We start from the raw sequence: 115,343 nt of genomic DNA on the forward strand, positions 1-115,343 counted from the left end.
ATCGGGGTTTAACGTATTCGGTACCTCTGAAAGCCAAACTGCGGCTGTCGAACAATGATCCTGACAATGAGGATTTTGAGACAATCGAGCAGGAAGTTTTCCTGGGGAATATACCATACATGACCGAAAAAGGCTCGTTCGTCATTAACGGAGCTGAGCGGGTGATTGTTTCGCAGCTTCACCGTTCGCCGGGTGTGTTCTTCTCTATGAGCAAACATACAAACGGTACGAAGCTATACTCTGCCCGGATTATCCCATTCAAAGGGTCCTGGATTGAGTTTTCAACGGACGTCAACAACGTAATGTATGCTTACATTGACCGGAAGAAAAAGTTTCCGGTGACGACGTTGTTACGGGCGATTGGTTTTGGCTCCGATAAAGATATTCTTGACCTGTTTGGTTTGTCGGAAGAAGTACCGGCTACGCCTGCCAATTTAAAGAAAGCCATTGGCCGTCGTTTAGCCGCACGGGTACTGCGCACATGGACGGAAGACTTCGTAGATGAAGATACGGGCGAAGTAGTTTCAATCAGCCGGAACGAGGTGCTCTTGGAGCGTGACTCGGCCATTTCGGTTGATGATATTGACACGATTACAGAATCAGGTCAGAAGTCAGTCATCCTGCATAAGGAAGACATGAACATGGCTGATTACAATATTATTTATAACACGCTGCAGAAAGATAGCTCTAACTCTGAAAAAGAGGCAGTGGAGCAGATCTATCGGCAATTACGGAATGCGGACGCTCCTGATGAGCAAACAGCGCGTGATATCATTCAGAGCCTGTTCTTCTCAGATAAGCGTTATGATCTTGGCGACGTAGGCCGTTACCGGATCAATAAAAAACTGGGTCTTGACATCTCGTCAGACATGAAAGTATTAACCACAGAAGACATCGTGTCGATTGTGAAATACCTGATTGGTCTGATCAACTCGAAGGCTGTTGTCGATGATATTGACCACCTCAGCAACCGGCGCGTCCGGACTGTAGGTGAACAATTGTACGCTCAGTTCGGAGTTGGCCTGGCGCGAATGGCGCGGACAATTAAGGAGCGGATGAACGTGCGGGATAACGAGGACTTCAAACCCGTTGACCTTATTAACGCCCGTACGCTGTCGTCGGTTATCAACTCGTTCTTCGGAACGAATCAGCTGTCGCAGTTCATGGACCAGACGAACCCGCTGGCCGAAGTGACGCACAAGCGTCGTATGTCGGCGCTCGGACCGGGTGGACTGTCTCGCGAACGGGCTGGTTTCGAAGTTCGTGACGTACACTATACGCACTACGGTCGTCTGTGTACAATTGAAACGCCGGAAGGTCCGAACATTGGTCTGATTTCATCGCTATGCGTATACGCAAAAATTAACAGCATGGGCTTTATCGAAACACCCTACCGGGTTATTGAGAACGGTAAGGTGTCGATGGATAAACCGGTGATGTACCTGACCGCCGAAGAGGAAGACACGCATTATATCGCCCAGGCTAATGCTGGTATTGATAAGAAAGGCAACTTCCAGGTTGATCGCCTGAAAGCTCGTTTTGAAGGTGACTTCCCAATGGCTGAACCTGCGAACGTAACCTTCATGGATATTGCTCCGAATCAGATTGTATCGGTGGCGGCTTCCATGATTCCGTTCCTGGAGCATGACGATGCGAACCGAGCCCTAATGGGATCGAACATGCAACGTCAGGCTGTACCGCTGCTTCGGCCTGAAGCCCCCATTGTGGGCACAGGTCTGGAAGGTCGTGTAGCCGTTGATTCCCGTACGCTGGTAATTGCTGAAGCCGATGGAGTTATCGAGTTTGTTGATTCGACCAAGATTGTCGTTCGCTACGACCTCGATGATGATCAGATTGCCGTTACGTTCGATGAAGATCGGAAGACGTACAATCTGATTAAGTTCCGTCGGACGAACCAGGATACGTGCATCAACATTAAGCCGACTGTGCTGAAAGGCCAGAAAGTGAAAAAAGGAGATGTTCTCTGCGAAGGTTACGCCACGCAGGCTGGTGAGTTGGCGCTAGGCCGGAACATGAAGGTTGCCTTCATGCCCTGGCAGGGTTACAACTTTGAGGATGCCATCGTAATTTCGGAGCGGGTTGTTCGGGAAGATATCTTTACGTCGATCCATATCGAAGAGTTTGAGCTGGAGGTACGGGATACGAAACGGGGTGAAGAGGAACTGACCTCGGAGATTCCAAACGTAAGCGAAGAAACGGTTCGTAACCTTGACGAAAATGGTATCGTTCGCGTAGGTACGGAGGTAAAAGAAGGCGACATTCTGATCGGTAAGATTACGCCGAAAGGGGAAAGCGATCCGACGCCGGAAGAAAAGCTGCTCCGCGCCATCTTTGGCGACAAAGCCGGTGACGTGAAGGATGCCTCGAAGAAAGCGCCCCCGTCCCTGAAAGGCGTTGTTATCGACACCAAACTGTTTGCCCGTCCAGCTAAAGAAGACCGGGGCAAGCACAAGGATGAGGTGAAAGCCCTGATGAAGAAGTACGGCCGTGAACTGAACGACTTCCGGGCCCGGATGATCGACAAAATGGTGGCTTTGCTGGATGGCAAAACAAGCCAGGGCGTCAAGCACAAGTTTGGTGACGAGATTGTCAGCAAAGGGGTGAAGTTCAGCCGCAAGAATATTACGGATAATCTGTTCCCGGATAAAAATCCGTACCGTGACGAAAGTGGGTACGCTGTTCCGGAGGAAGCTAACCTGTTGATTGACCTCAATTTGGATGCTTGGACGGATGACGATAAGCTGAACCAGATGATTGTGCAGTTGATCAAAAACTATAACAATCGTCGGAGCGAAATTACCGGTCGTTTCAAACGGGAACGGTTTACGCTTGAAGTAGGAGACGAACTACCAGCCGGTATCGTAAAACTGGCTAAAGTCTATATCGCCAAGAAGCGTAAGCTGAAAGTAGGTGATAAAATGGCTGGTCGCCACGGAAACAAAGGGGTTGTTGCCCGGATTGTGCGCGACGAGGACATGCCGTTCCTCGAAGATGGAACGAAAGTAGATATCGTCCTGAACCCACTTGGCGTACCAAGCCGGATGAACCTGGGCCAGATTTACGAAACCGTATTGGCCTGGGCTGGTCAGAAACTGGATCGGAAGTATGCGACTCCAATTTTCGACGGCGCTACGGAACAGCAGGTTGCTGATGAACTAGCCGAAGCAGGTCTGCCATCGTTTGGCCGGACATATCTCTACAATGGTCTGACGGGTGAGCGGTTTGATCAGTCGGTAACGGTTGGTATCATTTACATGCTCAAACTCGGTCACCTGGTAGACGACAAGATGCACGCTCGTTCGATCGGGCCGTACTCGCTGATTACGCAGCAGCCGCTGGGTGGTAAAGCGCAGTTTGGTGGCCAGCGGTTTGGTGAGATGGAAGTTTGGGCGCTCGAAGCCTTTGGGGCATCCAACATTCTGCAGGAAATCCTGACCGTGAAATCCGATGACGTAGTCGGCCGTGCGAAAGCATATGAGGCTATCGTGAAAGGTGAAAACCTGCCGAAGCCGAACATTCCCGAGTCGTTCAACGTACTCGTACACGAGTTACGTGGTCTGGCACTTGAAATTACACTTGAATAAAGTTAGTCATTCGATGTCGTTAGGGGGCGTTGATTGTCATTAGTTGTTTTTACAATGCGTGATGATCAATGACCACTAAATGATAGTAATGACAAGATTTTAACCTATAATCTCCAACCAATGTCGTTCAAAAAGAACAAGAAACTCAACAGCGACTTTGCCAGCGTGACGATCAGTCTGGCGTCGCCGGAGTCTATTTTGGAGAGTTCCTACGGCGAAGTGACGCAGCCGGAGACGATTAACTACCGGACCTATAAGCCCGAGATGGGTGGCTTGTTCTGCGAGCGCATCTTTGGGCCAGTAAAGGACTGGGAATGTCACTGTGGTAAATACAAGCGTATTCGTTACAAAGGCATCATCTGCGACCGTTGTGGCGTAGAGGTGACAGAGAAGAAAGTACGCCGGGAGCGGATGGGCCACATTGAACTGGTGGTGCCGGTGGCGCATATCTGGTATTTCCGCTCATTGCCAAACAAGATTGGTTATTTGCTCGGTCTTTCGACCAAGAAACTCGACCAGGTTATCTACTACGAACGTTACGTAGTCGTGCAGCCGGGTGTCAAGGCCGAAGACGGTATTAACCAACTTGATTTCCTGACCGAGGACGAATACCTCGATATCATTGACAAGCTGCCAAGCACCAACCAGCATCTGGACGATAAGGACCCGAACAAGTTCATCGCGAAGATGGGGGCCGAAGCGCTGGAAATGCTGTTATCCCGTCTGCAGTTAGACGAGCTTTCTTATCAGCTGCGTCACGCGGCTGCTACCGATACATCGCAGCAGCGGAAAGCTGAAGCCCTCAAGCGGTTGAAAGTCGTCGAAGCGTTCCGGGAAGCGAATGGCCGCATCGAGAACCGGCCTGAGTGGATGGTCATTAAAATGGTACCGGTCATTCCACCCGAACTGCGTCCGCTCGTCCCTCTCGATGGTGGCCGGTTTGCTACCTCCGACCTGAACGATCTGTATCGCCGGGTAATTATTCGGAACAACCGCCTGAAGCGTCTGATTGAGATCAAAGCGCCCGAAGTTATTCTGCGGAATGAAAAGCGGATGCTGCAGGAAGCGGTTGACTCGCTGTTCGACAACTCGCGGAAGGTGAACGCCGTTCGTTCGGAAGGTAATCGGGCGCTGAAATCACTGTCCGACATGCTGAAAGGCAAGCAGGGCCGTTTCCGGCAAAACCTGCTGGGTAAGCGCGTTGACTACTCGGGTCGTTCGGTAATTGTCGTAGGACCAGAACTGAAGTTGCACGAATGTGGTCTGCCAAAGGATATGGCGGCTGAATTGTTTAAGCCGTTCGTCATCCGGAAGCTCATCGAGCGGGGTATCGTCAAGACAGTTAAGTCGGCTAAGAAAATCGTTGACCGGAAAGATCCCGTTATCTGGGACATACTGGAGAACGTGCTGAAGGGCCATCCTGTTCTGCTGAACCGGGCTCCAACGCTGCACCGCCTGGGTATTCAGGCATTCCAGCCGAAGCTGATCGAAGGTAAGGCTATTCAGTTGCATCCCCTCGTCTGTACGGCGTTCAACGCTGACTTTGACGGTGACCAGATGGCCGTTCACGTGCCGCTGGGTCAGGAGGCAATTCTGGAAGCATCGTTATTGATGCTGGCTTCGCACAACATTCTGAACCCTGCCAACGGGGCGCCGATTACGGTACCGTCGCAGGACATGGTGTTGGGTCTGTATTACGTAACGAAAGGCCGTAAGTCAACACCTGAGTACCCGATCACGGGTGAAGGAATGACGTTCTACGGTGCCGAAGAAGTCATCATTGGTATTAACGAAGGTAAAATTTCGAAGCATGCCAATATCAAGTGCCGGGTAAAAGTTCGGGATGAGAATGATCAGCTGGTTGATAAAATCATTGATACCGTAGCGGGTCGGTTATTATTTAACCAGGCGGTACCGGAAGAGGTTGGCTATATCAATGAACTGCTGACGAAGAAAAAGCTGCAGCAAATCATTGCCCTCATCTTCAAAATCTCGGGTGGTGCACGGACGGCTCAGTTCCTCGATGAGATTAAAGAGCTTGGTTTCCAGATGGCGTTCAAAGGCGGTCTATCGATCGGTCTGAGCGATGTCATGATTCCAGAAGCGAAGCAGGGCCTTGTTGAAGAAGCAAAAGCTGAGGTACAGAGCGTTTGGGACAACTACCTGATGGGTCTGATCACGGAGAACGAACGGTATAACCAGGTTATTGATATCTGGACGCGCGTTAACTCCCGACTGACCGAGACGCTGATGAAGCAGCTCGAAGCCGATCAGGGTGGTTTCAACTCGATCTATATGATGATGCACTCGGGCGCCCGTGGTTCCCGTGAGCAGATTCGTCAGCTGGGCGGTATGCGGGGACTGATGGCTAAGCCGCAGAAAAACCTGCAGGGCTCCGTTGGTGAGATTATTGAGAACCCGATTCTATCGAACTTTAAAGAAGGTCTCGACGTACTGGAGTACTTCATCTCGACGCACGGTGCCCGGAAAGGTTTGGCCGATACGGCTCTCAAAACGGCCGATGCTGGTTACCTGACCCGGCGTCTGCACGATGTAGCGCAGGATGTTATCATCAGCGAAGATGACTGCGGTACGTTACGTGGTCTTCAGGTCTCGGCCTTGAAAGACAACGAAGATATCGTAGAGCCGCTGTCGGAGCGGATTCTGGGCCGCACGACAGTGCACGATATTTTCGACCCGCTGAAAAAAGACGCGGATAATCGGCCATTGAAACTGGTAGGCGCTGGCGAATTGATTACTGAAGAGATTGCCGCGGCCATTGATGAAACGAGCATCGAAACGGTTGAAATCCGTTCAGTGCTTACGTGTGAATCCAGGCAGGGCGTTTGCGCTAAGTGCTACGGCCGTAACCTGGCTTCGGGCCGCATGGTCGACATCGGTGAAGCTGTTGGTGTAATTGCATCGCAGTCTATTGGTGAGCCTGGTACGCAGTTAACGCTCCGTACCTTCCACGTCGGTGGTACTGCTTCCAACATCGCAGTTGACGCTTCGATCAAAGCAAAATTCGACGGTCTGATCGAGTTTGAAGAGATGCGAACAGTTGAGTCGGAGGATTCGGAAGGAAACCCGCAAACGGTCGTAATGGGTCGTTCGGGTGAAGTTCGGATCGTAAACCCGAATGATCGGAACGTTGTTCTGATCAGCAACAACGTACCTTATGGTGCATTCCTGCGGGTGAAGGAAGGTGATATGGTGAAAAAGGGCGACGATATTTGCGCCTGGGATCCGTATAACGCTGTTATTCTGTCCGAGCTAACGGGTACGCTAAACTTCGACGCTATTGAAGACGGTATTACCTACCGCGAGGAGTTCGACGAACAGACGGGCTTCCAGGAGATGGTGATCATCGAAAGCCGCGATAAGGCGAAGAACCCGGCGATTATTGTACAGGGAACAACGACCTTGTCGCTGCACCTGCCGGATGCTGACGCAGGCGGGCAGTTGCAGAAGAGCTACAACTTGCCGGTTGGATCTCGTCTGGTCGTGAAAGAAGGGCAGCAGATTAAAGCTGGTCAGCCGCTGGCCAAGATTCCACGTAACGTTGGTAAAACTCGTGATATTACGGGTGGTCTGCCGCGCGTAACGGAATTGTTTGAAGCCCGGAACCCGTCAAACCCGGCCGTGGTGAGTGAAATTGATGGTGTTGTCACGTATGGCACGATCAAGCGCGGTAACCGTGAGATTTTCATCGAGTCGAAAGACGGCACGAAGAAAAAATATCTCGTACCGCTGTCGAAGTTCATCCTTGTACAGGATAACGACTTCGTACGGGCTGGCGCTCCGCTGTCTGACGGTGCTATCACACCAAGCGACATTCTGGCTATCAAAGGTCCGACGGCTGTTCAGGAATACCTGGTGAACGAGATTCAGGAAGTATACCGTCTGCAGGGGGTTAAGATTAACGATAAGCACATTGAAGCCATTGTTCGGCAGATGATGCAGAAAGTTGAGATTATCGACTCGGGCGATACCAACTTCCTTGAAGGACAGGTTGTTGATAAGTGGGCATTCCGCGAAGAAAACGACAAGGTCCTTGACGCCAAGGTTGTTATGGACGCCGGTGACTCGGTTAACTTCAAGCCTGGTATGATTGTGACGAGCCGCCAGCTACGTGACGAGAACTCCAGCCTGAAACGCCGTGACATGGCTTTAGTGACCGTACGTGACGCAATGGCTGCTGTTTCGCAGCCGACGCTGATGGGTATTACGCAGTCATCGCTCGGTACGGATAGCTTTATATCGGCAGCATCTTTCCAGGAAACAACGAAAGTTCTGAGTGAAGCTTCGATTCGCGGTAAGCGTGACATGCTTGACGGCTTGAAAGAGAACGTTATTGTAGGCCACCTGATTCCGGCTGGTACAGGCATTCGGCGTTACCAGAACGTGATTGTTGGTTCGAAAGAAGAACTCGAAACGATCACGGAATCGCGCGAACAATTTGCCCGGAGTAAGAAGCGGGCCGCGGTTTAAGGCTTGCTAACTGTTTATAAAAAATGGCCTGGTCAGAAATGATCAGGCCATTTTTTATTAAAAGAAGGCTGAGGACCTTTACAGGTTCAGTTACTATAGTTCAGCGAAGTGTTCTAAATCAGAACAAATCTGTGAGGTTATAGCTTATAAAAACTGAAATCAATCGCTCTTCAAAAAATATGCAACTTAACGCTGGCTGTGAGCTTTCGTTTGAAGCCCAGGGGCCAACACCTTTAATCCTGATGTTACGGCCGCGCTCGGGAGCCGGACAATGGATAATCCGCGAGGAATACCAGATCATTCCAGCGGTCAACGTAACCGAATTTACGGACATGTATGGCAATCTCTGTCAACGCGTTGTAGCCCCCGAAGGCCCTTTTTCTATTCACTTTTCGGCGACTGTACAAACGTCCGACCTCATTGATGTGTCGCCGGGGGCTCCCTATACGCCGGTAGAAGATCTGCCAGATGATGTATTGCACTATACGCTTCCCAGCCGTTACTGCCAGTCTGACCAGTTAGGCGATCTGGCGGCCGAGGTGACTAAGGACATGGAACCTGGATATGATCAGGTAGAAGCGATACGACGCTGGATTCATGAAAACGTAACCTACCAGTACGGCACCAGCGACGCCAGCACATCGGCGGTTGACACAGCCGACAAAAAGGTCGGCGTTTGCCGTGATTTTACCCATCTGGGTATTTCTCTCTGCCGTGCGCTGAATATCCCTGCCCGAATGGTGGTCGGGTATTTACACCAGCTCGACCCAATGGATCTGCATGCCTGGTTTGAGGCTTACGTAGATGGCCGCTGGTTTACGTTCGATGCAACGCAGGAGCAACCCCGCGGGAATCGAATCACAGTGGCTTACGGACGTGATGCTGCCGATGTGGCTTTCACAACACAGTTCGGTCCAATGTCTCTGAATGATATGAAAGTCTGGGTTGAAGCTGCGGAAGAACCAGCACCCGAAAAAAAGGAAACGGATGTTCCAACCCTTTCGTCAACGGTCGGGTCTAATGATCAGGTTTAATCAGAACATTGGCTAATGACCTTACGACTCCTGCTCTGTGCTATGTTAGCTACTACCGCAGCCTGCCATCGGTATAGTGATGTCCGACCCAGCCCGCTGACGTTAGCTGACGAAGCTGCAGGAGTGTACCAGACAAATGTTTACCTGGATCCGGCTTATATAGCAATGCCGGCCAACAAACTTCCTGCCGTTGAGCTAAAAGCAGAGTCTGACAGTACAGTAACTTTGATGTATACAAAGCAGTATCCGAACAAAGTTGTGCAGCGTATTGCTCATATTGGCTTAAATAGCCAAATGGAAGTTATTCAGCTTACAGTTGCCGGTTTAAACATTGGTTCGCTGCAGAAAGACAGAGTTTTCACAAACTATGGAATGGAAAAAACAGGAAAGGTTTTGCGGCTTTCTGTTGCCAGTCCTCTGCAAGAAAATCTTGGTTTTACTGGATATAGAACCACCAATTGAGTAGAGCAAGAAAAGCGCGGCACCGTTGGGTGTCGCGCTTTTTTTATGTGGTTAAACCAGTTTACCGAACTGCAAATTCGCCAGTACCGATCTTAAAGCCTTCCGAATACAGTTCAACTGTATACTTTCCGGGCTTATAAGGAATACCACGAGTATACAGCAGTTCAACATTCTGGCCATTGCTCGTATAATTGACCGTTTGCTTGGTCGTGTAAATGGTCTCATTACCATCGACCGTAAAGGTTCCCGAACCATTAGCCATATCAGAAACTACCGCGCCCTGAGGGTCCAGTACCCGTACATATACGTCCTTGGGCTCCTCTTTGGTTAATGGGTTATCCAGCAGCGTATAGACCAGTTTGATTTTGTCCAGTCGGCGAGCTTTATAAGCGTCATCTTCTTTTACCTTGCCTTTCGAGTTTACAGCCAGGACCTTAATATTCTGAGCTTTTAAAGCAGCTGCGCGGGTTACCTTAGTAGAAAGATCCTGATTTTGAGAAACCACGGTCGACACGGAATCGGCCAGACGCTGCCGCTCAGTTTTTAAGCCTGTGTTCTCTTCATCGAGAACTTTGACATTTGTCGCCAGTGTTACGTTCTCACGCTGCAGGTTGGCAATCAACGTATCTTTTTCAATAAGGAAAGCTTCATACTGCTTAATCTTGGCTTCGTATTTAGCCAGCGATACCCGGTTGCCGCGACGCAGCGATGCTTTATCCTGTTCTAACTGTGCCTTTACTTTTTCCAGCTCCGTAATATCGCCACCTAGCTTCTGTACTTCAGCAATTTTAGCATCAAGCGCCGTTGAAATTGAATCAAGTTTTACACGTGTGGTTGAAAGTTCTTCCACCCGCTCAGAAATGGTCACTTCCTGGTTCTCGGATACCTTTTTCTGGTCAAAATACAGATAACTCGACACCCCGGCCAGACCTGTCATAATGATTAGGGCCGCCAACAGAGCACCGTTTGTTTTTGACTTTTGCGGACTGTTCTCCATAGTAATTTTCAGTTTAACGATTGAACATGCACAAACTTTAAAAAAGCCGCTTTCGCGGTTGTGTAGAGGTTGTTACATCTGATAAAATTAAGTTGGTTAAGAATGTTCAGGACCAGTGAACAAGCCCGTTTTTAGACCGGGCATAATTCCGAAACGAATCAGCCTGGCTATGTATTGCCCTGAACAACCGCCTACCGTTTAAAAAAGTTTCCCGCCAATTGGCTGATATATAATAGTATAGACTATTGGGTGTGGCTCAATAGGGTAAAGATATGTTTATACTTTACGTGAAAACCATTGCTTCTGGTCTACAAAATAGACCGAACAGGCGCGTAACATCTGAGCGTACGAAGCGTTTCTCAAAGAAAATAAAAACGGATGCCAGAACTTCCTGAGGTCGAAATCCGACGTCAATACCTCGAAACATCTTCGCTCTATCAAGCTATTGAGCATATTAAAGTTGAGGATAAAAAATTATTAACAACTGATTATGCTACGCTGAGCAGTACACTTATTGGCCGTTCGTTTACCGGAACACGACGAATCGGTAAAAATCTGTTTGTTTTCACCGACCAGCCGGACGTAATTGTGCATATGCACTTTGGAATGACGGGCGATCTGGAGTATTATCATTCCTCCGTCGATCGACCGCGTTTTGCCCGAATTGTATTTGAGTTCAGTAATGGCTTTAACCTGGGGTTTCTGTGCCCGCGTAAATTCGAGCGGGTTGGTTTAGTAGATAATGTCGAAGCGTTTCTCCAGCGAAAGAAAATTGGAAAAGATGGGCTGGACATTTCACTCGATCAACTAACGGAGCGTGTCCGAAGTAAAAAGTCGCAGATCAAACCTGTTCTTCTCGATCAGAGCGTAGTTGCCGGTTTGGGCAACTGGATCGTTGATGAGGTGTTGTTTCAGGCCTACGTTCATCCTGAGCAACGCGCCAACACGCTCAATAATGAACAGATGCTGCGGCTTCACGAAGCAATTCGGCTTGTGCTCGAAACTGCCATCCGCTACGAAGCCACCTATCGCGACTTTCCGAATAGTTTTCTCATCCATGTGCGCGAATGGGACGATTCGCCCTACGACGATGTGGAAGCGCACAAGTACTGTCCCCGTTGCCAGACCCGAATTGAGCGCTCGGTAGTGGGTGGACGCACCACCTTTTTTTGCCCTAACGAGCAGGTTATAGTCTAATTCCGGTCTATAGATCCTTTATATTACCAAAACCAATTACGTCCCGGTACACAGGATTATCGCGCAACTCGGTAGCACGCATCAATTTGTCCATACCGAATTTCGTTTTTACGTCGTATAGCGTTTGCCGGAGCTTATCCTTACGCCGGTCGTTGCCGAATAGGCTCAGTGGAACCAGTTCAGCCAGAATAAACCGGAAAACCACCACCGACATAGAGCGTAGATGTTGGTTCAGCACAGGCTCACAGTGATGAGTTTCCTGAAACTTATCCAGGCGCTGGCGGATAATCTGGTAGAGTTCCGGTCCGTCCTGTTTGGGCTCTGGCAGCCGGACCTCGTAGTTATACGTCTTGCCGGAATTATAACGGCACGAAAACGACATTTCCTGACAAAAAACACCCTGGCGCACCATCCGCCGTTCGAGCGTTAAACATAGTGATTGCAAAAGTTCATCCAGACGCTCAGCGGAGTGCCGCTGCTCGGAAGAAATAGTGCGCATAGCCGACATGCTTTTATAAGTATCCTTTGAATCTAAGTCGACCTCGCCACCAAAGTTTAACCGAAGATGCCAGTGCCAGCCAATGATGCTTTTACAGACCGCCCGTAAGTGCTCAGGAGAAGCGTAACGAAGTTCGAGCGGAGTATGAATACCGCCGGCTTCAAGCCTGACGGCCATACGCTGGCCAATGCCGGGCAAGTCGGTCAGACAAAGTGAACCCAGAACCTCATCAATCGTTTCAGGGGTAATTATTGTCAGACCGTCGGGTTTTCGGATGTCCGATGCCAGCTTCGCCAGAAACGCATTGGGGGCTATGCCAATTGAACAGCGCATGTAATCACCGACGTCGTTTCGAATAGCGGCTTTAATGTCCAGGGCCACCTGCTGCATATCCTTATAGACATACTGGTAGTTAGTCAGGTTAACAACGGCCTCATCAATACTCTTTGGCACGACCTCATCCGAAAATTTCCGGAGCACCTTAATGACTTTGACATGGAACTCCCGGTAGCGGCCCGGATGAGTTTCAATAGGCACTAAGTCCGGACAAATTACGATGGCTTCATCCAATCGCATACCGGTTTTCACCCCCCGAACTTTCGCTTCAATGGATGGTGCAATCACGCAGCCTTGTCGACCTGTATAGACACACACACCTACTGGGCGGCCCCGCAGCCAGTAATTAACCTGCTGTTCGCAGGAAGCAAAGAAGCTGTTCATATCGACAAACAGTACCGTTGGAAGAGTATGAGTAGAAAGTCGATTACGATTCATTACACTATTGAATAAAAAGCCGTTGGTATACGCATGTTCAATGAGTATTTATTGTAGTTTTGACCTAATACAAATGCAATATATTTTAGTTGTATTATAATTGCTAACTATCCATACTACAAGAATGGAAAAATGTTCGGAAAAAATTAACGACACCATGAGCATACAGGATCGTCTGAAGCAGGTTTTTGATGCGTTAGGCATTACGATCTATCAGATCGCCAAAGAGTTAGGGGAGAACCCGTCGAAGTTTTACAATATTCTCAACGGTCGTGCAAAACCATCGTACGACACGATTATGAGTTTGCTGGCGTGTTACCCACAAATCAGTGCCGATTACCTGATTCGGGGAACGCTACCGGTGCTGAACTCGCCCGAAGCCAACGCTATAATAACAAGCACCGAAGATGACACGTTGGAAATACCATTTGTGCCGGTACGTTTCTACGCGACGTTTGTAGAAAGTTATGCTGATGGTAATGGCATGCGGGATGCGGAGCCATTCCGGGTACGTAAGTCGATAGTAAAGGGCCACAAACAGGCGGTTGTGCTGGAAATTTCGGGGAATAGCATGAGCCCGCAATTGGCACATGGGGCCAAAGTTCTGGCCGTACCGGTTAATGAGAGTGACTGGGAATACCAGTCGGGGGGAGTTTATGCGGTCATGTATCGCGATTATTTTGTAGTTAAACGCATTCGTGACAACGAATTGCTTACCCGTAAGTACCTAACGCTCCATTCGGATAACCCTAACGGCGGAAACGTAACAGTTCCTCTACAAGACATTCGGGGCCTCTGGAAAATTGTTATGATTGTAGAGGCTCCAGTCGAATAGAGACAGTTTACTCCTAAAAAGACGGCTTATGATTCTACAAGCCGTCTTTTTAGGAGTAAACCTCATTATATGGCTACGAGCTTGTTGGTATGCGTTACTTCTTACTATTACGTCCACCGCTCCTGAAAGACAACCCTACGTTGCCGATGAATCGACTATTTATAGGGTACGAGTTTGTTTTCTAACTGGGTTTCAGTAATTTTGCGTCCTGATTTATAAAGGTGCCGTTTTGGCGAACTCATCGGCCCCTTCCCGCTGTTTTAGAATTACATAACTTTCCGTATAACAAGCTAATGGCTCGCGATTTAAATTTCACGAGAAACATCGGTATCGCTGCCCACATTGATGCGGGTAAAACGACCACAACCGAACGCATTCTCTATTACGCCGGGGTAAGCCACAAGATTGGTGAAGTTCACGACGGTGCTGCTACCATGGACTGGATGGAGCAGGAGCAGGAGCGAGGGATTACGATCACCTCGGCCGCTACGACTGTTGACTGGACCTACCGGGATCAAAAGTATCACATCAACATCATCGACACGCCGGGCCACGTTGACTTCACTGTAGAGGTGAACCGTTCGCTGCGCGTACTTGATGGTCTGGTGTTCCTGTTCAGCGCCGTTGATGGTGTCGAACCTCAGTCAGAAACTAACTGGCGTCTGGCTAACAACTACAACGTAGCTCGCCTGGGCTTCGTAAATAAGATGGACCGTTCGGGCGCCGACTTCCTGAACGTATGCCGTCAGGTAAAAGAGATGCTCGGTTCGTATGCTGTGCCTCTTCAGTTGCCAATCGGTGAAGAAGATAACTTTAAAGGTGTAGTTGACTTGGTTAACTTCCGGGGTATCGTCTGGAATGAGACCGACAAAGGCATGACCTTTACAGAGGTGCCTATCCCGGACGATATGATCGACGAAGCTACCGAGTGGCGCGAGAAACTGCTCGAAGCTGTTGCTGAATTCGACGATAGCCTGATGGAGAAGTATTTCGATGATCCAAACTCGATCACCGAAGACGAAATTCTGGCGGCTTTGCGTAAAGCAACGATTGCGATGAAGATCGTTCCGATGCTTTGCGGATCGTCTTTCAAGAACAAAGGTGTTCAAACCATGCTCGATTACGTAATGGCCCTGCTGCCATCGCCGATGGACAAGGAGAACATCAAAGGTACTAATCCCAACACGGGTGAAGAAATCTCGCGTAAGCCGTCGTCAAGTGAGCCGTTCTCGGCCCTGGCATTTAAGATTGCTACCGACCCGTACGTAGGCCGTCTGTGCTTCGTTCGTTCGTACTCGGGCGTACTGGAGTCGGGTTCGTATATCCTGAACAATCGTTCGGGTAATAAGGAGCGGATTTCGCGGATTTTCCAGATGCACGCGAACAAGCAAAACCAGATCGAGCGTCTGGAGGCTGGCGACATCGGTGCCGTTGTTGGTTTCAAAGACATCAAAACCGGTGATACCCTGTCTGATGAAAAGAACCCGATTGTTCTGGAATCAATGGTATTCCCGGATCCGGTTATTGGTTACGCCATTGAGCCGAAGAAATCAGCCGACCAGGACAACTTCTCGAAAGCCATTGGTAAACTAATCGAAGAAGATCCAACCCTGAAGGTTGAATCGAACGAAGAAACTGGCCAGACCATTATTCGTGGTATGGGTGAGCTTCACCTTGAAATTATCATTGATCGGATGCGTCGTGAATTCAAAGTGGAAGTAAACCAGGGCGCCCCGCAAGTAGCATACAAAGAGAAGCTGACCAAGAGCACTGAGCACCGCGAGGTTTACAAGAAGCAGACGGGTGGCCGCGGTAAATTCGCCGACATCGTGTTTGAACTTGGACCCCGTGATGACGACAAGACCGAAGGTCTGCAGTTTGACAATGCTATTGTTGGTGGTGTGATTCCTCGCGAATTCATTCCAGCCGTACAAAAAGGCTTTGAAGAATCGCTGAAAAACGGTCCGCTGGCTGGCTTCCCGCTGGAAGGCATGAAAGTTCGTTTGTTCCACGGTTCGTACCACGACGTTGACTCCGATTCGCTCTCATTCGAAATGGCAGCACGTCTTGGCTTCCGTGAAGCGGCTCGTCAGGCTGGCCCGAAACTGCTCGAACCAATCATGGCTGTTGAAGTTCTTACACCTGAAGAATACACCGGTCCGATTACGGGTGACTTAAACCGGCGTCGGGGTGTAATGAAAGGTATGGATACCAAAGCTGGTTCACAGGTGATCAAGGCCGACGTGCCTCTATCGGAACTGTTCGGTTACGTAACGGATCTGCGTACAATGTCGTCGGGTCGCGCTACGGCCAACCTGACATTCTCGCACTACGAGTTCGTGCCGCAGAACATAGCCGATACGGTTGTTGCTAAAGAAAAAGGAACGGTGAAGGCCTAAGCCTTTCAGATATTGGGCAGTCGGTCAACATTGGCCTGCTGCCCATTTTTTGTGCTGTCGGAGTAAATGGTTCTTTCGGCAGTACTGATTTTAAACATCTAACGAACCACAACACAATGAGCCAAAAAATTCGCATTAAGCTGAAGTCATTCGACCACATGCTGGTTGATAAATCAGCTGAGAAAATCGTGAAAGCGGTTAAGTCGACAGGTGCTGTCGTTAGCGGTCCAATCCCTCTGCCGACCGACAAAGAAATCTATACGGTACTGCGGTCGCCCCACGTCAATAAAAAGGCGCGGGAGCAGTTCCAGCTCTGCACGTACAAGCGTCTGGTAGATATCTATAGCAGCAGCGCGAAAACGGTTGACGCTCTGATGAAGCTTGAATTGCCAAGCGGTGTTGACGTAGAGATTAAAGTTTAAGTTAGTATTTATGCGATTTTTACGAAAAGTTTGGGCAATGCCCAAACTTTTCGTATTTTTGCACTCCCAAACTCGGAGTACGAATCACAACATACGAGGGTGAAGGTCCGCCACTGGTGGAAACCACATCTGACTTTTTGCAAACAAGCCTTATTAGTTGAGGTATTGTATGCCATGAAAGGTCAGGTGCAGCGCGCCCGGCCTTTTTTTATATTGTTCTAGGCCCTGATTGCTAAGCAGATACTAGGATTCATTTAATTATCTGCTTACCTTTGCGGCCCGATTCAGAAGGTCTGAGTTCGGGAGAGTACCTAAATTTTACCTGCTTACTTTAAACAAACACAAATGTCTGGTTTAATTGGCAAGAAAATCGGGATGACCAGCGTGTACAATGCGGACGGGCAGGCTCTGGCATGTACAGTAATTGAAACGGGTCCCTGTGTCGTAACTCACGTTCGTAGCGTCGATAAAGACGGCTACGCGGCTGTGCAGCTGGGTTTCGGCGAGAAAAAAGAAAAGCACACCAACAAGCCGGAGTTAGGCCACTTCAAGAAAGCTGGTACTACGCCTAAGCGTAAACTTGTCGAGTTCAAAGAATTCGAAAAAGAGTTTAACCTTGGCGAAACGCTCACGGTAGCCGATGTATTCGCCGAAGAAGATTTCGTCGATGTTGTCGGAACGGCCAAAGGGCGCGGTTTCCAGGGCGTTGTGAAGCGCCATGGATTTGGCGGGGTTGGCGGTCAAACGCACGGCCAGCACAACCGGGGGCGTCACCCAGGTTCGATTGGTGCCTGTTCGTTCCCTTCGCGGGTGTTCAAAGGCCTGCGCATGGCAGGACGTATGGGCGGTAACCGCGTAAAGGTTCAGAACCTGCGCGTATTGCGTGTCATGCCTGAGCAGAACCTGCTCGTTGTTAGTGGTTCGATTCCAGGAGCCAAAAATTCATACGTTATTATTGAGAAATAGGCCATGGAAGTAATCGTATATAACAGCAAAGGCGAGGATACTGGCAAGAAGGTAACGTTGCCGGAAGAGGTTTTCGGTATTGAGCCGAACCAACACGCGATTTATCTCGACGTGAAACAATACCTGGCTAATCAACGCCAGGGAACGCACAAAGCGAAAGAGCGGGCTGAAAATGCTCACTCGACCCGCAAACTGAAGAAGCAGAAAGGAACAGGCGGTGCCCGCGCCGGTAGTGCCAAGTCACCAGTGTTTGTTGGTGGTGGTACCATTTTTGGACCGCGTCCCCGCGACTATAGCTTCAAACTGAACAAAAAAGTAAAAGCTCTGGCTCGTCAGTCAGCTTATGCCGTAAAAGCAAAGGCTAACAACATTTCGGTTATCGACAATATCACGCTCGAGGCACCCCGCACGAAGGATTATATTCAGTTCCTGAACGATCTGAACGTAGCAGGTCGTAAAACGCTGCTGATCCTGCCGGACGTGAACACGAACGTCATCCTGTCGAGTCGGAACGTGCAAAAGGCAAAAGTAACGACGGCTTCGCAGGTCAATACCTATGACCTGATGAATGCTGACCAACTGCTGATTAGCGAAGAAGCTTTGTCAACCATCCAAACGCTGTTCGACAAGTAAAAATCATGAACGTACTGAAACGACCAATCGTCACTGAAAAGATGACGGGCCTGAACAAGCAGGGGAAGTATGCTTTTGAGGTCGAACTGAAAGCGAACAAACTCGAGATCATCAAAGCCGTCGAGAAAATGTATGGCGTTAATGTCGAGTCTGTACAAACGATGCGGTCGCTGGGCAAAAAGCGCAGCAAAAACATCAATGGACGTGTTGTAACGGGTAAGACCCCTACTACCAAGAAAGCAATCGTTACGGTTGGAGAAGGCGAAGTAATTGATATTTACGCTGATCTGTAAACCGAGCGTTGCTCTACCAATCAATCAGTCATGGGAGTTAAAAAAATGAGACCAGTTACGCCAGGAACACGCTTTCGTGTGGCTCCTGATTTTGCGGAACTGACAGCATCCAAGCCGGAAAAGAGCCTGCTGGAGCCCCTGAAGAGAACCGGTGGCCGGAATAATGAAGGTCACCGCACTATGCGCTACATTGGTGGAGGTCACAAGCGGCACTACCGCATTATTGACTTCAAGCGCGATAAAGTCGGCCAGCCTGCCGAAGTTTTGACTGTAGAATACGATCCTAACCGTTCTGCCCGCATCTCGCTGGTGCAATATGCTGACGGTGAGAAACGCTACATCATTGCTCCACAAGGAATCACCGTAGGCCAGACGATCCAGTCAGGCGAAGGTGCAACACCTGACGTGGGTAACGCGTTGCCACTGGCACTGATGCCAATCGGTACCATCGTTCACAATATTGAGCTGACGCCCGGCAAAGGGGGGGCAATGGCCCGTTCGGCTGGTACGTACGCTCAGTTAGTCGGCCGTGAAGACAAGTATGCTATTCTGCGTCTGCCTTCTGGGGAGACCCGCCGGGTACTAAGCGCTGGTATGGCAACGGTTGGTTCGGTTTCGAACCCCGATCACATGAACGTTGTGGTTGGTAAAGCCGGTCGTAACCGCTGGTTAGGTATCCGCCCCCGCACACGGGCTGTTGTAATGAACCCCGTCGATCACCCGATGGGTGGTGGTGAAGGCCGGGCTTCCGGTGGTCACCCACGCTCGCGTAACGGCCAGTTCGCTAAAGGTCAGAAGACCCGTAAGAAGAACAAGGCATCGAACAGCATGATCATTAGCCGACGCAAAAAGTAACAGATAATAATGGCACGTTCACTTAAAAAAGGCCCATATATTGACTTCCGTCTGGACAATAAAGTTCAGGCGCAGAACGAATCGGGTAAGAAATCGGTCATCAAAACCTGGTCGCGTCGTTCGATGATTTCGCCAGATTTCGTAGGCCACACGTTCGCTGTGCATAACGGCAATAAGTTCATACCCGTTTACGTCACCGAAAACATGGTAGGCCATAAGCTCGGCGAATTCTCACCGACGCGCAACTTCCGGGGGCACACCGCAAAGAAAGACAAGGGCAAACGATAAACTAGTTTGGTGTCTGGGGAGTAAGCCTCAGATAACCAGCTTCAAACTCAAATGGAAGCAGTAGCAAGACTTAGAGATGTGCCCACGTCACCCCGTAAGATGCGGTTGATTGCCGACCTAATTCGCGGTCAGCGTGTTAGCCGGGCGTTGGGCCTATTGAAATACCAGCCACAGGCAGGTGCTGCAATTTTGCAGAAAGTGCTGTTGTCGGCGGTTGCCAACTGGCAGCAGAAAAACGAGGACGAGCGGATTGAAGACGCCGACCTTTACGTAAAAACAATCTTTGTGGATGGCGGTCCGATGCTGAAACGGCTTCGTCCGGCTCCTCAGGGTCGTGGTCACCGGATTCGGAAGCGGTCTAACCATATTACCATTGTAGTTGACAGCGCAGTTCAATCCGTATTGACGAAGGCAGAAGCAGAAACCCCAGAAAACGAACAATAAGAAATGGGACAAAAGATAAATCCAGTTGGCCTACGACTTGGCATTGTTCGGGGCTGGGAATCAAGCTGGTACGGCGGTAAAGAGTTTTCGGATAAACTCGTTGAAGACGAGAAAATCCGCAAATACATAGCTGCCCGTATTCCGAAAGGTGCAATCGCGCGGGTCGTTATTGAACGTACCCTGAAACGCGTCACCCTGACCATCCACACTGCCCGCCCGGGTATCGTGATTGGTAAAGGTGGTGGCGAGGTCGACAAGATCAAAGAAGAGCTGAAGAAGATCACGGGCAAAGATGTCCAGATCAACATCTTCGAAATCAAGCGCCCAGAAATTGATGCGAAACTTGTAGGTGAAGCCATCGCTCAGCAACTACAGGCTCGTATTTCGTTCCGTCGTGCTATGAAGCAGGCTATTCAGTCAGCAATGCGCGTAGGGGCACAGGGTATCAAAGTAAAAGTATCGGGTCGTCTGGGTGGTGCTGAAATTGCCCGTTCAGAGCAGTATAAAGAAGGTCGCGTACCCCTTCATACGCTTCGTGCCGATATTGATTACGCTATCTCGGAAGCACAGACTGTCTATGGTAAAATCGGCATTAAAGTGTGGATTTTCAAAGGCGAAGTTTACGGCAAACGGGATCTTTCTCCGGCAGCAATGATGAGCCAGGCACAAGCTGGCGAGCGGGCTGCGGGTGCTACCGACCGGGGCGACCGTCGTGGCCCACGTGGCGATCGTGAAGGAAACGACCGGAGCGGCCGTGGCCGTGGCGAGCGGGGCGGTAATGATCGCGGTGGCAACAACCGGGGCGGTGGCCAAGGTGGCAACCGGGGTGGTGGCAACAACCGGGGCGGTGGCCAGGGTGGCAACCGTGGCGGTGGAGCACCAAGACGATAATCTTAACGGCTAAAAGCCCGACATACAAACAAAGGCCATGTTACAGCCAAAAAGAACTAAATTCCGTAAGCAGCATAAAGGACGGATTCCCGGGATTGCATCACGTGGTCACGAAATCGCCTTCGGTACGTTTGGTATTAAATCGCTGGAACCGGGTCGGATCACCGCCCGCCAGATTGAAGCCGCTCGTATTTCTGTAACGCGGGCTATGAAACGCGAAGGCCAGGTCTGGATTCGCATTTTCCCCGACAAGCCGATTACCAAGAAGCCGGCAGAAGTTCGGATGGGTAAAGGTAAAGGTGCTCCCGAATACTGGGTCGCCGTAGTAAAACCCGGCACGATTATGTTCGAAGCAACGGGCGTCCCTCTCGAAACGGGTATGGAAGCTCTACGACTGGCAGCTCAAAAGTTGCCGGTTCGGACCAAGTTCGTGGTTCGGCGTGATTATCAGGAGCAAGGTGACGAATAAATCCCTAAGCGACGAACAAGATGAAAAAAGAAGATTTGAGAGGATTGTCGGTTGAGGACTTACGTACCGAAATCGGTGCGGAACGGGACCGCCTGCTGAAACTGAAGTTTGCCCATGCGGTATCTCCTATTGAGAATCCCATGCGCATTCGCGAGAGCCGCAAACGAATTGCTCGCTTGAATACGGAACTGACAGCTAAATCGCGGCAAGCCTAATAAGATACGACGATGGAAGAGCAACAAGCACCAGCACCGCAGGCGGAAGAGCAAACCCCGGCGGTCGCAGCAACACAACAGCCGCAGGCAGCCACTAAACAGTCGGCTCTGCAGCGGAACGCACGGAAGGAGCGCGTCGGCAAGGTGACCAGCAATAAAATGCAGAAGACGATCACAGTATCCATTGATCGTAAAGTAAAGCACCCCCTGTACGGCAAATTCCAGCATAAAACAAAGAAGCTGACAGTTCACGACGAAAATAACGAGTGCAACATTGGCGACACCGTTCGCGTAATGGAAACTCGGCCGTTGAGCAAGAACAAACGTTGGCGTTTAGTCGAAATCATCGAAAAAGCGAAGTAAGCCATGGTACAGCAAGAATCGAGATTAGGTGTAGCCGATAACAGTGGTGCTAAAGAGGTACTGGTTATTCGCGTCCTGGGCGGTACGGGCAAGCGGTACGCGTCGGTCGGTGACAAGATTGTCGTCACGGTAAAGCAGGCCCTATCGTCCAGTAGTATGAAAAAAGGAACGGTATCGAAAGCCGTTGTTGTTCGGACTAAGAAAGAAGTACGTCGGAAAGACGGTTCTTATATTCGTTTCGAGGACAACGCAGCTGTTCTGCTGAACAACAACGATGAGCCACGGGGTACCCGGATTTTTGGGCCAGTCGCCCGGGAATTGCGCGAGAAGCAGTTTATGAAAATCGTATCGTTAGCACCGGAAGTACTGTAAGCAATGGAAAAGAAAGTAACGCTGCCGAAACACAAGTTCCATATCAAGACGGGCGATACGGTCGTCGTGATTGGTGGAAACTCAAAAGGTCAGCGCGGGGTTGTGAAAGAAGTAATCGTGGAAAAAGATCGCGCCCGGGTAGAGGGTGTTGCCATGATCACAAAGCACATGAAGCCAACAGCTTCAAACCCGCAGGGTAGCCTGGAAAAAACGGAAGGTTCAATTCATATCAGCAATCTGAAATTAGTTGATCCTGCCACTGGCGAACCCACCCGCACGGGCCGTAAATTGAATGATAAGGGTAAGCTGCAACGGTATTCGAAAAAGACCGGCAACTTTATTCCTGACGTCCGTAAATAATAAAGGTCTAAGAAAATGGCAACGCCAAGACTGAAAGAAAAATATTTGAACGAGGTCGTGCCTCAGTTGAAAGACCGGTTTCAGTACAAGTCGGTTATGCAGGTACCGCGTCTGAGCAAGATTGTCATCAATAAAGGTATCGGTGCCGCCGTCGCTGATAAAAAGCTGGTTGATGTAGGCGTCGAAGAATTAACGACAATCACGGGTCAGAAAGCTATTCCGACGCTGTCGAAAAAGGCAGTGTCTAACTTCAAGCTTCGGGAGAAAATGCCGATTGGTGCGAAGGTGACTCTGCGCGGAGAACGGATGTATGAATTCCTTGACCGGCTGACAACGGTATCGCTGCCGCGGGTTCGGGACTTTAAAGGCGTTAATGACAAAGGGTTTGATGGTCGCGGCAACTACACATTTGGTGTGCAGGAGCAAATCATTTTCCCTGAGATCAGCATTGATAAAGTAGCGCGTATTTCGGGTATGGACATCACATTTGTAACGACTGCCCAGTCTGATAACGAGAGCTACGAACTGTTGAAAGCAATGGGAATGCCGTTTGCAAACACGGGCAAGAAATAATAACCGACATGGCAAAAGAATCAATTAAAGCACGGGAGCGGAAACGTGAAGCGCTTGTAGCCAAGTATGCTGCGAAGCGGGCTGCGCTGAAAGCCGCCGGCGATTATATCGGCCTCGATAAACTGCCTAAAAACGCATCACCCGTTCGCTTGCATAACCGTTGCAAGCTGACAGGCCGCCCACGGGGCTATATGCGTAAATTTGGTATCTCGCGGGTAACGTTCCGGGAGATGGCGTCAGCAGGTAAAATTCCAGGCGTAACAAAGGCAAGCTGGTAGTTTCCAGACCCTTTTTCATTTGTAATTCAGTTTCCGTAATTTTGCGAACTTTCTTGGAAACAGGGGTTTGCAAGTAACGCAACGCTAAGAATGAATACAGATCCAATAGCAGATTTTTTGACTCGCGTCAGAAACGCTATCCGGGCTAAGCACCGGGTTGTGGAGATCCCTGCTTCCAATATTAAGAAAGAGATTACCAAAGTGTTGTACGACAAAGGGTACATCCAGAACTATAAGTTCGACGATAGCACCCCGCAGGGCATCATTAAAATTGCTCTAAAGTATAACCCAACAACGAAGCAATCAGCCATCGTTGATCTGCAACGTATCAGTCGGCCTGGTCTGCGTCAGTACCGGGGTGCTGATCACCTGCCGCGTATTTACAACGGTCTGGGTGTTGCCATCATTTCTACCTCGAAAGGTGTAATGACGGACAAAGAAGCGAAGACACTGAACGTCGGTGGTGAGGTATTGTGCTACGTATATTAAACCGAACTGAACGATGTCACGCATAGGTAAGAAACCCATCACCCTGCCCAGCAACGTAACGTTGTCCGTCGACGACCAGAATGTTATTACGGTGAAAGGGCCAAAAGGCACCCTGACCCAGACGGTTGATCCGGATATTTTGGTAGCTGTTGAAGATGGTCAGATTCAGGTAACGCGTCCCACGGAGCAAAAGCGTCATAAAGCGCTGCATGGCCTTTACCGTTCGTTGGTTAACAACATGGTAATGGGCGTAAGCGAAGGCTTTAAACTTGATCTTGAGGTAATCGGGGTTGGTTATAAAGCGTCTGTTGCTAATAACATTCTTGAACTGCAGCTCGGCTACTCGCACAATGTGTACGTTGCCGTTCCGTCGGAAATTAAAGTAACAGCCGTTACTGAAAAAGGTCAGAATCCGAAAGTTTATCTGGAGGGGTCAGACAAACAGCTTCTTGGCGATGTAGCAGCTAAAATTCGTTCGCTACGTAAAGTTGAGCCGTATAAAGGCAAAGGTATCCGTTTTGTTGGTGAGCAGGTTCGCCGGAAAGCTGGTAAGTCTTCGTCTAAAAAATAAAGTCGTTGGAATGTCATTGACCGTCTTTAAGTGGTTTACTACTGATGACGGTCGATGGCCACAATGGCAGTCAATGACAATTTAAACGCCTATTTGGTCGGAATCAAATAACATGGCAACGAATAAACAAGAAAGAAGACAGCGGATTAAGTTTGGCATTCGGGCAAAAGTGTCTGGAACGGCCGAACGCCCTCGTCTGTCGGTATTTCGCTCAAACAAAGCGATCTACGCCCAGCTCATCGACGACGTAGCGGGTAATACACTGGCTGCTGCATCATCAGTTGAGATGAAGAGCGAATTAGAAGGCAACACGGTTGAAACGGCGAAAAAAGTCGGGCAGCGGTTAGCCGAGAAAGCTAAAGCCAAGAACATTGACTCTGTCGTGTTCGACCGTAATGGCTATCTGTACCACGGTAAAGTAAAAGCACTGGCCGATGCAGCCCGCGAGGGTGGCCTTAAGTTCTAAACAATGAACACGAACGCAGCAAGACCGACAAAATTTAACGAAGCCGACCTGAAAGAAAAGGTGGTGGCCATCAACCGCGTAGCGAAGGTGGTAAAAGGTGGTCGCCGGTTCAGTTTCTCGGCCATTGTCGTCGTCGGCGACGGTAACGGTGTCGTAGGATACGGACTTGGAAAAGCAAATGAAGTAACTGACGCTATTGCAAAAGGAGTAGAAGACGCCAAGAAAAACCTGGTGCAGATTCCGCTGCTGAAGCGCACGGTTCCCCACGAAATGGAAGGTAAATTCAGCGGTGGCTTTGTTCTGCTGAAGCCAGCAGCTCCGGGTACGGGCCTAATTGCCGGTGGTGCTATGAGGGCCGTTCTTGAATCGGCTGGCATACACGATATCCTGGCGAAATCCAAGGGCTCATCGAACCCTCACAACGTAGTAAAAGCAACGCTTGATGCGTTACTGAAAATGCGTTTACCTCATCAGGTTGCTTTTCAGCGGCAGATCAGCGTAGCGAAAGTATTCAACGGTTAATTAACAGGAGCAACAGACATGGCACGAGTACGTATCACGCAGGTCAGAAGCACCATTGACCGTCCGCAAGTACAAAAGAATGCAATCAAGTCGTTAGGCTTGGGCAAAATCAACCGCAGTGTCGAGGTTGAATACACCGACGCAATGAAAGGTGCTATTGCAAAAGTGCAGCATTTAGTAAAGGTTGAAGAAATTTAAGTATCTTTGCGATTCTTTTGGCCTTCTGACCGCCGTAAAAAATATTTATGGCTGTTTTGAGGGGCCAAAAGAATCATCTTTTTAACTATACAGCAATGAATTTAAGCAACCTTAGACCGGCAAAAGGTTCCGTCAGAGAGCGCAAGCGAGTCGGACGCGGGCAAGGCTCTGGTATGGGCGGTACGTCCACCCGGGGTCACAAAGGAGCGCAGTCGCGTTCCGGTTACAGCCGCAAGACCCACTTTGAGGGTGGTCAGATGCCGCTGCAGCGTCGAGTACCGAAATTCGGTTTCAAGAACATCAACCGCGTCGAGTACAAACCTCTCAACTTGGATTCTATCCAGGCTTTAGTTGATGAAACGAAAGCTACGGTGGTAGATATGGACTTTATGCTCCAGCATGGCCTGGTCAGCAAGAAAGACCTTGTAAAAGTTTTGAGTCGGGGTGAATTAACGTCTGCCGTTGAAATTCACGCCCATGCTTTCTCAACCAGTGCGAAAGAAGCCATTGAGAAAGCCGGTGGTAAGGCAATTGTGCCTACCCGGGAAGCGAAAGAGGAATCAGCGAACTAATCGTGTGAGCGCGGCATTAGCCGACCTACTTGTATGAACCGACTCATCACCACGTTTAAAAATATTTTTGCAATTGACGAGTTGCGGAGTCGAATCCTCAACACGCTGTTGTTTATTACGGCGTTTCGTCTTGGTTCGGCTATTGTGCTACCGGGCGTTGATCCTAACAAGCTAAACCTGAATCCGCAGGGGCTGCTTGGTCTGTTAGACACCTTTCTGGGTGGTGCATTCAGCAAAGCGTCAATTTTTGCATTAGGCATCATGCCGTACATTTCGGCATCGATTGCTATTCAGCTGCTTACACTCGCTTTGCCTTACTTCCAGAAAATGCAGAAGGAAGGTGAGTCGGGTCGGAAACGGTTAAATCAGATCACGCGGGTACTTACCATTGGGGTAACAGCTGTACAGGCGATTACGTATATCCGTACGACAATTCCACAGGAGGCATTGCTAATTGATCGGGGCCTGTTTACGGTTTCTTCACTGTTTATCCTGACGTCGGGTACCATCTTTTGTATGTGGCTCGGCGAACGGATTACGGATAAAGGCATCGGTAATGGTATTTCCATGATCATTATGATCGGGATTGTATCACGGCTACCAGGCGCTATTTATGGTGAAGCTCTATCACGCGGTACATCACAGATTCTGGTTTTTGTTCTGGAGTTAGTAGCGCTCTATTTTGTAGTTATGGGTGCTGTTGTGCTGACGCAGGCGGTTCGTCGGATTCCGATTCAGTACGCAAAGCAGGTTATTGGTAATAAAGTAGTAGGCGGTCAACGGCAGTATCTGCCGCTCAAGTTAAACGCTGCTGGCGTAATGCCGATCATCTTCGCTCAGGCCCTGATGTTTATTCCGACGTATCTGGCAGGGCTTTTTGCTGAAAAAAGTGATTTTGCCGCTAGTGTTCAGAACGCTTTTCAAAGCTATACGACCTGGCAGTATAATCTGCTGTTTGCCCTGCTGATCATCGTTTTCACGTTCTTCTACACAGCTATATCTGTCAATCCAACGCAGATTGCTGATGATATGAAGCGGAGTGGCGGGTTTATCCCGGGCGTAAAACCTGGTATTCAGACCTCTGAATACATTGGAACGGTATTAGACCGCATTACCTTACCCGGTGCTATTATGTTGGCTATCGTAGCCATACTACCAGCCATCGCGAACCTCTTGGGAATGACCAGTGGCTTTGCTCAGTTCTTCGGCGGTACATCACTGCTGATTATGGTTGGGGTGGTGCTGGATACGTTGCAACAGGTAGAAAGCTATTTGCTAATGCGTCGGTACGAAGGATTAATGAAGTCTGGTCGCGTACAGGGTCGAACCAACGAAACGGTAGCAGCCTAAGTAAAATGGCCGGTTCGGATAAAAAAGATAAGATGATTTTTATCAGGAGCGATGAAGAAATCGCCCTGATAAAAATCAGCGCGCAGTTGCTTGGAAAAGCTCATGCCGAAGTAGCAAAGTTAATTCGGCCCGGGGTTATGACTAAGGAACTTGATATAGTAGCCGAAACGTTTATTAAAGATAATGGTGGCTACCCATCTTTCTTAGGTTTTAATAAATTTCCGGCTTCTCTCTGTATCTCTGTTAATGATGTAGTTGTTCACGGTTTTCCAAGCCGTTATGAGCTTCGTGATGGGGATATAATCTCGGTGGACTGCGGGGTAAAGTTAAACGGTTATCATAGTGATAGCGCTTACACTTACCCGGTCGGCGAAGTAGCGCCGGCTGTACGTCGGTTACTAGCCCGGACCAAAGAGTCAGTTTACATCGGCGCTGAGAAAGCTGTTGATGGCAACCGGGTTGGTGATATTGGTTATGCCATTCAGACTTATACCGAAAAGTTTGGCTATTCAGTAGTTCGGGAACTGGTAGGTCATGGCGTTGGTCAGGATCTGCATGAAGCGCCTGAAGTGCCTAATTACGGTAAGCGGGGACAGGGTCCCAAGTTGCGGGAGGGTATGGTGCTGGCGATTGAGCCGATGATCAACTTCGGTAAGAAAGGCATTACGCAAGACCGCGACGGCTGGACAATCCGAACAGTTGACCGTAAACCGTCAGCGCACTTCGAGCATACAGTAGCTGTGCGAAAAGGTAAGGCTGAGATTCTGACAACCTTTGAATACATTGAGGCAGTCACCGCGAACACGAGCCTGATGGTTGACACACAAGAACTGATGGCCGCATAAAGCGAACATGGCAAAGCAGAATTCTATAGAACAAGACGGTGTGATTTTGGAGGCATTATCGAATGCAATGTTTCGGGTCGAGTTGGCCAACAAGCATGAGGTTATTGCTCACATCTCTGGCAAAATGCGGATGAACTACATCAAAATTTTGCCCGGAGATCGCGTAAAGTTGGAGATGTCGCCTTATGATTTAAGTAAGGCGCGGATTGTGTATCGGTATAAATAAGTTCGTTTGCCTGTTCATTGGTGAATACAGTTTAATCGCAGTAAACCGTAAATAGGTAGTCAGACAACTAAACAAGATGAAGGTTAAAGCGTCGATTAAAAAGCGCAGCGAAGACTGCATTGTGATCCGTCGGAAAGGGAAACTGTACGTGATCAACAAAAAGAATCCCCGTTACAAACAAAGACAAGGCTAAGCATGGCACGTATTGCAGGTGTTGATATTCCGGACAAGAAGCGTGGTGAAATTGCGCTGACATACATCTACGGCATTGGTCGTAGCCGGGCTAAAAAAATTCTGACCGACGCTGGTATCAGTGTTGATAAGAAAGCCAGTGAATGGTCAGACGATGAAGCCAGCGCAGTGCGTAACGCTATCTCGAACGAATACAAGGTAGAAGGCCAATTGCGTTCGGAAGTTCAGTTAAGCATCAAGCGGTTAATGGACATCGGTTGCTACCGGGGTCTGCGTCACCGGAAAGGGTTGCCTGTTCGTGGACAGCATACCAAAAACAACTCCCGTACCCGGAAAGGTAAGCGGAAGACTGTGGCTAACAAGAAGAAAGTCACCAAGTAATTAGTTTGAAGTTCATAGCTGTTGTGAAACAGCTATGAACGTAAGGAACCAACAACAATGGCTCAAGCAAAACGCAAAGACAAAGCGAAAAAGCGGGTGGTAGTCGTTGAACCCGTCGGTCAGGTACACATCCGGGCTACGTTCAACAACATCATCATTTCGATCACGAACATGAACGGTCAGGTTATTTCCTGGGCGTCGGCTGGTAAGATGGGCTTCCGTGGCTCCAAGAAAAACACGCCGTACGCTGCACAGACTGCCGCTCAGAACTGTGCTGCCGTAGCCCACGATCTGGGTATGCGTAAAGCCGAGGTATTCGTGAAAGGTCCGGGATCAGGTCGTGAATCGGCTATCCGTACCATTCAGAACTCGGGCATCGAAGTGACTACGATCCGTGACATTACCCCGCTGCCGCACAATGGGTGCCGGCCGCCAAAGCGTCGTCGCGTATAATCTACGGATGGCATGAATAGGGCCAGGCGACATTTGGTTGTGTCTGTCCGATGTTTCACAATTATTCATTCATTGAAGAATGGCACGTTATATTGGGCCAAAAGCCAAAATTTCGCGCAAGTTCGGTGAGCCAATTCTTGGCCCCAGCAAAGCGCTTCAGAAAAAGAATTATGGACCGGGTATGCACGGTCGGGGCCGCAAGCGTAAGCAATCTGAATATGCGCTCCAACTGCTGGAAAAGCAGAAAGTAAAGTATACGTATGGCATTCTGGAACGCCAGTTCCGGGCCTTATTCCACCGGGCACAGGTTCGTGAAGGTATCACGGGTGAAAATCTGCTGAAGTTATGCGAAGCCCGGCTGGACAATACTGTTTACCGGTTAGGCATTGCTTCGTCGCGTCGAGCCGCCCGCCAGTTGGTGTCGCACAAGCACATTATTGTGGATGGCGAAGTCGTGAACATTCCTTCTTATTCACTGAAGCCAGGCCAGTTGATTGGCGTTCGTGAAAAGTCGAAGTCGCTCGAGGCAATTGCGTCAAGTCTGTCGGCCCGAAATACCAAGCGGTACAACTGGGTTGAATGGGACGGTCAGCAGATGACGGGTAAGTTTATCAGCTATCCTGAGCGCGACCAGATTCCTGAGAACTTCAACGAACAGGCCATCGTCGAATTGTATTCGAAGTAATCGAGCTGGCAGAACTCACCTGGGTTCTGCCGCCTTTACTATATATAGTTTGGCTGCCGTTTATCAGTTATTTGACGACGCAATAAGTAGCCAAATGATTTGTAAATGGATAACCAAACAGCATTTGAGTCTTCACGTCAAGGCAGAGAACTGCTGTAAAACAATACGAAACGTATGTCAATTTTAGCGTTCCAAATGCCCGACAAAGTCGTCGTGGAGAAAGCCGACGACTTTCACGGGGTATTTGAATTCAAACCCCTTGAAAAAGGATACGGTGTAACAATCGGTAATGCGCTTCGGCGAATACTGCTGTCATCGCTGGAAGGGTACGCCATCACAAGCGTGAAGTTCCCCGGTGTGTTACACGAGTTCTCATCCATCGAGGGCGTAGTTGAAGACGTGACGGAGATCATCCTGAATCTGAAAATGGTTCGGTTCAAGAAGATCAACGACATGGTTGATAACAAGATTACGGTCAACATTAAGAAACAGTCTGTTCTTAAGGCCGGAGATATATCTAAGTTCTCGCCGTCGTTCGAGGTGCTGAATCCTGAGCTGGAAATCTGCCACATCGATGATACGCGGGATCTGGAAATGGAGATTTTTGTGGAGAAAGGCCGGGGCTATGTTCCGGCTGATGAACCACGGGCGAACGAACTGCCTTTTGGACATATTCCGATCGACGCCATTTATACGCCGATTAAGAATGTGAAATATAGCGTAGAGAACACACGGGTTGAACAAAAGACCGACTATGAACGGCTGCTGCTGGATATCGAAACTGATGGTTCGATTCATCCGGAAGAAGCTCTGAAAGGAGCGGCCTACATTCTGATTCAGCACTTTATGCTGTTCTCTGATCAGACTATGACCTTCGAAACGGCTAAGCCGGAGGAGGAGAATGTTGTTGATGAGGAAGTACTGCATATGCGGAAACTTCTCAAAACATCACTGGCTGATCTTGACTTATCTGTTCGGGCTTACAACTGTTTGAAATCAGCTGACGTCCGGACCCTAGGGGACCTTGTTCGGCTGGAGATTTCAGATATGATGAAGTTCCGCAACTTTGGTAAGAAGTCGCTGACGGAGTTAGAGCAATTAGTTGCTGAAAAGAACCTGACGTTCGGTATGGACGTTGCAAAGTACAGATTAGACGAAGATTAGTCGCCATTCGACTGAGCGGGTCAGTTGGGAAATTCGCCTGCCGGTTTTGAATACATAAAACAATGAGACACGGTAAAAAAGATAACCACCTAAGCCGGACGCACACGCACCGCGAAGCGATGTTGCAGAACATGGCGTCGTCGCTCATCCTGCACAAGCGGATCGAAACGACAGTAGCGAAGGCGAAAGAGCTTCGTAAATTTGTGGAGCCAATCCTGACGCGGGCAAAAGACGACACCTTCCAGAATCGTCGGGTGGTGTTCCAGACACTGCACAATAAGGAGACGATGAAGGAACTGTTCGGAACAGTAGCCGATAAGATCGCTAACCGTCCGGGCGGGTACACGCGTATCATTAAGCTGGGCAATCGGCAGGGTGATAATGCAGAAACCTGTCTGATCGAACTTGTTGATTTCAATGAAGTGCTGCTGGCAGCCGCTGCTGAAAAAGCTACGGCTACGACCAAGACTCGTCGGAGCCGCCGGGGTAGTGGTGCGCGCCAAACGACTGGAGCCGCTGCGACTGAGGAAACTGTACCAGCAGCTGCTACGGCTGCTGAGGCACCAGAGGCTGAAACCGCAGTAGAAGAAGCACCGGAAGCTGCGGTAACCGAGACGCCTTCTGATGAAGCGCCTGCAACGCCTGAAGCATCTGCTGACGAAGAAACGAAGCAGAGCTAATGCTGAAGTTGTTTTTCATAAAAAATTGGGGTTAACCGTTAAGGGTTAGCCCTTTTTTTTAATCTTTTCCTTATAACGCATCCATGAAACATACGCAGCAACCCGAAGCCCTGCTGGTTTTACAGGACGGTTCGGTGTTCCGGGGTCTGGCGCTCGGCAAAAAAGGTACAGCCGGGGGTGAAATTTGCTTTAACACCGGCATGACCGGCTATCAGGAAATTTATACGGATCCGTCGTACTACGGACAGGTAATCATCAATACTACCTCGCACATTGGTAACTACGGTGTGCTGAACAACGCCGAGCAGGAGTCAAATGGAGTGAAAATTCGGGGGATGGTTTGCAATTTCTTCTCGAATATCCATTCACGGTATACGGCTGATGGCTCACTTCAGGATTATTTTGAACGGGCCAATATTGTCGGTATTCACGGAATTGATACTCGTCAACTGGTGCGCTACATTCGTTCGAAAGGCGTAATGAACTGCATTATTTCTTCGGAGATTCTTGATCCAGCAGCATTACTGGCCGAACTGCACAAGGTGCCCGATATGGAAGGGCTGGAGTTGTCTTCGGAAGTTTGTACTCAGGAAGCTTATGAGCAGGGTGATCCGGAAGCGAAGCTGCGGGTAGCTGTGCTGGATTTAGGCGTAAAACGGAGTATTCTGAGCAATTTCAATGAACGCGGAGTATTCTGTAAGGTCTTTCCTGCTAAAACGCCGTATGAAAATTTGGCTGCCTGGAAACCGAACGGCTATTTCATTGCTAACGGTCCCGGCGACCCGGCCGCTATGCCCTATGCTGTTGAGACGGTTAAGCAGGCCTTAGATGAAGATAAACCTCTGTTCGGTATTTGCCTGGGCCACCAGATATTATCGCTTGCCAGTGGCATCTCGACCTATAAAATGCACAACGGCCATCGGGGCCTAAACCACCCGGTTAAGAATTTGATTACGGGTCACTGCGAAGTAACTTCTCAGAATCACGGCTTTGCCGTAAAAGCGGAGGAGGTTATGGATCATGCTAATGTGGAATTGACGCACATTAACCTCAATGATAAAACAATTGAGGGTATCCGACGTAAGGATAAACCTGCTTTTTCGGTGCAGTACCACCCGGAATCGTCGCCCGGACCGCACGATTCACGGTATCTGTTCGATGAGTTTGTGAAGATGATGAAGGAATAAAGTAAATCAGCCTGGCAAGATAATCTTGCCAGGCTGATTTACTTTACGTCTGCGTGGATTATCTGATTACTTTGATCGTACGGCTTTCCGTCAATGTATGAATCCGTAATAGATAAACACCGGTTGACTGGCGGTTAAGCGGAATACGTACTTTTTGTTCTGCGTCGGCCTGTTCAACTGTCTGGCTGATAATGCTCCGACCATCTGCGGTTGTTAGGGCAATCGTCAACGGTTTACCTGCAACCCCACGAATGGTAGCTTCGAGCTGATCGCCTATGACTGGATTTGCACCCATGTCGATACGTAGACCACTATTCTCCGCGATAAGCCGTGCTCCGCCTGTAAGTTTCGTTACGGCGTCAACAGCCGCTAGGGCATCAACAAGTCCATAGCCGGTGGCCTCATCAAATCCCTTGTCATTGCCATTCCCATTGTATGGGTTATTCATATCCACCGCTGTCTTTTGCATGACTTTACGAAGCGTCAGCGGATCAGGGCGGGTACCTTTCCAGGCTTCGAGCATCAGGGCTGCGGCTGCAGCTGCATTTGGCGCAGCCGCCGACGTACCAAAAAAGTTTGGCAGTGCATCGGCATCGCCTGACCAATCCGCATAGAAGAAGGATGTATTACCACCATCAGGAGCCGTAAAGTCTGGTTTACGGGTGTCTTTGGGCGATTGATACCGGTTCCCATTGTCATCGAATAAAAGGGGAGTTCCGCCCAGCGATGAAAAAGGCTCGATGATGGGCGGGTTTACACCGTATGCGGGTGTTTGCGTGAAGCGAGCCGCTCCTACCGAGTTAGCCCCTTCGGCGTTTGAGTGGCCAACAATCGTTGAAGCTCCTAAGCCGGGATAGTCCCCTGAATTGACAAATAACTCTGTTCCATAACTAATATACTTGATCAGTTTAGGAGCTGGCCCGGTATATAAACCAATTAGCAAAAAGACAAGCTGGGGCTGATCCGTCTCATTAGCGTAATACACAACTTCGAGAGGCTGACGGTTGGCAATGTTATTATATAGAGATGCCGACAATATGTTGCCGTTTGCATCAACCAAGAGCATATCCAGGTCGGACTGGACGTTGCCACCGTATGGGTCAGACCATTGCAACCAATCATACACGTACGCGCCTGGTGGAACAAGCAACGGCTGGAAAGGCTGCTGAACGTTAAACTTGTGCATGGTATAATCACCTAAGCCCGGAACCGACACTTTGGGGCCTGGAAAGAATGCGTGTTCGTAGGAATAGTCACTACTATTACCCGCGGACGAAAAATAGTGGATTCCTGCATCGCGAACCTGATTGACAGCCTGCGCTACGATGCCGTTCTGAAAATAAGGCTCGTCGAGATAATATACGTCATCGACAATAATGTCGCATCCCGCGTTTTTCAGGCGAATGATGTTCTGAGCAAATTCAGCCTCACCGTTGAAGGCGCTGGCAAACGCTAACGTAGCCGCCGGAGCTGCATCATGAATTAACTCCATCATAGCACGCCCTTCGTCTATACCATCAGTACCGAAGTACTCTTCAATGATTTCAACCGGGGTTGTATACCCGTTTGGGTTACCGGGGCCCGGCAGTTCGTCGTTCGCTACACCGGCAGCCGCGCCACCCAGGTTATTGTAGCTGTCTGAGAGCACGCCAATCTTGAGGCCTCTCCCGGTAAAACCCCGTAATTGCCGCACTAAATTTGACCGTAGCGCCGTATCGCACTGGCCAATGACCGGCATAGCAGCCGCTGCCAGCAGAGTAGGTTGGGATGCTACTAGACTGCGTAAACCAGTTAGTTGTCCGGCCGCCTTTAGCTGGCTAAGTGGCACATACGCCGAAACGGCCGTGTTGTATACGCCCGTCACATCAGCACCTAAGCTGCGTAGCTGATCCGCCACAAGATCAGCGTTTCCTTCGGCCGTAGCGGTCACTAACACTTTATTATCGCGAATTCGCAGAAGGCTTTTGCCATCTTTCTTGAATCGATCCGGCGACGCACCATCCGCTAACTGTTGTAGAATGCGATCCAGCTTAAGAGACCTGCTAACCGGTAATGTGCTGTTGTTTCCCAGACGCAAGTTTGTGATTGAGGGAGGCTGGATAGCCATATCTATCCTACGCTGAGCCTGGACGGGAAGGACACCGCCCATAATTGACGTTACCGCTAGTACGGCTAGTGTTAGCTTGCTAAGCGTGTTTTTAAAAAAGGAAAGTTTTAACATATTAATTGGATTAGTTGAAGGTTGAACTACTTAGTATAAAAGCTATTAGAAAGTTAACAAAAGATAATTTTTTGTATAGATGAGCATTGATTAAGAAGCAAAAAATGATTTAGTGGGATAATGGCTGGGTTGGTTAGTCTCCGCATACAACTAAACCTGCCAGAAGTTCCGGCTCCACTCTCTTCGGAAAGGCCAGTGGCGGGATTGAAGCGCTATAGGTAAGTATGCATGCGCTTCCTTAATCGCCTGCTGATAATAGGCATCGTCGTCGGTCAGAACGAGCCCGTCATAGTGCGCATCCGTTTTAATGGTCAGATCAGCAAAAGGTAATTCTGGCATCCAATCAGGATACTGGGCCGCTAACCGATCTTTCAACAAAAGTCCAATGCCTGATTTATTAGTTAGCCTGGGTCTGGGCCGAAAACGTTCCTGGGCGACGTCGAGGGCATAATTCAGGTAAGATTTGAGCAGTTTAGGCCCTTTATTGGCCATATCGCCAACGGTCAATTGGTCGGGCCATAAACTCGTGACGACGTAAACCCGCTCCCGGGCCCGCGTGACCGCTACGTTCAGTCGGTTTTCGCCCCCACGGGCGTTCAGGCTTCCAAACTGCATCGTCAATCGACCGCGCTCATCTGGGGCGTAACCCACCGAAAAAATAATTACGTCGCGTTCATCGCCCTGTACGTTTTCAATGTTTTTGACAAAAAGCTCTTCCCTTATCTGATGGGTTGGGCCTACTTCAGGGGCGGTCTGCATCACGGCTGCCGATTCCAGCATTTCCTGAATCAATTGCTGCTGTGGATAATTGAAAGTGACAACGCCAAACGAACGACCGGGCAGTTCAGTCGCCAACTGATCGAGTAACCTGACAACGGTTTCAGCCTCGGTGGGGTTAGTATTGTGCTGCCAGGTGCCTTTAACATTTACATAACGAATGGCTGGCTCATGGCGATTGATATCATCAAAGTAGGGCAGGAGTTGAAGACGATTCTGATAAAAATGCTCGTTCGAGAACGTAATCAGATCGAGCGACCGGCTTCGATAATGCTCGGTCAATGAAACTTGTGGGAGCTGCTGGGCGGCCAGTTCGAGCAAGGACTCTACTTCAAGCGCAGCCGGAACCGGTTCTTCATCGCTTTCCGGTTCCTCCAGTTGTACTCGGTAAAGATCGCTGGGCCGCAGTTGCTGGTTATCGCCGGTCACCACGATTTGTCGTCCCCGAATGATAGCTGGAACGCCATTTTCCGCGAAGCACTGAGAGGCCTCGTCAAAAATAACCAAATCAAACAGGTCTTCACGTAGAGGAAACATTGCCGAAACCGACTCGGGCGATGCCAGCCAGCATGGAATTAACTTGAATACCTCATCGGCATACAATTCCATCAGCTTACGAACGGGCCAGATGTTCCTTTTCTTGGTTGTTTGATGCAGCAAATCGCGGTACGTAACGACGTTATTCAGGCGGTTAAGCGTCAGATTCCGATATGTTTGTTCCCGAAGTTTAACCAGTAGAATATCGCGGCTGAGCACTTGCTTATGTTGAAGGCTCTCCTGCAGCGTTTGCTCTATTTGCTGCATTTTCAAGGTAGAAACATTACGTAGTTCCGGGTAATGATGTTCAATATGACTTAACCAGGCTAAACGAAGCGTATTCTGAAAGGTAGCCGCCCAGATCGCGGGAGACGTATCGGCCAGTCGTTCAATTACTGTCTTTTCAACCGAAGAAAATTCTTCGCTAAGCCGGTCGGCTTCGACGAGCAGGTCAAAATCACGGCGGAGGGCTTGTCGAAGCGTTGTTACGTAAGATTCATTCTGCCAAATTTGGTCTAACTGCTCATCAAGCAGATACGTGCGAACCAGAACCCGTTGCGTTTCCGTCTCTTCGACGGTAGAAAGCAGACCAGAAACAGTTTCTGTAAAACTTGTCGAGGTCTGCCAGGCAGAAACTGGTAACTGCTGAAGAACGGGCAATCGGTTAAGCTGCTTTACAAAATGCACCGCTTGGCGAAGGTACTGGAGACTAGCAGGAATTGGCTGCAACGTAAGCCCAGCCAATAGCGATTGAATCGATGAAAGGATTGTTTCGAGCTCAATTCGGTTGGCTACGCGAATTGCCAGCGTTTGAATGTCGCTTTTGCTAAGCGTTAACCCATTAGCCGAGGCCATCTGCTGTAATTCAGTCTTATCGGGGCTGGTTAACAGCCACCAGTTCCAACGGAACCACGATGAGCGGGCTATTTGTGCATCGGTCAGTACGGCTTGAAATTCGGGAAGACGATCCGGGGAAGATGTAACCGCCGGACCGGGTTCGGCTAAAGCCTGCTGCCATCTCTGAAGTAATGAGTCAAACTGAGTCTCCTCAATCTGAAACGCAGGATGAGCAGGATTATGACGTAACTCATTGATAACAGGCCAAAATGTCACTGTTCCAGAAACCTCCAGTACGGTTAGTAACGTCGATAAATCCTGGATATGAGCCTGCCAGTTGGCTAGCTCGGTTACAGATAATGATTTACCGATCAGGATATGAGCTTGCCGGGCAAGTGTTTGCGTGGCCGCCTGCCATTGCGCAATGGCCTGATCCACTTTTATTACATCTAGGCTCGCCAGTCGGGCAAAGCTAACCCGGTCAGCCCAGGGATACGTAGAGCTGAGCCGTTCCCTGTAGGCCGCATAATTGTTTAACCGCCGGACAAAGTTATCCACATTGTTAATAGGGAATTGTGGATAAATATCATCTAGTGCGATTGTCGGGCTATTAGGTGTGCTAGTGAGGTAAAGTTCTTTAACCGATACACCACACAGACTCAGGTCAAATAACGCTTTTTTGAAAGCCTGTAGATTCGAAATGGCTTCATCAATCCGTTGGCTTTCAAGGTCAAAGTCCCGTTCGAGCAAAACAGCGTTTAGACCGTTGCTTTGCTGTCGGTAGTGCTCAATCTGTTCGACCTGACCGGCAATTTGTTGATACAATGCCCGACGGTCGTCCTGGACATCGTGGATGACCGCCATAAACGGGGCCATACCTACCTGCCGTAACCGTGCCTGAACCACGTCGAGCGCTGCCCGTTTCTGACAAACAAGCAAAACCCGTTTGCCACCCGCGGCTGCGTCGGCCATCAGGTTAGCAATAAGCTGCGACTTTCCCGTACCGGGTGGCCCCTGTACAACCAATGACATCCCTGACTTGACGGCTCGCAGAACCCTTTCCTGCGACGCATCCATGGGCAATGGCGTGTGGATAAACCGTTCCGGGATAGGTGAAGATTCGGTCGGCAGATTAGCGTCCGGTAACAAACTATTCTCCAGCCCTTCAGTTTGCCTATCCTGCGCCTGCTGAATTAAAACGTCGTAATCGGGTACCAGAAAGGAACCCGCCTGAGGGAATATGCCCAATACGGCCTCCGGAAATAATTTCAATTCACCGGTACGCTCAAGCTGAGACAGACTTTTAGCCGTTTGTTTGTCGAAAAACTGGAGTCTATCCGTGAATAAGTTCTGGTTGAAATTGATTTCAAGCAGGCTGGTTTTCAGCCATTCGTACAATTGGGTGCGAAAACTGAGTGGGTCGCGGTCGAAGTCGTCTATGGGTTTCTCTACAAGTTCATCCGGGAGTTTTACCTGATTGAACTGACCATAGGCCAAGACCAAAGTTGGGTTCAGAAAAGCCAGTTCCTCGCTTCGACGTGTCAGTTTCCAGAATTTGCCCTGCTGCTCAATCTGAACTGGAAAGAATAACAATGGCCCGTGAACGACTGTACTGTCGAGAAATTTTCCCCGTACGAACGGCCAGCCTACATATAAGTCTTCGGTTCCTCGCTCGTCGGTAATGAAGCGGGCCGTGCGGGCAATGCGCCGGAGCTTGCGACTAACCTCGTTGCTGCGTTCCTGCCGGGTGTCAATTACTTCACAAAGGGCAATAGAGGCCCGTCGGCTAATCAAATCCGCAATTACAGAAAACGAAGGTTTGTTGAGCAGGAAATCTGTTTCGTGCAGGTCCAGAAACTGCCCGGCGGGTAGGCTTGTCAACAACAGCGATCGGTTGCGGCTGCTGAGGTTAGTGAGACGACGGCGAAAGGTTTTGAGGACTGAAGGCTGAACCGGAAATTTCACAGGACGACGATCTACAGGATTTAGGCACGTAAAAAAGCAAAATCCTGCGAATCATCTATACTTTGCCGACATCCTCTTTCTGTCGTTCGGGATCAGGGCTTTTTTCCGGAATCAGCCACGAAGCGAGAATGCTGACGGACAGAATCATAACGATGACGTATAAGGAGTACACGGGTTTAAATCCGACGCCTTCCAGCCAGTGTTCGGCCAGCATTTTGGCTCCGATGAAGGTGAGCAGTGCAGCCAGCCCAATCTTCAGGAAACGGAACTGACTCATGATACTCGACAGGAAAAAGAACATGGACCGCAGACCCATAATGGCAAATACGTTCGAAAAGAACACAATGTAAGGGTCTTTAGTAATCGAAAAGATAGCCGGAATGGAGTCTACCGCGAACAGAATATCCGTAAAGGCTACCACAATCACGATGATGAACAGGGGCGTTACAAAGAGCTTGTGGTCAGATTTCCGCCGGACAAAGAAATTGTCGGTTACGTTACGATGGTACACATTCAGGTATTTGCTGGCGAACCGAACAACCGGGTGGCGGCTTGGCTCAATCTTTTCGTCGTCTTCCTTCTGAGCAAAGAGCTGGATGCCCGTATAAATGAGAAAGGCACCAAATAAGTACATGACCCACTCAAATCGCTGAATCAGGGCGGAGCCGACAAAGATGAAAACGAATCGGAGGACAATAGCACCCAGAATTCCCCAGACCAGAATTTTTTTGTAAAACCGTTCGCGAACGCCGAAGGAGCTGAAAATCAGAATAAAGACAAAAATATTGTCGGCGGATAACGAATACTCGACCAGATAGCCTGTAATATATTCCAGGGCCATGTTGTTCTGAAACAGCGTTAAGCTTGCCGCAAAATTACCGGGAATAAGCTCGACATGGTCGGCGTAACGTTCGCGAACCTCCTGAAGCCTGGCCATGTCCGATATGCCGTGGACGAGGTAGCCGAAATTTTTCAGGAAAAAATAAAAGGCAACAGATAACGCCACCCAGATGGCACTCCAGATAGCCGCTTCTTTAAACTCGACGACGTGACTTTTCCGTTTTGAAAAAGCGCCGAGGTCTAATGCCATGATAAACAGGACGAAAGCCGCAAACGCTAGAAAAAATATAGTTTCGTTGGATAGCATACGCAGTAAATCAGTAAGTCTTGATGCGCCCGTTTTAGAGAGCGTTCGGGGGCATTCTGCAAATCTACATTCAATCGTCCGAAGCAGTCGGTATCCTTCTGCAAATAATTGGCATAATGCTACCAACCCGTTAGTTTTGGCTTATGTTTAATGGCAAAAAAGTTATTGTAGTTATGCCGGCTTACCGGGCCGCCTTAACACTGGAGCGTACCTACCGTGAAATTCCGTTTGATTTGGTTGATGATGTTATATTAGTAGACGACGCTAGTCCCGACAATACCGTTGAAGTGGCTCAACAGCTGGGTATTCAGCATGTTATCCGGCACGACCGTAACAAAGGCTATGGTGGTAATCAGAAAACCTGCTACCATAAGGCGCTCGAATTGGGGGGAGACATTGTTGTAATGCTGCACCCGGATTACCAGTACACGCCTATGTTGCTGCCCGCTATGATTTCGATAATTGGCAATGGCCTGTATCCCGTCGTTTTTGCGTCGCGAATTCTAGGTAAAGGCGCTCTGAAAGGTGGCATGCCACTTTACAAATACGTTGCCAACCGGTTTTTAACGTTTGCCCAGAACCTAATGATGAATCAGAAATTATCGGAGTACCATACTGGCTACCGGGCATTTTCGGGCGAGGTACTGCGCAATCTGGACTTTACCCACAACTCTGATGATTTCATATTCGACAACGAGATGATCGCCCAGATTTTCTATAAGGGCTATGAAATTGCGGAGGTAACCTGCCCCACCAAATACTTTGAGGAAGCATCTTCCATCAATTTCCGCCGAAGTTCTATTTACGGTCTTGGCGTTCTGCGAACCTCACTGTTTTACATGCTCACAAAACTCGGCCTGATGCGCTGGAAGATTCTGACGTAACGTACTGTTCGACTAGTTCAGGCTCCGCTACCAGCGCTTCCAGCACCATTGATTCCAGCGTTAGGCCCGGTCCAAAAGCGCAGCTCAGAATGTTTGGTCGGTTAACGTCCAGTTCCGTTTCGCCCGAAGCCAGTTCTTTCCAGATTTCCTTCAGCACAAACAGAACCGTCGCCGACGACATATTACCGTACTGTCGCAGAATTTCATAGGCATGTCGGTCGTCTTCGGCTGTGATACCTAATTGCTCTTCAATAACTTCCAGAATACGCCGACCTCCCGGGTGCAGGGCGTACTGGCCAATGTCATCTAAGGTCAGGTTGCATTGGTTGAGCAGGCGCTCCATTAATTGGCCGATGCCCCGTTGAATGTGATTCGGCACTTCGGCCGTGAGCGTCATTTCGAAGCCGAAATCACTAACGTGCCAGGCCATCGCCGATTTTCCATCCGGCAGCAGATCACAATAGAACGAGCGCAGCCGGAACGACTGTTCGGGTCGGGGCCGGCCCTCAACCAGCACGGCTGCCGAGCCGTCGGCAAACAGCGCGTTCGACAGCAGGTAGTCTGTTTCAGTTTTTTTTTGAAAATGAATTGTACACAGCTCTACACATACGACCAGCACTTTGGCATCCGGCTCTGAGCGAACAATTGCATTGGCTGCTTTAAGACCGTTAAAAGCACCGTAACAACCCATGAAGTTAATGGCTAACCGCTGCGTGGTTGTTGGCAGGCCCAAAGCCTCAATGATTTCAATATCCGGTCCTGGCGCGTAAAGACCCGTACAACTGACCGTAATCAGATGCGTAATCGTCTGCGGATCAAAATCAGGATAACTTTGAAAACAGTCACGAATAGCCTGCAATGCCAGTGGAACGGCCTCCTGCCGGTAAAGCCCCATTCGTTGGCTCACCGTTGGAAAGGGCTCCAGGCCGGGGGTGTTGGCAAAAAAGGTGAATTCACCAAACGGGCGGACATAGTCAGCCATCACAGAATGGCGTTTTTCGATGCGTGTATAGCGATAAAGAGCCATAAGCCGCCGACGATCACGTTCATCGAACTGAAGTAAGTCGGCCATGAAAGTAGCTGCCCGTTCCTGGGAAGCCGAATATGCCGGTACAGCCGTGCCAATGGCATTGACGTAACCGCTGGATTGATGTTGCATTGAGTGGGTGTTTCGCCGAAACGGGCGATTGTTATGTAAAGACAAACGTTGGCTACAACCTATAACTCCAGGTTCTACCGAAAGTTATGTAATTTGACCGCGTGTTAGTCGGACTCATGACTCCTCGCACCATCTGGCTGCACCTGCGGGTGCCATTCTCATTTTTTCTGCTTCCCATCTTCTGGTTTGCCGTCAGTCAGTCGCCCAATCCTGACTGGGGACGGGCCCTTTCTGTATTACTCATTGTGCATCTGCTCTTATATCCAGCCAGTAATGCCTATAATAGTTACTTTGATAAAGATGAGGGCAGCATTGGTGGCCTGGAAACGCCACCTCCCGTCACCAAAGAACTGTACTGGACATCCTGGGCACTTGATCTTGTAGCCTTACTATTAGGGGCGTTTGTGAACTGGCCGTTTGTCGTCTATCTGCTCGTGTATGGATTTATTACTAAAGCCTACAGCCACGACCGAATTCGCCTGAAAAGATATCCAGTCTTTAGCTGGTTGCTCATTAGTGGGTTGCAGGGCGGCATAACGTATGTGATGACCTACGCATCCATTAATAATTTGCCTCTTTCCGCCGTAGCTCAGCCCCAATTGCTATTCGGAGGTTTTCTGGGCATGTTGAACCTGATGGCTTTATACCCGGTTACGCAGGTTTATCAGCATGAAGAGGATGCCCGCCGGGGTGATCAGACTATCAGTATGATGCTGGGCGTTCGGGGAACGTTCACGTGTGCTATTATCATGTTCACCTTGTCGATGGTGGCGTTTTATATCTATTTTGAAGGTAGCTACTATTTTGTTTTATACGTGCTGTTTCTATTACCCGCCATGGCACTCTTTCTACGTTGGTTCTGGCAGGTCTGTCAGGATAGTCGTCTGGCTGATTATCGTTCAACGATGCGGATGATGTGGACGGCCGGTATTTGTCAGAACAGTTTTTTTCTATTGCTGGCCGTTTTAATGCACTCGTAATCAGTTTTCAGCGATTTTTGGCGGACGAAAATTGAAATTTTTTGAGACCGGCGCTTGACAAACGCCGAAAACGCCCTAAATTTGCATCCACAATTCGCCGACAAAGGTGGGTTGACAATGCGAAAGTAGCTCAGCTGGTAGAGCGCGACCTTGCCAAGGTCGAGGTCGCGGGTTCGAACCCCGTCTTTCGCTCTACGAAGAAGGCACCGAACAGCGGTGCTTTTTTCGTAAATGCCGGGATGGTGGAATTGGTAGACACGCCGGACTTAGTTCTTTGATATTCTCGGTTTTATGCGGTAATTGAAACGATTTGTTTCGATTTTATGGCGCGTTACATATTCGATTCTTCCTTTGAAAAGAGGTTGATTGATGTTTGTGTAGAATCCAATAGCATGGCTAAAGCGGCATTAACGCTTGGCATGAATTATAAGACACTTTGTTTTCATGCGAAACGGCTTGGATGCTTCAAGGTTAATCAATCTGGTAAGGGGGTTAAAAAGTCTGCTAAACTGCCGGTTTCTATGGCAGCGATTTTTAGTGGAAGTCATCCTACTTATCAGCCTCACAAGATCAAGAAAAGATTACTTAAGGAAGGATTTAAGCATTATGCTTGTGAATTATGTGGCCTTTCGGAATGGATGTCGAAACCCATTCCTTTAGAATTGCATCATAAAAACGGAATCAAATCAGACAATTCCTTAGCAAATCTTGAGCTGTTGTGCCCTAATTGTCACGCACTCACAGATAATTACCGGGCAAAGAATATTAAAAAGTTGAGTGCGCGAATGGAAACGTTTGCAGTAGAACCGCTTAAATTCGGGGAAACCTTATCAAGTGATTGATTGGCAATCCCGAGCCAAGCCTGTCAATGAATATCGTTGACATGGAAGGTGTAGAGACTTAACAGGCGGCACCCTAACGTTAAGCCGAGGGTGAAGAGAAAGTCCAGACCACAAATCTTTGCATACGGCAAAGAGCAGCGAAAGCTGTAGTTGGTACGAAAATCCTGTGGGCCACAAGCCCGTGCGGGTTCGACTCCCGCTCCTGGTACGTAGAATGCCTAACTAGTTGACCCTGTCCTGGTTAGGCATTTTTTTTGACTAGTACAGACATTATCTAGATGCTTTGTTTCATTGCCTTGCCGGTGCTCTATGGTCTTGATTAGGTGCCGAAGTAGCTAAAGCAGTATCTAATCCAGCAGTTTGTTAAAGTAGGCGAAAGCCGTTTTTATCTGATCGTTCCGGGGGGCATAACCTTTCTGGCGTTATTGCTTATACACGGCCCATGGACCGAAACGCCAGCCTCGTTTAAGCCATTCGGTCGCATGTTTCTGCTATTCGGGATTTTCTTTGGTTATGGATGGCTGCTTCACCTCAGAAGCTATTTGCTAATGTGCATGATGGTTCGTCTCTGGCTTAATGTAGGGTTAGGCTATGGATTTGCCATTGCCTATTTGCTCGTTCTCTTCCATCCCGAGGTGTTTTCGTCTCCGGCGGTTTACTTTGTCACCGCAATGGTCATGTCGGTCGGCTGCATGTGGACATTCATTGCTGGACTGATTGAGCTGGGTATTCGCTATAATACGCCTACTACCTTCAATACAGTACTGGCTCAGGCATCGTACTGGATATATATGGTACACTTGCCGCTGACAATCTGGATACCCTATGCTTTAGTAGATTGAATAGGGCCGGTATTTGTTAAGTTTGGCGTTACACTAAGCATGACAGTGCTGCTTACGTTAGGTTCTTATCTGGTATTTGTTCGAAGTACGTTCATCGGTCGTTTTCTCAATGGCCGAACGTATCCTTCCCCGTTTCGAAATCCTGAGCCAGTGAATGTTCCTCTCGCTTAAGGCGATAAGAATGTGATTACTCCCGAAGCAAAAATTCCGCTCACAGTCAGCGGAATTTTTGCTTCGGGAGTATTAATCAGCGTCACTGTTTGTGGATTCGCCTTACCCGAACCGTTTGTGTTTGATCATCGCCTACGACCACAAAGAATGCACCTGCTGGCAGATCCGTTACGTCAACTGTTGCCGAATAACTTTTCCCCTCTCGCTGTAGCATTACCGTGCGTACCGTAAGGCCGCGCAGGTCCACAAACCGGGCCATGGGTAATTGCTGGCCTGAGTATGGAGCCGATAAGGAAATTGTCAATTGTCGTGTAGTGGGGTTGGGATAAACCGTCAGTAAGACATCATCCGGTTCCGGCTCGGCCGCCAAAATCGCCAGATACACTTCTTCTGAAATAGCTTCGCCACATCCATTAACGCTGCCTCGCACGGAGTATCGCCCTGTCTGTACAACGGTATAAGTGGGGTTAATGGCCCCCGCAATAGGCAATCCATTGAGCAACCATTGAACCCCCGATGTGGCGTTTGAGGTTAGCGTAAAGTTATTAACACTAATGAGCGGAGTGAGCGCTGTACGAACGGCCACTGGAACGGTTGCTGACAGCACAGGTAAACACGAGTTGGCAACCTGCACTGCATAACTACCCGATGTGCTGATGGACAGCGTACTGCTGGTTGCTCCACTGATGGTCTGCCCATCCCGGAACCACTGGTAGGACAGTCCAGTACCGGTGTTCGCCCGAAGCGTTAAGCTGCTGCCCTGGCAGACGCTGGTTGAGCCATCAGGCGTAATTGTAGCGGTAGCCGCTGTTCCAGCCGTTGGGGCAACGGCCGTACGTTGAGGGCCAGGACAGTCGAGTGACCGGACTTTAAGGTTGTAGAAATAATACCAGGCTGTCCTGAGCGTGTCGGTGGTCGTACCATTATTGAACAGTGACCCTTTTATTGACAGGACTGGCTGGCCCGTTTGTGTAGTCAGGCGGTAGGGAAAGCCTGTTACACCTGCGTTACTTCGGAAAATAGACGCTCCTTCGTCGTATTCAATCGTGATCTTATAGTCGCCAGCCTGAGGAATACGCAGGTTCAGGGCATAAACTGCGCCTGGATCATTGGGGTCATCCACTAGCTGACCGTTTGAGGTGGCTGTCAGACTCTGATTACGGGTCGGCGTTACATCCAGGGTCACGCTCGAGACGGCCGCATTATCATACTTCCGTACGGTAAACGTCAGCTTACCTGCGGTACCAATGTATAGCCGGGCACTCTCCAGTGTTAAAGGAACCAGCGTCGAAATGAGCGGAGCGGGACCAAAATTTCCGCTGTAGGAGCCTCCTCCAAAAACTTTTTTATCAACGGGGCCAACAGTGCCGGAGAACTCGTTCAGGACGGCGTAAAACTGACCTGTGGCGGGGAGGCTTCGCAGGGCAATCTGGTTGCCAGCTGCGAGCAGGTTGCCACCTGTTGGCGCATCATACCAAAAAGCGGTACCGCCCCCCGTGTTACGCAGTGAAATAGCCGTATCGCTGCCGCAACGAGTGGCTGAAAACAGCCCATTGGTTGGTGCCCCGGCTGTTGTACGAATTTCCGTCAAGGTGTTATTTGTACCGTTCTGGTCGCTGCCGAGGTTTGTCGTTATTGTAAACCGGTACGTTTGTCCGGCGGCCAGATTTATGCCCGTCGGTGTGTTTAGCGTCAATTGGCTTTCTCGAAAAGCCAGCAGCGTCGCTACGGTTCCGGTGAGGCTGGCTACTTCGGTATTGCTGACATCAGTCACTCGGACCGTTACGGGCACATTGTGCTGGTCGGCAGTACCATAGTTACGCAGCCGGACGGCTACCGTTATGGCGCTGCCCGTCTGCCCGCAGAAGTTGGCTTCGGGCGAAACAAGCGCCAGCGCGCCAACATCATTGGCTGTTTGGACCGCCTTTAGCAGAAAGTCCTGTGTTTGGCCAGTACTCACGCAGGCTGATACGTTGCCTGCGTTGGCGGCTTCCGTCAGAACGATACGAAGCGGAATCAACTGGCCGTTGCTGATGGAGGCTGGAACGGTTACGGCGCTTATAAACGGGGTCGGGTTTGCCAGCAGATTAGATGTAGTAACCGTTTCGTTGGCATCGTCGAAGTCGCCGTCCAGATTCCAGTCGGCAAACGCTTTAAGGTAAGCTGACTTCCAGGTGCCGCAGGTGGCTGGCGTGATCGTCAGCGGAATCTGTTGCCCAACCTGAATGGTTGTTACGGTTTGCGTAAAGTCGACGTAGGCCGTTGAACAGTCGGCGGGCCCCGGCTGATCAATGCCGCCAAACTGCACTCGGCTGATTTTAACGCCCCCCGTCGATGTTGCAGCCGATGAGCAGTAAGCTTTTCCGCCAATGCCGCTTATTAGCAACCCGTAATCCTGACTATTGCCACTCAACGTACCCTTGTGGGAAATGCTTAGGGTGTATGTCCGGCCCGGTACGGGGTTGTCAATGACGATTTGCTCAACGTTGTCGCGGATATTATCGCCCCGCGTGGCCGGATTAGCTGGATTGTTAGGGTCAAGAATCCAGGGCAACGTGGTCCGGGAGCCGTCGCTGACGCGGATGTCGAGGTCGTTTACAAGTTTAGGTGTCCGGTCGTTGAGCGTTGTCGCAGAAGGAACAGAAGCCGTAGCGGCCGGGTCAGTCCAGCAGATCGTAACAATGAGCGGTCCACGTCCTGAGGCTATCACTGGCAGGGTATACTTGTCGCCCTGATTGAGGGTGCGCTCGTCTAACAGGTGGCTCTGATCCGTATTCAGAATGACCCGCCCGGCTTTTTCATCGTTCAGAATACCCCAGCCATTCCGGTAATCCGGGCCGGGAGCGTTGCCCGCTTCGTCGGCCGTATGCAGGACCAGGCCTTTGAGTGTTGCGGAACGCAAATACCGGCCATTGTTACGCTGTGCAAACAGTTCTTGTAGCAACAGTACTGATCCCGCCACGTTGGGCGATGCCATGGATGTACCGCTGAGGGTAGCGTAAGCGTTGGCATTATCCGAACTGGTTGATAAGACATTGACGCCTACCCCTACAATATCGGGTTTGATGCGCCCATCGTCGGTGGGTCCCCAACTGCTGAAGTCGGCCAGATTGACATCGGATGGTTGATTGTACCCGCTGGATAGATTACTCACCGCGCCCACCGACAGAATATTTTTTGCCGTACCATACGTACTGATCTGGTCGTAGCCATCCTGGTTGTTGCGGGTCGCCGAACTATATACCCGCCGGTTAATTACGTAATGTAGTTGGCCGGGGCCGGGGCCATTCTCGCCGTGGTTATTCCCGGCTGATTTGACGATAAGATAATACGGGGCATTATGCGCAATGTCATCCCAGCTGCGGGCGTCGCTGTTGTAGAAGCCGAACTTATAATCTTCCGTTGCACTGACGGTGGTGTCGCCCCACCATTCCCATTTGACGGTTCCGGCGCGGCTATCGTTATAAACCCAGCCCGACTGCGCGCCGTAGGAATGGTTGGATACGAGCAAATTTGACGCGGCCGCCCCCATCTCAGCATCGTCGTTGGTAAAGTCGTAGGCCCGCAGATTTGTGCCGAAGGCCATGCCCTTTACCTGAGTGTTTACCCCGGCTGCCATTAAAATACCGGCTACATGCGTAGCATGAAGATCGAGTGTGCTTGAGTTATCTACTTGCGTTACCCGACTTCCTGCGTTGCCATTACTGAACTCGACATGCGTATTGAATACCTTACCGCCGTCCCAGATGGCAAGTTTGTCTTTTAAGGTGCTGCCCGAAAGCGAGAGGCCAAGACTGCCGCCCGCGTAAAGGGCCGACGTATGGGTACTTTGAGCCGCACGGGTGGTGCTGTGCGTTACGTCGTAGAGTAGCTCCCCCCGATTGTTGATGCCCCTAAGTTTCAATACGTTTCCATCGGGCCGGCGCTCACTGATCGGACGGTTCTGTCGAAGCGCTTCGGTAAGTGCCTGCTGGTAATTTTCGCTGCGATACTGCTGAATTGTTTGTAAAAGAGCCCCCTGTCGCGCCTGTTGCTGAGCGCTGTACTGAGGTAGTGGCTGGGCCGTTAGTTGGTTAGCTGCCAGCAAAATAGCCAGGCTGAACAGATACTGTAAATGTCGTTGCATGGAAGCAAAATCGGGCGGAGAAGGCCAGTAACGAAGGTACTTATTTAGTACGAGAAATGGAGGAGTTCCGTTGCGGGGAGGCCTGACAATCGGCACCTTTAAATCCGTTTTTAATCATAGGAGTAGCTGTTGGTTATTCGGGACGCATTTCTACAATAAAAGAGCTTCTTTACCGCTGATGGATTAAACCCTCGTCCGGCCTGGTTGTCAGACCCGTAAAGCTAAACAACTATGAATTTCTATGCCGAACCGCATTTCCGGGATGTAAGTCGGGTTCGTTATCTCCTGAACCGGGCTGCGTTTGGAGGAACTCCATCCGAATTAGCTAACCTAAGTCGACAACCGCTGCGGAAAGTTGTTCGTCAACTGCTGAACACGAATGCAGCAGTAACTAATCTGCAGGTAGTAGAACCGGAGGAGAACGTTTCTAAACGCCGGTTGAAGGGGATGATGCGCGCCGGGCAACTCGACCGGCAGGTGCTAAAGGAGCAAATTCGGCAGAACGCCGAACGGGTGCGTGACCTCAATCTGCAATGGCTCGACCGTATGGCCAGTGGCACCGGCGCATTACGTGAAAAGATGGCTTTGTTCTGGCATGGTCATTTTGCCTGTCGGACTATGGGCAAGAATCCGCTTTTTATGCAACAGTACGCCAATACGCTGCGGCAGCACGCTCTGGGTCGTTTCGGCGATCTGTTGATGGCGGTTTCCCAAGAGCCGGCCATGCTGCAGTTTCTGAATAACCAGCAGAATCGTAAGAATGCACCAAACGAGAATTTCGCCCGTGAGGTGATGGAACTGTTTACGCTCGGTCGCGGCAATTATTCCGAGCAGGATATTAAGGAAGCGGCCCGGGCGTTTACGGGCTGGCAGTTTACGCCCGAAGGCCAGTTCGTATTTCATGAGCGCGTACACGACGAAGGCGAAAAAACGATTTTTAGTAAAACCGGTGCCTTCAAAGGCGAAGATGTAATCGCCATGCTGCTTGAAAACTCGCAGACGGCGCGGTTTATCACCCGGAAAATTTACCGCTTTTTCGTCAATGAAACCGAAGACACGAAACGGATGGATGAACTGGCTGGGCTCTTTTATAAAAGCGGCTACAACATCGGCGAACTGATGGAGCATATCCTGACGGCCGACTGGTTTTACGATCCTAAAAACGTCGGTGCTCATATCAAATCGCCGGTCGAGCTGCTGGCCGGGATGCGCCATACGCTGGGCGTAACGTTCGATCAGCCGCAACCGCAGATTTTTGTGCAGCGCACCTTAGGCCAGGTTCTGTTTTACCCGCCGAACGTGGCGGGTTGGCCAGGGGGCAAAAACTGGATTGATTCGTCGAGTCTGCTGTTTCGGATGCAGTTGCCGGGCTATGTCCTGAAAGCCGCCGACGTGCTGGTGCGACCCAAAGAGGACGGTGACGTCAATACCGAGTCGCTGGCTCGTAAAGGCGGCCAGAATTTTCGTACGACGGTCAACTGGACCGATTTTGAAGCTTCGTTTGCCAAAACGCCGGAGGCTGATCTGCCCGATGCGCTGGCCGTTACGTTGCTTCCATTCCCGCTCCGGCCCGATCAGCGAACACTTATCGAAACTCAGGTAAAAACCGCTCAGACTCGTTCTGAACGGGTTCGGACTATAACAACGGCTCTGATGAGCCTGCCGGAATATCAACTGACTTAATCTTTGTTCAGCCTTACGTATGAACCGCAGAGACTTTCTTAAAAACTCCGCCCTCACAACGGCCGGGACAATGCTGATCCCGCACTTTCTGAAGGCTTACGAAACCTTAGCGATGGGCCAGCTGATGGCGCCGTCGGGTAAAATTCTGGTAGTTGTCCAGCTTTCAGGCGGCAACGACGGGCTGAATACGGTTATCCCATACCGGAATGATATTTATTATCGTGAACGGCCGACTATCGCGATTCAGCCGGATAACGTTTTGCCGTTGACGGATGAAATTGGCCTGCACCCGGCTATGGGGCCGCTTCGGGCGCTCTATGACGAGGGCCTGCTGACGGTTATCAACAATGTGGGCTATCCAAACCCGGACCGATCACACTTCCGGTCGATGGACATCTGGCACACGGCCAGCGACTCGAATCAGTACCTGCAAACGGGCTGGGTAGGGCGGTATCTGGATGCGTCCTGTGCCGGAAAAGAGCAGCAGCCGTTCCGAACGATTGAAGTCGATGATACGCTTAGTCTGGCCCTGAAAGGCGAAGAATTGAACGGACTGGCTGTGCTGGACGCGAAAAAGCTGTATAACCAAACCCGAAGCGGGCTGGTGACGGGACTACGTAAAACATCGGTTCAGCCGGATCATGACCATGCCCCGCATGAATCGGTTGCGTACCTCTATAAGACGCTGGCCGAAACCGTTTCGTCGGCGGAGTACGTGTATGATAAAGCCAAACAGGCTACCGGTGGCATTAAAAGCAGTCCGACAACTTATCCGAACCATGAACTGGGCCACCGGCTTCGAACGGTGGCGCAGCTGATTCAGTCGGGTGTTGGAACAAGCGTGTATTACGTGTCGATCAGCGGATTTGATACGCACATCAACCAGCCGGGTCAGCAACAGCGGCTATTGGGGCAGTATGCAGAAGCCGTTGGCGCGTTCATGACCGACCTGAAAACGGCCGGTCGGCAGAACGACGTCCTGTTGATGACCTTCTCCGAGTTTGGTCGGCGCGTCAGGCAGAACGCCAGCAACGGCACGGACCACGGTACAGCCAACAACGTATTTCTAATTGGTGGTGGGTTACCATCGCGCCGGGTGTTGAACGAAGCGCCAAATCTAACCAGCCTGACTGATGGCGATCTGCTGTATTCTGTTGACTTTCGGCAAATCTATGCTACGCTACTTCGTGACTATCTGGGTGCCGACGACGTAGCAATTCTGGGTCGCAGGTTTGAGCCATTGAAGTTTGTATAACGAACGTACAGCTACTATCGTGGCTATGCAGTCTATACCGACTGACTCGAATGAATAAGGAATTGGCTAATAGGAGGTATATAATAAATTTTACCCCGCAAACCGTCAACTTGTCGCCCAATCTACGTTATTTCGCAAACAGCCAATTTTTTAGTCTTCTGAATGGTAGGTATTATTATGGGCAGCCTCTCCGACCGCAAGGTCATGCAGGAGGCCGCCGACATCCTGACTGCGTTGGGCGTAACGTGGGAGATGGACATCGTTTCTGCGCACCGCACGCCCGAAAAAATGGTCGAGTATGCTAAGTCCGCCCGCGATCGCGGCCTGAAAGTTATCATCGCCGGCGCAGGCGGAGCGGCTCACCTGCCGGGTATGGTGGCTTCGCTGACTACCCTGCCCGTAATTGGTGTTCCGGTAAAATCCAGCAATTCCATTGATGGCTGGGATTCCATCCTGTCTATTCTGCAAATGCCCGCCGGTGTACCCGTGGCCACTATGGCGCTCGACGGGGCCCGCAACGCCGGGATTCTTGCCGCGCAGATCGTCGGTACATTTGACGTAACGGTCGCTCAGAACCTCGCCCGGTTTAAGGAAGAGTTGAAAGAAAAAGTGGCGGATATGAGCCGCCAGCTAACCACGCCCTAACTCCTGTACACCATGGAAGCGGAAAATCAAACCACAAACCCTCGCTCGGCCGGAAGTTCCAGCCTGCCCGCCCTCACGCTTATCGTGCTGGTTGGCCTGATTGCTGCTCTGCTCTACGTAGGTTACGAGTACGTCTCCGACGATACGAATGGTTATGATGAGTTAACGAATGTAGCACTCGATACAACCTCGCAGCAGCCGCTGGCCCAGGAAGATCCCGAAATGCTGATGGCTCCCCAGGAAGCCGATACGTCGTCGCAGCCTGCACCGGTTGATCTTTCGCAGGCAACTCCGCCAGCCGATGCGCCCGAAGCCAATCCGCTGGCCGAAGAAGTAGCCGCAGCGAACCGCGAAACTACCGAAGGAAAGCCGGCTCCCGCCGAAAAAACGGCAGCCGAAAAGACAGTGGAGAAGCCTAAGGAAATCAGAAAAGAAGAAAAATCAGTTGCTGAGAAGTCGAAAACTGAAAAGCCGAAGACCGAAGTCGCCGTTACGAAGCCCAAAATCAAACCGGGGGGGGTGTCGAGTTCTTATAAAGTTGGCGCCGGTGAAACCTTCTATGGCGTAGCGAACCGCTATAATATGAAACTTAGTACGCTGAAAGCGATGAATCCGGGCGTATCCGAAAGCGATATTAAAGCGGGCGTTACAACGCTAAAGGTAAAAGCAATGGCTGTGCACACAGTCGGACCGGGCGACGTATTGCGTGTGGTAGCTCAGAAATACGGTGTCAGCAAAGAAGCTCTGATGCGGGCCAATAAAAAGCAGAAAGACATTGCGACACGGGGCGAGAAATTGATAATTCCGTACCCTGAAAAGCAGTAAGCAACCCTTTATTTCTTTTCATACACCAGCCCAACTGTAAACCGAAGGTCGTTGTTTCTGCGGCCGGGCACCACCAGACTTTCATAGGCGTTCGCCAGGGTAGAGCGCAGACTGACTACGGACGTTAATTTCATCTGGAGACTCAGGCTGGCGTTCCACCGCACGTTGTGAGTACCAAGGGCAGGCTGATAAAAGGCTGTGTGCGTGATCGTCAGCCGATCTTTGTCAACGGTGTATTCACCAAACAATCGCGCCGAGTTTCGGAATATACTAATGTCGCGGAGTTCGACAAAATCTGTGTATTCGTGAAGCAGCACATTGGTAATGGAGATATAGGCGCGTTTACGGTTCACCAGTTTATACCCCGCTCCGCCTGCAATTGTCCAGCGTCGGTTAATCTGGCGCAGGTTACTCCGTTCAAAGGAACCAAAGCCCAGGTAATACAGCCTCTTTTCATGGCGGTAAGTGGTCCGGAAATCGCCGAACCATTCACGCTCAGCCAGCAGGCCGTTTTGTCGGCCATAGACAAACGAGGGTGAGGTTGATAGCTTAAAATAGTTGCTCAGCTCATAATCTACTGACCCGGCCAGTTGGAGCAGCGTGCGATTAATATTGCCACTTGTCAGTGTGCCATCGGCCGCAAAGCGGTAGCGAAACGTTGGTGTTACGGGTTCAGCCAATGCCGCTTTGGCCGCCACCTGACTACTATCCGTAGTGCTTGAATCGGTGGGGACACTGGTTTGCGTTGAGTCGGGCGTTGATGGTCGGAGCGGGTCAGGCTGTTCAACAATCTGAGCCGACAGATGGGTTGTAAAGAGAAAAAAGAAACTTACTAGTGAAAATAAGCGAACATTTTTCATAAACTGCTGAGCTGGTAAGGCCCGCAACATAGGAAAAAAGTCTAGATTTGGCCGACTACCGGTTAGTCTATTTATTCGATCGCGTTACCATAAGCCTCCATTCTGTATGACTCGCTGGGGAATTTTAGGACCGGGCCGCATTGCCCACAAATTTGCGCAGGATCTGCTCACGGTGCCTGGTGCTCAACTTTACGCGGTTGCGTCCTCAGACCAGCAACGGGCCGATGAGTTTGCGCAGCAATACGGTGCCACCCATGCTTTTGGAAGCTACGACGGTCTGCTGACACTCCCGGATCTGGATGTGGTGTATGTGGCAACCCCCCACGTCAAGCATCACGAAAATGCGTTGATGATGCTCAATGGTGGTGTTGCTGTGCTGGGAGAGAAACCCTTCGCAATGAATTCCGGGCAGGTTAGGGAAATGGTGGATACGGCGCGGGCGAAGCAGGTATTTCTAATGGAAGCTCTCTGGAGCCGTTTTATGCCAGGCATCGAGCAGGCGTTAAAATTAATCCAGTCGGGCGCTATTGGTAAGGTAGTTTCGGTCAAGGCCGACTTTGGCTTTAAGGCCCCATTCCTGCCGGAGAAACGCCTGTTCAACAAAGCCTTGGGCGGAGGTTCATTGCTCGACATTGGCATCTATCCGCTATTTTTATCTTACCTGATTTTAGGAAAGCCAACGGCTATCAAAGCGTTTGCAACCCTGGGCACAACGGGTGTCGATGAACAATGTGGCATGCTGCTATCGTATGCAAATGGGGAATTAGCCTTACTGGACAGCACCTTACTGGCGCAAACCGAAACGGCCGCTCTGATCTACGGCGAAGAGGGCCATATTCAGATTCATAGTCGGTTTCACGAGACGAAGGGATTAACGCTTACGGTGAATGATCAGGCGCCAACTACGTTTGAGTTTGATCGCAGCACGTTTGGCTATGATTATGAAGCGCGGCACGTAATGGACTGCTTGGCTGATGGATTAACAGAAAGCCCGCTCTGGTCGCTCGACGACAGTCTGAATCTTATGTCCCTGCTGGATGCCATAAGAGCCGAAGCCGGAATAGTGTATGAATAAGTCAGCATGCTGACCAGCAGAGACGGGTAGCTGTAGCGCCTGCTTACGTTCGAACGCGCTACGTCCTGTCATTTCTCCTTACCTTTGTGGCATGACTGATCGCTATGCCCAGCGCGGAGTTTCCGCCAGTAAAGAAGACGTTCATAACGCCATCGCCGAGCTCGACAAAGGCCTTTTTCCGAAAGCCTTCTGCAAGATTGTCCCCGACACCTTAGCCGGTGACCCGGATTTCTGCACCATAATGCATGCTGATGGAGCCGGAACTAAATCGTCGTTGGCTTATTTGTACTGGCGTGAAACCGGCGATCTGAGCGTCTGGCGGGGAATTGCGCAGGACGCCGTTGTGATGAACACCGACGATCTGATCTGCGTTGGCGCAACCGGCCCAATGCTGCTGTCTTCTACTATCGGGCGTAACAAAAATCTGATTCCGGGCGAGGTCATTGCCGAAATCATTAACGGCACCGAAGAAGTGCTGCAGATGCTACGGGATCACGGTATTGAGATTTACAGCACGGGTGGTGAAACTGCCGACGTTGGCGATCTTGTCCGGACTATCATTGTGGACAGCACTGTTATCGCCCGGATGCGACGCGATCAGGTTATTAGTAACGACCGGATTCAGGCGGGCGATGTTATTGTCGGACTGGCGTCGTTTGGGCAGGCAACCTACGAAACGCAGTACAACGGCGGCATGGGCAGTAATGGACTCACTTCGGCCCGCCATGATGTACTGGCGCACTACCTGGCCGACCGCTATCCCGAAAGCTTCGACCCCGCCATAGACCGTAATCTAATTTATAGCGGCTCACGACAGTTAACCGATGTGGTTGAACAAACTGGGCTGAACGTCGGTCAGCTTATTCTTTCGCCAACGCGCACCTATGCCCCCGTTGCAAAAACGCTGCTCGACGAGCTTCGGCCGTACATTCACGGAATGGTGCATTGTTCCGGTGGGGCACAGACCAAAGTGCTGCATTTTATTGATAATCTGCACGTAATAAAAAATAACCTGTTTCCAGTACCTCCTTTGTTTGAGATTATTCAGGCCGAGAGTAACACAAGCTGGCAGGAAATGTACAAAGTTTTCAATATGGGCCACCGGCTGGAAGTATATCTTTCTGAAGCGTACGCACAGCAGGTAATCGACGTAAGCCGCTCGTTCGGGATCGACGCGCAGGTAATTGGGCATGTCGAAGCCTATCAGGGAAAGAGAGTAACTATAGTTACTAAAATGGGTACATTTTTCTACTAATCCTTTGTAAATAAGCCAACTGTAAATACATTGCGGGCGTAACTTGTACCACACTTAAACATAGCCCGTTTGTGAAGAAAATCTACACGATTTGTCTTTGGCTCACCTTTATCTTCACTGCAAAAGCGCAGACAACCCACTTTCAACAAAATTTTTCAGCCGGAGGAACACCAGCCAGTTATACAGCCACTTCGCCCAACAATACGCAGTTTAACGCCCTGGCTGGTCTAAATCCGGTTATCACCAATAACGCTGTTCAATTCACAAGGCCTACGGACAGTGGGACCGGCTACATGCATCGTTCCGCTAATTTTGCTGGCCCGCCTACTTCACTACATGTTCAGTTCACCTTTGAGGTAGTATCGCACGACCCCGCGATAGCTGGAACAAGCGCTGTTATCTTTTATGTTGGCACTAACTTTAGTGCGTATCAAGGCCCTCAAAACCCAGATGTTGCTGATACGTATGCGCGGTTAGGCTTTAATTTACCCAACACTACATCGGGTCAGTTTCAGCTTAGAGCATCACCGCAGGGTGGCGGTAATGGCGGCACAAACAGCGCTGCCTTTTCAGGGCGGCAGACAATTACGTTCGCCATGAACAATACCGGAAGTAATAACTTCAACTATGTGTCGCCCACTGGATCATTGGAGGCATTGCCCAACGATACATACGATGTCTGGGTTGGCAATACAAAAGTTTTCAATGATTTACCCGTCCTGGTTCCCACCCAGCAGATTGCGAACTTTAAGTTTAGAATGAGTAACGGGGTTGGTGTCGTGCAGATTGGGAACATCCTTATGCGCGACATCGCTCAGGCCCTTCCTGTTGAACTGCTTTCATTTACGGCTAAACCTCAGGGCCAGCAGGTGCAGCTTGCCTGGGCCACTACCTCCGAGCGCAATGCCGATCGGTTTGAAGTGCAGCGCAGCCACGATCTAGGCGAGTTTCTGACTCTTGGCGAGGTCAGAGCCAAAGGCAATACCGATTTACGTCAGTACTACGGTCTGGTTGACGAGCGGCCGTTGGACCAGAGCAACTATTACCGGTTAAAACAGGTGGATCAGGACGGCACGGCGCATTACTCAAAAGTTGTGTCGGTCGTCATGGATAACCTGACTCCCGCTTTCGAAATACTGGGCAATCCGACCGATGGGCATAGCATTTATGCCGCCGTTCGGAATCTGGCCGGAGCGACGTATCGTCTGACTACTCTGGCCGGGCGCGACCTGTCCATGACTAACCAGATCCAAACCGACGGTTCGGTAGTTCTAACGCCTGCTCATCCACTTTCTTCTGGCATGTATCTGCTCGAAGCCAGCGCTGGCTCGAAGCGATTAGTACAGAAGGTAGTCATCCGTTAATAAGCTCAGCACTTGATTTCTTGTCCCAATACAGTAGCCCATACGGTATGGGTAGTCTTTTTATGAAATTCTTTTCTCTACTGTTAAGCTTACTGATTGCAAACAGCGCATTAGCTCAAACCTGTAACTGCACATACACTATTACAAAAACTGGCTCATACGACGGTACAGCCTTGAAAATTGGTCCCGGCGCTACCGTTTGTATTCAGGCGGGTAATTACGATTATCTACGGCTCAACAACTTCGTAGGTACGGCCGATAACCCAATCAAATTTGTGAATTGTGGCGGCTTGGTGGACGTAAACTATCCAACCGGCTCAACAACAGGTATTGCTTTTCAAGGCTGTCGCTACTTCCGAATCACGGGAACCGGCGATAGCAATTATTCATACGGTATCCGGATATCGAAGACTGGCCAGAGTATTTCCGGACTAAATATTACGACGTTAAGCACTGATTGCGAGGTCGATCACCTGGAAGTGTCGAACACGGGCTTTGCGGGAATCATGATCAAAACCGATCCAACCTGCGATCCGGCAACGCAGCGGGGAAACTTCACGATGTATAATGTGAAGGTGCACCATAACTACGTTCACGATACGATAGGCGAGGGCTTTTATATAGGAAACTCTTTCTGGAACAATGGGCACCCACGCACCTGCGAGGGCCAGAGCGTAAGGCTGCCTCCGCACGAAATAATTGGTTTGGAAATCAGCTACAACCGGTCAGAAAATACCGGCTGCGAGGGAATTCAGTATGCCTGTGCTCCTAACTCCAGGGTTCACCATAACACGGTAATTAATGCCGGAATTCAGCCCTTTGACCCGAATCAGGATAATGGCGTGCAGATTGGGGGCGGGGTAAGCGGCTGGTTTTACAACAACACCATTCAGAAGGCAGCAGGCGTAGGGCTGATTATCGTCGGTCACCTGGGCCCCAATTATGCGTACAATAATATCATCACCAATACGGGCGAAAACGGAATTTTCGTAGATGAGCGGACGGGGACATTAGCCAACGTAGACATCGTGTTAGCCAACAATACAGTAATCACGACTGCTAATGAAGGTATTCAGCTATACAACGAAACGCAGAATAACTACATCTTTAATTCGGTTATTCTGAATCCAGCCGACGGCAAGTTTATTTCGACGCTGAATAAAGATGTTCATTATACCGCCCAGAACAACTTCACTTCAATGAATATCGGAGACGCCAGGTTTGTGAACGCAACTGGTGGGGATTATCATCTGGCGGCTGGGTCTCCTCTGATCGATGCTGGGCAAAATATGAGCCGGTATGGTGTCACTACTGACTTATCCGACATAAGCCGTTTGTTAAGCAGTGCCTACGATGTTGGTGCCTATGAGTACGTAGCAACCAGCAGCACGCCCTTACCTGTCGAACTGCTTTCATTCACAGCTAAACCCCAGGGCCAGCAGGTACAGCTTGCCTGGGCCACTACCTCCGAGCGGGATGCCGATCGGTTTGAAGTGCAGCGCAGCCACGATCTAAGCGAGTTTGTGACCCTGGGTGAGGTTAAAGCTAAAGGCAATACCAGCCAGCGCCAGTATTATGGCCTGCTTGACGGACGCCCCCTGGATGGTGTTAACTATTATCGGCTACGGCAGGTGGATCAGGATGGTAAAACAGCGTATTCCAAAATAATATCAGCTGTCATAGATGAGTTAAGCCCCAGCCTTGAACTGCTGGGTAATCCAATCGACGGCAGACTAATCCAGGCCTCCGTCCGTAACCTGCCCGGTGCTAATTATCATCTATCAACACTTACCGGCCGTGAGCTAATGGTTAACAGCGACCTCCAGCCAGATGGTGTGCTGACACTAACGCCCGCACAGCCGTTACCTGCCGGCGTTTATCTTTTGTGGACCAATAACAGCGCCACACGGTTGGTACAAAAAATTGTTGTGTATTAACTCCTAACGCGAGTTGCAGGGTTAATACACAACAGAAATTAGTACAATAATCTACGCTTTGGCAATTCTTCTACAGTTGAAGTAGGACAACGGAATAGGATTTGAATTAATCCTTCCAGGTTAACCGTTATCTAATGGACATGTTATCCATTAGAGCTATGAAACAAACTGTGGGTATAGTAAGCCTGAGCCTTTTTATACTGTTTGCTTCCCGGACTGTACAGGCTCAATTAGCCAAAGGTTATACGCTTGGCGATGCCGTTGCTGATTTTCGTCTTAAAACGGTAGATGAACGAACTGTCTCACTAGCCGATTATCGGGATCACAAAGGAATAATTGTTGTCTTTACCAGTAATCACTGCCCGTTTTCTAACACCTATGAAGACCGGCTGCTGGCTCTTGACCGCAAATATGCTCCGCAGGGCTACCCGGTGCTGGCCATCATGCCCGCTGACTGGACTACTTACGAGGATGATTCCTTTGCAAATATGAAAGCTCGTGCTAGCGCAAAAGGGTATACGTACGCCTATGCCTTAGACGACACCCAGAGCGTAGCACGGGCATTTGGCGCAACCCGCACCCCGCAGTTGTATGTACTCAAACAAACCAAAGGGCAGTTCATTCTTGAGTACACCGGCACTATTGACGATAATCCGCAGGACAGCGCTGGGGTGCAACGGCATTATCTTGACGAAGCCGTAAGCAGTTTGTTAACTGGCAGACCTGTTCAATCGCCTATAACCAAACCAATCGGCTGCGCGATTAAGTGGAAAAATTAAGCGTATACCGCAAGACCACAAAAAGGCATTCTTGTCTTCTGGCACGGCGTTTGCCAAGCGGTTCTGTAAACAAACTACACAAGTACCGTTATGAGAAAGACAAGACTTATTCTTACCCAGATCAAGCATGTTGCTGGTACGGCAATGCTGGTCGCTTCACTGGCCCTTTTGCAGGCATGTAGCTCAGACAACAAAAATGAATCCCGGACAGAGGATGCTATGGAGCGCACCGGTGATGCCATGGAAGCTGATGCAAAAGATGCAACCGCCGAAACTCGTGAAGATCTGGATCGGGCGGGTGATAAAGTTGAGGCAAAAGCCGACGAAGTTGGCGACGATTTTGAGCGTGAGCGCAGAGAAGCTGTCGCCGACATGAGGGTCCAGAAAGACAAGTTAGACGCAAAAATTGATGAACTGCAGGCTGATATTAAGCGGCAGGGTGCTAAGGCCAAAGCTGAATCGAAACAACAGCTGGCCAAACTGGAAGATGAACGTAAAGAGTTAGGAAACGATATCGACAAGGCACAAAACGCTACGGCGGCTGCCTGGAAGGATATAAAAGCGGGCTTTAAGAAAGCTGGCCGAAACATCGGTAATGCTTTTGACCGGGCCGAAGATAAAGTAGATCCAGATGGGAAAGACGATTAAATGTCTTTCCTTTAGTGGTCTTAAAAACGCCGACTCACTGTTGTGGTCGGCGTTTTTATTGTGGAAAAGTGAGGAAAAGGTTCTACACGCTACGGGAGTTTGTGAAATTCTGTTCAGGAGAAATTGTACTAGGATAGCGTTTAGTATTAGAAGTGGCTACCTAAACAAGCTGTAGTCATCAGCGTTTATAAATAGTATGTTGCAGGTTGCTACGGTTACCCTTTTTCGCTACAAATTCCGCGGCCGGCTTCAGGCTTTCGCGAATATGGGGCGTTTTCTGATGAAGCCGTTTCGGGCTGATGGTTTACGATTCAGTAAACTTATGGGCAGTGGTATTGACTTTGGGCTTATCCCCGACTTTTCTACCTATGTTCACCTGGGTCTTTGGGAAACGGATGCTCATGCAACCGCCTTCTCACAAACGGACGTGTATCGGCATCTAAATCAGGGCACGGAGCAAACAGGTACTTTATATTTACAGCCCCGGCAATCTCACGGACTTTGGGACGGTCAGAATCCGTTTCAGGCTAACCCAGTATCGTCTTCTCTCCCGTCTGTTTCTCCCGTTGCCGTACTCACCCGCGCTACAATCCGACCCCGCGCTCTGGCCGACTTCTGGCGGCATGTACCACAGGCACGTCAGCGACTGCGCGATCAGAAAGATAATCTGCTGTTTGGGATTGGTGTCGGCGAGGTGCCGTTCATGCAACAATGTACAATCAGCGTCTGGCGCGACGCTACGGCCGTTGATCAGTATGCCTACCGGCAGAGCGGTCATAAGGAAATAGTCCGGCTGACCCGGCAGCGGCACTGGTATTCGGAAGAGCTGTTTGCCCGCTTTACGGTTTTACGGGCGACTGGAGCGCTATTTTCCAACGTCGAGAAACAACGGTTTTCAGCCGACGTATAATCTTGCCGGCCTATCTGCGAAAAAACCACGACTTTACTAAACCATCCGGACGCTTAACCCTTGTATTCCAGCGAGGAAAATTGTTATTTTGCGGGCTAAATTGTCTGTAAAAAGCGAAATGTCTGTCATTAACAAGATCAGAGAACGTTCAGGACTGGCTGTGGGTATTATTGCCGTCAGTCTGATTCTGTTCATTGTGGGAGGGGATTTGCTCGGCGGCCGTAGTATGCTGTTCGGCGGAAACCAACAGGAAGTCGGCGAAATCGCTGGCCAGTCCATTGATTATCAGGAGTTCAATGCCAAAGTAGATGAGCTTCGGGCGCAATACGAGCAGCAAACGGGTCGTGCACCAGCCGAGCAGGATATGGCTCAGCTTCGCGATCAGGCCTGGAATCAACTACTGTTTGAAATTGCCTACCAGGAACAATTTGATAAACTGGGTCTGAAAGTATCACCGGAAGAACTCGTGGACATGGTGCAGGGTAACAACATCAGCCCTGCCGTTCGGCAAGCTTTTACAAACCCTCAGACGGGCGTATTTGACAAAAGTGCAATCATCAACTACCTAAAAGGGTTAAAAAACCTGCCACCGCAACAGCAGGCGGCCTGGGCTAATTTCGAAAGAAACCTGCAGCAGGATCGGTTGCGCGAAAAGTACGAAGGGCTGATGCGTTTATCGGTGTTTGCAACAACCGCTGAAGCGCAGAAGGAATATCAGGCGCAGAATACAAAAGCCGACATCAAGCTTCTGTTCGTTCCTTATTACACGATCAATGACACGACCGTAAAGGTTACGGACGCACAGTTGCAGAGCTATCTGGACAAACATAAGGATGAATATCCGGGTGCCGATACACGCTCAATTCAATACGTTACGTTCTCGGTAGCTCCTTCCAAGGAAGATAGTGCCGCGCTTTATAACGAAATCAAAACGCTGGCTCGTGGTCTGGGCGCTGCTAAGAACGATTCTGCCTTTGCGCTGCAAAACAGCGACGTCCGCGTACCGCTCTATATGACGGCAGGCGAAATGCCTGAACAACTGCGGGCTTCTATTCCCACCTTTGCACCGGGTGGTATTTATGGCCCTTTCCGGGAAGGTAACACGTACTTTATCTATAAGTATGGTGGTACACGTAGAGACACCAGCTTTACGGCTCGGGCCAGTCATATTCTGATTCGGCCAACTGCGCAGACCGACTCGGCCAAAGCCGATGCCCGTCGCCGGGCGGAAAGCATTCTGAAGCAGATTCAGGGCGGAGCCAGCTTTGAAGCTCTGGCTCAATCGAACAGCGCTGATGGATCAGCGCAGAACGGTGGTGATCTGGGCTATTTTAAAAACAACGGGCAGATGGTCAAACCGTTTGAGTCGGCTGTATTTGAGGCAACGTCAGCCGGTTTGATTCCGCGGGTTATTGAAACCGATTTTGGATATCATATTATCAAGGTCACAGAACCCAAGACGAATCTGCTTTATCGCGTAGCAGCCATCGGTAAAGCCATTGCTCCAAGCCAGACGACCCGCGATGAAGCCCTCCGCAAAGCGGATCAGTTTGCTTCGCAGGTTCAGACGAAAGAAGAGTTTGACACCAAGGTAAAAGAAGATAAGTCGCTGGTTGTTGCTACGGCCGATCGTATCCCTGAGAGTGCCGCGAATATCAATGCGCTGGCTGACGCGCGCAGCATTGTTCGCTGGGCTTTTGACGATAAGACCGAAATTAACGACGTATCGGAGCCATTTGAAGTAGGTGATCAGTACGTTATCGCTGTTCTGACGAACAAGACGGAAAAGGACAACGTGAAAGTGGAAGATTTCCGTTCAGAATTAACCGCTAAGGTACGTAATGAACTGAAGGCCGAACAGATCATCAATAAACTGGGTAACTCCAGTGGCTCGCTGGAAAGCATTGCGCAGAAATATGGTGCAGGCGCGCTGGTTGAAGACGTACAGGATGTTAATCTGGCTAATGGATTTCTGCGCAGTGCCGGTGTTGATCCAGTTGCCCTGGGCCGCGCATTTGGGCAGAAGCCTGGTAAACGTTCGAAACCTATTATTGGTGATAGCGGTGTGCTGATTGTAGAAACGACGAAGCTTACGCCCGCGCCGACCGTTGCCGATTACGCGCTCTATAAGACCCAGATTCAACAGAATTCGGCTTCGCGTACCGGTTTTTATATCAATGAGGCTATCAAGGAAGCCGCTAAGGTAGAAGACCGCCGGTCTAAGTTCTACTAGAACCTGCAGGCACTTTATGAAAAACCCACATCTGATTTCCAGGTGTGGGTTTTTTCATGGCTTCAATCGACAATTGAGGTCATTTCACCTGCTCTTTGAGATAAGCGACCATTTTAGCTAGTGCCCGTGACCGATGGCTGATGGCGTTCTTTTCGACCATGCTCATCTCGGCAAACGTTCGGTCAGAGCCGTCGGGCAGGAAAACCGGATCATAACCAAACCCGCCGTTGCCACGCGGTTCTTCTAGAATTTGGCCTTCCACAATGCCTTCAAACTGGTGTTCGACACCGTGTAGCACCAACGTAAAGACAGTTACGAAACGGGCCCGTCGCGAGCCTGCGGAGGAAAGATTCGTTAATAATTTCTGGATGTTTCGGGCCGTATCGCGACTGCCGGAATAATGCGCTGAATTTACGCCTGGTTCACCGTTAAGTGCCTCTGCTTCCAAACCCGAATCGTCAGCAAAACACGACACGCCAAAATGCGTCCAGACGTAATCTGCTTTCTGGCGTGAGTTGCCCGAAATGGAATTTGTCGTTTCAGGTAGTTCGTCCGTGCAGCCGATGTCGCGCAGGGTTTTGAGGGTAAATAAATCGCCAAGCCAAGCAGCAACTTCATCCAGCTTATGTTGATTATTGGTAGCGAAGCAGAGTTCCATACGCATAAAAAAGCCGTTTGCAGATATAACTACAAACGGCCCCCGACTGGTACGATAAATTTATTCCACTTTAACGATTGTAATTTCAAACAGCAGCGGAGTATAGGGTAGAATCCGGTTGGTCCCACTTCCTGTACCTGTTACGCCATACCCTAAGCTCGAAGGAAAAATCAGCGTCGCTTTCTCACCGGCACGTAACGTAGCCAATCCATTCTCAAAGCCCGGTACTACCCGCTTTTCGCCAATTTTGACCTGAAAGGTGCCCGCTGTGCTGGCATCGAACGTAGTTCCGTTCAGACGCTTACCAGTATAGTTAAGCGTCACCGTTTTTCCAGTCGTGATAGCCATCGAATCGGCTGGCTGGCTCAATGTCTTAATAACGCGCAGGCCGTCGTCGGTTTTGGTAGTCACCGTAAGCTTGTTCGCACTGATATAATCTAGAATCCGCTGCTCTTCGGTACGCACGCTCACAATACGTAAATCGTAGCGTACCGGCGAATATTGGGGTAGCAGCAGCGTACCGATGCGGCCGCCGTCCAGATAAGCCGGAACCAGAACAGATCCTTCTTCGCCCTGACGTAATTTTAAAACGCCGGCATACTGGCCTAACGTAATTCCCGTAGTGTTGCTCTCTGCTAATATAACCGTAGCGGGATTACTGCCGGCTATATCCGAACTATCGACGATAACACCATCTAGTCGGCGGGTAATGTAATGGTACCGCACTTCGTCACCGGTTTGCGGAGCTTGACCAGTAGGTGCCGATTTTGTCTGAATAAAATATATGCCTTGCTCAGTCTTTGTCGCCGTCAGGTTATTCTGTTTAATATATTGATCAATTTCAGCTTCGTTCTCGCGTCGCTTACGGTCGGTCAGGTCTTCGCCCGGCTGTTGACACGACCCTAGTATAGCCGAAAAGGCCAGTAAACCATATATCCAGTTTAAACGGCTATTATTCACTTTCATAAATCTTGGAAACGCTTCTGAACGGGTCTAATTCAGCCCCGATTATATTTAGAACGTAAATCAACGACCTCTCTGTTCGTTGAGCTTCGTATTTGTTTATCCGGTCGGTTCTACAAAAAGTCCCGGAAGAACAAACTCTTCCGGGACTTTTTGTAGAACCGATGCATTTAATTTATTGACCCGGCTGGGGCATGCCCATTTGGCCAGCCTGGCCTTTCTGAATGTCTACCAGTTCGATATCGAACAGCAACACCGAATTGGGCGCGATACCCTGATTGCCGCGTGGGCCATAAGCCAGCGTTGAAGGAATAATCAGCGTCGCTTTTTCGCCTTTGTGCAGCTTCATTACGCCTTCTTCCCAACCCGGAATCACCTGACCAACACCAATCGGGAACTGAACTGGCTTGCCACCCGCCTGCGGATTCGATCGCGAGCTGTCGAATACTTTACCATTCAGCAGCTTACCCGTATAATGTACCTGCACAAGGTCGCCCCGCGATGGCGTTGGGCCACTACCCGGCTGTGTCACAACGTAATACACACCCGACTCAGTCTTCTGCGCTTTACCTGCCAGCCCGTTCTTAGCTACGTAATCCTGAATGATTTTCGCGTCAATGCCCTTCTGTTTCTCGTAGTCGGCCGCCTGTGCTTTCTTGTATTCTTCTTCCGACTGCACGTTCAGCACTTTTACGGCGATGCCGATGTCCGTACCTTTTTGAACACCCGGCGGTAGCGGCTGCATAGCCCGCGTGAACAGCGAATCGGCGCTTACGTAGAATGTTGCACTGTCACCTTTGCCGAGCATAGTCAAACCCTCTTCGTAGCTGCCTTTGAACGGCGGCACTTGTAACAACATCTGGAATGGCGCTCCCTCTTTATGCGTATCCCGCAGCACAGAGTCCTTATTGTTCATCAGCGTCAGGTGCAGCGTGATAATATCGCCGACTTTACCCTTACGTGTTCCTTCGGATTGTTCGTGAATCTGGTATTTCAGGCCGTTATCCGTTACCTGTACGCGGTTTTTACCGCAAGCCGCTACTACAGCGACGATCAGGGCGGCTTTCCCGAATTGTTTTAAAAACATGAGAAGTTACTTGTTTACTACTGAAAATTTAAATGATACAATCCGCCATAGCGGTTCACTCGTTACATTCTGGCATTACGGCAACTACTGATCAAACGACAAACTCCTGTTAAACTGTCTCCAGCAACTGTTGCTGATACTCCGGTAAAACCATCAGGAGTTTTTGTTCGGTTTCGGCCAGCGAAACCCTGGACCGCCCTCCGGCTGCGTTTCGGTGCCCCCCCCCGCCAAAATGCCTGCTGGCCAGCTCGCGTACGGAAAAATCGCCTACAGAGCGAAAGGAAATACGAATTTCCTCATTTCGGTCTATCAGAATAGCGGCCATCACCACGCCCTCCACGGCCAGCGCATAATTAACCATACCTTCTGTGTCGCCGGTTTTAGAGCGGTATTGTTTCAACTCACTATCTGTCAACGTGATGTAGGCAAATTTATATTCAGGCAGCACCTTTAATTTTTCGTTCAGGACGTAGCCCAGCAACCGAAACTTGTCGAGCGAAACGTTATCGAAAATGCGCCGGTGAATACTGCTTACGTCGATGTGAAGGTCAAGCAGTTCGGCCGCCATCCGGTGCACATTACCGGTGGTGTTGGAATGGCGAAACGAGCCCGTATCGGTCATCAGGCCAGAATACAAGCATTCGGCAATGGAGACGTCAATTAGACCTTTATCGCCTAATTGAACGATAAGCCGAAAAACCAGCTCAGCGGTAGCCGCAGCGGATGGGTCCCAAAACGCGATATCGGCAAACGATTCTGGCTCCAGATGATGGTCGATCAGAACTTTCCGGGCGCGGGATTGACGGACCATGGGGGCAAGGTCCCGGATGCGGTCCATACTGGAAAAATCAAGGCAAAAAATGACGTCTGCTTCTTCGATCAGTTGACTCACGTGTACCCGTATCTTCTCATCGAAGGCAATTACGTCGTCGTTACCCGGCATCCAGTGGAGATTCTGCGAGTAATCGGTTGGTGTTACAACGGTTACCCGATGCCCCTTCTTGCGGAGGTACCCCGCCAGCCCCAGCGACGATCCCATCGCATCGGCGTCGGGGTTCTGGTGGGTCGTAATCAGCACGGTTTGCGGTTGTCCGATAACCGCGCCAATCGCTTCAATGTCTTGCATATTCAAACAGCCAGAGCCGTAATCAAAGCTCAAAAGTACAAATAATTTGGATACCAGCGGGTAACACAAGGGTCGTGGCATTTCAGGCAAAACTACCTACCTTTGCCCCGCCTTATATAGGGCGAATAAAATTTGGATACAAATACTTAAAATGGCAACGAACCGAACGTTCACCATGATTAAGCCCGATGCCGTTGAGGCTGGGTACACTGGGGCAATTATTAAAATGATCGAGGAAGCGGGCTTCCGCATCGTGGCGATTAAAAAAACGCAGCTAACGTCTGAGCGGGCCGGTCAGTTTTACGCCGTTCATCGCGAACGGCCGTTCTATAACGACCTGCGGACTTATATGTCATCGGGTGCTATTGTCCCCATGATTCTCGAAAAAGAAAATGCGGTTGCCGATTTTCGTAAATTGATTGGCGCAACCAACCCGGCTCAGGCCGAAGAAGGCACCATCCGGAAGCTGTATGCCAGGTCGCTCGAAGCAAATGCTATTCACGGCTCCGACTCTGACGAAAACGCCGAGATTGAAGGGAATTTCTTCTTTTCGGCTACGGAACAATATTGATATATAAAACCGGATAAACGTACCGAGATAGGTAATCAACTATACTAGCGCGTTTATCCGGTTCTTTTCGTAGTATTTACAGAAATCGCGCAGGTCGCAACGCTCACACTTGGGCAAACGGGCCACGCAGATATAACGTCCGTGCAGAATAAGCCAGTGGTGAGCTTTAGGGACGTATTGTTTCGGAACGTGCGCCATCAGCGCCTTTTCAACAGCTAATGGTGTCGTCGCCGTAAGTGGAGCCAAGCCAAGCCGGTGCGACACCCGAAAGACATGCGTGTCAACCGCCATGGTTGGTTCATTATAAACTACCGATAGGATCACATGCGCCGTTTTGCGGCCTACACCGGGCAGTGTCTGTAGTTCTTCCACCGTTGCCGGAATCTCCCCCCCAAATCGTTCCATCACTGCCTTCGCCATACCAACCAGGTGCTTTGCCTTATTATTCGGATAAGACACACTGCGGATATACGAAAACACTTCTTCAACCGACGCAGCCGCCAATGACTCTGGTTCTGGAAAACGCGCAAACAGAGCTGGTGAGATCTGATTTATCCGTTTATCGGTACATTGGGCCGACAGAATAACGGCTGCCAACAGCTCAAATGGATTACTGAAATGGAGCTCGGTTTTGGGATCTGGATAGTGCTGAGTGAAGTACTCGATGAATCGGCGAAAACGCTCTTTTTTAAGCATAAAAAGTAAACTACATGGACTTCCAGAGCCGCTATAATTACCGGCTCTGGAAGTCCACGTTACATGAACAAAACCCAACTGCTGGTTACGGTTGTCGTAATCGAGCAGTTGGGTTTGCTGGATGGTTTTTAGAGTAATTCAGAATGTTCTGAATCGTACTTGCTCGTGGCTGGCGTTCAATTTTGTTCATCAAAGCCCGCAGTTCGAGGGCTTCGAGAAAGAACGTCATCAGTTCCGGCTCCGACATCAGGGCATCTTCAATGAGCAGATTTTCCTCGGGTGAGGTCTCCTCGTAGACATACCGGACTACATCATCTTGGGTAAATGTTTTTATCATAACTCGGCGAACGTTTGCTCAGTTGTTTGCGCAGATTAATCAACGCATAACGCATACGTCCCAAAGCCGTGTTGATGCTGACGCCGGTTGCATCGGCAATCTCCTGGAAACTCATTTCCTCGTAGTGCCGCATGATGAGCACCTGGCGCTGTTGTTCCGGCAACCGCTGAATCAATTCGCGCAAATGCTCGTGTGTTTCCTGGCGAATCTGCAGCGATTCAACAGAATCCTCCGCAAACTCAAGCGTATTAAACACACTGCTTCCGTCTTCAAACACCACACTGGGGTAGCGTTTATCTTTTCGGAAATAGTCAATTGCCAAGTTGTGAGCGATTCGGATGATCCAGGGCAGAAATTTTCCTTCCTCGTTATATTTACCCGACTTTAGCGTGTCCACGGCCTTTATGAACGTGTCCTGCATCAAATCTTCCGCCACATACTGGTCTTTTACTATCAGGTAGATGGTGGTGTAAATTTTCGATTTATGCCGTTGCACTAATTTAGCAAAGGCTTTTTCATTACCTCGGATATACAGGGAAATCAACTCACTGTCGTTTACCTGGGCTTTTTCCATTTTCAGTAAGACAATTAAGTAACGTAGAGCTGTTTCTCGATAGTATATGCAGGTTATGTTTTTTGTGAATTGAAAAAATGCAGGAATCAAAATAAAGCTTTTGCCTGTTCATTTGCAAATGTATAGTACAAAATATTTGCCAAATCGCAGATAATATTTAGAAAATTCGGACCATTCGCTCAGTTTTAAGAATAAACTATAAATATAGTCAGAAAGACTTATTTGAAGAAATAATTGTACTTACGGATGCTTCTACGCTATAGACCCTAAATTATTACCGATCGTTTAAGCCAAACGTAAAAAAAGTTTAGGAATTTATTTCCCGGCCTTTAAAAAATACGACTAAGAGGCCAAAGACTATTCCGGTTGAGTGAAGCGAAGTTTTTTGGGCTAAACTCTTGATAGTCTGGTTAAAGTGGGTACTTTTAACCTCCGAACAGACGGTTTATCCGTCAACTTGGCGACCTATGGGACGTTCAGTAATTTGGATTCTGCTGTTGATTGGTTATGGTCAGTGTCAGGCGCAAACGCGTCCGATCCTGCCTGAACTTGATTTTGATCGTCGGTCTGATGATCACTATATGGATAGCCTGCGGACGATCGGCCATCGCTATATCCGGTTCACGGAACGATTACCCCATACGCTGTCTAACGACACGCTCCGGCTCGAAGGCTTACGAAATCTGGCCGTTATATTCAAACAGTGGCGACACGAACGTAGCGATAGCAGCCTCTACTATGCTGACCGCCTGGTGCAGCAGGCGCGGCTACTGCATAACTCGCTGTATCAGGTCCGGGGGCTAATGCTGTCAGAATATTACTACCGCATCCTGAAAAATGACTTCCCGCGTGCTTTGCAGATTAACAAGCAGGCTTCTGTCTTATGCGCAGGTCTGCCCAGACGAAGTTCGCCCCTTTGGCAGGTAGAGATGAACATGGGTGAAATTTACACCTTGCTCAAAGACTACCCAAATGCTTTGAAAAGCTACCAGAAATCGTTGAGTCTATTACCGCACAATACGCTTGTCTCCAGGCAGAACCGCAAGCTGCTGATGGCGCAGGCAACGAGTCAGATTGGTGAGGTCTATGAAATTCAGGGCCAATTCGAGGCTGCTCAGGCTCAGTATCAGGAGAGCCGTCGGTTAACGCGGGAAACAACCTCGCAAACTAATATCGCCTACGCCGATGAGCGATTAGGCGACTTTTATACGAGCCGTCAGCAGCCACAACAGGCTATTGCTTATTTTGAAGAAGCACTGAGTGTCTGGACGCGGCTTCATAATGAGTTGGGGCAGGCATCAGTCTGGGCGCGTTTGGCAGAGTGTCATGTTCAGACAGGACAATACGGGGTAGCGATTACGTATGGCGAACGCTCATTGGCTGCGCTGGTCGGTACGAGCAATCTCCGGGTGCGTCAGATGGCTAATCTGGCTCTATACCATGCGTATCGGGCGTCGAATATGCCAGAAAAAGCCCTGGTTCAATTTGAACAGTATACGGTTCTGAAGGATACGCTGAATAGTCAGAAACGGGTAGAAGAAACCCTGGCCATGCAGAATGAATACACTATTCGGCAACTGCGTGATGAATCTGAGAAACAACACCTGATTCAACAGCGTCAACTTATGGATGTGCGTCGGCAGGCTGAGATAGCCCGATTGCGGGCCGCGGCCGAACGCGAACAGATTGCCGGTGAAAACCGTATGAATCAACTTCGGCAGCGGATTGAAACGGAACGCCTGCGCGCCGATTCAGAAAAAAATCGGCTGGAGCAGCGAGCCCGTATTGAAGCGCTCAGTTATGCTATTGAACAGGAGTCACTGATGCGGGTCGTTCTCGTTTGTGGCGTAGCAATGCTGCTGGTCTTCGTAGCGGTTTATTACCGTAAGAGCCGCCTGATTGCCCGGCAAAAGCAGGAGATTGAAGAGTTCAACCGCGGCCTAGAAGACAAAGTTGCGGTTCGCACGGCGGAGTTGAAACTAGCCAACGATCAATTACGGGCCAAAAATCGCGAAATTGAGGAAGCCCTCCTGCGTGGGCAGACGCTTGAACGTAAGCGGATGGCGGCCGATCTTCACGATAGTCTGGGTGGTTTACTAGCCGCAATTAAAACCAGTTTGTCGGCGCTGAATCCGGTACAGATGCCGGAGCGTGAGCAGCAGATTTACCGGAATCTGCAAAATATGACCAAAGAGGCTTTCGCTGAAATTCGCTATCTCTCGCATAACCTCCAGCCCGATGAACTGGAAAAACAGGGACTGTCGGAAGCGTTACTACGGTTGGTTAAAAAGCTGAACTTATCACAGCAGATTACCTTCCGGCTCGATCAGGCAGAACTCATTCGTCTGGATAAAACTACGGAGTTTAATCTCTATTCGATCTGCATTGAACTGTGTAGTAACATACTACGTCATTCAGAAGCTACTGAGGCCGACATTCTGTTCCGCCGGTTTGGCAGTGAACTGAATATGATTGTAAAAGACAACGGTTGTGGTATGGACCCCGCTGATGCTACAGGCATGGGACTTCGTAACATACAGGCTCGGATGGATACTATCCGGGGACGGTATGAGGTGCATTCGGGGGTTGGAGAAGGCACTACGTTTATCTTTATTTTACCCACCTCGTCTGATATGGCAACGGCCTGATAAGCAGTGCTTAGCCAATCACCTGCTTTTCGATGAGAAGAATAAACAGGTGAATAACCTTAATATGAATTTCCTGAATTCGGTCGGCGTAGCCAAAGTGTGGTACGCGAATCTCAACATCGGCCTGCCCGGCGAGTTTGCCGCCATCTTTGCCGGTCAGCAAAACCACCTTCATGCCTTTCGCCCGGGCAGCCGCTACGGCCTGAATGATATTAGCTGAATTGCCACTGGTGCTCAAGCCAAGCAGAATGTCGCCTTCGTTACCTAACCCTTCAATGAAGCGTGAAAAAACGAATTCATAGCCATAATCATTGCTGACGCAGGAAAGATGACTCACGTCAGAAATAGCAATGGCGGCTAAAGAACGACGATTATCGCGATACCGACCGGATAGCTCTTCGGCAAAATGCATAGCATCGCAGTGTGAACCTCCGTTACCGCAGGATATAATCTTGTGGCCATTTCGAAGCGCATTGGCCATAAGCCGGGCCGCCTGTTCAATAGCCGTCAGATGATCGGGATTGCTGAGAAAGGTATCTAAAACGGATTGAGCTTCGGTTAGCTCCTGACGGATAATATCGAGCATGAAGGGGCGATTTGTTGATAAGTCGGCTCGTAATCGGAAAGCCAATTGACCACAAACTTACGTATTACGTACCAACTCTGATCTGACCAGGTTAGAACACCCAGTTCCGGTAGGGCAGGTTCCAGCGCAGCGCAAAGCTGGCGACATTATCAATATAACTGTCGGGGCGATATTGACTGTCTTTGAATCGGTACAGAAAACGACCTTCCAGGAACACATTATGCCGGATCATATATGACGCGCGCAGGTCAGCGTAAGTAACCAGGGTTCGGCGGCCCTGCCCAATAAAATTCCCTTCGTCACGAACCCGGCTATCGTAATTAAGAAGAATATTTCCGCCGTAATTACGTCCCGGTGGGTCGGCGCCAAAACTCATCAGACCAAAAATGCCGTTGGCATACAGCCGCTTACGCTGATACCGAACAATGCCCAGCCCCTCAACAAAGTTAGCGCCCAGCGGGTGAGTCATGGGTTGGCTATAATGCGCATAATTGGCTTGCCCCGCCGTGACGAAGGGTGTAGTCAGGTGCGAGTACGTATACGGGCGGGCCAGGTTCAGTTCGGCCTGAACGTCGAGATTCGGTACGTCGAGTACATCGATGTATTTAACGCCTGCTTGAAACGCGAACTTATTGGTCCACGCGCCCTTGCCGCCGGTCAGATCTTTCAGCAGAAACTCGTCGAGCAGAAACTGGCTGTAGAACAGAAAATGCGTGAATAGAGTGGCTTTAAAATCAAGCCCGATCATAGCATTGTCTGCGCTGCCGCGGTACGACTCAACGAAGCGGTAAAAAATAATCGGGTTGAGGTAATTCAGGTCTAGCCGATCCCGACTGAATACTTCAGCTTCAAATACCCCCAGGTTAATCTGGGGCGTAATATTGACACTAAGGTGGTGCATAGCCGCGAACTTCTGCGTGAATAAACTACTGCCAACTTTTACGTCCTGGGTGTTCTGAAGTTCGGTAAACAGATTCGTGTACTGAATTTTCTTGCCGAGCCGGGTCGTCAGTTTCAGGAACAGGTAAGGGGCGCTGTTATCTGACAACAGTAGGGATCGGAACCCGTTACCAAAGAAGTTTCGATCATGGCCAAACTGCAGATTAATAATCTTCAGGATATTCAGCGTAAAATAACCCCGTGCGGTCAGGAAGTCTGTGCCATTCTGACGAAAAGGTTTGGCAAACCCTTCGCCGGGTGCGAAGCCAACACCAGAAATGGGACGGCGGTAGAGTTGAGCGTAATCGTTGACGTATTGAGGGTAAACCGCCTGATTGTCGGCAAAGAACGTATAAAAGCCCAGCTTTTTGCCAATGGTGCCGCGCACTTCCAGCCCCCGGGTATTAACAAAAGGATAATGGCTGGAAGAGGTATTCGCTTCCCCCTGGCCTGAAACCTGCTCGGCCCCAATTCCAAAATAGATAACCGGACTTACGTGCAGGTCAACGTCGGGTGTTTGCAGGCTATAGAAGTCAGCTTTTTTACGGTAAAAAACTTTCAGAAATGGCTTCTCGCTGTCGCCTGGGCCGGGGGCAGGCAGTAAGTGTTTGGTAAACGGATCAGGCCTGAGCGAGTCGGCTTTTGACGGTACCCATTCCCAGCTGTCGTCGCGCAGATAACTTAGGTTGAAATAGTCCGTATCCGAAAAATCGCGTCCGGGAGCGGCCAGCAGGCTATCAGTTAGCTGCACAACGCTTTGGCGGTTATAGGGTTTTACGGAACTATGGAAACCATCTGCCCAGCGGCCCTGTCGAATTTCCAGCCGATCAATGAGGTGGTAGTAATCCGCGTTGAGGGGAATAAATGGACTCTGTGACCAGGCTGAAAACGATACTACCAAAAAGCTGAAAACGTAAAAAAATCTGCGCATACAAGTCACCGGCTAACTCGCCCTGCTCCTTATTTCTTCTCTGAAAACCTTATCTGACCGACAAATTAGGGAATTGGTTTGGATATACACGAGCCCTCCGGCTAATTTAGGCGGCAATATCCCTGCGCTCTATGTTTGTTTTTGCTCAACAGCCTTCGCTGGCCAACCAGTTTGTGGCCGAACTTCGCGACGTTTCGGTGCAGAAAGACCGTCTGCGCTTCCGCCGGAATCTGGAACGGCTGGGCGAACTGATGGCTTATGAAATCTCGAAAACAATGCCATTTCATAATGTGGCTATCCAGACTCCATTGGGTATTGCCCATACGCAGCTGCTTCGGCAGCAGCCTGTTCTGGCTACGATTTTGCGGGCGGGATTACCGTTCCATCAGGGGTTCGCGAATTATTTCGATGGGGCGGAGAATGCGTTTGCCGGTGCTTACCGAGGATACGCTCCGGGCGAACACGATGAGTTTGAAATTGCGATGGACTATATCGTTGGGCCCGATCTAAGCGGTAAAACGCTTATACTTTGCGACCCCATGCTGGCCACGGGCCGTTCCCTCGAAAAAGTGTATCATGCCATGTTACGGTATGGCATTCCGGCCCAGACTCACATTGCCGCCGTGCTGGCCAGTCCGGAAGGTGTCCGGCATGTGCAGGAGCAGTTACCCCAGTGTCACCTGTGGCTGGGTGCCATTGACGACCATCTGAACGAACATTTTTATATTGTGCCGGGCCTTGGCGATGCCGGTGATCTGGCGTTTGGCGCCAAGGTATAGTTTATAAAAAAAGCCGTTAGTCAATCCTGCGATTAACTGACGGCTACATGCGTAAGGGTTTTTAACGAAGGTCCACAACCTCAACGCCGGGGTACTTTGTTTTATCAAAAGCAAAATACGAATCCGTTACATTCACGTTCGGCGTAAACTTCGTGATCGTGTAGGACGTACGTTTGCCGTCTTTGTTAACGATTACCCAGTTCCGGACAGATTTGTCGGCTTTATCGACTGAAATCTGAACCGTCGCGATCGGGCTCTTCTCGCGGTTTGGCGTCAATTCAATTACTTCCAGTGTCCGGCCGCCCTGCTTTTGTTCTTTCACAAACCGGTAGTCAAAGCCGCGTTTGTAAATGCTATAGATTTGCGCAGGATTCAGTTCGCTATTCGCGCTGGCATCGTAATCCTGTACATTCACTTCATTTGATTCCTTAATGTACGTAGACATCGTTTTGCCGTCGTTGAAAACTTCCTGCCCGCCTAACGTCAGTCGAAATTTATTGTCTTTTACGGTCAGATCGCCTTTATAAGACTCACTGGCACCTGCCCCGGCGCTGGCGTACGTAAAAGCCGCCTGATATGATTTCAGGGCTTTGTACTTTTTACTCATCGCGTCCAGAATGGTTTGTGCCCGCTTGTCTTTCTGAGCTAAGGCGGGTAGCGAAAGCACTACGGCCAGACTCAGCATCCATGCTACTTTTTTCATTTTTATAGGTGTTACTCGTAAATTTAGATGGTTGGAACAACTTGCAGCGCTTGCTGTCCTCTTGGCTTAGACCACAAATGAAGGTGAAAAGTTTAATCGTGATTCAACAGCTCTACGGTGGCCTGATTGGAAGGTTATTTATTCGCCTTTCAGTCGCTTCAGCATTTCTTCCAGGGTCTGCAAATCCGTAACCAGTACGTCGCGGGCCTTGCTGCCTTCAAACGCTCCCACAATCTTGGCCGCTTCTAACTGGTCAATCAGTCGGCCAGCCCGGTTATAGCCGAGTTTGAGTTTACGCTGAATGAGGGACGTACTGCCCTGCTGATGAATCACAATCAGGCGAGCCGCTTCATCGAACATGGGGTCGCGGTTGTCGAGATCAACGTCTTTTTCGTCACCTTGTCCACCGTCGTCACCCACAAATTCGGGAAGGGCATAGGCTTCTTCGTAACCTCGCTGATTGCCCACAAACTCACAGATTTCTTCAATCTCATTGGTATCCACAAACGGGCATTGCAGGCGAATAATGTCGGAATTGGACGACAGCAGCATATCCCCCATACCGACTAACTGTTCAGCTCCACCCGTATCCAGAATCGTCCGGGAGTCAATTTTAGAAGTTACTTTAAACGATAGACGGGCCGGGAAGTTGGCTTTAATCAGACCTGTAATGACGTTGACCGATGGTCGCTGCGTAGCCACAACCAGATGAATACCAATGGCCCGGGCCAGCTGTGCCAGTCGGGCAATGGGCTGTTCGACCTCTTTACCGGCGGTCATCATCAGATCGGCCAGCTCATCCACAATCAGCACAATGTAAGGCAGGAAGCGGTGCCCCTTATCGGGGTTGAGCCGTCGTTTAACGAACTTCGCGTTGTATTCCTTCAGGTTCCGACAACCCGCATCTTTAAGCAGATTGTAGCGGTTGTCCATCTCAATACAGAGCGAGTTGAGTGTGTTGACAACCTTCTTAGTATCGGTGATGATCGGCTCCTCCGAGTCAGGAAGCTTAGCCAGAAAGTGCCGCTCCAGTTTGTTAAAAAGGGTTAATTCAACCTTTTTTGGATCAACCAGGACCAGTTTGAGCTGCGACGGGTGCTTCTTGTAAATCAGTGAAGTCAGCAGGACATTCAGCCCGACGGACTTACCCTGCCCCGTAGCTCCGGCCATGAGCAGGTGCGGCATCTTTGCCAGGTCGGCCACGTAAATTTCGTTCGAGATGGTCTTGCCTAGCACCACTGGCAGGTCGAACTTACTATTGGTGAATACATCGCTGGTAATAACCGACCGCATGGAAACCATTTCGCGGTTCTTGTTCGGTACTTCGATGCCAATGGTACCCATACCCGGCATGGGCGCGATAATCCGAATACCGAGCGCCGACAAATTCAGCGCAATGTCGTCTTCAAGACTCTTGATTTTTGAAATACGGACTCCTTTGGCCGGTACGATTTCATACAGCGTTACGGTTGGCCCAATGGACGCCTGAATAGAGTCAATTTCGATACCGAAGTTGCGCAGGGTATTCTCAATTTTCTCTTTGTTCGCCGTCAGTTCATCGTCAGATACCTGCGCCTTACGGTTATTTTGATATTCGGTCAGAAGCTCGTTGGTCGGATATTGATACTGCGGCAGGTCGAGGGTAGGGTCATATAAACCATGCAGGGCTACCAGATCGTCTTCTTCAAACGGGTCAGGCTCAAACGTTGGTGCGGGCGTAGCGCTTAACTCGCCTGTTTCTTCCTGCAGTTCATCGACGATCGCATCCCGATTCTTAATGGTTAATGTAACGCCGGTGGCTTTGGCAATTACGTCCGGCAGAGGGGTTTCCGGGTAGCTGGTATCGGCCTGTAAGGTATCTATAGACGTAACGGCTGCTTCAGGTTCTGTAACGGGGAGGCTTGATTCATTCACAATCGGCAGACTGTCCAACGTATCGGTGTCCTCTTCATCCGGTTCTGCATCGCCGTCTTCGTAGGTTTGAAGGGTATCGTCGCTCTGACTGGTCAATGCAGAAGAGGGGCTGGTGGCAAAGGACGGAAGTTTCAGGTTACGTACATCATAGAAATAAACGACGAACATGAACAGGACGAACCCAATAAACGCCAGGTTTCCCCACCCAAACAGGCTATGTAAGGCGCTGTTCATTTCGTACCCAATGCCTCCGCACCAGAAGCTGGCCGTTTCGGCGGAGTCAGTTACCAGAACTATATAGCCCAGAAAAAGGCTGCTCCAGACTGCCAGAAATAACAGCCCTGTCGTGGCTCGCCTGAGCGGTAATAACTCATGCCCAAACGTAAGCTTATACCCAGCCAGGAACATGATAATCGGTAAGGCCAGAGCCCCCACGCCAAACCACCGAAATACAAACGCCTGGGCAATCAGCGCACCCGCCAAACCAAGCCAGTTGCGCGTTTCAGAACCTGTTTCGGCCAGCGGTTCGGAAAAGGCCGATCCAACGACACTCTGGTCTGCCGGACCGGTAATCAGGTAAGACGTAAACGCTACTAACAACCCAATTGCCAGCAGCATCAGCAAAACGCCAAAGGTCAGCGTAGAGCGCTGGTCCGTCAGCCACCGGTCAAGTGCGGCTGCCCAGTCAAACGAAGGGCGTTTGGGACGAGCCCTAGGGGTTGACGCGCCTTCGCGGGCTGGCCGGGGGGTATTCTGTCGAACGCGCTCCTGGGGCGGTTGGCGAAGTGTATTCTGACGGGGTGAAGTGGTTGGTTGTGCCATGCGTGGGTGAAGCTGTAAGCGGCAAGAGTAAATTTCCAAAATTTTAACGAAAAACCGCGGGGAAACGCATCGAATTCAGGAAAAGCGCGGGAACGGTTCGTTCGCGTTCACGAACGGTTGGCTGACCGGGTTTCTAATCCTGGTTGGGTAACTGATTCGGCCAGTAATGCCTGGTTTATTTGTATGGCGAGCCCCGGGCCTTCATAGATAAAACTGGTATACACCTGCACCAGACTCGCCCCCGCCAGAAGTTTCTCCTGAGCATCAGCAGCGGAAAAGATGCCCCCAACACCAATGATAGGGAAGGCTCCTCCCGATTGCTGATGCAGGTACCGGATTACTTCGGTTGCGCGCTCGCGCAAGGGCCGGCCGCTAACACCTCCGGCACCTATCTGTGCTACGGTTGCCGGGTCAGTCGCTAACCCATCGCGGTTAATGGTCGTATTCGTCGCGATGATACCGGCAATTCCTGTATCCGTAACGATGGCTATGATGTCGTCTAACTGACCGTTGGTTAAGTCGGGCGCAATTTTGAGGAGAATTGGTTTCGGATTTAATCGCCGATGGTTTTCGGTCTGTAGAGCTGTTAGTAGCCGAGTGAGTGGTTCCCGCTCCTGCAAATCCCGTAAGCCGGGCGTATTGGGTGAGCTGACGTTAACAACAAAATAATCGACTGCGTCAAACAGTTCCTGGAAACCAGTCAGGTAATCGCTCAGGGCATTTTCGTTGGGAGTATCTTTATTTTTTCCAATGTTACCGCCAACAATAACCCGGCGATTGCCCCTGTTACGCTTGAAATCACGCAGCCGTTCAGCGGCCGGGCCGACGCCTTTGTTATTAAAACCCATCCGGTTAATCAATCCACCATCAGCTTTCAGCCGAAACAGGCGGGGACGTGGGTTGCCGGGTTGTGGACGGGGCGTAACGGTGCCGATTTCCACGAAGCCAAATCCCAAATCACTTAGTTCGCTTACTAACTCGGCGTTTTTATCAAAACCTGCAGCCATGCCGACAGGATTCGGAAAGGTCAGACCGAAAACGGTGCGCTCTAAACGCGGATCGCTTAAAACGAAGAGTTTTCGGCTAATGGCTGATATCCCCGGTATGGCAAAGGCAAACTTGAGTAAAGAGGTAACCGTATGATGAATAGTTTCGGCGTCGAAACGAAATAGCAGCGGAAGAATAATGCGCTTATACATACCGCAAAGGTACGGCAAAGCAGCTTCGGGCGGGGAACTGAATGAACAGGATTTACTTTATCCGCCCGTACAAAAAATTATCCGAACAAATCCGAGGATAAGTAGCGATCGCCCCGGTCGCAGATAATGCATACGATTACGCCGGACTCTAACTCCTGAGCCAGTTTCAGTGCGGCCCAGACGGCCCCTCCGCTGCTCATGCCTGCAAAAACGCCTTCAACGTTAGCCAGGCGACGCGTTGTTTGAGTGGCGTCTTCGGCCGAAACTTCAATAACCCGATCAACGCGCTGGGGCTCAAAAATCCTGGGCAGATACTCTACCGGCCACTTCCGGATACCCGGAATTGATGAACCATCGGTAGGTTGGCAGCCAACTATCTGGATGTCGGAATTTTGCTCTTTCAGATACCGGGACGTTCCCATAATGGTACCCGTTGTACCCATTGACGAAACAAAATGGGTTATTTGACCAGTCGTATCCCGCCAGATTTCGGGGCCAGTCGTGCGGTAATGCGCCAGATAATTATCGGGGTTGGCAAACTGATTGAGCATCAGATAACCACCCTGCTGAACCTGGGCATCGGCATAATCCCGGGCTGCTTCGATGGTTTCGGTCAGAATTACTTTTGCGCCAAACGCTTCCATCGTAAGAACCCGTTCGTGCGTCGAGTTCTCGGGCATAACCAGTTCAATAGCCAGGTCATACAGACGGGCAACCATCGCCAGAGCAATACCCGTATTGCCACTGGTCGCTTCAATCAGTTTCATCCCCGGCTTTAGCTCACCCCGCGCTAAAGCACCCTGAATCATACTGACGGCTGCCCGGTCTTTAACGCTACCGCCAGGATTATTGCCTTCGAGTTTACCATAGAGGGTTACGTTGGGGTTTGTGTTCAGGCGGTTCAGTTCAACCAACGGCGTATTGCCAACTAAATCAAGCAGCGTTGCCATGCCAATGCGTCTGTAGAAATCGTATGTTGAGTTTAAGGTCAAACCGGCCTAATTAGTTCGCTCAGAAGCCAGATAATGACCGGACTTAAATCCTGATGGCGGTAAGGCTGGGAAGCCCATTTCTACCATTTAAAAAATTTATCATTGCCTAACTTATTGATAATGAATTTTATGTAAACTTGCTATGATGACGCATCAGGCCTGCGGCTAAGTCGTTGCTTTGGCGCCATGGGTATCCTTATTCACACCTTACTAGATAAAAATCATGAAAGCTGCTTTGTTAGCCAAGCCGCTGAGCTTTGCTCATGTTGAGCAAATCGCCCAACAATTTGACATGCCCGATCTGACGCTCCCGTTCTGGGGGTACCGCAAGAAAATGCCGATGCACAATATCGTTCGGCTTGAGGGAGAAGGAAATTACACCGTATTTCATTTTGCTGACGGCAGCCGATTAATGGTATCGCTGACGCTCAAGAAAATGGAGAGCCGCCTGTCGCCAAAGGTGTTTGTGCGTCTGCACAAAAAAAACATTATTAATCTGCTGTATCTGGAAGGCGTACACCCCGAAAACAGCTTTCCAGGCCGTCCTCAGCTCAGCGTAAGTCTCGTTAATGGCGACCGGGTAGAGGTGTCCCGCCGTAAGGCCAGTCGGTTCATCAAGCAGGTGAAAGGTTTCCAGCAGGAGGTCGTCCAGCAAAAAACCGAAGCTATTGCGAACGTACTGGCGGCTTAGCCGTTTAGTAGAAACCAAAACGTAACGGGGGACCAATCGTCGACGATTGGTCCCCCGTTACGTTTTTACCAAACATCTATTATCTATTTATTAACCTTAGCCATTTCTTCATCTCGCAGGGGCCGACGTAAAATCTTACCTACGTTGGATTTGGGTAATTCATTCCGGAATTCAATCAGTTTCGGAATCTTATAAGCCGTCAGATTTTCGCGGCAGAAAGCCTTTATTGTTTCGGCGGTCAGTTCCGGGTCCTTTTTGACCACAAAGATTTTTACAACTTCCGTAGATTTAGCGTCTGGAATACCAATGCAGGCTACCTCCAGAACACCAGGGCACTGAGTAACTACGTCTTCAATTTCATTGGGGTAAACGTTGAAGCCCGATACCAAAATCATGTCTTTTTTACGATCCACGATTTTGAAGAAACCATCTTCGTTCATCACACCAATGTCGCCGGTTTTGAACCAGTCGCCCAGCATAGCTTTCGCGGTTTCGTCGGGGCGATTATAATAGCCAACAAAGACCTGGGGCCCACGCGCTACAATTTCACCTGCTTCACCAATTGGAGCATCCGATCCGTCTTCGCGAATGATCTTCATCTCCGTACTGGGCCAGGGAAGCCCAATTGTTCCCACCCGTACGGTACCATCAACGGGATTTGACGATAATACCGGAGAGGTTTCGGTCAGGCCGTAACCTTCACAGGGGGTATTACCCGTAAGCTTAGCCCAACGTTCGGCTACAGAGGTTTGCAGAGCCATACCACCCGCCGAGGTAACTTTCAAATGATTGAAGTTAACCTCACCAATACGAGGATGATTCAAGAGACCATTATATAACGTGTTAACCCCCGTAAAGGCTGTAATGGGATATTTTTTCAGATCGCTAATAAATGCGTTCAGATCGCGCGGGTTTGTAATGAGCAGGTTCATTGACCCATTCTTCAGCGCGGCCAGCGCATTCGTTGTCAGGGCATATACATGGTAAAGAGGTAAAGCTGCTACAATCACCCCCTGGCCATCGGGAATATTGGCCGGGCGCATCCATACGTCCTGCCCTTCTACGTTAGCAATCAGATTCCGGTGAGATAGTACCGCCCCTTTCGAAACACCCGTCGTACCGCCTGTATATTGAATAAAGGCCAGATCGTTACTCTGAATGGATACGGGCTGGAACGAATGCTTACTGCCTCGATTTAACGCATCATTAAAGGAAATTGCTTTTGGAATAGTATAGGGAGGCACTAACTTCTTGCTATACTTTACTACCGCATTAACAATCTGCTTTTTGGGAAAGCCCAGCAAATCGCCGAGTTGGGTAACAATGACGTGACGGATATCGGTCTTTTCTAAGATCTTTTCAAGGTTACTGGCAAAGTTGGCCAGGATAACAATCGCCTTCGCACCGGAGTCCTTGAACTGATGCTGCATTTCGCGTGGCGTATATAGCGGATTTGTATTGACCACAACCAACCCTGCTCGCAGCGCCCCAAACATTGCCACTGGATACTGCAGCGTATTCGGCATCTGAATAGCAATATTATCGCCTTTTTTCAGTCCTAGCTCATTTTGCAAAAAGGCAGCAAACTGCTGCGATAAACGATCTACTTCGCCAAAGGTGATCTGTTCACCCATACAGGCGTAGGCGGGGCGGTCAGTAAAGCGCCTGAAGCCCTCCTCCATCAATGCAGCAAGTGAAGGATAAGCATCCGGATTTATTTCATATGGAACACCTTTTGGATAAAAACGCAGCCAAGGGTGTGTCTGATTTGTAGTTGGCGTTTCCATGTAACGGATTGTAGGTTTCGGAGTAAAAATAAAACGAAATCAGGAACGGTTTCGTTTACAGCCGGGAATTTACAACGTTGATCTAATAAATGCAGAAAAACCCGTCAATGACTTAACGGGTAAAACAAAGTTGTTCTTCACAAGTAAGTACCTAGTCCATGATTCTAGCTATTAAGTCTTTGTAAATGCCTGATAACCAGACTAAATACCTAGACTAACCTCCAATTAAACCAACTGGTAATCGCTTTCGATTTGTGATACTATTTTATACACCTATCTGCTATTAAAGACGCAAGCTAATATACGGCTACTCGATTTATTAGGCTATTGAGGCTTCTATTTGTATCCTGAGCAGGACTTGAGGTAACAGACTTACGTAAGGAACGTGCCCGAAGCAAACGAATTGACTTCTGTGATACATTAAAATAACAATTGGGGCCGGATCGATAATAGTCAAACTCTTCGCCAATCATGGCCGTAATCAGTTCACCGTTTGTTAGGGTATAGCCTAAAGCTTCGCTTAACCATTGAGTTAAACGATGACTGCTTGTATTAAGTTGGGTAGTTTTAATTTTAACCAACGATTCCCTGATTAACTGGCGGGCCTGATTAATTCTCTCCGTACGGAAATTATAATTTTGAGCAGTCCGAGCGCCAGCTTCAAACCCGTTTATGTCCAGGTCTGATGGTACAGACACACCGGCTACTCTTGCTCGAATAAAAGGCGTATTTGCCATATATTTATTAATTAAAATGTTCGGCAATTGTGAGTTGCTACAACGAGTAGTGTGAAGTTGGTAATTAGACTTTATTGGTTGGCATAAGTCACATTTATGGTATTTACTGTTAAAAGAAAGTAAATAAAAGTCTGAAATTGACCTGCTTATTCTTTCATTAAGAATTTGATTATGAGCAAGTTGGTTTATAGGTCTTTACCTTTATGCTCATCATAATAAACTATGTCAGTGCTACAGATTATGTAAATAATGTGATTGATTTTACCAAAATAGAATTGAGAAGCTGTTTAAATAATAGATTTGTATTCGTAATATTTACTAGCCAATAAATAAAGCGCCATATTTTTATTTAATTATAAATCAAAGCCTGTTAATAAGTATTATTATAGCTCACACCAGATTAAATAAGAATTTAATCTGGTGTTCAAAGGAAAAATTGTCAGCGGTTCATAGAGTTTATTAATTGTGGAAAGGCAGGATTTAACCTTATCTCACAAATAAGGGTTTACATGGCTAGTTTTACATAAGAATTTTATATACTTTGAAACACAGTTATATCTATATTCTATTATCGATAGATAGTATATACGTGTTTATAGAATTCACTATTTCCTAAATACTCTATTTTTTTGATTTTATTTATAATTTATATAACTTTTTAATTTTTCTTATTTTTAATGTAGTTAGTCCAAAGTTTAGATTAGTTATACTATTGGTAGTGAAGTAACAAAAAATATAGGATTAAATTGAATTTGTTTGCTATAAAATTGTATAAAACAAATAAAAGTAAGGTATATATGTTGCAATTATACTATTAAAGTTACATTGTGTTTGTGTAACAGATGATTAGACATTAACATATTTTAATATTTAATTTTTGTATATTTAATTTTTTGTCAAAGTTCAGCTTGAAACCTTAATTAGCTGTTTATCTGGTGATGTTGATTAAACGGCTATTATATAGGTTTAAATTAAACAATGATCCGAGTATTAGTTTCAAATGGCTTTTAAAATGCAAAAGTTTGAAATCTGTAATATCTGGGCAGCAAAGCTGTTCAGATACTTACCATTGGTAGGGGTAGCCTCTTTGTTATTTGCAGGTAATAGTTCATGCACTTCTTCTAAGCAATTAGCCTATTTTCAAAAAGGTGCGTCGGACAAAGACACGGTGGCAATAATGGTGCCATATGTATCAACCGTGCGGAAAGGGGATATTTTATCCATTCAGATCAGTAGTTTAAATCCCGAAGCTTCATCGTTTTTTAATCCGCCATCTGTTTCGACCGTAGGTTACTCAACACCAACGGTACAGGCAAACTCGTTACCGCAGGCTACGGGTTATCTGGTTTCTGATGCCGGTACTATACAACTACCCATACTTGGGGAACTAAACGTAGTTGGAAAGACAAACCGGCAGATCAGCGAGATGATAAAAGGCCGACTGGGGGGGTACTTGAAAGAGCCGACTGTGAATGTTCGAAATCTCAATTTTCGCGTGTCTGTTCTGGGGGAAGTGGCTCATCCAGCGGTTTATAATATCCCGAATGAACAACTCACATTGCCCGAAGCTCTGGGGCTGGCCGGTGACCTAACCATTTATGGTCGTCGTAATAATGTGCTGATTATTAGAGAGGAGGATAATAAGCGTATTTTCGCTCATGTTGACCTGACCCGACGGGATGCCTTTCGTTCACCGTATTACTCACTTCACTCTAATGATATTGTGTATGTTGAGCCGGGTAAATACCGGGTTACTAATGCGGATAGAACCTTTCTCTTCCTACCAACTATTGTGAGCGCATTGTCGGCAATAGCCATCTTAATTAATCGGTGGTAACCATAATACCCATAAGTACATCACGTCATACATATGATCCATAAAGCTACCGCTACGTATGTTCCTTACCAGGTAGTTGAATCAGACGGCTCAACGCTTTGGAATCTTTTTACGAAATGTATCAGGAACTGGCCTTGGTTTCTTATTTCCGTGACCCTAATGTTGGCAGGGGCTTATGTGTATTTAGCTTATAAACAGCCTGTCTACAAAATTCAGGCCAGTTTATTGGTTCAGGATGAAAAAAAGGGAAATGAACAGGGGGGGCTTCTGAAAGAAATGCAGGCCTTTGCGTCTAAGCAGGTAGTTGAAAACGAAATCGAAATCCTGCGTTCATTTACGCTGATGGAGCGGGTAGTAGAACGGCTTCGACTGGATGTAGCCTATTATCACGCCAGTACATTCGGCCATCGGGAGGTTTACGGAAACACCCCCATAGAACTGGTGATTGAAAAACCGAACGAAGAACTTTACAAAACGCTCCTGGAGGTTTCGTTTCCCAACACCCGAACTATAAAGCTCGACGGACAGATATATCCGCTGAATATAGCGGTGCAGACGCCATACGGAATTCTGCGATTCAAGAATGTAAGGGCCGTCAGCGACACAACCCAGCCCCTATTTATCTGGGCAATGAAGCGCGCGAGCGCCGTGAACGGTTACGTCAGAAGTCTCAAGGCAGAACCGACTAGTAAATCTTCCACGGTAATTGTTTTGAGCCTCGAAGATGCCGTTCCGGCAAAAGGGGAAGCCATTCTAAATCAGCTTATCAGTGAATACAATCAGGCCGCTGTTCAGGATAAAAATCTTATAGCAGCCAATACGCTCAACTTTATTGATGAGCGGCTGGCCATTCTCTCCGGCGAATTAGCTAACGCCGAGAGTGCTGTTGAAACGTATAAATCCAGAGAGGGCATAACTGATCTCAGTAGTCAGGCCCAGTCATTTTTACAGACGGTTCAACAAAATGATGCCTCGCTAAACCAGGTAAATGTTCAGTTGGCAGTTCTGAATGACCTTCAGGCCTACATTAATAAGCAGTCGGATCAGCCGGGCAGCGCACCAGCTACAGTGGGGTTGAATGATCCGGTTCTCTTGAGTCTGGTTGAGAAAGTGAATCAGCTGGAATTGCAGAAAGAACAACTGTCACGAACCACTTCGTCGCTGAATCCACTTCTGCAAACGCTGGACAGCCAGATTAAGAGCCTTAAAGATAACATTGCAGAAAATATTCAGACTATGCGGCAAATGCTGCTTAGTTCCAAGCAGCAATACACGGCTAAAAACAACCAGGTAGAGCATGTAATTCGGACAATTCCCCGGCAGGAGCGTTCTTTAATGAACGTAACACGGCAACAGGCCATCAAGAACAATCTGTATACATACCTGCTGCAAAAGCGGGAAGAAACGGCTGTATCCTACGCTTCTTCTATTTCGGATAGTCGGACAATTGATCGGGCGCAGAGTGGTGACGTGCCCGTCAAGCCTGTGAAACTGATGATTTACGGAATGTTCGGCTTGCTTGGGATGATAATCCCCTTTTCGGTTATTGCCGGACGCAGTTTACTCAGTAATCGGGTCTCTCAGCAGACTGATGTCGAAGAAACCACGCAGATACCTATTGCTGGCGAACTGATGCACAAAAAGCAGGCATCGTTCATTGTTGACTATAAGCAGCCATCCATAATCTCAGAGCAATTCCGTACCCTACGGGCCAGTATTCGACAGTTAGAAAATGAGCCGAGGAAAAGCCATGTGCTGCTTTTTACTTCCAGCATTAGTGGCGAAGGGAAATCGTTTGCCTCGCTGAATATTGGCGCAAGTCTGGCGCTGGTAGGTTTGCCCACGGTGATTCTGGAAATGGACCTTCGTCGGCCTACCTTACCGGGTGTTTATAACATGGACCAGTCGCCGGGTATCAGCGACTATCTGCTGGGCGAAGCTTCGTTTTTTCAAATACTAAAACAGGTGCCCGGCTACGAAAATTACTTCATGGTGCCAAGCGGAAGCTCAACGGCTAACCCTGCCGAATTGCTGAGCAGCTCCCGGCTGTCGCAGTTACTTAATGAACTGCGCGAGCACTTCACGTATATTCTGATTGATACGCCACCTGTTGGTATCGTATCAGACGCCCGCCTGATTGCGCCATTGGTTGATGCTACCTATTTCATGGTGCGTCCGGGCATCACGCCTAAAAACTACCTGAAACAGATTAACTCACTACGTAAAGAGAAACGGTTTCCGCAGCTCAGCATCATTATGAATGCCGTAGATGATGATCAAAATTATCAATACAGCAAGGCTTACTACGTTCAGGCCAAGTCTAAATCCATACTTCCTCGCAACTCGTAACAGATACCTAACCCGTTATTGACTGTTATAACCCACACGTTCCCATGTTAACTTCCATTGATATCGAATCGATTGAACTGGATATAGCGAAGGAAAGCCACCACGCTTATAAATTAATCAATAATCCGTGGAAACGACCTTTCGACCTGCTGCTTGCTACACTAGTTACGGTAGGCGTTCTCATCTGGATGATACCGCTGGTTGGCCTGTTGATCAAGGCCACATCACCGGGGCCTGTCTTCTTTGTTCAATGGAGAACGGGACGAAATGGCCGGCCTTTCCATTGCTATAAGTTCCGGACAATGCTGCATGATCATCAGAATATTACGTTTCGGCAGGCTGTGCATAACGATGCGCGAATAACGACCGTGGGACGGTGGCTCCGGAGAACCAATCTGGACGAAATGCCCCAGTTTCTGAATGTGCTGATTGGAAATATGAGCCTCGTTGGACCAAGGCCGCACGCTATTCAGCACGATGCCGAATTCTGGTTCCGCCTGCCCAATTACCATAAACGGTATGATGTTCTTCCGGGCATTACAGGGCTGGCCCAGGTTCGGGGAGCCCGCGGCCTTACGGATAATGCGCTTAAAATGAAGCATCGGTTACAGTATGATCTCTTTTACATCCGCAAGCATAGCCTTTGGCAGGATATAGTTATATGCTGGCAAACTGCTATCAAAATGTTTGGTGGTAATACAAACGGCTGGTAACCCGATGCCTATGACGAATTTTACGACACCTGTCTTACTCTTGCTTTTCAACCGACCCCAGTATACGCAGGAGGTACTGCAGGCGCTGGCACAGGTGCGTCCAAGAACGCTTTATGTGGCACTGGATGGACCAAGGCCTGGTATTGATCAGGATAAGGCTGGCATTGAAGCCTGTGTTAATTTGGTTAATCAGCTCGACTGGCCTTGTCAAATACATATTCTGAAGCGTGACGAGAACTTAGGTTGCGGACTCGCCGTAAGCCAGGCTATCGATTGGTTTTTTGCTAACGAAGCAATGGGCATCATTCTCGAAGATGACTGCGTGCCCGCGCCTGCCTTCTTTACGTACTGCCAGGAAATGCTGGCAAAATACAAGCATGATTCGCGGATTATGCACATTGCCGGCACGCGCTGGAATGAGGAATTTGCTATTGCAGAGCCTTACTTTTTTACCGCAATTGGCCACGTATGGGGGTGGGCCACCTGGCGACGGGCCTGGCAACGATATGATTACCACATGCACAACTGGCCAGCCCTGCAACAGACCAGCTTTATAAGAGAGGTTTTTCCTCGGCAAAAGCACGTTGCTTTCTGGGAAGCTATGTTCAATGAGGTGTATAATCAGTCAGCAAAACACACCTGGGATTATCAGTGGCAATACACTCTGTTTGTTAGCCGCGGATTAGCAGTTACCCCGCGGGAAAACCTGGTTCAGAATATTGGCGCAACAGGTGTGCATGATGATCAGTTTGAGCCGTGGCGGCATCGGCGATCGGTTAACCATTCTTTCCGGGTCAGTGGCTATCAGGTGCCGGTCAGGCTGCATCCGTACTTTGATGGCTATAATATGGATCATTACTTTCTGCGGAAAGATCCGATCTGGATACGGGCTATGCGCCGAGTTCAGCGGCTACCTGGGTTTAAACTGACTTTACCCTAAGCTTATACTTACTCATTACGTTGAAGGATTGCCTGTAGTCCAGACCAGACACTGTATGCTTGAGCGTCACGTCATAAAAGTTTTGCCGGTTTCGGAGCTATTCCTTTACATCATTGGCCTTCTCGTGGTTGGCCATTTATGTCTGAGCGAATGGGTGAATCCTAGTATTGGGTATCCTGTCGGAATGGCGTGTATCCTGTCTTTACTGCTTTGGTTGCTCATTAAAAACTACCATAGTGATTACATGCTGGTCATATTCGCCTGTAGTTATTTTTATTATGGAAACAACCACGGCGGTCTGTGGAATCTCTCAAATTGTGCCGCTTTAGGCTTATACGCCTTTGCCAGCCCCTGGTGGAAACGAAACACTAATCTGCCTTTACTCTCAAAAATTCTTCTCTGGGGGGTATTTATTCTTAATACACTTGGGCTGGTGCTAGTGGCCGATACCCCCCTGGCCGTTCGCGCAGAAGGGTTTATGCTTAGCCTTTCGTATGGCTTGCTGTACCTGTTCATTGTGCAGTTACCGGCGAATAAGGTGTTTTTTCAACGACTTCTTCTGGTAGTAGCCGCGCTGAGTGTGTGGAATATGATTATCGCTCTAAACCAGAAACTTATGCTGGTGTCGGTGTCCTCGCCTTTATTACCAGCAGGTTACGAAGAGAATCTGGAAAACAACGGCTGGGAGAATTATGAACATAAATCAGAGCGGTCAAATGGTTCGTTCAACGATTTTGAGCTATTCGCTGAATACTCGTCGCTGATTCTGGCGTTAGTATTGCCTTTGGTTATCAGGCAGATCAGTGAATATTTTATGGTGCACAAACGGGTTCTGATAGTAACCGCGCTTTGCTGCTTCCTGAGCATTATCGCAACGGCAACCCGTTCGTCAGCTCTGCTGACGGTGCCGCTTATGCTGTTCTATCTAGTCTATTACAGCCCCTACTTGGGCCGGCGCCCAGCCTTTCTGATGTATCTGGGGGCTTTTGTCCTGGTTATTATTCTCGCCGGGCCATACATAGGTCTGGACTTTATCATCGAGCGGTTAGTTGAAATTGATTTTGATCAACTCGGGTCGGGTTCCATGGCCAGCGCGGACGCTATGAACCGCGAAGTAACGCTCAAACTGGGCTTGAAGCGGTTAGGGGAGAGTGACTGGATACTGGGTTATGGCTACGGTGTGGCCGAGCATTACACGATGGCTCTGTTCGGTTTTGTTAATACGGAAACAAACGAGATTCGGGATTTTCACAACCTGTACTTAAGCTTGCCCGTCATGCTGGGGTGGGGGGGCGCCATCCTTTTTGTTGGGTGGATGCTCTACCATCCTGTCTATCTGTGGCAAACGCTCCGTCAAACCAGTGATCCCGATTTGCGGGCGCTGTATCTGGGCCTGCTGATGTTCTGGGGCGTATTTTTCGTCAATGAACTAAAAATCCAGGCGATCCGTGAGCCTAATTATTTTATGCTGATCTGGTGCTGGCTGGGCTTTACCATCTCGGCCTGCCAGCTGAATCGAAATGCCCAGATTCATCTGGTGGCTCATGAAGAATTAGAAGACACCGTCGTCAGCCTCGATTAACCTTTACGCATCTATAACCAGCGGAATATGGTACATCTCGTAGCACGAACCGGACAATTGGCTAACCAGCTGTTTCGTTTCGCACATCATATTGCTAATGCTATCGAATATGATTATTCGATAAAGCACCATGCCTTTGACTACAGTTCCTATTTCCCGGTTTTGAAAGGGATTCCTTTCATTCAGTTCCAGCCGTTGCCAGGGATAATCAACAAGGCTGTCGAGAAACTGCTGCCTATTCTAGATGATCACTCTATGTCAACCTGGCCTGGCTCAGCAGTTATGCTGCTTCATGAGCCGCTGGATTTTACATGCCGGGATAAACAGTTTATCGAATACGCCCAGCAAAAACGGATTGTGGCGACAAACTGGCTCTTTCGGGATTACGCCAATTTTCATAAACATGCCGATACGCTACGGGCCTATTTTGAGCCTGAGACCGGTGTACGTAAAAAGGTTGAAACATATCTGAGTACACTTAGGGCTTCACGAAGCATTCTGGTTGGCGTTCACATCCGCCGGGGGGACTACCGGCAGTGGCAGAATGGGAAGTATTGTTATCCGGATGCGGTATACGCTCAACTGATGCAGTCAATTGTGGACCTATATGGGCACGATCGAGTTGGATTTGTACTCTGCTCCAACGAACCCATCAACGAAGAAAACTTCCGGCAGTTTAACGTCGCAATTCCTCGAAACACATTTATTGAGGAGCTTACTCTTCTATCTGGCTGCGACCAGATTATAGGACCGCCAAGTTCCTTTTCGGGCTGGGCGTCTTTTGTCGGAAATACACCCCTGTATCACATTATCGACTACACCAAGCCACTTTCGGCCACCAGTTTTGAGGTGACAATGGGCTAACTGTCCGCGTCTAAACGATACTGTAGCTTGTATTCAATAACACGATTTATCATTCAGAGTCAACTATGATTTTTGTCGTTATTCCTGTTCACAATCGCAAACAGCTAACGCGTGCGTGTCTGCAGTGTCTGAAGAGCCAGACAGTTCGTAATTTTAAGGTCGTTGTTGTTGACGACGGCTCTACGGATGGAACGGACCTGATGATCCAGAATGAGTTTCCAGATGTCGTCAGGCTCACGGGCGACGGAAATTTGTGGTGGACAGAAGGAACGAACGTAGGGGTTCGGTACGCACTGGCGAATAAGGTTGCCGGCGAAGACAACTTTGTCCTAACCCTCAATGATGATACGGAAGTCCCGGATGATTACGTCGAAACGCTTCTGTCGAATTATTATCAGTATGCGCCCTGCCTGCTTGGCTCGGTCAGCGTCGATATAAAAAAGCACGACTCACTGCAGTTTGCCGGTACCCGAATGAACCTGCATTCGGCCTATGAGCAGGACCTGGCTTATTCCCGCTATCAAAACTCGTATGCCTATCTAAAACGGCAGACGCCCTTTATCGAATCGGATAGTCTTCCGGGGCGGGGGATTCTGATTCCGTTCGAGGTTTTCGATAAAGTTGGCTTGTTCGATTCCCGAAATTTCGTCCATTATATGGCCGATATTGAGTTTACCGTTCGCGCCCGACGGGCCGGCTACCGGCTGATTTTGCCGACTAATACCGTTGTCTTTGAACACGTCGATACGTCTGGTTTGAAAGTCCGGGCAGATCTGACTTTCAATAAATTCTGGCGTGGACTCTGGTCAAAATATTCGCCAATCAATCTGGGTATGCGCTACGCCTTTGCCATGCGGCACGCTCCAACCAAATGGCTTTATTTCAGCTTTGATGTTGGCCGAATTTTTATTGGTTATGCGCTTCGGCGGATGCGCGTCATGGAGTCGGCTTAACACAGGCGAAAACGAATCAACGTAAACACAAGAAAAGATATGATATCAGGAGCTACGCCGAAAACGCAGAGCGGCCTTCCTACAACGTCTGTAATCGGGTATCCTGTTTTTTCCGGAAAGCTGGAGCAGGTGCCCATTGGCAATAACACAATTCTGATTAACACAATGAGTCCTAATTCATACGGACTTGCGCAGAAAGACGCCTTCTTGGACGAAGCGCTTAAGAACAGTGATGTTCTCACACTCGATGGGATGGGCGTGGCAATGGGATCTATAATCTTGAATGGGAAAAATATCAAAAAGATCGCCGGTGCTGATACGTTCGATTATTTCACCAGCTATTTCAATCAGAAAGGTGGACGGTGCTTTTTTGTGGGGTCTACGGAGCAGACCCTGAGGAAAATAGTGAATCGGCTGGCTATTGATTACCCTGATCTGGAAGCCGACTATTATTCTCCACCTTATAAAGAGACGCTGGATTGGGAAGACTCATTGCCCATTATTGAAAAAATTAACGCCTTTCGGCCGGATGTTGTCTTCGTTGGAATGTCGGCTCCGAAACAGGAGAAATGGGCCTACCAATATAAAGCCCATCTGGATACAAAAGTGATTGCCACTATTGGCAACGTGTTCGACTGGTACGCCGGAAACAGCAAACGACCCGCAAAAATCTGGATTAAGCTCCGGCTCGAATGGTTTGTCCGAATCTTCCTAAGGCCCGAAATTTTTAAGCGCAACACTAAAAATCAACTCGTCTTTTTTAAAGACGTTCTGTTTTGTCTCATCAAATTAAAACATGTCTAAAATGAGTAAGCAACCGATTCGGACAGTTATTGTCGGATTAGGGAAAATGGGCCTGTCGCATCTGGCAATTCTGAATGCGCATCCGTCTTTCAATATTGTAGGAATCTGCGATACGTCGGGTATCGTTCTGGAAGCATTCAAACAGCATTCAGTATTTGAATGCTTTACGGATTACAGAAAAATGATCGACAGAGTAGCCCCCGAAGCGATCATCATTGCTACGCCAACCAAGTTTCATTACGAGATGGCTAAGTATGCGCTCGATAAAGGACTACATGTATTTTTAGAGAAGCCTTTTTCACTGCAGTTACACGAAGGCGAGGAACTGGTCCGAATGGCCGAAGCCAAGCAGGTAGTTACCCAGGTTGGTTATCATAACCGGTTTATTGGTGTGTTTCGGGAAGTCAAACGCCTGATTGATCAACAGGCCATTGGGGAGGTATACCATTTCGTAGCGGAATGTTACGGTCCAGTTGTGATTCGGCAAAAGGAAGGTACCTGGCGGTCGAACCCGACCGAAGGGGGCGGCTGCTTATTTGATTACGCGTCGCACATCATTGATCTATTGCAGTACGTGCTGGGGCCGGTCAGCAAACTGGATAGCGGCTCATTGAAAAAGATATATTCACTTCAGGTTGAAGATGCAGTATATGCAAGTCTGCAACTGACGTCGGGAGTATCGGGCCATCTATCGGTGAACTGGAGCGACGAAACCTACCGTAAAATCTCGCCCCAAATGACCATAATGGGCAAAGAGGGAAAGATAGTCGCTGATGCGCAGGAACTGAAAATTTACTTCAAAGGCAAGCCAAAGCTGGCTGAATACGAAAAAGGCTGGAACGTTAAATACGTTACGGACCTGACTCCGTCGGTTGGTTTTTATCTGCGGGGCGAAGAATACTCGGCTCAGATCGACTACTTCGCAGCCTGCATTCAGGAGCGAAATACGCGGGGAATCAGCACCTTCAGTACCGCCCTTAAAACAGATCGGGTACTTTCTTTACTAAAACAATATACAGCCTAACGTTTAGACTATGGAAAGAATCTTATTCGGCGATAACCAGTTTTTTGCCGTCAACCACCTTTCAGATGAAAAGTCAAGGGCACAGGCCGTTCGTTTCAAAGACGATCAGGCCATTATCAACGTCCTGGATACGGCTATTGACAGCGGTATCGAAACGTTTATGTGCACGACCCATGACCGGATCGCTAACATCTGTAATCACATCCGGCAGAATCCGGCCCGCTATGCAAACTTCCAGATCTATCCCTGCATGCCGTATGCGCATAAATATGCCAATGCAGTTACGGAACTGGGTATAATGGGCGCGCTTAAAGAATACATGCCAAGCTCCAATCTGTTCGGAACGCTGGCAAAGGGTGGGCTGGCTGTTGTCAAAAAGGATTTTGTCAGTATTATGGAAATCCTGGTTGACACCGAAATGAAAATGTTCAAGGGCATACGAACCGATGTCATTTTCATCCAGAACGTAGTGACCGATCTTATTTTGGGGCTGGGTATGTATGATTTCTTTCGGGCGTTTCACGATTACGTCAAAAAGAAATACAACGCTGAACCCGGTTTTATTACGATGAACCTGCCGCTGATGTATCAGGCGCTTGAGAAAGTAGGGATTGAAAACCCGATTATCTGCGCATCTATAAATAAGATCGGTTTCCGCATGTCGGGAGGCATTGACTTGTACGAGCGAACCCTGAAAGAAAACCAGATGCGGGCAATTGCCATGCAGGTGTTTGCAGCGGGGGCTATTCCACCAAAACCGGCCCTGGAATACGTATGCGGTCTGCCTAATATCGAGTCTGTTCTTTTTGGCGCTTCTTCCCGAAGCCACATTGAGCAGAACCGGGACCTGATCAATAAATTCTGGCCCGATCAGACCGAGGTCTTGATATAAAACAACGGGTAATAAGCGGATATAATACGTCATGATTGAGTTGCGCGAGGATTGCAAGCGTGGCTCCTGACTCGTGAAAGCTATGAAACGACTCACTGTCAAGCCGTATGGAGGCATTGCTAATCGCATCAGAACTATTGAGGCTGCCCATGCTTTTGCAACGTATCACTCGGCTGAACTGAGTATTCTATGGGAAAAGAACGAGCATCTGAACGCGTTTTTTCAGGCCTGCTTTGAGGTAATTCCCCACGTTAAGCTGTTAAATGTGGATATGGCCGGCAGCCGGTTTACGGATAAAATCAGGCGCAGGGTTCGTTCTATATTTAACAGAATCTGGGTTGCCAGTTCGCACAGCGTGCAAATTGGTGAGCGGGAGCTCCTGCCGCTTCTGGATAAAGAAACTGTTGATCTTGCCGAAATGCAGACGTATTTCGATCAGCTTGCTGCTACCCATGATGCACTTTATATAGAAAGCTGCTGGGCATTCTATCCGGCTCCCGATCGGGAGCCGGTTATTTCAATCCGGAAAGATATACAGGCCGTTGCAAAGTCGTACGTGAATGATAGCGCCCCATTTGTTGGCGTACATATTCGCAGAACAGACCATCAGGAAGCCATCAATCATTCTCCAATTGAGTTGTTTGTCGCAAAAATGAAAGAAACATGCCACAAGCAGCCGGACGTATGTTTCTATGTCGCAACTGATTCGGTAGAGGTGCTGAATGAGTTAACGTCGCATTTTGGCAGTAGAATAATTACCGGCGTAAGCAACAGAAGCCGGAATTCAGAACAGGGAATTAAAGATGCTCTGCTCGACCTGAGCTGCCTGAGCCGGACAAACCAGATCTGGGGTTCGTTTAACAGCACCTTCTCCGAACGGGCGGCTTTGTTGGGCAATGTGCAGTTAGAAATTCTAAGAATATGATGTTTGCCAAAGCGCAAAAATTGGTTTTATCAGACTTGCTGGCTAAATACATGGGCAGCTTCAAGTCAACTTTTGTCTATATGCTCGTGCCAGTCGTGAGCTTTAGTCTATCCATATACACATCACCAATTTTTGCCAGACATCTAAGTTCCGAAGAGTTTGCCTATATGGGCTTTTATGCATCGGTAGGTTCTCTGATCAACTGCTTCTATGGTCTTCTGTTCCAGACGTATTACATGTCTATTTACTTCAGACAGGAACCTAAAGAACTTAAAGCTACTCTGGCATCGCTGACCTTATTTTCTTTAGGCTGGAACTTTCTTTTTTTTCCGCTTTCACTAGTACTTCTGAACCAGGCAATGAGCCTCATTGGAGGAAGTATTCCCTTTTTTCCGTATGCAATTCTGGCTTTAGCAACGCAGGTTTTTGCCGTATATACCGGATTGCTTCAGGCTACCTACCGATTAGGCAAAAAACCTATCATGTATTTTGTCTTAGCCGCTGGTTACAGAGTTTTAACCATGGCTTTGTCAATTTATTTTGTTACGTCGGCGGATATGGGTCTAACCGGCCGGTTATTAGGAACGCTGGTTACGGAAGTAGTCTTCTTTGTTGTTGCTATTCGCTCAATAATGGATGGACAGGCGTTTGTTATACAAAAAGACATAATAAAACACGCAATCAGAACGGTTTTGCCTTTATTACCGGCCTCTTTTTTATATCTGCCCGTTTTAAATTTCGATAACCTGGTTCTGGAACGCTTGAATAATCCAACGGAAATGGGTTTTTATAATATCGGGAAAAATATTGCCAATTATTTGTATATGGCTTTGTTTCCGTTCTATCAAACTATGGAACCTGATATCTATAAATATGCTATTACTCAGAATTATAAAGTGTTAGGCCGCATTAGTTTGATGCTGGTGCTTATGGTTGTGGTATGCGTAATTGGCTTCTGGCTGGTATCACCCTATATTATCAATTATTTAACGGCGGGGCGATATAACAACGCGGTCAAATACGCCAATATTCACGCTGTTACCAGCGGGTTGATGATTCTGTTTTCAATTTCATCATCTGTGCTGAATGCCTTGCAGCAGAGCCGACAGCTATTAATTTCTAATATGGTGGCCTGTGCTGTGTGTGTGGCATCCTACATAGCAGGCGGTATATATTTTGACCAGTTGGGCGTGGCGTATGCTACTGCTATGACGTTTATGATCCTGATTATTCTGCAGGCTAGCTTCAGCTTCAAGAAGCTGAGCATGGTGTAGTGACGAAAGAGTAGTTATAAAGTCAACAAAATATACTCTATGAGTTAAGGCCTATAGCACACCGACAACCCCAAAGCCTATCTCTGATTCAGTGACCTCTATGTTAGCCCCGATTGTGTTGTTTGCTTACAAGCGTCCCCATGAGCTGCAACGCACCCTGCAGGCCCTGCAGGCCAACCACCTGGCCCCCTACAGCCAGCTCTACGTCTTTGTGGATGGACCCAGCCAGCCGGCCGATGTGGCCAAGGTTGAGCAGGTGCGCCAGCTGGTGGCGGGCATCGAGGGCTTTGCAGGGGTGGTTCGTGTGATACGGGAAGCGAATTTGGGCTGTGCTGCGTCGGTGATAGCGGGGGTAAGCGAGGTGCTGGCTCGTCACGATTCGGTAATTGTGGTGGAGGATGACATTGTGACGGCGCCCAACTTTCTGGACTTCATGAACCAGGCGCTTATTCAGTATGCCGCTAATGCGGATGTGTTTTCAGTAAGTGGCTATTCGCTGCCTTTTAAAACGCCCGCTGGCTATACCAGCGATGGATATTGCTTTCGCCGGCACTGTCCCTGGGGCTGGGGCATCTGGGCCGATCGCTGGCGGCAGGCTCAATGGGATGTGCCAGACTATAGAGAGTTTATGAGCGATCCGGAACAACGCCGGGCATTTAACCGGGGTGGCTATGATCTGGTTCGTATGCTGCGTCGGCAAATGGAGGGTGAGCTAGACGCCTGGGACATCCGATTAATTTATACGCAGTTTAAACTAGGCGTTTTTACTATATACCCGACCGTTTCTAAAGTAGAAAACATTGGCTTTTATTCGAATGACGGTACACATACGAATATCTATAATCGGTTTAAAACCCGTCTGGATACTGGTCAGCAACATCGCTTCAGCTTGCCAAAACAGATTGAGGAAAACGATGACTTTGGGCGCCAATTCCGTTGGCAATATAGCGTAGGCGTTCGTATCTGGAACCGGTTGAAAACAACGGTTGGTTTACGGTAAAAATTAGCGAAATACTTTGCAATAAGTGAATTAAACACCTTTACTAGTCTGGAAATTGACTGCCATAAGTAGAAGAAAACAATTATTGCAAAATAGACATGATTATAAATAACAATAAAAAATTTCACTCTTATATTAAAGATAAGTAACTAACTCTGTTAAAAAATATAAACACAGTAGATATAATTAACGCCTATAACATTTTAGCGATACGCTTCATCAACAAGTAGGTTATGGTGACCGGGCGCAACGTTGGCGTCTAAATAGTGCATATGAGCCCTATAATAAATAGATTGGCTTGAAACATTCCGGAGTCATACATTTAGTATGGCGTAGTTAGCTATGTCATTCAGCACTTACAAAGGCGAACAGAAAAAATGACTTTTAATGAAACAACCAGCGTAACGAGCGATTTGCGATTCATTCATCAATTGGTTGAGAAAGCCGTTCGTGAGCAATCGAATCATACCGCTGTTGTTTTTAAAAGTTCATCAATTACATACAAACAGTTAAATCAACGCGCAGATAGCCTCTGTCAGGTTATTTTACGTACCGCAGCCGACGCCCCCATCATAGCCGTTAGTACAACACGTTGTATAGAGATGGTCATCAGCGTGCTGGCTGTTCTAAAAGCAGGAAAAGCTTATCTACCCATCGATCCGGACTATCCAGAACTTCGGCTTCAGCAGATTCTAACTGAGGCTGAACTTACAGTCTGTCTAACCACAGAGCAGGATGCCGATACATTCAGGGCATTGGGTCTGAACGTTATCCTCGCGGAAAATGAATACGAATTTCCAGAAAGCTTACCCGCTACCCAGCAGGAACAAGCCTGCGTACTCTATACATCGGGGTCTACAGGTAAGCCTAAAGGGGTTTGCCTGAATCATGCAGGTTTAGTTAATCTACTACGCTGGCAACTGGCCCATTCAGTGGCTAGGCCGGGGCTGAACAGTCTGCAATTCAGCCATCTGAACTTTGATGCGTCGTTCCCGGAAATCTTTGTGCCATTGGTGAGTGGAGGAACGATTTATCTGATCGACGAGGCCAGCCGACTGGATGCGGCCCGTCTATTAGATTTCCTTGAAGAGCATACGATCAACCGGATTTTCCTGCCTTACGTGGCCCTGCAGTATCTGGCGGAGGCTGCCGATGCCGAAAAGCGTTATCCCGATCAGTTGTTTGAAGTGACAACGGGAGGAGAGCAGATCAAGATTACGCCACAGATTGCGCGTTTTTTTGCTGCCCTGCCTGATTGCACATTCATGAATGCGTATGGCCCAACCGAAGCCAGTGTATGGATAACTGAGAAAAAATTAAAAGGAGATGCGTTAAACTGGCCGCATTTGCCCCCGGTTGGGAAAGCCATTGGGAATACTGAGGTTTTTATCCTGAATGAAGAACTGCAACTCGTAGCTGATGAACAGGTTGGAGAACTGTGCATTGGCGGTGTCTGTCTGGCCACTGGTTATCTGAATCAGCCTGCTCTGACGGCTGAAAAATTCATTGACTGGAAACATCCGCAACGAGGTAACGTTCGCGTTTACCGAACAGGTGATTTGGCTCGTCGCTTACCAGATGGCGATCTTGAATTTTGCGGACGTCGGGATGATCAGATCAAGATTCGTGGTAATCGCGTGGAACTGGGCGAGATCGAGGTTGTCCTGATGCAGCAGCCCATCATTCAGCAGGCAGTGGTTGTCGCTCGTGAAGATACGCCCGGTCAGAAAATGCTGGCTGCCTACCTGGTTGCGAAGAAAGGCAAGATTGATACGGCAGCCCTCCGTAAAGCAATAGCGCAGCAATTACCTGATTATATGATTCCGGCCTATTTTACCGTGCTGGATGACTTGCCCAAAAGCATTAGCGGTAAGGTTGATCGAAAGGCACTGCCTAAGCCGAACTTTACCCGTCCTGAACTCGCTACGCTGTACCGTAAACCCAGTACTGCTACTGAGCAGGCCGTTGCCCGCATTTGGTGCGAACTATTGTATATTGATCGGATTGGGCTCGATGATAATTTCTTTGAACTGGGCGGTAATTCCTTGCTGGCTCAGAAAACAGTAGCCGCTCTGAAAAATCAGCTCGGCTTCGTCCTGCCCATCACCAAGCTGTATCAATACCCAAGTATAGCCGGGATTACGGCTTATTTAAACCCAGACAGCAAAAAGACTACGGTTCAGCCGGTACCGACTGAACAAAAAAGTAACGGAAGCGAGGTAGCCGTTATCGGCATGGCGGGTCGTTTTCCAGGAGCCACTAGCGTGGAGGCTCTCTGGGAACTGTTACGGGAAGGTCGAGAGACTATCCGATTCTTCTCGGACAGCGAGATAGATCCGTCCGTTCCCGATTGGGAGAAAAATGACCCTCAATATGTGAAGGCCAGGGGTATTCTTGATCAGGCCGATCAATTCGATCCTGCTTTTTTCGGGATTAACCCTAAGCTGGCCGAGCTAATGGACCCCCAGCAGCGAATCTTTCTGGAGATAGCCTGGGAAGCTCTGGAGCAAGCCGGCTATCTGCCGGCTCGGTTTTCGGGAAGTATTGGTGTATATGCGGGCTGCGGAACAAATACGTATTATCTGAATAACGTACGAAACTATCCGGAGCGAATAAATCAGGTGGGCGGCATACAGGTCTCCACGGCAAATGAGAAGGACTATATAGCCTCCCGCGTTGCTTACCATCTGGATTTAAAAGGACCCTCAGTTAGTGTTTACGCTGCCAGCGCCACATCCCTGCTGGCGATTGCGCAGGCAGTTGCCGGTATTCGGAACGGGGAGTGCAAACTGGCGCTGGCCGGTGGGGTTAGCGTAACGGCTCCTCAATTAAGTGGGCATGTGTATCAGGAGGGAGCTATGTTCAGTCCGGATGGCCACTGTCGGCCATTCGATGCCCGGGCGCAGGGAACCGTCTTTAGTGATGGAGCGGGTGTGGTACTACTGAAAAATCTGGAAGCTGCTCAGCGGGACGGCGATACTATTTATGCCGTTGTTAAAGGTATTGGTGTAACTAATGATGGGGAGGAAAAGGCAGCTTTACGGCTCCCAGTGCCGAAGGGCAGGCCAGGGCTATTCGGCGGGCGCTGGACGATGCGCAGATTGATCCGGCAACCCTGGGCTATATAGAAGCGCACGGAACGGCTACACCGCTGGGCGATCCTATCGAGATAGAGGGGCTAACGCTTGCGTTTGGCAACCAGCCGAAAAACCAGTATTGCGCCATTGGGTCGTTGAAGAGCAACATGGGCCACCTGACGGCTGCAGCCGGAGTTGCCGGATTTATTAAGGCAACTTTGGCCGTACATCACCGGCAGATTCCGGCATCTCTGCACTTTAACACTCCTAATTCGGCCATTGATCTGATGGCTAGTCCATTCTTTGTCAACACAAAATTAACCGAATGGCCATCCGACCAGCGCCGGGCGGGTATAAGCTCGTTCGGGGCGGGGGGCACAAACATACATATCGTTATCGAAGGAGTTACTAACGTAATTCCAGTCAATGATGTTAGCCGACCTCTTCAGCTTATCACCTGGTCGGCTAAATCTCTCTCCAGTCGGGAGGCCTATGCCTCGCTGCTGGCCGATCACCTGAGCCAACATAAAGATCAGTCGCTGGCTGATGTTGCCTTTACGTTGCAAACAACCCGGCCGGCCTTGCATCATCGGCGGTTTGCGGTGGCGGCTTCTGCAGGTGAATTAATTGAACACCTACGAAACGAGTCGACACCTGCGAATAGAGAGATGGGCGGGGCGCACTCGCTGACCGAACGGCCAGACGAAACGGTGTTTATGTTTCCCGGTCAGGGTGCCCAGTACCTGAATATGGGGCGCGGTTTATACGAAAACGAAGCCACTTATCGACAGGCAATTGACGAATGTGCTGCTCTCTTAAGCGCACATTTAGATACGGATATTCGGGAAGTTCTGTTTCCGGAGCAGCGTTCTTTAGTGGCGGAAGAACGCCTGAAAAATACTCGTTATACGCAGCCCGCGCTGTTTGTTACGGAGTACGCTATGGCTAAGCTCTGGATGAGCTGGGGTATTGAGCCGACTGTATTTTGTGGCCATAGCATTGGCGAATTTGTAGCCGCCCATCTGGCCGGGGTGTTTACGTTAGCCGATGCCCTCAAGCTGATTGCCGTTCGTGGTAAGCTGGTGAGTGATTTGCCGCGGGGCAGTATGCTGTCGGTTCGAATGAGAGCCGACGATGTGTACAGTATTATGCCTGAACCCTTGTCGCTGGCGGCCATCAATAGTCCAAGGCTATGCGTAGTGGCCGGCCATGATGAAGATATTGCTGCTTTTGCCCAGGTTCTGGACGATCAGAACATACCCAATCATGTTTTGGTAACCAGCCATGCGTTTCACTCGGCCATGATGGACCCCATTCTGGCTGATTTTGAAAAAACCGTTCAGTCCGTTACGCTGAGTCGCCCCGTAAAGCCAATTGTGTCGTCCGTTAGCGGAGCCTGGCTGACCGATGCCGAAGCGCTGAGCCCACAGTATTGGGCTACGCACCTGCGGGTAACCGTACGCTTTGCCGATGCACTGAACTTTATCATGAGTCAGACATCGCCGTTGCTTCTGGAAGTGGGTCCTGGATCGGTAACGACAACCCTAGCTCGTCAGCAGGCGGGTGCCCGGCCGATTCCGGTCCTGACCAGCATGGCCAATGCCAACGATTCCCGCCCGGATCATGTCGTGTTGATGAAAGCCCTGGGGCAACTCTGGCTACAGGGTATAGAACCCGACTGGCAGGCTATATACGCCAATGAGCAGAGAGTTCGGCTTAAATTGCCTACCTATGCGTTTGATCGACAGCGTTACTGGGTGGATCCGAAAACGAACAACTCACTGCCGTCAAGTGCAGACTTAGTTAATGAAGTACTCATACAACCTATCTCTGATCCCTATCAGCAGCCGACACCTATGCGCAAAGAAACGTTACTGATAAAAGTTAGGGAAATACTGGAAAACGCATCCGGTATTGAGATGGAGACGGTCAGCGCAGAGATGAGTTTCCTGGAAATTGGCCTCGATTCGCTACTGCTTACGCAGGTGGCACAGACATTAAAAAAAGAGTTTAGCCTGCCACTGACGTTCCGGCAGTTGAACGAAGACATAAAGACCCTGGATCGGCTGGCGGCTTATCTCGACGAACATCTTCCTGCCGAAAAGATAACCGTAATTACGCCCTCTGCACCGCCTGCTCAGGCGCCAGTCTTTACAATACCTGCCCGTACCGCTGGGTCTACAGCGGATGCGCAGCCCGGCACCGATACGGCTCTGAGCCTGATCGCCCAGCAACTGGCCTTGCTGGCTAAACAGGTTGCTTTACTGGAAGGTAACCGGCCAGTTCAGGTAACGGCTCAACCCGTAGCAACGCCGGTTAGTCAACCTGCACCGCCTAAAAACATTGCCGAGCCTGATATCAGTCCGGAAGAAGCGATCGAATTACGTAAGCCCTTCGGCGCTACGGCCCGTATTGAACGCCATAGCCTGGACTTGTCACCCGACCAGCAACTCTTTTTACGTCAGCTCACGCAGCGTTATAATCAGAAGACCAGAAACAGTAAGGCTTATACCCAGCAGCACCGCAGCCACATGGCCGATCCGCGTGTTGTGACGGGCTTCAAGCCGGTGACGAAGGAGCTTGTTTATCCGATTGTTGTCAACAAGTCGAAAGGAAGTCGACTGTGGGACATCGATGGAAACGAGTACCTCGACACGCTCAATGGGTTCGGCTCCAATATGTTTGGCCATCAGCCTGATTTTATCCAGGAAGCTTTACACCGACAGATTGATGCAGGCTACGAAGTTGGCCCGCAGCATGAGTTAGCCGGTGAAGTTTGTAAATTGATTCAGGAGTTTACCGGCTTTGACCGAATTGCGCTCTGCAACACCGGCTCCGAAGCCGTGCTGGGTGCTATGCGGATTGCCCGCACCATAACTGGACGCTCGCTCATCGTTGCTTTTTCGGGCTCTTACCACGGCATTGTTGATGAAGTGATTGTGCGGGGTACCAAAAAGCGCAAGACAGTTCCGGCCGCACCGGGAATTATGCCAGAGGTTGTGCAGAACATGCTGATTCTGGATTACGGCACTGAAGAAACGCTTCAGATCATTAAAGAACGGGCATCTGAGCTGGCCGCCGTTATTGTCGAACCAGTACAGAGCCGCCGGCCCGAATTCAGGCCAATCAGCTTTTTGCAGGAATTGAGGACCGTAACGGCTGAAGCGGGCACAGCCCTGGTTTTTGACGAGGTTATCACCGGTTTTCGAATGCATCCGGGCGGAGCGCAGGCCCTTTTTGGCATAAAAGCCGATCTGGCAACTTACGGTAAAGTTGTGGGCGGAGGTATGCCGATTGGCGTAATTGCCGGTAAAAAAGGGTTTATGGATGCGCTGGATGGCGGGCACTGGCAATATGGCGACGCATCTACGCCCGAGGTTGGCGTAACCTATTTTGCAGGTACGTTTGTCCGGCATCCGCTGGCGCTGGCCGCTGCCAAAGCGTCGCTGATTCACCTGAAAAAACAGGGGCCAGCGCTACAGCAACGGCTTACGTCGCTGACCGAACGGCTGGCCATGACGATAAACGCCGAGATGACCCGGCGCCAAATCCCGCTCACTGTAGTTCAGTTCGGATCGCTCTGGAAATTGAAATACACAGAGGAGATTCCGTATGGTGAAATTCTGTTTACGTTGTTGCGCGAAAAAGGCATTCACATCTGGGATGGTTTTCCCTGTTTCGTGACCGAAGCGTATACCGATGCTGACATAGATTGCATCATTAAGCTGCTCAGTGAAAGTATTGATGAACTGATGCAGGGTGGGTTTATGATTAACCGGCCGGGCGCTGCTGCCGGAACCCTAACTGACTCGTTCCCGATGTATGCTGAACCGCCGGTGCCAGGAGCCAGACTCGGCCGGGACAAGCAGGGCAATCCGGGCTGGTTCATCGTAAACCCTGACCAGCCGGGCAATTATTTACAAGTAGACCTGTAATGCCTTTGGAAGCTACTTCTCTCTACACCGTAACGACTATTGACTTCGACCCTTTTGCGGGGCCGGAACTTCTTTACGTAGCGCCATCCACCGAACCGCAGCGCGAAGTCTGGACTGCCTGCCAACTGGGGGGCGACGATGCAAACCGGGCGTATAACGAATCAATTTCGCTTCGGTTTACGGGTGCGCTGGATGCTCACAAAATGGAGGAAGCTCTCCGGGCCTTACTCAATCGGCACGAAGCCCTACGTTCGGCATTCAGCGCTGACGGGAAGCAGCTTTGTATTTTTAAAGAAATTCCGCTTGACTTACGGCTTCTGGATTTTTCTGCAGATACGCCTGAGGTGGCCAGCGAACAGGTAGCGGCTTATGTCAACGAAGATGCGCTGTTTCGGTTCGATCTGCTCCGGGGACCTTTGTTTAAGGCGGGTTTGCTGAAAGTGTCTACCCAGACGCATTACCTCGTCCTGACGGCCCATCATATTATTTGTGATGGCTGGTCGATGGGCGTGATCATGCAGGATTTAGGAAAACTGTATTCGGATTACGTTCAGAATCGTGTGAGTACTCTGGCCTCTGCCCCCACATTCAGACAATATGCCGAGGAACAGCGCCGACTGGTAGCCGACAAGACCCATAAACAGACCGAGGCCTACTGGGTAGATCAATACAAAGCGAATGTGCCGGTCGTTGATTTACCCACCGATTTTAACCGGCCTGCTTTACGTACCTATACAAGTGATCGGCTGGATTATACTCTCGATCGGTCCCTGGTGACCCAATTGAAAACCCTGGGCGTACAGGCTGGGTGCAGTTTCGTAACAACGCTGCTGTCGGCTTTTATGGTGTTTCTGCATCGGCTGACGAATCAGGAGGATCTCATTGTTGGTCTACCCGCGGCCGGGCAGTCCGACACGGGACATTACCGGTTAGTTGGGCACTGCGTAAATCTATTGCCAATTCAGAGCCGCTTTCTGGGCAGTCGTTCCTTTGCCGAGTTTTTGAACGTGCATAAGAATACGATCTATGACGCCTATGAGCATCAGCAGCTAACGTTTGGCAGCTTGCTCAAAGCGTTAAAGATTCCCCGCGATGCGAGCCGGGTACCGCTGGTGCCGGTCGTGTTTAATATTGATATGGGCGTCAGCGATGGAGTACATTTCGCTGGACTCGATTTTCAGTTAATTAGTAACCCCAGAGCGTTCGAAAATTTTGAACTGTTTCTGAACGCCACCGGGTCCGAGAAAGACCTTACGCTGGAGTGGTCCTACAATACGCAGTTATTCAAAGCCACTACCATTGATCGGTTTATGACCGGGTTCGAGGAGTTGCTCAGAGAGATCGTGGCTGCGCCATCGTTACCCTTGAATCATTTGGCAACGAGTTGGCAAAGCCTGCCCGATGCCATAGAGCCTGCCGATTTAGTCACGAGTACTGCCCACAGGACCATTATTGATTTGTTTGAGGAGCAGGTCCGAAAAACGCCGGAGAATATAGCCGTTTCCGACAATAGTCAACGGATTACCTACCGGGAACTGAATACGAAAGCGAATCAACTGGCTCATTACCTCCGGAAACGGGGAGTACGGGAAGAAACCCTGGTTCCCATGTGCATTAGCCGTTCGCTGGAAATGATCATCGGGATACTGGGGATTCTGAAAGCAGGCGGGGCCTACGTGCCCATTGATCCGGATTACCCCGAAGAACGAATCCAGTTCATGCTGGCTGACACCGCGAGTGGGCTTATCATTACCGACACCATCGGAGCAGCCCGATTAACGAGCCTGGAGAAAGACGTAGATATAGTTCGTCTCGACAGCGACTGGTCAGCCATACAGCTTGAGCCTACCGAAGCACCACTTATTGCCGTGACGGCCCGTACGCTGGCCTATGTAATCTACACGTCCGGCTCAACCGGCCGCCCAAAGGGCGTATTGAGCGAGCATACAAACGTTGTTAGCCTGTTCGAAGCCAGTGCCCACATATTTAATTTTAGTGCGACTGATGTCTGGACAATGTTTCATTCCTATTGCTTCGATTTTTCGGTTTGGGAAATGTACGGGGCTTTGTTCTACGGTGGCCGGGTGGTCATTGTACCGTCTTTAGTCGCCAAAGACGCCCGCTTATTCGGCAAGCTATTAAAAGACGAAGGTGTAACCGTATTAAGTCAAACGCCTTCCCACTTTTACATGCTGTCTGACTATTTGCTGGGTAAGCTGGAAACGCTACCGTTGCGATACGTCATCCTCGGGGGCGAAGCGCTGAATCCGGGCAAATTAAGGCCCTGGAAGAAGGTATATGAGAACTGCCAGCTGATCAATATATACGGCCCCACGGAAACGACCATTTATGTAACGTGTCAGGAAATGGACTGGCCGCAGATTCAAAGCAATAGAAGCGTTATTGGAAAGCCAATTCCCAATCTGGCCGCTTACGTGTTAGATGGGCAACAGCAGAAACTGCCGGTTGGGGTTATGGGCGAATTGTATATTGCCGGTGCCGGGCTGGCGAGGGGGTATCTGAACCGGCCGGAATTGACGGCAGAGCGGTTTATCGACAACCCCTTTAGCAATCAACCCGGCTCGAAGCTATATCGTACAGGTGACCTGGCTAAATGGTTGCCCGACGGAACATTGGAGTATCTGGGTCGAATTGACGAGCAGGTCAAGATACGCGGATACCGGATCGAACTGGGCGAAATCGAAAGTGTTCTCCTGCAATGCCCGGGTGTTCGACATAGCGTAGTCGTAGCAAAAGAGCGGGTTGGCGGAGACAAGCGGCTGGTCGCTTATGTCGTGACGGAGGGTGACTTCAATAAACCGGAAATCATTCGATTCCTGCAGTCGAAATTGCCGGAGTATATGATTCCTCAGTTGATTATGCCCCTGCCCGCTATACCCTTGACCAGTAATGGAAAGGTAGACAAAAAGCAGCTGCCTAATCCCGATATGACGGAGTCGGTAGATAATGATTTTGCGGCACCTGCCAATGCGACCGAAGCACTGTTAGTCAGGATATGGAGCGACTTATTGCAGGTGGAAACCGTGAGTACTACCGCTAACTTTTTTGAGTTAGGAGGCCACTCCCTGATCGCTATTCGATTTGTGACCCTTCTGGAAAAAGAAACTGGAAAGCAACTGCCCATTTCCACCTTGTTTGAGTACCCAACCATTCAAAAAGTTGCGCTGCTCATTGATCAGAAAAGAAAGGTAAAGTCGTGGAAGTCGCTGGTGGCAATAAAAGCTTCCGGCCAGAAAATACCTATTTATATCGTTCACGGAGGTGGCTTAAATGTGCTGAATTTTAGCAGCATGGTTAGTCATCTGGACCCGGAGCAGCCGGTTTACGGATTCCAGGCATTGGGCCTGGACGGGATAGACAAGCCCTTGGAGGACATGCAGGCGATTGCCTCGTTTTACGTAAATGAACTACTGGAGCAAAACCCCGAAGGGCCATATGTGCTGGCTGGTTACTCATTTGGAGGGTACATTGCTGTAGAAATGGCTCGGCTTCTGAAGGAGATGAGCAAACCCGTTAAGATGCTTGCCCTTTTCGATACCGAAGCCGAGATGTCATCCTTCCAGCGGCTACTGGTTGAAACGCCACGACGTAAAGTCATCAAGCAATTCTGGAAATTGTTTTGGCTGACCCGGTCATTGGTGAATGAGCCCGTAAAAACGATTGATTATCAGATCCGGCATGCTAAACGCCAGCTTAATAACATAAAAGCCAGCCTCGACTCTGCAAATAAGCAGAGCGAATCGGAAGGGGCCCTGCAGTTGATTGACCAGATTAATTACAAACATGAGCAGGCGCTGGGTCGATATGTACTGAAGCCGTATGAGGGTGGCGTCCATGTATTTAAAGCAACGAACAGGCCCTATTTCTATGGAGATTACCAGGACTTAGGCTGGAAAAGGTATGCTCTGGGTGGCGTATCAGTTTTTGATGTCCCCGGTACTCATTTATCCATGTTCACACCGCCTTACGATCAGGAATTCGCCCGGGTTCTGCAGAATGCGCTCGACACCTGTTCTGGATAACCCCAAATGGATAGGCTAAAAGGCGTATGGCCTTCTCGTTGATTACATGCAGCACCCGGCCGACGGTAGTATGGAAGGATTTGCCCGATAGCCTAGCCTTGCGCCCGGCTGAAATCGTTCTGGTGCGAATCCCGATTTCTGATCTGGAATCGGTGGTCTCAAACCTGTTTTCGCTGTTACAACCCGATGAACTGATACGTGCCAGTCGGTTCCTTCAGGAAAAGGATAGACTACGTTTTGGCATAACCCGGGCTATAACCCGGCTGCTGTTAAGCAGGATTGTTAATCAGCGTCCCTCCCAGATCCAATTTATTACGTCTGGAGCTTACACAAAACCAAGGCTTGGTAATTCTTCTGATGTGCGGTTCAACGTATCCCATTCGGGCAACTGGGCCGTGATTGCCATTGCCAGGGACAGTGAAGTAGGGGTAGACGTGGAGCAGATAAAGCCAGAACTTGCTTTTCAGGACATTGTACCAGAGACCTTCAGTACCGCAGAAAGACACTGGATTGAAACTACAAGTAATGCCCGGGAGCGCTTTTTTGTACTGTGGACGCGAAAAGAGGCTTTGTTAAAGGCTATGGGCATTGGTATTCACGAAGCGATTCCGTTACTACCGGTTCTGGATGGCAGCCACCGGACCGAAAGTGCCTTATCGGGTCTGCACGGCGACTGGCGGGTAGAAAGTTTTACGCTGGCTGTCAATTATCCCGCAACCGTAGCCTATACTTTAGTGCCCGCCCTGCCACAACTTCATTTTTTTCAGATTGATAGCCGTAATCTGCGTCAGTTAATGATTAATAATGACCTCTGAAAAATTACCGTAGTCCAGCGTAAGTCTTCAACCGATTCCACGCCCGAACTGGCAAGCTATAACGTTGTCTGAATTGACGGGCGAACAGGGCATTCTCCTGAATCTGTTCGGGTAAGGTAAACAGGCGCTGCCTGCCAGCATCCAGTGGGGTTTTATACCGATTAAAGACATTGGTGTTGGTGCCATCTGCGGAGTAAAAACCAATATTCTCAACCTTCGATACGGTCGGGTACAAGGTAGTGGCGCCTTGCCTGAACAGATGAAAGCAAAGCCGGATATCCCAGGCGTCCAGTTCACCTTCCATAGTTCTCCGTAGCATTCGCACCAGGTCATCTCCACTCTGGCTGAACGCCCTCCGCTGAGCGGCATCATTCATAAATGCATGGAAATCCTGAACGGCCCAGTCAATGGTTTGCCAGCGGTCGGCCCAGATGCCCCAGCCCCACGCGCAGTGCCGGCCAAAAAAATACCCATCTGCTTTGTAATCAGTCGGTTTTCTAAACGGGAAGGTATATCCACCAATTGAGTACACGTTTTTCTGAGCGGCATACTGAATAAGCGCCTGGTTCATGAAGTCCAGAAAGTTGGGCGCCGTCACAATGTCATCCTCCACCACTATCACCGAATCGTGACGAGCCAGCACCTCGCTTACCCCCGCTATCACCGACGCAGCACAGCCCAGATTCGCTTCCCGTATCACACGAACCACCCCCGCAAAGCCCTCGATGCCCGCCACCAGCTGGCGCACCTGCTCAACCTTGGCCACATCGGTCGGCTGGCTGGGCCCATCCACAAAGACGTAGAGCTGGCTGTAGGGGGCCAGGTGGTTGGCCTGCAGGGCCTGCAGGGTGCGTTGCAGCTCATGGGGACGCTTGTAAGCAAACAACACAATCGGGGCTAATGCAGTCAGGGGCATAGTTCAGTCAGGCAGGTTTATTGTTCAGGGTAATGTCCAGAACATTAGTCAGATTTTCCTCAAACAGCGCCAGGCGAAATCGGGTATCAAACTTTTTACGGCCAGCCGCCCGAAAAGCGTTGAGGAGTGCTTTATTCTGAGACAATAAGATGATTTTGTCGCAATAGCAGCCAATGTTAGCCGGGTCAATTATGAATCCATCCACTTTATGATCAATCATATCAGCTATGGCGCCTTCTGACGAAGCAATTGGGATGACGCCAAATTTAAAGGCTTCCTGAATGACTAATGGTGTGGTTTCCCGCTTATAGAACGTGGGGAAAATAAGTAAGTCGGCGTTCCGAAGACATTCGTCCCGGTCTTCGTCATATTTGGGACCGACTATGCTGACGTAATGCTGGAGTTGATATTGTTGAATTAAGGCCGTCAACTGCCTGATTGAAACATCAGCCTCTTTGCCTACAATGACCGCGGTGAAATCGAAATGACGATCAGCCAGCGCCTTACAGATATTAATGAACACCAGGACGCCTTTTTCAACCAGTAGATTCGACATAAACAACAGTCGCGGTTTAAACTGCTGCGTGGTTACGTCGGGGCGGCTGAAACTTGTTCCGGGCGTGCCGCTGCTGACCACAAATTTTGGCGTGGCGTATCCTTCGAACTCCGATAATAAATAAGCGGAGGTAACAACTAGGCTGGATTTGGATAACATCTGTGAAGCCAGAAACCGGTTGAAGCTGTTTTTCTGCGCTGTCACAGCTATTCCTTTTTCGTGCAGCATAACGATTCGCTTCTTGATAAACAGGCTGGCTATGAGCCAGATAATAGCTGATTTATAAAAAGCTCCACCATCCGTGCTTATTGTCATGAAGACCCCTTTAAAATTATTGGATGAGCAGCGAGCTACTACTTTCAGGCAGAGGTTGATAATCTTCCAGGTCTTTCCTAAGCTAAAACGTTGTACATCAGTTAAGTCTTTTGCCGTAATGGTATTAATGAAATCT

General features: G+C 49.4%; 100 protein-coding genes and 1 tRNA gene (1 of these 101 only partly in view). 76 read left to right on the plus strand and 25 right to left on the minus strand.

Annotated features, from left to right (window positions below):
• From rpoB to HNV11_RS00310, 4 genes are all read left to right on the plus strand, one after another.
• Positions 1–3,605 carry the 3' portion of a DNA-directed RNA polymerase subunit beta gene (gene rpoB / locus HNV11_RS00295; protein WP_171737757.1) on the plus strand. The gene continues 265 nt to the left of window position 1, outside the view, so the window shows 3,605 of its 3,870 coding nt (coding positions 266–3,870); the start codon falls outside the window, past its left edge; it ends in the stop codon at positions 3,603–3,605.
• A gap of 120 nt (positions 3,606–3,725) precedes the next feature.
• Positions 3,726–8,096, plus strand: a complete 4,371-nt coding sequence (gene rpoC, locus HNV11_RS00300; RefSeq protein WP_171737758.1) for a DNA-directed RNA polymerase subunit beta' — start codon at positions 3,726–3,728, stop codon at positions 8,094–8,096.
• 179 nt (positions 8,097–8,275) lie between these two features.
• Positions 8,276–9,130, plus strand: coding sequence for a transglutaminase-like domain-containing protein (locus HNV11_RS00305; RefSeq protein ID WP_171737759.1), 855 nt, complete (start codon positions 8,276–8,278; stop codon positions 9,128–9,130).
• 42 nt (positions 9,131–9,172) lie between these two features.
• On the plus strand, positions 9,173–9,592 hold the full coding sequence (locus HNV11_RS00310; protein ID WP_171737760.1) for a hypothetical protein: 420 nt from the start codon (positions 9,173–9,175) through the stop codon (positions 9,590–9,592).
• 61 nt (positions 9,593–9,653) lie between these two features.
• Here HNV11_RS00310 and HNV11_RS00315 read toward each other — a convergent pair whose 3' ends face one another.
• Positions 9,654–10,589 carry a hypothetical protein gene (locus HNV11_RS00315; protein ID WP_171737761.1) on the minus strand — a complete coding sequence of 312 codons (936 nt, stop codon included), beginning with the start codon at positions 10,587–10,589 and terminating at the stop codon, positions 9,654–9,656.
• Positions 10,590–10,967: 378 nt separating this feature from the next.
• Between HNV11_RS00315 and HNV11_RS00320 the strand changes: the two genes are divergently transcribed.
• The gene (locus tag HNV11_RS00320) at positions 10,968–11,786 is read left to right on the plus strand and encodes an Fpg/Nei family DNA glycosylase (protein ID WP_171737762.1); all 819 of its coding nucleotides are present in this window, start codon (positions 10,968–10,970) and stop codon (positions 11,784–11,786) included.
• 7 nt (positions 11,787–11,793) lie between these two features.
• Here HNV11_RS00320 and HNV11_RS00325 read toward each other — a convergent pair whose 3' ends face one another.
• Positions 11,794–13,059, minus strand: a complete 1,266-nt coding sequence (locus HNV11_RS00325) for a DNA polymerase Y family protein (RefSeq protein ID WP_171737763.1) — start codon at positions 13,057–13,059, stop codon at positions 11,794–11,796.
• A gap of 124 nt (positions 13,060–13,183) precedes the next feature.
• Between HNV11_RS00325 and HNV11_RS00330 the strand changes: the two genes are divergently transcribed.
• The 33 genes from HNV11_RS00330 to carA all read left to right on the plus strand — a co-directional run bounded on the left by HNV11_RS00330 (position 13,184) and on the right by carA (position 33,696).
• Positions 13,184–13,894 carry a LexA family transcriptional regulator gene (locus tag HNV11_RS00330; RefSeq protein WP_171737764.1) on the plus strand — a complete coding sequence of 237 codons (711 nt, stop codon included), beginning with the start codon at positions 13,184–13,186 and terminating at the stop codon, positions 13,892–13,894.
• A 293-nt stretch (positions 13,895–14,187) separates the two neighbouring features.
• Positions 14,188–16,293, plus strand: coding sequence for an elongation factor G (gene fusA, locus HNV11_RS00335; RefSeq protein ID WP_171737765.1), 2,106 nt, complete (start codon positions 14,188–14,190; stop codon positions 16,291–16,293).
• Positions 16,294–16,409: 116 nt separating this feature from the next.
• Positions 16,410–16,715: a 30S ribosomal protein S10 gene (rpsJ, locus tag HNV11_RS00340; protein WP_077134125.1), complete on the plus strand. Its 306-nt coding sequence runs from the start codon at positions 16,410–16,412 to the stop codon at positions 16,713–16,715.
• A 345-nt stretch (positions 16,716–17,060) separates the two neighbouring features.
• On the plus strand, positions 17,061–17,681 hold the full coding sequence (rplC, locus tag HNV11_RS00345) for a 50S ribosomal protein L3 (protein WP_171737766.1): 621 nt from the start codon (positions 17,061–17,063) through the stop codon (positions 17,679–17,681).
• A gap of 3 nt (positions 17,682–17,684) precedes the next feature.
• Complete coding sequence (gene rplD, locus HNV11_RS00350; protein WP_171737767.1) at positions 17,685–18,314, plus strand: 50S ribosomal protein L4; 630 nt, start codon at positions 17,685–17,687, stop codon at positions 18,312–18,314.
• A 5-nt stretch (positions 18,315–18,319) separates the two neighbouring features.
• On the plus strand, positions 18,320–18,607 hold the full coding sequence (gene rplW / locus HNV11_RS00355) for a 50S ribosomal protein L23 (RefSeq protein WP_171737768.1): 288 nt from the start codon (positions 18,320–18,322) through the stop codon (positions 18,605–18,607).
• A gap of 30 nt (positions 18,608–18,637) precedes the next feature.
• Positions 18,638–19,462, plus strand: coding sequence for a 50S ribosomal protein L2 (gene rplB, locus HNV11_RS00360; RefSeq protein WP_171737769.1), 825 nt, complete (start codon positions 18,638–18,640; stop codon positions 19,460–19,462).
• A 9-nt stretch (positions 19,463–19,471) separates the two neighbouring features.
• Positions 19,472–19,750 carry a 30S ribosomal protein S19 gene (rpsS, locus tag HNV11_RS00365; protein ID WP_020600951.1) on the plus strand — a complete coding sequence of 93 codons (279 nt, stop codon included), beginning with the start codon at positions 19,472–19,474 and terminating at the stop codon, positions 19,748–19,750.
• A 51-nt stretch (positions 19,751–19,801) separates the two neighbouring features.
• Positions 19,802–20,194 (plus strand): 50S ribosomal protein L22, encoded by a 393-nt coding sequence (gene rplV, locus HNV11_RS00370; RefSeq protein ID WP_171737770.1) that lies wholly within the window; start codon positions 19,802–19,804, stop codon positions 20,192–20,194.
• Positions 20,195–20,197: 3 nt separating this feature from the next.
• Positions 20,198–21,085 carry a 30S ribosomal protein S3 gene (gene rpsC / locus HNV11_RS00375; protein ID WP_171737771.1) on the plus strand — a complete coding sequence of 296 codons (888 nt, stop codon included), beginning with the start codon at positions 20,198–20,200 and terminating at the stop codon, positions 21,083–21,085.
• Positions 21,086–21,122: 37 nt separating this feature from the next.
• Positions 21,123–21,554, plus strand: a complete 432-nt coding sequence (gene rplP, locus HNV11_RS00380; RefSeq protein WP_171737772.1) for a 50S ribosomal protein L16 — start codon at positions 21,123–21,125, stop codon at positions 21,552–21,554.
• Positions 21,555–21,574: 20 nt separating this feature from the next.
• Complete coding sequence (gene rpmC / locus HNV11_RS00385) at positions 21,575–21,769, plus strand: 50S ribosomal protein L29 (protein WP_171737773.1); 195 nt, start codon at positions 21,575–21,577, stop codon at positions 21,767–21,769.
• A gap of 159 nt (positions 21,770–21,928) precedes the next feature.
• Positions 21,929–22,132, plus strand: a complete 204-nt coding sequence (gene rpsQ / locus HNV11_RS23870) for a 30S ribosomal protein S17 (RefSeq protein WP_240163991.1) — start codon at positions 21,929–21,931, stop codon at positions 22,130–22,132.
• Between the two features lie 3 nt (positions 22,133–22,135).
• Entirely contained in the window at positions 22,136–22,504 is a 369-nt protein-coding gene (gene rplN / locus HNV11_RS00395) for a 50S ribosomal protein L14 (protein ID WP_018618706.1), read from the plus strand.
• Positions 22,505–22,507: 3 nt separating this feature from the next.
• A complete protein-coding gene (gene rplX / locus HNV11_RS00400) occupies positions 22,508–22,864 on the plus strand; it encodes a 50S ribosomal protein L24 (RefSeq protein WP_171737775.1) in 357 nt (118 codons plus the stop codon).
• Between the two features lie 15 nt (positions 22,865–22,879).
• Complete coding sequence (rplE, locus tag HNV11_RS00405) at positions 22,880–23,437, plus strand: 50S ribosomal protein L5 (protein ID WP_171737776.1); 558 nt, start codon at positions 22,880–22,882, stop codon at positions 23,435–23,437.
• Between the two features lie 8 nt (positions 23,438–23,445).
• Complete coding sequence (gene rpsN, locus HNV11_RS00410; RefSeq protein WP_077919287.1) at positions 23,446–23,715, plus strand: 30S ribosomal protein S14; 270 nt, start codon at positions 23,446–23,448, stop codon at positions 23,713–23,715.
• Positions 23,716–23,805: 90 nt separating this feature from the next.
• A complete protein-coding gene (gene rpsH / locus HNV11_RS00415; protein ID WP_171737777.1) occupies positions 23,806–24,204 on the plus strand; it encodes a 30S ribosomal protein S8 in 399 nt (132 codons plus the stop codon).
• Between the two features lie 13 nt (positions 24,205–24,217).
• On the plus strand, positions 24,218–24,775 hold the full coding sequence (gene rplF / locus HNV11_RS00420; RefSeq protein WP_171737778.1) for a 50S ribosomal protein L6: 558 nt from the start codon (positions 24,218–24,220) through the stop codon (positions 24,773–24,775).
• A gap of 112 nt (positions 24,776–24,887) precedes the next feature.
• The gene (gene rplR, locus HNV11_RS00425; RefSeq protein ID WP_171737779.1) at positions 24,888–25,241 is read left to right on the plus strand and encodes a 50S ribosomal protein L18; all 354 of its coding nucleotides are present in this window, start codon (positions 24,888–24,890) and stop codon (positions 25,239–25,241) included.
• A 3-nt stretch (positions 25,242–25,244) separates the two neighbouring features.
• Positions 25,245–25,763 (plus strand): 30S ribosomal protein S5, encoded by a 519-nt coding sequence (rpsE, locus tag HNV11_RS00430; RefSeq protein WP_171737780.1) that lies wholly within the window; start codon positions 25,245–25,247, stop codon positions 25,761–25,763.
• An 18-nt stretch (positions 25,764–25,781) separates the two neighbouring features.
• A complete protein-coding gene (rpmD, locus tag HNV11_RS00435) occupies positions 25,782–25,961 on the plus strand; it encodes a 50S ribosomal protein L30 (protein ID WP_171737781.1) in 180 nt (59 codons plus the stop codon).
• 95 nt (positions 25,962–26,056) lie between these two features.
• Positions 26,057–26,533: a 50S ribosomal protein L15 gene (gene rplO, locus HNV11_RS00440; RefSeq protein WP_171737782.1), complete on the plus strand. Its 477-nt coding sequence runs from the start codon at positions 26,057–26,059 to the stop codon at positions 26,531–26,533.
• A gap of 33 nt (positions 26,534–26,566) precedes the next feature.
• The gene (gene secY, locus HNV11_RS00445) at positions 26,567–27,883 is read left to right on the plus strand and encodes a preprotein translocase subunit SecY (protein WP_171737783.1); all 1,317 of its coding nucleotides are present in this window, start codon (positions 26,567–26,569) and stop codon (positions 27,881–27,883) included.
• 5 nt (positions 27,884–27,888) lie between these two features.
• Positions 27,889–28,728, plus strand: coding sequence for a type I methionyl aminopeptidase (gene map / locus HNV11_RS00450; RefSeq protein WP_394353870.1), 840 nt, complete (start codon positions 27,889–27,891; stop codon positions 28,726–28,728).
• Positions 28,729–28,735: 7 nt separating this feature from the next.
• Positions 28,736–28,954: a translation initiation factor IF-1 gene (gene infA / locus HNV11_RS00455; RefSeq protein WP_009284801.1), complete on the plus strand. Its 219-nt coding sequence runs from the start codon at positions 28,736–28,738 to the stop codon at positions 28,952–28,954.
• Between the two features lie 76 nt (positions 28,955–29,030).
• On the plus strand, positions 29,031–29,147 hold the full coding sequence (gene ykgO / locus HNV11_RS00460) for a type B 50S ribosomal protein L36 (protein WP_009284800.1): 117 nt from the start codon (positions 29,031–29,033) through the stop codon (positions 29,145–29,147).
• A 2-nt stretch (positions 29,148–29,149) separates the two neighbouring features.
• Positions 29,150–29,527, plus strand: coding sequence for a 30S ribosomal protein S13 (gene rpsM, locus HNV11_RS00465; RefSeq protein ID WP_020603978.1), 378 nt, complete (start codon positions 29,150–29,152; stop codon positions 29,525–29,527).
• Positions 29,528–29,584: 57 nt separating this feature from the next.
• Positions 29,585–29,980, plus strand: coding sequence for a 30S ribosomal protein S11 (rpsK, locus tag HNV11_RS00470; protein ID WP_171737784.1), 396 nt, complete (start codon positions 29,585–29,587; stop codon positions 29,978–29,980).
• 79 nt (positions 29,981–30,059) lie between these two features.
• Positions 30,060–30,665 carry a 30S ribosomal protein S4 gene (gene rpsD / locus HNV11_RS00475; protein ID WP_171737785.1) on the plus strand — a complete coding sequence of 202 codons (606 nt, stop codon included), beginning with the start codon at positions 30,060–30,062 and terminating at the stop codon, positions 30,663–30,665.
• Between the two features lie 174 nt (positions 30,666–30,839).
• Positions 30,840–31,829: a DNA-directed RNA polymerase subunit alpha gene (locus HNV11_RS00480; RefSeq protein ID WP_046577854.1), complete on the plus strand. Its 990-nt coding sequence runs from the start codon at positions 30,840–30,842 to the stop codon at positions 31,827–31,829.
• Between the two features lie 62 nt (positions 31,830–31,891).
• The gene (gene rplQ, locus HNV11_RS00485) at positions 31,892–32,509 is read left to right on the plus strand and encodes a 50S ribosomal protein L17 (RefSeq protein ID WP_171737786.1); all 618 of its coding nucleotides are present in this window, start codon (positions 31,892–31,894) and stop codon (positions 32,507–32,509) included.
• Between the two features lie 83 nt (positions 32,510–32,592).
• Positions 32,593–33,696 carry a glutamine-hydrolyzing carbamoyl-phosphate synthase small subunit gene (carA, locus tag HNV11_RS00490; protein WP_171737787.1) on the plus strand — a complete coding sequence of 368 codons (1,104 nt, stop codon included), beginning with the start codon at positions 32,593–32,595 and terminating at the stop codon, positions 33,694–33,696.
• 58 nt (positions 33,697–33,754) lie between these two features.
• On the opposite strand, the gene HNV11_RS00495 is transcribed toward carA, so the two are convergent.
• The 3 genes from HNV11_RS00495 to HNV11_RS00505 all read right to left on the minus strand — a co-directional run bounded on the left by HNV11_RS00495 (position 33,755) and on the right by HNV11_RS00505 (position 41,180).
• Complete coding sequence (locus HNV11_RS00495; protein WP_171737788.1) at positions 33,755–35,773, minus strand: S8 family serine peptidase; 2,019 nt, start codon at positions 35,771–35,773, stop codon at positions 33,755–33,757.
• A 294-nt stretch (positions 35,774–36,067) separates the two neighbouring features.
• Positions 36,068–40,033: an AAA domain-containing protein gene (locus HNV11_RS00500; RefSeq protein ID WP_240163666.1), complete on the minus strand. Its 3,966-nt coding sequence runs from the start codon at positions 40,031–40,033 to the stop codon at positions 36,068–36,070.
• A gap of 55 nt (positions 40,034–40,088) precedes the next feature.
• Positions 40,089–41,180, minus strand: coding sequence for a TerC/Alx family metal homeostasis membrane protein (locus tag HNV11_RS00505; RefSeq protein WP_171737789.1), 1,092 nt, complete (start codon positions 41,178–41,180; stop codon positions 40,089–40,091).
• Positions 41,181–41,323: 143 nt separating this feature from the next.
• Here HNV11_RS00505 and HNV11_RS00510 point away from each other — a divergent pair, with 143 nt between their 5' ends.
• Complete coding sequence (locus HNV11_RS00510; RefSeq protein WP_171737790.1) at positions 41,324–42,064, plus strand: glycosyltransferase family 2 protein; 741 nt, start codon at positions 41,324–41,326, stop codon at positions 42,062–42,064.
• Here the strand turns inward: HNV11_RS00510 and HNV11_RS00515 are convergent.
• Entirely contained in the window at positions 42,024–43,223 is a 1,200-nt protein-coding gene (locus tag HNV11_RS00515; protein ID WP_171737791.1) for a type III polyketide synthase, read from the minus strand. The genes HNV11_RS00510 and HNV11_RS00515 overlap by 41 nt on opposite strands.
• Before the next feature lie 116 nt (positions 43,224–43,339).
• Between HNV11_RS00515 and HNV11_RS00520 the strand changes: the two genes are divergently transcribed.
• The 4 genes from HNV11_RS00520 to HNV11_RS00535 all read left to right on the plus strand — a co-directional run bounded on the left by HNV11_RS00520 (position 43,340) and on the right by HNV11_RS00535 (position 45,887).
• Positions 43,340–44,203 (plus strand): UbiA family prenyltransferase, encoded by an 864-nt coding sequence (locus HNV11_RS00520; protein ID WP_171737792.1) that lies wholly within the window; start codon positions 43,340–43,342, stop codon positions 44,201–44,203.
• A gap of 119 nt (positions 44,204–44,322) precedes the next feature.
• Positions 44,323–44,395 (plus strand) — tRNA-Gly (locus HNV11_RS00525).
• A gap of 131 nt (positions 44,396–44,526) precedes the next feature.
• Positions 44,527–45,045 (plus strand): HNH endonuclease, encoded by a 519-nt coding sequence (locus HNV11_RS00530; protein WP_171737793.1) that lies wholly within the window; start codon positions 44,527–44,529, stop codon positions 45,043–45,045.
• A gap of 554 nt (positions 45,046–45,599) precedes the next feature.
• Complete coding sequence (locus HNV11_RS00535) at positions 45,600–45,887, plus strand: hypothetical protein (protein ID WP_171737794.1); 288 nt, start codon at positions 45,600–45,602, stop codon at positions 45,885–45,887.
• Positions 45,888–46,140: 253 nt separating this feature from the next.
• Here the strand turns inward: HNV11_RS00535 and HNV11_RS00540 are convergent, their stop codons facing one another.
• Positions 46,141–50,184, minus strand: a complete 4,044-nt coding sequence (locus tag HNV11_RS00540) for a S8 family serine peptidase (RefSeq protein WP_171737795.1) — start codon at positions 50,182–50,184, stop codon at positions 46,141–46,143.
• A gap of 231 nt (positions 50,185–50,415) precedes the next feature.
• Between HNV11_RS00540 and HNV11_RS00545 the strand changes: the two genes are divergently transcribed.
• From HNV11_RS00545 to HNV11_RS00560, 4 genes are all read left to right on the plus strand, one after another.
• Entirely contained in the window at positions 50,416–51,867 is a 1,452-nt protein-coding gene (locus tag HNV11_RS00545; protein WP_171737796.1) for a DUF1800 domain-containing protein, read from the plus strand.
• Between the two features lie 19 nt (positions 51,868–51,886).
• Positions 51,887–53,122: a DUF1501 domain-containing protein gene (locus tag HNV11_RS00550; protein ID WP_171737797.1), complete on the plus strand. Its 1,236-nt coding sequence runs from the start codon at positions 51,887–51,889 to the stop codon at positions 53,120–53,122.
• Positions 53,123–53,284: 162 nt separating this feature from the next.
• On the plus strand, positions 53,285–53,767 hold the full coding sequence (gene purE, locus HNV11_RS00555) for a 5-(carboxyamino)imidazole ribonucleotide mutase (RefSeq protein WP_171737798.1): 483 nt from the start codon (positions 53,285–53,287) through the stop codon (positions 53,765–53,767).
• Positions 53,768–53,779: 12 nt separating this feature from the next.
• Complete coding sequence (locus HNV11_RS00560; RefSeq protein ID WP_171737799.1) at positions 53,780–54,592, plus strand: LysM peptidoglycan-binding domain-containing protein; 813 nt, start codon at positions 53,780–53,782, stop codon at positions 54,590–54,592.
• Positions 54,593–54,600: 8 nt separating this feature from the next.
• Here HNV11_RS00560 and HNV11_RS00565 read toward each other — a convergent pair whose 3' ends face one another.
• Entirely contained in the window at positions 54,601–55,452 is an 852-nt protein-coding gene (locus HNV11_RS00565; protein ID WP_171737800.1) for a DUF481 domain-containing protein, read from the minus strand.
• A gap of 106 nt (positions 55,453–55,558) precedes the next feature.
• Here HNV11_RS00565 and HNV11_RS00570 point away from each other — a divergent pair, with 106 nt between their 5' ends.
• The 8 genes from HNV11_RS00570 (at position 55,559) to HNV11_RS00605 (ending at position 65,653) form a co-directional block, all read left to right on the plus strand.
• Positions 55,559–56,527: a Gfo/Idh/MocA family protein gene (locus HNV11_RS00570; RefSeq protein WP_171737801.1), complete on the plus strand. Its 969-nt coding sequence runs from the start codon at positions 55,559–55,561 to the stop codon at positions 56,525–56,527.
• 91 nt (positions 56,528–56,618) lie between these two features.
• Positions 56,619–57,782, plus strand: coding sequence for an AIR synthase related protein (locus HNV11_RS00575; RefSeq protein ID WP_171737802.1), 1,164 nt, complete (start codon positions 56,619–56,621; stop codon positions 57,780–57,782).
• 596 nt (positions 57,783–58,378) lie between these two features.
• A complete protein-coding gene (locus tag HNV11_RS00580; protein WP_171737803.1) occupies positions 58,379–59,146 on the plus strand; it encodes a T9SS type A sorting domain-containing protein in 768 nt (255 codons plus the stop codon).
• Between the two features lie 173 nt (positions 59,147–59,319).
• Positions 59,320–61,083: a right-handed parallel beta-helix repeat-containing protein gene (locus HNV11_RS00585; protein ID WP_240163668.1), complete on the plus strand. Its 1,764-nt coding sequence runs from the start codon at positions 59,320–59,322 to the stop codon at positions 61,081–61,083.
• A 158-nt stretch (positions 61,084–61,241) separates the two neighbouring features.
• Positions 61,242–61,862, plus strand: coding sequence for a thioredoxin family protein (locus tag HNV11_RS00590; protein WP_171737805.1), 621 nt, complete (start codon positions 61,242–61,244; stop codon positions 61,860–61,862).
• Positions 61,863–61,952: 90 nt separating this feature from the next.
• Complete coding sequence (locus tag HNV11_RS00595; RefSeq protein ID WP_171737806.1) at positions 61,953–62,510, plus strand: sll1863 family stress response protein; 558 nt, start codon at positions 61,953–61,955, stop codon at positions 62,508–62,510.
• A 265-nt stretch (positions 62,511–62,775) separates the two neighbouring features.
• Positions 62,776–63,420: a DUF3291 domain-containing protein gene (locus tag HNV11_RS00600; protein ID WP_240163670.1), complete on the plus strand. Its 645-nt coding sequence runs from the start codon at positions 62,776–62,778 to the stop codon at positions 63,418–63,420.
• Positions 63,421–63,538: 118 nt separating this feature from the next.
• Positions 63,539–65,653 carry a peptidylprolyl isomerase gene (locus HNV11_RS00605; RefSeq protein WP_171737807.1) on the plus strand — a complete coding sequence of 705 codons (2,115 nt, stop codon included), beginning with the start codon at positions 63,539–63,541 and terminating at the stop codon, positions 65,651–65,653.
• A 79-nt stretch (positions 65,654–65,732) separates the two neighbouring features.
• Here the strand turns inward: HNV11_RS00605 and rdgB are convergent, their stop codons facing one another.
• The 4 genes from rdgB to HNV11_RS00625 all read right to left on the minus strand — a co-directional run bounded on the left by rdgB (position 65,733) and on the right by HNV11_RS00625 (position 69,487).
• Entirely contained in the window at positions 65,733–66,311 is a 579-nt protein-coding gene (gene rdgB / locus HNV11_RS00610; protein ID WP_171737808.1) for an RdgB/HAM1 family non-canonical purine NTP pyrophosphatase, read from the minus strand.
• Positions 66,312–66,371: 60 nt separating this feature from the next.
• Entirely contained in the window at positions 66,372–67,277 is a 906-nt protein-coding gene (locus HNV11_RS00615; RefSeq protein ID WP_171737809.1) for an FKBP-type peptidyl-prolyl cis-trans isomerase, read from the minus strand.
• A 172-nt stretch (positions 67,278–67,449) separates the two neighbouring features.
• The gene (locus HNV11_RS00620) at positions 67,450–68,361 is read right to left on the minus strand and encodes an FKBP-type peptidyl-prolyl cis-trans isomerase (protein WP_171737810.1); all 912 of its coding nucleotides are present in this window, start codon (positions 68,359–68,361) and stop codon (positions 67,450–67,452) included.
• Between the two features lie 109 nt (positions 68,362–68,470).
• The gene (locus tag HNV11_RS00625; RefSeq protein WP_171737811.1) at positions 68,471–69,487 is read right to left on the minus strand and encodes a DHH family phosphoesterase; all 1,017 of its coding nucleotides are present in this window, start codon (positions 69,485–69,487) and stop codon (positions 68,471–68,473) included.
• Between the two features lie 151 nt (positions 69,488–69,638).
• On the opposite strand from HNV11_RS00625, the gene HNV11_RS00630 reads away from it, so the two are divergent.
• Complete coding sequence (locus tag HNV11_RS00630; protein WP_171737812.1) at positions 69,639–70,058, plus strand: nucleoside-diphosphate kinase; 420 nt, start codon at positions 69,639–69,641, stop codon at positions 70,056–70,058.
• 39 nt (positions 70,059–70,097) lie between these two features.
• Here HNV11_RS00630 and nth read toward each other — a convergent pair whose 3' ends face one another.
• The 3 genes from nth to HNV11_RS00645 form a co-directional block, all read right to left on the minus strand.
• Positions 70,098–70,754 carry an endonuclease III gene (nth, locus tag HNV11_RS00635; RefSeq protein WP_171737813.1) on the minus strand — a complete coding sequence of 219 codons (657 nt, stop codon included), beginning with the start codon at positions 70,752–70,754 and terminating at the stop codon, positions 70,098–70,100.
• A gap of 85 nt (positions 70,755–70,839) precedes the next feature.
• Positions 70,840–71,091, minus strand: a complete 252-nt coding sequence (locus HNV11_RS00640) for a hypothetical protein (protein ID WP_171737814.1) — start codon at positions 71,089–71,091, stop codon at positions 70,840–70,842.
• On the minus strand, positions 71,066–71,665 hold the full coding sequence (locus tag HNV11_RS00645; protein WP_093826131.1) for an RNA polymerase sigma factor: 600 nt from the start codon (positions 71,663–71,665) through the stop codon (positions 71,066–71,068). Before HNV11_RS00645 ends, HNV11_RS00640 begins: the two co-directional genes overlap by 26 nt.
• A 467-nt stretch (positions 71,666–72,132) precedes the next feature.
• Here HNV11_RS00645 and HNV11_RS00650 point away from each other — a divergent pair, with 467 nt between their 5' ends.
• On the plus strand, positions 72,133–74,313 hold the full coding sequence (locus HNV11_RS00650; RefSeq protein ID WP_171737815.1) for a tetratricopeptide repeat protein: 2,181 nt from the start codon (positions 72,133–72,135) through the stop codon (positions 74,311–74,313).
• A 10-nt stretch (positions 74,314–74,323) separates the two neighbouring features.
• Here the strand turns inward: HNV11_RS00650 and lpcA are convergent, their stop codons facing one another.
• Positions 74,324–74,899 carry a D-sedoheptulose 7-phosphate isomerase gene (lpcA, locus tag HNV11_RS00655; protein ID WP_171737816.1) on the minus strand — a complete coding sequence of 192 codons (576 nt, stop codon included), beginning with the start codon at positions 74,897–74,899 and terminating at the stop codon, positions 74,324–74,326.
• Positions 74,900–74,990: 91 nt separating this feature from the next.
• Positions 74,991–76,769 (minus strand): hypothetical protein, encoded by a 1,779-nt coding sequence (locus HNV11_RS00660; protein WP_171737817.1) that lies wholly within the window; start codon positions 76,767–76,769, stop codon positions 74,991–74,993.
• Positions 76,770–76,900: 131 nt separating this feature from the next.
• On the opposite strand from HNV11_RS00660, the gene upp reads away from it, so the two are divergent.
• Positions 76,901–77,548 (plus strand): uracil phosphoribosyltransferase, encoded by a 648-nt coding sequence (upp, locus tag HNV11_RS00665; RefSeq protein WP_171737818.1) that lies wholly within the window; start codon positions 76,901–76,903, stop codon positions 77,546–77,548.
• 61 nt (positions 77,549–77,609) lie between these two features.
• Here upp and HNV11_RS00670 read toward each other — a convergent pair whose 3' ends face one another.
• The 4 genes from HNV11_RS00670 to cysM form a co-directional block, all read right to left on the minus strand.
• Entirely contained in the window at positions 77,610–78,251 is a 642-nt protein-coding gene (locus tag HNV11_RS00670) for a LolA family protein (protein WP_171737819.1), read from the minus strand.
• 138 nt (positions 78,252–78,389) lie between these two features.
• Entirely contained in the window at positions 78,390–80,987 is a 2,598-nt protein-coding gene (locus HNV11_RS00675) for an FtsK/SpoIIIE family DNA translocase (protein WP_171737820.1), read from the minus strand.
• Positions 80,988–81,094: 107 nt separating this feature from the next.
• The gene (locus HNV11_RS00680) at positions 81,095–82,186 is read right to left on the minus strand and encodes a quinone-dependent dihydroorotate dehydrogenase (RefSeq protein ID WP_171737821.1); all 1,092 of its coding nucleotides are present in this window, start codon (positions 82,184–82,186) and stop codon (positions 81,095–81,097) included.
• Between the two features lie 77 nt (positions 82,187–82,263).
• The gene (gene cysM, locus HNV11_RS00685; RefSeq protein ID WP_171737822.1) at positions 82,264–83,136 is read right to left on the minus strand and encodes a cysteine synthase CysM; all 873 of its coding nucleotides are present in this window, start codon (positions 83,134–83,136) and stop codon (positions 82,264–82,266) included.
• 265 nt (positions 83,137–83,401) lie between these two features.
• Between cysM and HNV11_RS00690 the strand changes: the two genes are divergently transcribed.
• Complete coding sequence (locus tag HNV11_RS00690; protein WP_171737823.1) at positions 83,402–83,869, plus strand: LytR/AlgR family response regulator transcription factor; 468 nt, start codon at positions 83,402–83,404, stop codon at positions 83,867–83,869.
• Positions 83,870–83,952: 83 nt separating this feature from the next.
• Here HNV11_RS00690 and HNV11_RS00695 read toward each other — a convergent pair whose 3' ends face one another.
• Together HNV11_RS00695 and HNV11_RS00700 are read right to left on the minus strand one after the other, a co-directional pair.
• Positions 83,953–85,656: an AMP-binding protein gene (locus tag HNV11_RS00695; RefSeq protein ID WP_171737824.1), complete on the minus strand. Its 1,704-nt coding sequence runs from the start codon at positions 85,654–85,656 to the stop codon at positions 83,953–83,955.
• A 296-nt stretch (positions 85,657–85,952) separates the two neighbouring features.
• The gene (locus HNV11_RS00700; protein WP_171737825.1) at positions 85,953–86,393 is read right to left on the minus strand and encodes a hypothetical protein; all 441 of its coding nucleotides are present in this window, start codon (positions 86,391–86,393) and stop codon (positions 85,953–85,955) included.
• Positions 86,394–87,405: 1,012 nt separating this feature from the next.
• Between HNV11_RS00700 and HNV11_RS00705 the strand changes: the two genes are divergently transcribed.
• The 17 genes from HNV11_RS00705 (at position 87,406) to HNV11_RS00780 (ending at position 113,420) form a co-directional block, all read left to right on the plus strand.
• Positions 87,406–88,230 (plus strand): polysaccharide biosynthesis/export family protein, encoded by an 825-nt coding sequence (locus tag HNV11_RS00705; protein ID WP_171737826.1) that lies wholly within the window; start codon positions 87,406–87,408, stop codon positions 88,228–88,230.
• Positions 88,231–88,380: 150 nt separating this feature from the next.
• Positions 88,381–90,579, plus strand: a complete 2,199-nt coding sequence (locus HNV11_RS00710) for a GumC family protein (protein ID WP_240163672.1) — start codon at positions 88,381–88,383, stop codon at positions 90,577–90,579.
• Between the two features lie 44 nt (positions 90,580–90,623).
• On the plus strand, positions 90,624–91,292 hold the full coding sequence (locus HNV11_RS00715) for a sugar transferase (RefSeq protein ID WP_171737828.1): 669 nt from the start codon (positions 90,624–90,626) through the stop codon (positions 91,290–91,292).
• Between the two features lie 10 nt (positions 91,293–91,302).
• On the plus strand, positions 91,303–92,232 hold the full coding sequence (locus HNV11_RS00720; protein ID WP_171737829.1) for an HMG-box domain-containing protein: 930 nt from the start codon (positions 91,303–91,305) through the stop codon (positions 92,230–92,232).
• Between the two features lie 244 nt (positions 92,233–92,476).
• The gene (locus tag HNV11_RS00725; protein ID WP_171737830.1) at positions 92,477–93,814 is read left to right on the plus strand and encodes an O-antigen ligase family protein; all 1,338 of its coding nucleotides are present in this window, start codon (positions 92,477–92,479) and stop codon (positions 93,812–93,814) included.
• A 255-nt stretch (positions 93,815–94,069) separates the two neighbouring features.
• On the plus strand, positions 94,070–94,678 hold the full coding sequence (locus HNV11_RS00730; RefSeq protein WP_171737831.1) for an alpha-1,2-fucosyltransferase: 609 nt from the start codon (positions 94,070–94,072) through the stop codon (positions 94,676–94,678).
• Positions 94,679–94,743: 65 nt separating this feature from the next.
• The gene (locus tag HNV11_RS00735) at positions 94,744–95,631 is read left to right on the plus strand and encodes a glycosyltransferase family 2 protein (RefSeq protein ID WP_171737832.1); all 888 of its coding nucleotides are present in this window, start codon (positions 94,744–94,746) and stop codon (positions 95,629–95,631) included.
• Between the two features lie 39 nt (positions 95,632–95,670).
• The gene (locus HNV11_RS00740) at positions 95,671–96,435 is read left to right on the plus strand and encodes a WecB/TagA/CpsF family glycosyltransferase (RefSeq protein ID WP_171737833.1); all 765 of its coding nucleotides are present in this window, start codon (positions 95,671–95,673) and stop codon (positions 96,433–96,435) included.
• A gap of 1 nt (position 96,436) precedes the next feature.
• Entirely contained in the window at positions 96,437–97,459 is a 1,023-nt protein-coding gene (locus HNV11_RS00745) for a Gfo/Idh/MocA family protein (protein WP_240163674.1), read from the plus strand.
• A gap of 10 nt (positions 97,460–97,469) precedes the next feature.
• Positions 97,470–98,351: an aldo-keto reductase family protein gene (locus HNV11_RS00750; protein ID WP_171737835.1), complete on the plus strand. Its 882-nt coding sequence runs from the start codon at positions 97,470–97,472 to the stop codon at positions 98,349–98,351.
• A gap of 82 nt (positions 98,352–98,433) precedes the next feature.
• Positions 98,434–99,276 (plus strand): O-fucosyltransferase family protein, encoded by an 843-nt coding sequence (locus HNV11_RS00755; RefSeq protein WP_171737836.1) that lies wholly within the window; start codon positions 98,434–98,436, stop codon positions 99,274–99,276.
• Positions 99,273–100,550 carry a lipopolysaccharide biosynthesis protein gene (locus tag HNV11_RS00760; RefSeq protein WP_171737837.1) on the plus strand — a complete coding sequence of 426 codons (1,278 nt, stop codon included), beginning with the start codon at positions 99,273–99,275 and terminating at the stop codon, positions 100,548–100,550. The genes HNV11_RS00755 and HNV11_RS00760 overlap by 4 nt, the downstream gene beginning before the upstream one ends.
• A 100-nt stretch (positions 100,551–100,650) precedes the next feature.
• Complete coding sequence (locus HNV11_RS00765; protein WP_171737838.1) at positions 100,651–101,550, plus strand: glycosyltransferase; 900 nt, start codon at positions 100,651–100,653, stop codon at positions 101,548–101,550.
• 377 nt (positions 101,551–101,927) lie between these two features.
• The gene (locus tag HNV11_RS24115) at positions 101,928–104,678 is read left to right on the plus strand and encodes a non-ribosomal peptide synthetase (protein ID WP_317168038.1); all 2,751 of its coding nucleotides are present in this window, start codon (positions 101,928–101,930) and stop codon (positions 104,676–104,678) included.
• On the plus strand, positions 104,636–108,562 hold the full coding sequence (locus HNV11_RS24120; RefSeq protein ID WP_317168123.1) for an aminotransferase class III-fold pyridoxal phosphate-dependent enzyme: 3,927 nt from the start codon (positions 104,636–104,638) through the stop codon (positions 108,560–108,562). Before HNV11_RS24115 ends, HNV11_RS24120 begins: the two co-directional genes overlap by 43 nt.
• 5 nt (positions 108,563–108,567) lie before the next feature.
• Entirely contained in the window at positions 108,568–112,605 is a 4,038-nt protein-coding gene (locus HNV11_RS00775) for a non-ribosomal peptide synthetase (protein WP_171737839.1), read from the plus strand.
• Between the two features lie 26 nt (positions 112,606–112,631).
• The gene (locus HNV11_RS00780; RefSeq protein ID WP_171737840.1) at positions 112,632–113,420 is read left to right on the plus strand and encodes a 4'-phosphopantetheinyl transferase family protein; all 789 of its coding nucleotides are present in this window, start codon (positions 112,632–112,634) and stop codon (positions 113,418–113,420) included.
• A 4-nt stretch (positions 113,421–113,424) separates the two neighbouring features.
• Here HNV11_RS00780 and HNV11_RS00785 read toward each other — a convergent pair whose 3' ends face one another.
• The gene (locus HNV11_RS00785) at positions 113,425–114,336 is read right to left on the minus strand and encodes a glycosyltransferase (protein WP_171737841.1); all 912 of its coding nucleotides are present in this window, start codon (positions 114,334–114,336) and stop codon (positions 113,425–113,427) included.
• A 7-nt stretch (positions 114,337–114,343) separates the two neighbouring features.
• Entirely contained in the window at positions 114,344–115,207 is an 864-nt protein-coding gene (locus HNV11_RS00790) for a glycosyltransferase family 4 protein (protein WP_171737842.1), read from the minus strand.
• Between the last annotated feature and the right edge of the window lie 136 nt (positions 115,208–115,343).

This window comes from Spirosoma taeanense (genome assembly GCF_013127955.1).
GTDB classification, from domain to species: Bacteria; Bacteroidota; Bacteroidia; order Cytophagales; family Spirosomataceae; genus Spirosoma; species Spirosoma taeanense.

Coding starts and splice junctions, on each gene's coding strand:
- rpoC (WP_171737758.1), top strand. CDS start 3,726: ATGTCGTTCAAAAAGAACAAGAAACTCAACAGCGACTTTGCCAGCGTG.
- HNV11_RS00330 (WP_171737764.1), top strand. CDS start 13,184: ATGGAAAAATGTTCGGAAAAAATTAACGACACCATGAGCATACAGGAT.
- HNV11_RS00755 (WP_171737836.1), top strand. CDS start 98,434: ATGAAACGACTCACTGTCAAGCCGTATGGAGGCATTGCTAATCGCATC.
- HNV11_RS00480 (WP_046577854.1), top strand. CDS start 30,840: ATGTCAATTTTAGCGTTCCAAATGCCCGACAAAGTCGTCGTGGAGAAA.
- rplR (WP_171737779.1), top strand. CDS start 24,888: ATGGCAACGAATAAACAAGAAAGAAGACAGCGGATTAAGTTTGGCATT.
- HNV11_RS00735 (WP_171737832.1), top strand. CDS start 94,744: ATGATTTTTGTCGTTATTCCTGTTCACAATCGCAAACAGCTAACGCGT.
- HNV11_RS00675 (WP_171737820.1), bottom strand. CDS start 80,987: ATGGCACAACCAACCACTTCACCCCGTCAGAATACACTTCGCCAACCG.
- HNV11_RS00570 (WP_171737801.1), top strand. CDS start 55,559: ATGACTCGCTGGGGAATTTTAGGACCGGGCCGCATTGCCCACAAATTT.
- rpsM (WP_020603978.1), top strand. CDS start 29,150: ATGGCACGTATTGCAGGTGTTGATATTCCGGACAAGAAGCGTGGTGAA.
- HNV11_RS00510 (WP_171737790.1), top strand. CDS start 41,324: ATGTTTAATGGCAAAAAAGTTATTGTAGTTATGCCGGCTTACCGGGCC.
- rpsE (WP_171737780.1), top strand. CDS start 25,245: ATGAACACGAACGCAGCAAGACCGACAAAATTTAACGAAGCCGACCTG.
- rplX (WP_171737775.1), top strand. CDS start 22,508: ATGGAAAAGAAAGTAACGCTGCCGAAACACAAGTTCCATATCAAGACG.
- rdgB (WP_171737808.1), bottom strand. CDS start 66,311: ATGGAACTCTGCTTCGCTACCAATAATCAACATAAGCTGGATGAAGTT.
- HNV11_RS00650 (WP_171737815.1), top strand. CDS start 72,133: ATGGGACGTTCAGTAATTTGGATTCTGCTGTTGATTGGTTATGGTCAG.
- rpsN (WP_077919287.1), top strand. CDS start 23,446: ATGGCAAAAGAATCAATTAAAGCACGGGAGCGGAAACGTGAAGCGCTT.
- HNV11_RS00640 (WP_171737814.1), bottom strand. CDS start 71,091: ATGATAAAAACATTTACCCAAGATGATGTAGTCCGGTATGTCTACGAG.
- rpsH (WP_171737777.1), top strand. CDS start 23,806: ATGAATACAGATCCAATAGCAGATTTTTTGACTCGCGTCAGAAACGCT.
- carA (WP_171737787.1), top strand. CDS start 32,593: ATGAAACATACGCAGCAACCCGAAGCCCTGCTGGTTTTACAGGACGGT.
- ykgO (WP_009284800.1), top strand. CDS start 29,031: ATGAAGGTTAAAGCGTCGATTAAAAAGCGCAGCGAAGACTGCATTGTG.
- HNV11_RS00690 (WP_171737823.1), top strand. CDS start 83,402: ATGAAAGCTGCTTTGTTAGCCAAGCCGCTGAGCTTTGCTCATGTTGAG.
- HNV11_RS00615 (WP_171737809.1), bottom strand. CDS start 67,277: ATGAAAGTGAATAATAGCCGTTTAAACTGGATATATGGTTTACTGGCC.
- HNV11_RS00765 (WP_171737838.1), top strand. CDS start 100,651: ATGTTAGCCCCGATTGTGTTGTTTGCTTACAAGCGTCCCCATGAGCTG.
- HNV11_RS00530 (WP_171737793.1), top strand. CDS start 44,527: ATGGCGCGTTACATATTCGATTCTTCCTTTGAAAAGAGGTTGATTGAT.
- HNV11_RS00625 (WP_171737811.1), bottom strand. CDS start 69,487: ATGCAAGACATTGAAGCGATTGGCGCGGTTATCGGACAACCGCAAACC.
- map (WP_394353870.1), top strand. CDS start 27,889: ATGGCCGGTTCGGATAAAAAAGATAAGATGATTTTTATCAGGAGCGAT.
- HNV11_RS00660 (WP_171737817.1), bottom strand. CDS start 76,769: ATGCGCAGATTTTTTTACGTTTTCAGCTTTTTGGTAGTATCGTTTTCA.
- cysM (WP_171737822.1), bottom strand. CDS start 83,136: ATGGCAACGCTGCTTGATTTAGTTGGCAATACGCCGTTGGTTGAACTG.
- HNV11_RS00750 (WP_171737835.1), top strand. CDS start 97,470: ATGGAAAGAATCTTATTCGGCGATAACCAGTTTTTTGCCGTCAACCAC.
- HNV11_RS00600 (WP_240163670.1), top strand. CDS start 62,776: ATGGGGCGTTTTCTGATGAAGCCGTTTCGGGCTGATGGTTTACGATTC.
- rpsJ (WP_077134125.1), top strand. CDS start 16,410: ATGAGCCAAAAAATTCGCATTAAGCTGAAGTCATTCGACCACATGCTG.
- HNV11_RS00725 (WP_171737830.1), top strand. CDS start 92,477: ATGCTGGTCATATTCGCCTGTAGTTATTTTTATTATGGAAACAACCAC.
- HNV11_RS00645 (WP_093826131.1), bottom strand. CDS start 71,665: ATGGAAAAAGCCCAGGTAAACGACAGTGAGTTGATTTCCCTGTATATC.
- HNV11_RS00595 (WP_171737806.1), top strand. CDS start 61,953: ATGAGAAAGACAAGACTTATTCTTACCCAGATCAAGCATGTTGCTGGT.
- HNV11_RS00715 (WP_171737828.1), top strand. CDS start 90,624: ATGTTAACTTCCATTGATATCGAATCGATTGAACTGGATATAGCGAAG.
- HNV11_RS00780 (WP_171737840.1), top strand. CDS start 112,632: ATGGCCTTCTCGTTGATTACATGCAGCACCCGGCCGACGGTAGTATGG.
- rplV (WP_171737770.1), top strand. CDS start 19,802: ATGGAAGCAGTAGCAAGACTTAGAGATGTGCCCACGTCACCCCGTAAG.
- rplW (WP_171737768.1), top strand. CDS start 18,320: ATGAACGTACTGAAACGACCAATCGTCACTGAAAAGATGACGGGCCTG.
- HNV11_RS24115 (WP_317168038.1), top strand. CDS start 101,928: ATGACTTTTAATGAAACAACCAGCGTAACGAGCGATTTGCGATTCATT.
- HNV11_RS00720 (WP_171737829.1), top strand. CDS start 91,303: ATGACGAATTTTACGACACCTGTCTTACTCTTGCTTTTCAACCGACCC.
- rplQ (WP_171737786.1), top strand. CDS start 31,892: ATGAGACACGGTAAAAAAGATAACCACCTAAGCCGGACGCACACGCAC.
- HNV11_RS00670 (WP_171737819.1), bottom strand. CDS start 78,251: ATGAAAAAAGTAGCATGGATGCTGAGTCTGGCCGTAGTGCTTTCGCTA.
- HNV11_RS00580 (WP_171737803.1), top strand. CDS start 58,379: ATGAACAATACCGGAAGTAATAACTTCAACTATGTGTCGCCCACTGGA.
- HNV11_RS00785 (WP_171737841.1), bottom strand. CDS start 114,336: ATGCCCCTGACTGCATTAGCCCCGATTGTGTTGTTTGCTTACAAGCGT.
- HNV11_RS00560 (WP_171737799.1), top strand. CDS start 53,780: ATGGAAGCGGAAAATCAAACCACAAACCCTCGCTCGGCCGGAAGTTCC.
- nth (WP_171737813.1), bottom strand. CDS start 70,754: ATGCTTAAAAAAGAGCGTTTTCGCCGATTCATCGAGTACTTCACTCAG.
- secY (WP_171737783.1), top strand. CDS start 26,567: ATGAACCGACTCATCACCACGTTTAAAAATATTTTTGCAATTGACGAG.
- rplN (WP_018618706.1), top strand. CDS start 22,136: ATGGTACAGCAAGAATCGAGATTAGGTGTAGCCGATAACAGTGGTGCT.
- rplD (WP_171737767.1), top strand. CDS start 17,685: ATGGAAGTAATCGTATATAACAGCAAAGGCGAGGATACTGGCAAGAAG.
- HNV11_RS00320 (WP_171737762.1), top strand. CDS start 10,968: ATGCCAGAACTTCCTGAGGTCGAAATCCGACGTCAATACCTCGAAACA.
- HNV11_RS00520 (WP_171737792.1), top strand. CDS start 43,340: ATGACTCCTCGCACCATCTGGCTGCACCTGCGGGTGCCATTCTCATTT.
- fusA (WP_171737765.1), top strand. CDS start 14,188: ATGGCTCGCGATTTAAATTTCACGAGAAACATCGGTATCGCTGCCCAC.
- HNV11_RS00740 (WP_171737833.1), top strand. CDS start 95,671: ATGATATCAGGAGCTACGCCGAAAACGCAGAGCGGCCTTCCTACAACG.
- rpsK (WP_171737784.1), top strand. CDS start 29,585: ATGGCTCAAGCAAAACGCAAAGACAAAGCGAAAAAGCGGGTGGTAGTC.
- HNV11_RS00540 (WP_171737795.1), bottom strand. CDS start 50,184: ATGCAACGACATTTACAGTATCTGTTCAGCCTGGCTATTTTGCTGGCA.
- HNV11_RS00705 (WP_171737826.1), top strand. CDS start 87,406: ATGCAAAAGTTTGAAATCTGTAATATCTGGGCAGCAAAGCTGTTCAGA.
- rplP (WP_171737772.1), top strand. CDS start 21,123: ATGTTACAGCCAAAAAGAACTAAATTCCGTAAGCAGCATAAAGGACGG.
- HNV11_RS00310 (WP_171737760.1), top strand. CDS start 9,173: ATGTTAGCTACTACCGCAGCCTGCCATCGGTATAGTGATGTCCGACCC.
- HNV11_RS00630 (WP_171737812.1), top strand. CDS start 69,639: ATGGCAACGAACCGAACGTTCACCATGATTAAGCCCGATGCCGTTGAG.
- HNV11_RS00680 (WP_171737821.1), bottom strand. CDS start 82,186: ATGTATAAGCGCATTATTCTTCCGCTGCTATTTCGTTTCGACGCCGAA.
- HNV11_RS00605 (WP_171737807.1), top strand. CDS start 63,539: ATGTCTGTCATTAACAAGATCAGAGAACGTTCAGGACTGGCTGTGGGT.
- rplC (WP_171737766.1), top strand. CDS start 17,061: ATGTCTGGTTTAATTGGCAAGAAAATCGGGATGACCAGCGTGTACAAT.
- HNV11_RS00620 (WP_171737810.1), bottom strand. CDS start 68,361: ATGTTTTTAAAACAATTCGGGAAAGCCGCCCTGATCGTCGCTGTAGTA.
- HNV11_RS00700 (WP_171737825.1), bottom strand. CDS start 86,393: ATGGCAAATACGCCTTTTATTCGAGCAAGAGTAGCCGGTGTGTCTGTA.
- lpcA (WP_171737816.1), bottom strand. CDS start 74,899: ATGCTCGATATTATCCGTCAGGAGCTAACCGAAGCTCAATCCGTTTTA.
- HNV11_RS00760 (WP_171737837.1), top strand. CDS start 99,273: ATGATGTTTGCCAAAGCGCAAAAATTGGTTTTATCAGACTTGCTGGCT.
- HNV11_RS00695 (WP_171737824.1), bottom strand. CDS start 85,656: ATGGAAACGCCAACTACAAATCAGACACACCCTTGGCTGCGTTTTTAT.
- infA (WP_009284801.1), top strand. CDS start 28,736: ATGGCAAAGCAGAATTCTATAGAACAAGACGGTGTGATTTTGGAGGCA.
- HNV11_RS00745 (WP_240163674.1), top strand. CDS start 96,437: ATGAGTAAGCAACCGATTCGGACAGTTATTGTCGGATTAGGGAAAATG.
- HNV11_RS00590 (WP_171737805.1), top strand. CDS start 61,242: ATGAAACAAACTGTGGGTATAGTAAGCCTGAGCCTTTTTATACTGTTT.
- rpmD (WP_171737781.1), top strand. CDS start 25,782: ATGGCACGAGTACGTATCACGCAGGTCAGAAGCACCATTGACCGTCCG.
- HNV11_RS00565 (WP_171737800.1), bottom strand. CDS start 55,452: ATGAAAAATGTTCGCTTATTTTCACTAGTAAGTTTCTTTTTTCTCTTT.
- HNV11_RS00545 (WP_171737796.1), top strand. CDS start 50,416: ATGAATTTCTATGCCGAACCGCATTTCCGGGATGTAAGTCGGGTTCGT.
- rpsQ (WP_240163991.1), top strand. CDS start 21,929: ATGCAGAAGACGATCACAGTATCCATTGATCGTAAAGTAAAGCACCCC.
- rplF (WP_171737778.1), top strand. CDS start 24,218: ATGTCACGCATAGGTAAGAAACCCATCACCCTGCCCAGCAACGTAACG.
- HNV11_RS00575 (WP_171737802.1), top strand. CDS start 56,619: ATGACTGATCGCTATGCCCAGCGCGGAGTTTCCGCCAGTAAAGAAGAC.
- rplE (WP_171737776.1), top strand. CDS start 22,880: ATGGCAACGCCAAGACTGAAAGAAAAATATTTGAACGAGGTCGTGCCT.
- HNV11_RS00535 (WP_171737794.1), top strand. CDS start 45,600: ATGATGGTTCGTCTCTGGCTTAATGTAGGGTTAGGCTATGGATTTGCC.
- rplO (WP_171737782.1), top strand. CDS start 26,057: ATGAATTTAAGCAACCTTAGACCGGCAAAAGGTTCCGTCAGAGAGCGC.
- rplB (WP_171737769.1), top strand. CDS start 18,638: ATGGGAGTTAAAAAAATGAGACCAGTTACGCCAGGAACACGCTTTCGT.
- HNV11_RS00550 (WP_171737797.1), top strand. CDS start 51,887: ATGAACCGCAGAGACTTTCTTAAAAACTCCGCCCTCACAACGGCCGGG.
- HNV11_RS00325 (WP_171737763.1), bottom strand. CDS start 13,059: ATGAATCGTAATCGACTTTCTACTCATACTCTTCCAACGGTACTGTTT.
- HNV11_RS00790 (WP_171737842.1), bottom strand. CDS start 115,207: ATGACAATAAGCACGGATGGTGGAGCTTTTTATAAATCAGCTATTATC.
- HNV11_RS00305 (WP_171737759.1), top strand. CDS start 8,276: ATGCAACTTAACGCTGGCTGTGAGCTTTCGTTTGAAGCCCAGGGGCCA.
- rpsD (WP_171737785.1), top strand. CDS start 30,060: ATGGCACGTTATATTGGGCCAAAAGCCAAAATTTCGCGCAAGTTCGGT.
- HNV11_RS00730 (WP_171737831.1), top strand. CDS start 94,070: ATGTCAACCTGGCCTGGCTCAGCAGTTATGCTGCTTCATGAGCCGCTG.
- purE (WP_171737798.1), top strand. CDS start 53,285: ATGGTAGGTATTATTATGGGCAGCCTCTCCGACCGCAAGGTCATGCAG.
- HNV11_RS00505 (WP_171737789.1), bottom strand. CDS start 41,180: ATGCTATCCAACGAAACTATATTTTTTCTAGCGTTTGCGGCTTTCGTC.
- rpsC (WP_171737771.1), top strand. CDS start 20,198: ATGGGACAAAAGATAAATCCAGTTGGCCTACGACTTGGCATTGTTCGG.
- rpmC (WP_171737773.1), top strand. CDS start 21,575: ATGAAAAAAGAAGATTTGAGAGGATTGTCGGTTGAGGACTTACGTACC.
- HNV11_RS00315 (WP_171737761.1), bottom strand. CDS start 10,589: ATGGAGAACAGTCCGCAAAAGTCAAAAACAAACGGTGCTCTGTTGGCG.
- upp (WP_171737818.1), top strand. CDS start 76,901: ATGTTTGTTTTTGCTCAACAGCCTTCGCTGGCCAACCAGTTTGTGGCC.
- rpsS (WP_020600951.1), top strand. CDS start 19,472: ATGGCACGTTCACTTAAAAAAGGCCCATATATTGACTTCCGTCTGGAC.
- HNV11_RS00515 (WP_171737791.1), bottom strand. CDS start 43,223: ATGCAACATCAATCCAGCGGTTACGTCAATGCCATTGGCACGGCTGTA.